This is a genomic window from Streptomyces sp. NPDC001594 (assembly GCF_042893675.1).
Lineage (GTDB): Bacteria > Actinomycetota > Actinomycetes > Streptomycetales > Streptomycetaceae > Streptomyces.
Map to the genome: position 1 here is coordinate 56,044 of NZ_JBIAVB010000013.1, position 115,343 is coordinate 171,386.

92 protein-coding genes and 1 pseudogene (2 of these 93 only partly in view) are annotated in these 115,343 nt (G+C 72.8%); 57 read left to right on the forward strand and 36 right to left on the reverse strand.

From position 1 onward, the window contains the following. The 3 genes in view from kdpA to ACFY0O_RS24960 are tightly spaced (at most 9 nt apart) and all read left to right on the forward strand, a layout consistent with a single transcriptional unit that may run on beyond the window. Nucleotides 1–1,023: the 3' portion of a potassium-transporting ATPase subunit KdpA gene (kdpA, locus tag ACFY0O_RS24950; protein ID WP_388950166.1), read on the forward strand. Its footprint begins 642 nt before the window's first position; the window shows 1,023 of its 1,665 coding nt (coding positions 643–1,665); the start codon falls outside the window, past its left edge; it ends in the stop codon at nt 1,021–1,023. Next, a complete protein-coding gene (gene kdpB / locus ACFY0O_RS24955) occupies nt 1,020–3,110 on the forward strand; it encodes a potassium-transporting ATPase subunit KdpB (RefSeq protein ID WP_388950168.1) in 2,091 nt (696 codons plus the stop codon). Before kdpA ends, kdpB begins: the two co-directional genes overlap by 4 nt. 9 nt (nt 3,111–3,119) lie before the next feature. Next, nucleotides 3,120–3,812 (forward strand): potassium-transporting ATPase subunit C, encoded by a 693-nt coding sequence (locus ACFY0O_RS24960; protein WP_388950170.1) that lies wholly within the window; start codon nt 3,120–3,122, stop codon nt 3,810–3,812. An 18-nt stretch (nt 3,813–3,830) separates the two neighbouring features. Here the strand turns inward: ACFY0O_RS24960 and ACFY0O_RS24965 are convergent, their stop codons facing one another. Both ACFY0O_RS24965 and ACFY0O_RS24970 read right to left on the reverse strand, forming a co-directional pair. Further along, nucleotides 3,831–5,123: a serine hydrolase gene (locus tag ACFY0O_RS24965; protein WP_388950172.1), complete on the reverse strand. Its 1,293-nt coding sequence runs from the start codon at nt 5,121–5,123 to the stop codon at nt 3,831–3,833. Between the two features lie 276 nt (nt 5,124–5,399). Next, the gene (locus ACFY0O_RS24970) at nt 5,400–6,614 is read right to left on the reverse strand and encodes a hypothetical protein (RefSeq protein ID WP_388950173.1); all 1,215 of its coding nucleotides are present in this window, start codon (nt 6,612–6,614) and stop codon (nt 5,400–5,402) included. Nucleotides 6,615–6,902: 288 nt separating this feature from the next. On the opposite strand from ACFY0O_RS24970, the gene ACFY0O_RS24975 reads away from it, so the two are divergent. The 7 genes from ACFY0O_RS24975 (at nt 6,903) to ACFY0O_RS25005 (ending at nt 13,672) form a co-directional block, all read left to right on the forward strand. Then, nucleotides 6,903–8,012 carry a hypothetical protein gene (locus tag ACFY0O_RS24975; RefSeq protein ID WP_388950174.1) on the forward strand — a complete coding sequence of 370 codons (1,110 nt, stop codon included), beginning with the start codon at nt 6,903–6,905 and terminating at the stop codon, nt 8,010–8,012. A gap of 135 nt (nt 8,013–8,147) precedes the next feature. Next, on the forward strand, nt 8,148–8,270 hold the full coding sequence (locus ACFY0O_RS24980) for a hypothetical protein (protein WP_388950176.1): 123 nt from the start codon (nt 8,148–8,150) through the stop codon (nt 8,268–8,270). Between the two features lie 85 nt (nt 8,271–8,355). Continuing rightward, nucleotides 8,356–8,910 carry a 2Fe-2S iron-sulfur cluster-binding protein gene (locus tag ACFY0O_RS24985; protein ID WP_388950179.1) on the forward strand — a complete coding sequence of 185 codons (555 nt, stop codon included), beginning with the start codon at nt 8,356–8,358 and terminating at the stop codon, nt 8,908–8,910. After that, entirely contained in the window at nt 8,907–11,168 is a 2,262-nt protein-coding gene (locus tag ACFY0O_RS24990; protein WP_388950181.1) for a xanthine dehydrogenase family protein molybdopterin-binding subunit, read from the forward strand. Before ACFY0O_RS24985 ends, ACFY0O_RS24990 begins: the two co-directional genes overlap by 4 nt. Further along, a complete protein-coding gene (locus ACFY0O_RS24995; protein WP_388950183.1) occupies nt 11,165–12,166 on the forward strand; it encodes an FAD binding domain-containing protein in 1,002 nt (333 codons plus the stop codon). Before ACFY0O_RS24990 ends, ACFY0O_RS24995 begins: the two co-directional genes overlap by 4 nt. A 268-nt stretch (nt 12,167–12,434) precedes the next feature. Then, nucleotides 12,435–12,833: a tyrosinase family oxidase copper chaperone gene (locus ACFY0O_RS25000; RefSeq protein ID WP_388950186.1), complete on the forward strand. Its 399-nt coding sequence runs from the start codon at nt 12,435–12,437 to the stop codon at nt 12,831–12,833. After that, nucleotides 12,830–13,672: a tyrosinase family protein gene (locus tag ACFY0O_RS25005; protein WP_388950187.1), complete on the forward strand. Its 843-nt coding sequence runs from the start codon at nt 12,830–12,832 to the stop codon at nt 13,670–13,672. Before ACFY0O_RS25000 ends, ACFY0O_RS25005 begins: the two co-directional genes overlap by 4 nt. A 29-nt stretch (nt 13,673–13,701) precedes the next feature. Here ACFY0O_RS25005 and ACFY0O_RS25010 read toward each other — a convergent pair whose 3' ends face one another. The 7 genes and pseudogenes from ACFY0O_RS25010 to ACFY0O_RS25040 all read right to left on the reverse strand — a co-directional run bounded on the left by ACFY0O_RS25010 (nt 13,702) and on the right by ACFY0O_RS25040 (nt 23,724). Beyond that, on the reverse strand, nt 13,702–13,908 hold the full coding sequence (locus ACFY0O_RS25010) for a CBS domain-containing protein (protein WP_388950189.1): 207 nt from the start codon (nt 13,906–13,908) through the stop codon (nt 13,702–13,704). Between the two features lie 128 nt (nt 13,909–14,036). Then, nucleotides 14,037–14,309 (reverse strand): annotated as a pseudogene (locus ACFY0O_RS25015) (chloride channel protein); the annotation flags it as partial. Nucleotides 14,310–14,486: 177 nt separating this feature from the next. Then, nucleotides 14,487–16,181 (reverse strand): hypothetical protein, encoded by a 1,695-nt coding sequence (locus ACFY0O_RS25020; protein WP_388950192.1) that lies wholly within the window; start codon nt 16,179–16,181, stop codon nt 14,487–14,489. Between the two features lie 167 nt (nt 16,182–16,348). Then, nucleotides 16,349–17,632: an MFS transporter gene (locus tag ACFY0O_RS25025; protein WP_388950194.1), complete on the reverse strand. Its 1,284-nt coding sequence runs from the start codon at nt 17,630–17,632 to the stop codon at nt 16,349–16,351. 505 nt (nt 17,633–18,137) lie between these two features. Further along, nucleotides 18,138–19,310 (reverse strand): hypothetical protein, encoded by a 1,173-nt coding sequence (locus ACFY0O_RS25030; RefSeq protein WP_388950196.1) that lies wholly within the window; start codon nt 19,308–19,310, stop codon nt 18,138–18,140. Nucleotides 19,311–19,661: 351 nt separating this feature from the next. Further along, entirely contained in the window at nt 19,662–21,137 is a 1,476-nt protein-coding gene (locus ACFY0O_RS25035; RefSeq protein WP_388950199.1) for an MFS transporter, read from the reverse strand. Between the two features lie 241 nt (nt 21,138–21,378). Then, nucleotides 21,379–23,724 carry a transglycosylase domain-containing protein gene (locus tag ACFY0O_RS25040; protein ID WP_388950201.1) on the reverse strand — a complete coding sequence of 782 codons (2,346 nt, stop codon included), beginning with the start codon at nt 23,722–23,724 and terminating at the stop codon, nt 21,379–21,381. A 302-nt stretch (nt 23,725–24,026) separates the two neighbouring features. Here ACFY0O_RS25040 and ACFY0O_RS25045 point away from each other — a divergent pair, with 302 nt between their 5' ends. Together ACFY0O_RS25045 and ACFY0O_RS25050 are read left to right on the forward strand one after the other, a co-directional pair. Continuing rightward, on the forward strand, nt 24,027–25,361 hold the full coding sequence (locus ACFY0O_RS25045) for a D-alanyl-D-alanine carboxypeptidase family protein (protein WP_388950203.1): 1,335 nt from the start codon (nt 24,027–24,029) through the stop codon (nt 25,359–25,361). Nucleotides 25,362–25,511: 150 nt separating this feature from the next. Continuing rightward, on the forward strand, nt 25,512–28,100 hold the full coding sequence (locus ACFY0O_RS25050; protein WP_388950205.1) for a hypothetical protein: 2,589 nt from the start codon (nt 25,512–25,514) through the stop codon (nt 28,098–28,100). A 44-nt stretch (nt 28,101–28,144) separates the two neighbouring features. Here the strand turns inward: ACFY0O_RS25050 and ACFY0O_RS25055 are convergent, their stop codons facing one another. Together ACFY0O_RS25055 and ACFY0O_RS25060 are read right to left on the reverse strand one after the other, a co-directional pair. Further along, the gene (locus ACFY0O_RS25055; protein ID WP_388950208.1) at nt 28,145–28,342 is read right to left on the reverse strand and encodes a hypothetical protein; all 198 of its coding nucleotides are present in this window, start codon (nt 28,340–28,342) and stop codon (nt 28,145–28,147) included. A gap of 405 nt (nt 28,343–28,747) precedes the next feature. Next, nucleotides 28,748–30,169 (reverse strand): MFS transporter, encoded by a 1,422-nt coding sequence (locus ACFY0O_RS25060; RefSeq protein ID WP_388950211.1) that lies wholly within the window; start codon nt 30,167–30,169, stop codon nt 28,748–28,750. A gap of 317 nt (nt 30,170–30,486) precedes the next feature. Here ACFY0O_RS25060 and ACFY0O_RS25065 point away from each other — a divergent pair, with 317 nt between their 5' ends. Further along, the gene (locus tag ACFY0O_RS25065) at nt 30,487–32,028 is read left to right on the forward strand and encodes an MFS transporter (RefSeq protein ID WP_388950631.1); all 1,542 of its coding nucleotides are present in this window, start codon (nt 30,487–30,489) and stop codon (nt 32,026–32,028) included. A 45-nt stretch (nt 32,029–32,073) separates the two neighbouring features. Here ACFY0O_RS25065 and ACFY0O_RS25070 read toward each other — a convergent pair whose 3' ends face one another. Then, nucleotides 32,074–32,526, reverse strand: coding sequence for an ATP-binding protein (locus tag ACFY0O_RS25070; RefSeq protein ID WP_388950214.1), 453 nt, complete (start codon nt 32,524–32,526; stop codon nt 32,074–32,076). Between the two features lie 308 nt (nt 32,527–32,834). Between ACFY0O_RS25070 and ACFY0O_RS25075 the strand changes: the two genes are divergently transcribed. The 3 genes from ACFY0O_RS25075 to ACFY0O_RS25085 all read left to right on the forward strand — a co-directional run bounded on the left by ACFY0O_RS25075 (nt 32,835) and on the right by ACFY0O_RS25085 (nt 38,092). Then, a complete protein-coding gene (locus ACFY0O_RS25075) occupies nt 32,835–33,854 on the forward strand; it encodes a tyrosine-protein phosphatase (protein WP_388950216.1) in 1,020 nt (339 codons plus the stop codon). 192 nt (nt 33,855–34,046) lie between these two features. After that, entirely contained in the window at nt 34,047–37,226 is a 3,180-nt protein-coding gene (locus ACFY0O_RS25080) for a cytochrome P450 (protein WP_388950217.1), read from the forward strand. A gap of 11 nt (nt 37,227–37,237) precedes the next feature. After that, nucleotides 37,238–38,092 (forward strand): putative adhesin, encoded by an 855-nt coding sequence (locus ACFY0O_RS25085; RefSeq protein WP_388950219.1) that lies wholly within the window; start codon nt 37,238–37,240, stop codon nt 38,090–38,092. A 21-nt stretch (nt 38,093–38,113) separates the two neighbouring features. Here ACFY0O_RS25085 and ACFY0O_RS25090 read toward each other — a convergent pair whose 3' ends face one another. The 3 genes from ACFY0O_RS25090 to ACFY0O_RS25100 all read right to left on the reverse strand — a co-directional run bounded on the left by ACFY0O_RS25090 (nt 38,114) and on the right by ACFY0O_RS25100 (nt 43,303). Further along, entirely contained in the window at nt 38,114–38,926 is an 813-nt protein-coding gene (locus ACFY0O_RS25090; RefSeq protein WP_388950221.1) for a thioredoxin domain-containing protein, read from the reverse strand. Nucleotides 38,927–39,194: 268 nt separating this feature from the next. Next, nucleotides 39,195–41,423: a hypothetical protein gene (locus ACFY0O_RS25095; RefSeq protein WP_388950223.1), complete on the reverse strand. Its 2,229-nt coding sequence runs from the start codon at nt 41,421–41,423 to the stop codon at nt 39,195–39,197. A 206-nt stretch (nt 41,424–41,629) separates the two neighbouring features. Then, nucleotides 41,630–43,303 (reverse strand): alkaline phosphatase D family protein, encoded by a 1,674-nt coding sequence (locus ACFY0O_RS25100; protein ID WP_388950226.1) that lies wholly within the window; start codon nt 43,301–43,303, stop codon nt 41,630–41,632. A gap of 234 nt (nt 43,304–43,537) precedes the next feature. On the opposite strand from ACFY0O_RS25100, the gene ACFY0O_RS25105 reads away from it, so the two are divergent. The 3 genes from ACFY0O_RS25105 to ACFY0O_RS25115 all read left to right on the forward strand — a co-directional run bounded on the left by ACFY0O_RS25105 (nt 43,538) and on the right by ACFY0O_RS25115 (nt 45,352). Next, the gene (locus ACFY0O_RS25105) at nt 43,538–44,599 is read left to right on the forward strand and encodes a fatty acid desaturase family protein (protein ID WP_388950229.1); all 1,062 of its coding nucleotides are present in this window, start codon (nt 43,538–43,540) and stop codon (nt 44,597–44,599) included. After that, nucleotides 44,596–44,763 (forward strand): LuxR C-terminal-related transcriptional regulator, encoded by a 168-nt coding sequence (locus tag ACFY0O_RS25110; protein ID WP_388950232.1) that lies wholly within the window; start codon nt 44,596–44,598, stop codon nt 44,761–44,763. Before ACFY0O_RS25105 ends, ACFY0O_RS25110 begins: the two co-directional genes overlap by 4 nt. A gap of 202 nt (nt 44,764–44,965) precedes the next feature. Continuing rightward, nucleotides 44,966–45,352, forward strand: coding sequence for a hypothetical protein (locus tag ACFY0O_RS25115; RefSeq protein WP_388950234.1), 387 nt, complete (start codon nt 44,966–44,968; stop codon nt 45,350–45,352). Here ACFY0O_RS25115 and ACFY0O_RS25120 read toward each other — a convergent pair. After that, on the reverse strand, nt 45,343–47,064 hold the full coding sequence (locus ACFY0O_RS25120) for a hypothetical protein (RefSeq protein WP_388950236.1): 1,722 nt from the start codon (nt 47,062–47,064) through the stop codon (nt 45,343–45,345). The genes ACFY0O_RS25115 and ACFY0O_RS25120 overlap by 10 nt on opposite strands. 487 nt (nt 47,065–47,551) lie before the next feature. Between ACFY0O_RS25120 and ACFY0O_RS25125 the strand changes: the two genes are divergently transcribed. Both ACFY0O_RS25125 and ACFY0O_RS25130 read left to right on the forward strand, forming a co-directional pair. Continuing rightward, nucleotides 47,552–48,745 carry a sensor histidine kinase gene (locus ACFY0O_RS25125; protein ID WP_388950238.1) on the forward strand — a complete coding sequence of 398 codons (1,194 nt, stop codon included), beginning with the start codon at nt 47,552–47,554 and terminating at the stop codon, nt 48,743–48,745. A gap of 329 nt (nt 48,746–49,074) precedes the next feature. Then, nucleotides 49,075–50,418, forward strand: coding sequence for an MFS transporter (locus ACFY0O_RS25130; protein WP_388950240.1), 1,344 nt, complete (start codon nt 49,075–49,077; stop codon nt 50,416–50,418). 146 nt (nt 50,419–50,564) lie between these two features. Here the strand turns inward: ACFY0O_RS25130 and ACFY0O_RS25135 are convergent, their stop codons facing one another. Beyond that, the gene (locus tag ACFY0O_RS25135) at nt 50,565–50,954 is read right to left on the reverse strand and encodes a hypothetical protein (protein ID WP_388950243.1); all 390 of its coding nucleotides are present in this window, start codon (nt 50,952–50,954) and stop codon (nt 50,565–50,567) included. Between the two features lie 124 nt (nt 50,955–51,078). Further along, the gene (locus ACFY0O_RS25140) at nt 51,079–52,065 is read right to left on the reverse strand and encodes a TerC family protein (RefSeq protein ID WP_388950245.1); all 987 of its coding nucleotides are present in this window, start codon (nt 52,063–52,065) and stop codon (nt 51,079–51,081) included. Nucleotides 52,066–52,215: 150 nt separating this feature from the next. Here ACFY0O_RS25140 and ACFY0O_RS25145 point away from each other — a divergent pair, with 150 nt between their 5' ends. After that, the gene (locus ACFY0O_RS25145; protein ID WP_388950247.1) at nt 52,216–53,556 is read left to right on the forward strand and encodes an ATP-binding protein; all 1,341 of its coding nucleotides are present in this window, start codon (nt 52,216–52,218) and stop codon (nt 53,554–53,556) included. Nucleotides 53,557–53,968: 412 nt separating this feature from the next. On the opposite strand, the gene ACFY0O_RS25150 is transcribed toward ACFY0O_RS25145, so the two are convergent. Together ACFY0O_RS25150 and ACFY0O_RS25155 are read right to left on the reverse strand one after the other, a co-directional pair. Further along, on the reverse strand, nt 53,969–55,501 hold the full coding sequence (locus tag ACFY0O_RS25150; RefSeq protein WP_388950250.1) for a TfuA-like protein: 1,533 nt from the start codon (nt 55,499–55,501) through the stop codon (nt 53,969–53,971). 13 nt (nt 55,502–55,514) lie between these two features. Further along, on the reverse strand, nt 55,515–56,714 hold the full coding sequence (locus ACFY0O_RS25155) for a YcaO-like family protein (protein WP_388950252.1): 1,200 nt from the start codon (nt 56,712–56,714) through the stop codon (nt 55,515–55,517). 500 nt (nt 56,715–57,214) lie between these two features. Between ACFY0O_RS25155 and ACFY0O_RS25160 the strand changes: the two genes are divergently transcribed. Beyond that, nucleotides 57,215–58,312, forward strand: coding sequence for an ATP-binding cassette domain-containing protein (locus tag ACFY0O_RS25160; protein ID WP_388950254.1), 1,098 nt, complete (start codon nt 57,215–57,217; stop codon nt 58,310–58,312). Continuing rightward, a complete protein-coding gene (locus ACFY0O_RS25165; RefSeq protein ID WP_388950257.1) occupies nt 58,309–59,184 on the forward strand; it encodes an ABC transporter permease in 876 nt (291 codons plus the stop codon). Before ACFY0O_RS25160 ends, ACFY0O_RS25165 begins: the two co-directional genes overlap by 4 nt. Before the next feature lie 435 nt (nt 59,185–59,619). Here ACFY0O_RS25165 and ACFY0O_RS25170 read toward each other — a convergent pair whose 3' ends face one another. Next, complete coding sequence (locus ACFY0O_RS25170; RefSeq protein WP_388950260.1) at nt 59,620–60,366, reverse strand: hypothetical protein; 747 nt, start codon at nt 60,364–60,366, stop codon at nt 59,620–59,622. A gap of 331 nt (nt 60,367–60,697) precedes the next feature. Here ACFY0O_RS25170 and ACFY0O_RS25175 point away from each other — a divergent pair, with 331 nt between their 5' ends. The 4 genes from ACFY0O_RS25175 (at nt 60,698) to ACFY0O_RS25190 (ending at nt 65,303) form a co-directional block, all read left to right on the forward strand. Further along, nucleotides 60,698–61,645, forward strand: coding sequence for a hypothetical protein (locus ACFY0O_RS25175; RefSeq protein ID WP_388950262.1), 948 nt, complete (start codon nt 60,698–60,700; stop codon nt 61,643–61,645). A 315-nt stretch (nt 61,646–61,960) separates the two neighbouring features. Next, on the forward strand, nt 61,961–62,668 hold the full coding sequence (locus ACFY0O_RS25180) for a hypothetical protein (RefSeq protein WP_388950265.1): 708 nt from the start codon (nt 61,961–61,963) through the stop codon (nt 62,666–62,668). Between the two features lie 257 nt (nt 62,669–62,925). Beyond that, on the forward strand, nt 62,926–64,269 hold the full coding sequence (locus ACFY0O_RS25185; protein ID WP_388950268.1) for a hemolysin family protein: 1,344 nt from the start codon (nt 62,926–62,928) through the stop codon (nt 64,267–64,269). Beyond that, the gene (locus tag ACFY0O_RS25190; protein ID WP_388950271.1) at nt 64,266–65,303 is read left to right on the forward strand and encodes a hemolysin family protein; all 1,038 of its coding nucleotides are present in this window, start codon (nt 64,266–64,268) and stop codon (nt 65,301–65,303) included. Before ACFY0O_RS25185 ends, ACFY0O_RS25190 begins: the two co-directional genes overlap by 4 nt. On the opposite strand, the gene ACFY0O_RS25195 is transcribed toward ACFY0O_RS25190, so the two are convergent. After that, on the reverse strand, nt 65,282–66,109 hold the full coding sequence (locus tag ACFY0O_RS25195) for a hypothetical protein (RefSeq protein WP_388950272.1): 828 nt from the start codon (nt 66,107–66,109) through the stop codon (nt 65,282–65,284). The two genes, ACFY0O_RS25190 and ACFY0O_RS25195, sit on opposite strands and share 22 nt — an antisense overlap. 123 nt (nt 66,110–66,232) lie before the next feature. After that, on the reverse strand, nt 66,233–66,895 hold the full coding sequence (locus tag ACFY0O_RS25200) for a DUF998 domain-containing protein (protein ID WP_388950275.1): 663 nt from the start codon (nt 66,893–66,895) through the stop codon (nt 66,233–66,235). 254 nt (nt 66,896–67,149) lie between these two features. Between ACFY0O_RS25200 and ACFY0O_RS25205 the strand changes: the two genes are divergently transcribed. The 4 genes from ACFY0O_RS25205 to ACFY0O_RS25220 all read left to right on the forward strand — a co-directional run bounded on the left by ACFY0O_RS25205 (nt 67,150) and on the right by ACFY0O_RS25220 (nt 71,540). Continuing rightward, on the forward strand, nt 67,150–68,049 hold the full coding sequence (locus ACFY0O_RS25205; protein WP_388950277.1) for a hypothetical protein: 900 nt from the start codon (nt 67,150–67,152) through the stop codon (nt 68,047–68,049). 17 nt (nt 68,050–68,066) lie between these two features. After that, nucleotides 68,067–68,249 carry a hypothetical protein gene (locus tag ACFY0O_RS25210; RefSeq protein WP_388950280.1) on the forward strand — a complete coding sequence of 61 codons (183 nt, stop codon included), beginning with the start codon at nt 68,067–68,069 and terminating at the stop codon, nt 68,247–68,249. Between the two features lie 335 nt (nt 68,250–68,584). After that, nucleotides 68,585–70,561 (forward strand): MFS transporter, encoded by a 1,977-nt coding sequence (locus ACFY0O_RS25215; protein ID WP_388950283.1) that lies wholly within the window; start codon nt 68,585–68,587, stop codon nt 70,559–70,561. Between the two features lie 124 nt (nt 70,562–70,685). Continuing rightward, a complete protein-coding gene (locus ACFY0O_RS25220; RefSeq protein ID WP_388950286.1) occupies nt 70,686–71,540 on the forward strand; it encodes a hypothetical protein in 855 nt (284 codons plus the stop codon). 20 nt (nt 71,541–71,560) lie between these two features. Here the strand turns inward: ACFY0O_RS25220 and ACFY0O_RS25225 are convergent, their stop codons facing one another. From ACFY0O_RS25225 to ACFY0O_RS25235, 3 genes are all read right to left on the reverse strand, one after another. Continuing rightward, on the reverse strand, nt 71,561–71,968 hold the full coding sequence (locus tag ACFY0O_RS25225) for a lytic transglycosylase domain-containing protein (protein ID WP_388950288.1): 408 nt from the start codon (nt 71,966–71,968) through the stop codon (nt 71,561–71,563). 388 nt (nt 71,969–72,356) lie between these two features. Continuing rightward, nucleotides 72,357–73,793, reverse strand: a complete 1,437-nt coding sequence (locus tag ACFY0O_RS25230; RefSeq protein ID WP_388950290.1) for a sensor histidine kinase — start codon at nt 73,791–73,793, stop codon at nt 72,357–72,359. Next, nucleotides 73,777–74,430 carry a response regulator gene (locus ACFY0O_RS25235; RefSeq protein WP_388950291.1) on the reverse strand — a complete coding sequence of 218 codons (654 nt, stop codon included), beginning with the start codon at nt 74,428–74,430 and terminating at the stop codon, nt 73,777–73,779. The genes ACFY0O_RS25230 and ACFY0O_RS25235 overlap by 17 nt, the downstream gene beginning before the upstream one ends. A 364-nt stretch (nt 74,431–74,794) precedes the next feature. Here ACFY0O_RS25235 and ACFY0O_RS25240 point away from each other — a divergent pair, with 364 nt between their 5' ends. Beyond that, complete coding sequence (locus ACFY0O_RS25240; RefSeq protein ID WP_388950293.1) at nt 74,795–76,396, forward strand: beta-1,3-glucanase family protein; 1,602 nt, start codon at nt 74,795–74,797, stop codon at nt 76,394–76,396. A gap of 61 nt (nt 76,397–76,457) precedes the next feature. Here ACFY0O_RS25240 and ACFY0O_RS25245 read toward each other — a convergent pair whose 3' ends face one another. After that, complete coding sequence (locus tag ACFY0O_RS25245; protein WP_388950295.1) at nt 76,458–77,684, reverse strand: peptidoglycan DD-metalloendopeptidase family protein; 1,227 nt, start codon at nt 77,682–77,684, stop codon at nt 76,458–76,460. A gap of 281 nt (nt 77,685–77,965) precedes the next feature. Between ACFY0O_RS25245 and ACFY0O_RS25250 the strand changes: the two genes are divergently transcribed. The 4 genes from ACFY0O_RS25250 to ACFY0O_RS25265 all read left to right on the forward strand — a co-directional run bounded on the left by ACFY0O_RS25250 (nt 77,966) and on the right by ACFY0O_RS25265 (nt 82,410). Further along, on the forward strand, nt 77,966–79,417 hold the full coding sequence (locus ACFY0O_RS25250) for a sugar porter family MFS transporter (protein ID WP_388950297.1): 1,452 nt from the start codon (nt 77,966–77,968) through the stop codon (nt 79,415–79,417). Nucleotides 79,418–79,599: 182 nt separating this feature from the next. Beyond that, nucleotides 79,600–79,824 carry a hypothetical protein gene (locus ACFY0O_RS25255; RefSeq protein ID WP_388950299.1) on the forward strand — a complete coding sequence of 75 codons (225 nt, stop codon included), beginning with the start codon at nt 79,600–79,602 and terminating at the stop codon, nt 79,822–79,824. Between the two features lie 79 nt (nt 79,825–79,903). Then, nucleotides 79,904–81,946, forward strand: a complete 2,043-nt coding sequence (locus ACFY0O_RS25260) for a transglycosylase domain-containing protein (protein WP_388950302.1) — start codon at nt 79,904–79,906, stop codon at nt 81,944–81,946. After that, complete coding sequence (locus tag ACFY0O_RS25265) at nt 81,946–82,410, forward strand: hypothetical protein (protein WP_388950305.1); 465 nt, start codon at nt 81,946–81,948, stop codon at nt 82,408–82,410. Before ACFY0O_RS25260 ends, ACFY0O_RS25265 begins: the two co-directional genes overlap by 1 nt. Nucleotides 82,411–82,453: 43 nt before the next feature. Here the strand turns inward: ACFY0O_RS25265 and ACFY0O_RS25270 are convergent, their stop codons facing one another. Further along, a complete protein-coding gene (locus tag ACFY0O_RS25270) occupies nt 82,454–82,813 on the reverse strand; it encodes a hypothetical protein (protein ID WP_388950306.1) in 360 nt (119 codons plus the stop codon). Between the two features lie 187 nt (nt 82,814–83,000). Continuing rightward, complete coding sequence (locus tag ACFY0O_RS25275; RefSeq protein WP_388950309.1) at nt 83,001–85,274, reverse strand: hypothetical protein; 2,274 nt, start codon at nt 85,272–85,274, stop codon at nt 83,001–83,003. A 423-nt stretch (nt 85,275–85,697) separates the two neighbouring features. Between ACFY0O_RS25275 and ACFY0O_RS25280 the strand changes: the two genes are divergently transcribed. Beyond that, a complete protein-coding gene (locus ACFY0O_RS25280; protein WP_388950312.1) occupies nt 85,698–86,393 on the forward strand; it encodes a hypothetical protein in 696 nt (231 codons plus the stop codon). Nucleotides 86,394–86,602: 209 nt separating this feature from the next. Here ACFY0O_RS25280 and ACFY0O_RS25285 read toward each other — a convergent pair whose 3' ends face one another. The 5 genes from ACFY0O_RS25285 to ACFY0O_RS25305 form a co-directional block, all read right to left on the reverse strand. Continuing rightward, on the reverse strand, nt 86,603–87,970 hold the full coding sequence (locus tag ACFY0O_RS25285) for a sensor histidine kinase (RefSeq protein WP_388950314.1): 1,368 nt from the start codon (nt 87,968–87,970) through the stop codon (nt 86,603–86,605). Then, nucleotides 87,967–88,653, reverse strand: a complete 687-nt coding sequence (locus tag ACFY0O_RS25290) for a response regulator transcription factor (protein WP_388950317.1) — start codon at nt 88,651–88,653, stop codon at nt 87,967–87,969. Before ACFY0O_RS25290 ends, ACFY0O_RS25285 begins: the two co-directional genes overlap by 4 nt. A gap of 9 nt (nt 88,654–88,662) precedes the next feature. After that, on the reverse strand, nt 88,663–89,061 hold the full coding sequence (locus tag ACFY0O_RS25295) for a PAAR domain-containing protein (protein ID WP_388950320.1): 399 nt from the start codon (nt 89,059–89,061) through the stop codon (nt 88,663–88,665). Nucleotides 89,062–89,120: 59 nt separating this feature from the next. Next, nucleotides 89,121–90,854, reverse strand: coding sequence for a hypothetical protein (locus ACFY0O_RS25300; protein ID WP_388950322.1), 1,734 nt, complete (start codon nt 90,852–90,854; stop codon nt 89,121–89,123). Between the two features lie 76 nt (nt 90,855–90,930). Continuing rightward, complete coding sequence (locus ACFY0O_RS25305; protein WP_388950324.1) at nt 90,931–91,557, reverse strand: response regulator transcription factor; 627 nt, start codon at nt 91,555–91,557, stop codon at nt 90,931–90,933. A gap of 502 nt (nt 91,558–92,059) precedes the next feature. On the opposite strand from ACFY0O_RS25305, the gene ACFY0O_RS25310 reads away from it, so the two are divergent. The 5 genes from ACFY0O_RS25310 to ACFY0O_RS25330 all read left to right on the forward strand — a co-directional run bounded on the left by ACFY0O_RS25310 (nt 92,060) and on the right by ACFY0O_RS25330 (nt 97,221). Then, entirely contained in the window at nt 92,060–94,441 is a 2,382-nt protein-coding gene (locus ACFY0O_RS25310) for a nitrate- and nitrite sensing domain-containing protein (protein WP_388950327.1), read from the forward strand. Then, nucleotides 94,434–94,883 carry a roadblock/LC7 domain-containing protein gene (locus tag ACFY0O_RS25315; protein ID WP_388950330.1) on the forward strand — a complete coding sequence of 150 codons (450 nt, stop codon included), beginning with the start codon at nt 94,434–94,436 and terminating at the stop codon, nt 94,881–94,883. The genes ACFY0O_RS25310 and ACFY0O_RS25315 overlap by 8 nt, the downstream gene beginning before the upstream one ends. Continuing rightward, nucleotides 94,880–95,308, forward strand: coding sequence for a DUF742 domain-containing protein (locus ACFY0O_RS25320; RefSeq protein ID WP_388950332.1), 429 nt, complete (start codon nt 94,880–94,882; stop codon nt 95,306–95,308). The genes ACFY0O_RS25315 and ACFY0O_RS25320 overlap by 4 nt, the downstream gene beginning before the upstream one ends. Then, complete coding sequence (locus ACFY0O_RS25325) at nt 95,289–95,885, forward strand: ATP/GTP-binding protein (RefSeq protein ID WP_388950334.1); 597 nt, start codon at nt 95,289–95,291, stop codon at nt 95,883–95,885. The genes ACFY0O_RS25320 and ACFY0O_RS25325 overlap by 20 nt, the downstream gene beginning before the upstream one ends. A 244-nt stretch (nt 95,886–96,129) precedes the next feature. After that, nucleotides 96,130–97,221, forward strand: coding sequence for an LCP family protein (locus ACFY0O_RS25330; RefSeq protein ID WP_388950338.1), 1,092 nt, complete (start codon nt 96,130–96,132; stop codon nt 97,219–97,221). A gap of 9 nt (nt 97,222–97,230) precedes the next feature. Here the strand turns inward: ACFY0O_RS25330 and ACFY0O_RS25335 are convergent, their stop codons facing one another. Then, a complete protein-coding gene (locus tag ACFY0O_RS25335; protein WP_388950340.1) occupies nt 97,231–98,604 on the reverse strand; it encodes a sensor histidine kinase in 1,374 nt (457 codons plus the stop codon). 81 nt (nt 98,605–98,685) lie between these two features. Next, on the reverse strand, nt 98,686–99,321 hold the full coding sequence (locus ACFY0O_RS25340; RefSeq protein WP_388950342.1) for a Pvc16 family protein: 636 nt from the start codon (nt 99,319–99,321) through the stop codon (nt 98,686–98,688). A 227-nt stretch (nt 99,322–99,548) separates the two neighbouring features. On the opposite strand from ACFY0O_RS25340, the gene ACFY0O_RS25345 reads away from it, so the two are divergent. The 14 genes from ACFY0O_RS25345 to ACFY0O_RS25410 form a co-directional block, all read left to right on the forward strand. Continuing rightward, the gene (locus tag ACFY0O_RS25345; protein WP_388950344.1) at nt 99,549–101,069 is read left to right on the forward strand and encodes a phage tail sheath family protein; all 1,521 of its coding nucleotides are present in this window, start codon (nt 99,549–99,551) and stop codon (nt 101,067–101,069) included. 56 nt (nt 101,070–101,125) lie between these two features. Next, entirely contained in the window at nt 101,126–101,569 is a 444-nt protein-coding gene (locus ACFY0O_RS25350; RefSeq protein WP_388950347.1) for a phage tail protein, read from the forward strand. Then, nucleotides 101,566–101,961 carry a hypothetical protein gene (locus ACFY0O_RS25355; RefSeq protein WP_388950350.1) on the forward strand — a complete coding sequence of 132 codons (396 nt, stop codon included), beginning with the start codon at nt 101,566–101,568 and terminating at the stop codon, nt 101,959–101,961. Before ACFY0O_RS25350 ends, ACFY0O_RS25355 begins: the two co-directional genes overlap by 4 nt. After that, nucleotides 101,958–102,113 carry a DUF6760 family protein gene (locus ACFY0O_RS25360; RefSeq protein ID WP_388950633.1) on the forward strand — a complete coding sequence of 52 codons (156 nt, stop codon included), beginning with the start codon at nt 101,958–101,960 and terminating at the stop codon, nt 102,111–102,113. The genes ACFY0O_RS25355 and ACFY0O_RS25360 overlap by 4 nt, the downstream gene beginning before the upstream one ends. 33 nt (nt 102,114–102,146) lie before the next feature. Then, on the forward strand, nt 102,147–105,848 hold the full coding sequence (locus tag ACFY0O_RS25365) for a DUF4157 domain-containing protein (protein ID WP_388950352.1): 3,702 nt from the start codon (nt 102,147–102,149) through the stop codon (nt 105,846–105,848). Between the two features lie 77 nt (nt 105,849–105,925). After that, complete coding sequence (locus tag ACFY0O_RS25370) at nt 105,926–106,390, forward strand: phage tail protein (protein WP_388950355.1); 465 nt, start codon at nt 105,926–105,928, stop codon at nt 106,388–106,390. Beyond that, nucleotides 106,384–106,851: a phage tail protein gene (locus ACFY0O_RS25375; RefSeq protein ID WP_388950357.1), complete on the forward strand. Its 468-nt coding sequence runs from the start codon at nt 106,384–106,386 to the stop codon at nt 106,849–106,851. Before ACFY0O_RS25370 ends, ACFY0O_RS25375 begins: the two co-directional genes overlap by 7 nt. A 64-nt stretch (nt 106,852–106,915) precedes the next feature. Beyond that, complete coding sequence (locus ACFY0O_RS25380) at nt 106,916–107,647, forward strand: hypothetical protein (RefSeq protein WP_388950360.1); 732 nt, start codon at nt 106,916–106,918, stop codon at nt 107,645–107,647. Next, nucleotides 107,644–109,593: a VgrG-related protein gene (locus tag ACFY0O_RS25385; protein WP_388950361.1), complete on the forward strand. Its 1,950-nt coding sequence runs from the start codon at nt 107,644–107,646 to the stop codon at nt 109,591–109,593. The genes ACFY0O_RS25380 and ACFY0O_RS25385 overlap by 4 nt, the downstream gene beginning before the upstream one ends. Nucleotides 109,594–109,609: 16 nt before the next feature. Then, nucleotides 109,610–110,044 (forward strand): GPW/gp25 family protein, encoded by a 435-nt coding sequence (locus ACFY0O_RS25390; protein ID WP_388950364.1) that lies wholly within the window; start codon nt 109,610–109,612, stop codon nt 110,042–110,044. After that, on the forward strand, nt 110,044–111,999 hold the full coding sequence (locus tag ACFY0O_RS25395; protein WP_388950366.1) for a putative baseplate assembly protein: 1,956 nt from the start codon (nt 110,044–110,046) through the stop codon (nt 111,997–111,999). Before ACFY0O_RS25390 ends, ACFY0O_RS25395 begins: the two co-directional genes overlap by 1 nt. Next, the gene (locus ACFY0O_RS25400; protein ID WP_388950369.1) at nt 111,996–112,544 is read left to right on the forward strand and encodes a phage tail protein; all 549 of its coding nucleotides are present in this window, start codon (nt 111,996–111,998) and stop codon (nt 112,542–112,544) included. The genes ACFY0O_RS25395 and ACFY0O_RS25400 overlap by 4 nt, the downstream gene beginning before the upstream one ends. After that, nucleotides 112,541–114,937 carry an NADase-type glycan-binding domain-containing protein gene (locus ACFY0O_RS25405; RefSeq protein WP_388950371.1) on the forward strand — a complete coding sequence of 799 codons (2,397 nt, stop codon included), beginning with the start codon at nt 112,541–112,543 and terminating at the stop codon, nt 114,935–114,937. The genes ACFY0O_RS25400 and ACFY0O_RS25405 overlap by 4 nt, the downstream gene beginning before the upstream one ends. A 152-nt stretch (nt 114,938–115,089) precedes the next feature. Continuing rightward, nucleotides 115,090–115,343 carry the start of a response regulator transcription factor gene (locus ACFY0O_RS25410; protein ID WP_388950373.1) on the forward strand. It continues 427 nt past the right edge of the window, so 254 of the gene's 681 nt are visible here — the first part of the coding sequence; its start codon is at nt 115,090–115,092; its stop codon lies beyond the right edge, outside the window.

Below are 115,343 nucleotides of genomic sequence, written 5' to 3' on the forward strand. Positions count from 1 at the left end.
GGGGGCGCGGTGGCCTCGCAGGAGGTCATCAAGGAGCTCGGGACGAACGGCGGCGGCTACTTCAACGCCAACTCCGCCCACCCGTTCGAGAACCCGACCCCGTTCTCCAACCTGTTCGAGATCTTCCTGATCCTCCTCATACCCTTCGCCCTCACCCGTACGTTCGGCAGGATGGTCGGCTCGGTCCGGCAGGGGTACGCGGTCCTCGCGACGATGGCGGTGATCTGGCTCGGGTTCACCGCGCTGATGATGTGGACCGAGTCCGCCCACCACGGCCCGGCCCTCCAGGCGGCCGGCGGGGCGATGGAGGGCAAGGAGACCCGGTTCGGGATCGCCGGTTCCGCGATGTTCTCGGTCGCGACGACCCTGACGTCGACGGGCGCGGTCAACTCCTTCCACTCCTCCTTCACCGGACTCGGCGGCGGCATCCAGCTGCTGGGCATGCAGCTCGGCGAGATCGCCCCCGGCGGCGTCGGCTCCGGCCTCTACGGCATGCTGGTGATGGCGGTCATCGCGGTGTTCCTCGCCGGCCTGATGGTCGGCCGCACCCCCGAGTACCTGGGCAAGAAGATCGGCACCCGCGAGATCAAACTCGCGGCCTGCTACCTCCTCATCACCCCCGCACTCGTCCTGGGCTTCGCGGCCGCGGCGATGGCCCTGCCCACCCCCGCCCAGTCGATGGCCAACGCGGGCGCCCACGGATTCTCCGAGATCCTCTACGCCTACACGTCCGCCGGCAACAACAACGGCTCGGCCTTCGCCGGTCTGAACGCCGACACGCAGTGGTTCAACACCACCACGGGCATCGCCATGCTGCTCGGCCGCTTCCTGCCCATGGTGTTCGTCCTCGCGCTGGCCGGCTCGCTCGCCGAGCAGCGGCCGGTTCCGGCCACCGCGGGCACCCTGCGCACGGACAAGCCCCTGTTCGCGGGCCTGCTCGTCGGCACGATCGTCATCGTCGCCGGTCTCACCTACTTCCCGGCCCTCGCGCTGGGTCCGCTCGCCGAAGGGCTCGCCTCATGAGCACCGTCACCCCCTCCCGCACTCCCTGCCCCGACCAGTCGGCCGGCCGCCGGGTGGGCGGCGGGCTGTTCGCACCCGAGCAGCTGCTGAAGTCCGTCCCGGACGCGGTGCGCAAGCTCGACCCCCGGGTGATGGTCAAGTCCCCGGTCATGTTCGTCGTCCTGGTGGGCTCGGTCCTGACGACCGTGCTGGCCGTCATGAACCCGACGAACTGGTTCGGCTGGGCCATCACCGCCTGGCTGTGGCTGACCACGATCTTCGCCAACCTCGCCGAGGCCGTCGCCGAGGGCCGCGGCAAAGCCCAGGCCGACACCCTCCGCAAAGCCAAGACCGACACCGTCGCCCGCCGCCTCACCACGGGCGGCAGGGCGGAGGAACAGGTCCCGGGCACCGAGCTGAAGATCGGCGACCTGGTGGTCTGCGAGGCCGGCGACGTCATCCCCGGCGACGGAGACGTCATCGAAGGCGTCGCCTCCGTCGACGAATCCGCCATCACCGGCGAATCCGCCCCCGTCATCCGCGAATCCGGCGGTGACCGCAGCGCGGTGACCGGTGGCACCAAGGTCCTGTCCGACCGGATCGTCGTCAAGATCACCACCAAGCCCGGTGAGACCTTCATCGACCGCATGATCAGCCTGGTCGAGGGCGCGGCCCGGCAGAAGACACCCAACGAGATCGCCCTCAACATCCTCCTGGCGTCCCTGACCATCGTCTTCCTGCTGGCCGTGGTCACCCTGCAGCCCTTCGCCGTCTACGCCGGGGCCAAGCAGTCGATGATCGTGCTGACCGCCCTGCTGGTCTGCCTCATCCCCACCACCATCGGCGCCCTGCTCTCCGCCATCGGCATCGCCGGCATGGACCGCCTCGTCCAGCGCAACGTCCTGGCCATGTCGGGCCGCGCCGTCGAGGCCGCCGGCGACGTGTCCACCCTGCTGCTCGACAAGACCGGCACCATCACCCTCGGCAACCGCCAGGCCGCCGAGTTCGTGGCCGTCAAGGGCACGCGTCAGGCCGAACTGGCCGACGCCGCCCAGCTGTCCTCCCTCGCCGACCAGACCCCCGAGGGTCGTTCCATCGTCGTCCTGGCCAAGGAGAAGTACGGGCTGCGCGAACGCCACCAGGGCGAACTGGCCCACGCCACGTGGATCGAGTTCACCGCCCAGACCCGCATGTCGGGTGTGGACGTCGACGGCCGCAAGATCCGCAAGGGCGCCGCCGGCTCGGTCATCGCCTGGGTCACCGCCCAGGGCGGGCAGGTCACCGACGAGGCCGCCACCCTCGCCGACGCCATCTCCCAGGCCGGGGGTACGCCGCTGCTCGTCGCCGTCGAAGACGCCGACGGCGCCCGCGTGCTGGGCGTCGTCCACCTCAAGGACGTGGTCAAGGAGGGCATGCGCGAGCGGTTCGACGAGCTGCGCCGCATGGGCATCAAGACCGTCATGATCACCGGAGACAACCCGCTCACCGCGAAGGCCATCGCCGAGGAGGCCGGCGTGGACGACTTCCTCGCGGAGGCCACGCCCGAGGACAAGATGGCCCTCATCAAGCGCGAGCAGGCCGGCGGCAAGCTCGTCGCGATGACCGGCGACGGCACCAACGACGCCCCCGCCCTGGCCCAGGCGGACGTCGGCGTGGCGATGAACACGGGCACCTCGGCCGCCAAGGAGGCCGGCAACATGGTCGACCTCGACTCCGACCCGACCAAACTCATCGAGATCGTCGAGATCGGCAAGCAGCTCCTCATCACCCGGGGCGCCCTCACCACGTTCTCCATCGCCAACGACGTCGCCAAGTACTTCGCGATCATCCCGGCCATGTTCGCCGTGGTCTACCCGGGCCTCGACAAGCTCAACATCATGGGCCTGCACTCCCCCGAGTCCGCGATCCTCTCCGCCGTCATCTTCAACGCCCTGATCATCGTCGCCCTCGTCCCCCTCGCCCTCAAGGGCGTCCGGTACAAGCCCACCAGCGCCGACAAGATGCTCCGCCGCAACCTCGCCCTCTACGGGCTCGGCGGCCTCATCGCCCCCTTCATCGGCATCAAACTCATCGACCTGCTCCTCACCCTCATCCCCGGAATCGGCTGAGACACCACCATGAACAAGCCCGTCGGCAACACCGCGCGCCTGCTCGGCGCGGGACTCCGTGCCCTGCTCGCGCTGACAGCCGTGTGCGGCCTGCTCTATCCGCTCGCCGTCACCGGGATCTCCCAGGCGGTCTTCCCCCACCAGGCCAACGGCTCCGAGATCCGCGACAAGGACGGCCGTGTCGTCGGCTCCTCCCTCATCGGACAGCGGTACGACCTGCCCGGGAAGGGCCCCGGCGACCCGGAGGAGGCCCCGCGGCCGGACCTGAGGTGGTTCCAGCCCCGCCCGTCCAACGGCCTCGGAGACAACAGCGTCAACACGCGGTACGCGCTCCGCGTCTCCGGAGCCACCAACAAGGCCGCCGACAGCCCCGAGCTCGTGAAAACGGTCGAGGACGCCAAGGCGGCGGTCGTGGCGGAGAATTCCTCGAAGGACTACAAGGTCGATCCGTCCGACGTCCCGGCCGACGCCGTGACCTCCTCCGGCTCCGGCCTCGATCCGGACATCTCCCCCGCCTATGCCGCACTCCAGGTCCATCGCGTCGCGGAGATGAACGGCCTGACGGTCCAGCAGGTCGAGAAGCTCGTCCAGGACCACACCCAGGGCCGGACCCTCGGCTTCCTCGGGGAGCCGAGGGTCGACGTCCTCGAACTGAACGTGGCGCTCAAGGCGCTGGCCGGGGCCCGCGCCCGGCAGGGCTGAGGGGGCCGGCGCGGGGGGTCAGGACGCCGGCGTGGGCGGGGGCGACACCTCCTTCTGCGCCCCGGCCGGCAGGTTGTAGACGTGTCCGGGGGTCAGGACTTTGGTGATGGCCTGCCCGAAGATCGTGCTCGGCTCCTCCTCATGCGGCCCGTACGCGAAGTCCGCGTTGAGCAGGACGACCAGGGTCGCCTGCTCCTCGGGCAGGTACAGGGTGAGGGTCTGGTAGCCCGGCAGCGAGCCGTTGTGGCCGATCCAGCCCTCCGCGTTGAAGATGCCCAGTCCGTAGCCCACACCGGCCATGGCGCTCGCCGGGGTCTGGAGCCGCTGCTTCTGGAGCTCGGGGCTGACCATGCGGGTGCCGTCGGGGAAGACGCCGGTGGCGAGTGTCTTGGCCCAGATGCGCATGTCCTGGAGGTCGGAGATCATCGCGCCGGCGGCCCAGCCCCAGGAGGGGTTCCAGTCGGTGGCGTTCTGGGTCTTCCCGGATGCCGTCTGCCGGGTGTAGCCCTGGGCGTGCGGGTTGGGGAAGCGGGGGTCGTCGGGGAAGCTGGTGCGGCTCATTCCTGCGGGTCGCAGGATGTGGTCGCTGATGAACTTCGGGAGGGAATCTCCGGAAAGCTTCTCCACCACTTGGCCGAGCAGGATCAGGTTGGTGTTGGAGTAGTTGAACTCCGCGTTCGGTGCGAAGATCACTGGCTGGGGTGCCTTGAAGGCGTAGCGGAGCAGTTCATCGGGGCTGTAGTGGCGCTTGGGGTTGGTGGTGAGCGCCTTGTAGAAGGCCTCCGTGGCGGTGTAGCTGAGCAGCCCGCTGCGCATGCCGGCGAGTTCCCTGAGGGTCACCTTGTCGCCGTCGGGGACGTTCGGGATGTACTTGCCGATGGGGTCGTCGAGCCTGAGCTTTCCCTGCTGGGCGAGCTGGAGCACCGCCGTCACCGTGAACGTCTTGGTCACGCTGCCGATGCGCGAGTAGAAGTCCGTCTTCATCGGTTGCCGCGTGGCCGTGTCGGCGACTCCGAACGCCCGGGTGTACTCGCCCTTGCCGGGTGCGGATATTCCGACGATGGCGCCCGGTACGCCGGTCTTCTTCAGCACCTCCTGGACGGCTTTGTCCAGCTTGGCGTCCATCGAGGCGTCCAGGGCGGGGAAGCTGCCCGAGGTCGAGGGCGAGGGCGCCGCGGAGGTGCTGGGCGGTGGGACGGGCTGCGGGGCGCGGGCCACCGCACTGGTGGCGGGCAGCGCGAGGATGCTCGCTGTGGCGATCCCCACGCAGGCCTTGCGGCCCAGGCGCTGTCGCTTCTCGGCACGGCTCACGTCGGCCTCCTCCCCGACTGGGGCGATACGTCCTTTTCAGACTAAAGGGGACCGTATGCACCCGCGCGGCGGAAGGGATGCCCACCGCGTGTGGTCGGCTCAGGCCCAGGTCAGCGGGCGTGGTGGAGGGCGGCGAGCGAGATTGAGGGCGCGTAGTCGGTGCGGCCGACGCTCTTGACGTGGTAGGCGTGGTCGAGGGTGAGCAACCGCACCCGATGGAAGCAATCGGTCCTTGTCGGATCTTGTGTTCAAGCGTAGTCCGGCCTGGTCGAGGCGTCATTCGAAGACGCCGATGTGGCCGTACGGACCCACCTCGCGCACCTGCTCCTTCAGCTTCCGGGAGAGCGCCGCGAGGTCCGCCGGACCCAAGTTCCGGGATTTCAGTCTTCCGAGGGCCTTGACCGCGGACGGATGCCCGAACAGGGACTCCACTGCCTGCCGGGAATTCACGCCCAGTCTCTTCGCCTCGCAGTACTTCTGCCAGCGAGGGGTGTTGCCGACGGCATCGTCCACCATCTCGTGCTCCAACGCGATGCGGGCGTGCTTGTAGATCTTGGGATCGCCGATCACCCGCAGCATGGCCTGAAAAGCTGCGAGGCCTTCCTCCGATACCGAGTCGGGGGAGACGATGTCCACCCTTCGCGCGAGGGTCCCTTCCGGGGGCGGCGGGGAGTGGTCGACGTACTGGATGGCACTGCATTCGTCGGCGGGATAGCGCTCCAGCTCTCGGCTGACATACCGCCGGTATTCGGCCGGGCAGCCCTCGAACGCCCAGGTCACGCTGGTGGAGCCGTCGCTCGCCTGCTCCTTGACGAGGGTCAGGGAGCACTCGGCGCCGTCGCGGCGGAGGTAGGCCCCGTACGGCGTGTCGCGGAGGCGGCCGAAGGCGAAACCGTGGGGGCTGACGGTGCAGTCGAAGGTCCGATGGCCGTCCACCTCCGCCACGGCCCTGCGGTGGTACGCGTCGGTCGCCTCGCGCGTCGCCTCGTCCGGCACCCAGTCCTCGGCCACGGTGTGGCCCTCGACGTCCGCCGCCGGCGCCAGCCAGGTGCAGGCCAGCCAGATGACGTCGCCCCCGCGAACAGAGAGCACACCAGAGCATTGGTGCGACTTGCCGGCCTCGAGGTCCGCCGCCGACTTCGGGCACACGTCGTTCTGGTCGGTGCACAGCAGGAGGGGATTCGGCCAGCCGTCGAAACCCGGCCGGATCAGTTCGTAGCCTGGTACGTGATGCAGGAACTCGGCGAGTTCCGCACCCTTGAGGTCCTCCCGGGCATGGAGGGCCAGATTGACGGAAACGTCCCCGGAGATCTCGGGGCACGCGGAGAGCTGGCCGAAGACGTCGAGACCCGGGCCGTACCGCAGGCCCTTTCCCTCATCGAAGTAGGCGCGGAGCGTGACGTGCTGCGGCACCGCGACGATCTCCATGCCTTCCGCCACGTTCGCCCGGTCGACCTGGAGGTCTCCCTGTCCGATCACGATGTAGCCCACGCGGATGTCCTTTCCCGGGAATGCGGTCCCGTGCAATCTGACGTCCATAACCCAAGGGGCGGCAGGTCGGTCGGGGCCGGCTGTCAGGAAGACCCCGGCTCCCTTTCCGCTGCCCGATGGTCGGCTGCCGGTCCTCGGCGGCGCTGGCACCATCGGGAGGCGCACGTCGAAGGGGTTGGAGAATCCGCGTTGTACACCTGTCTGGTCTGCGAGAACCCTTTCGATGAGGGCGAGGCCCTCTTCTTCAACCCTGAAGACTTCTTCTTCTGCCCGGGACAGTGCGAAGACGTGGCACTGTGCAAGATCTGCTATCCCGGCGTCGTCGATTTCCCGTGCGAACGGTGCGGCTCCGTCCTGGAGGACCGGGCCGGCAACCGGGCGACCCCCGCGTACGCGGACGGCCTCCCCCGCCGGTGCCATGACTGCGGAGTGCCGCACGCGGACAAGGTCACCTTCTTCTGCCGGCGCCGTCTGCATCCCGTCGTGTTCTGCCGGGCCTGCCGTGACCGCTACGGGGCGGCGGTCCTGTGCCCCTCGTGCGGCGTCGTTCTGGAAGAGGACGGTGGCGGGCCGGAGTTGGTGACCGGGGCCGGGGACGGTCCGGGGGATGCCACGAGGTCCGCCTGCTTCTGCGCCGTGTGTGACGAGGGGCATCCGGAGGCCGAGGTCTTCCGCTGCCCGTCCGCCGACTGTGGCGGAGCCACGGTGTGCCGCTCCTGTTACGCCGCCTACGGCGGGGGCGAGGTGCGGTGCTGCCACTGCCGGTCGCTGCTCGTGGACAGTGCCGGAGCCGAGACGAGGCACGTCCGGCCGGCCGGCCACGCGCTCGTCGGCATGGGGGACATCCCGTCGGAGGGACGGGTCCAGGAGGGGATGCAGTGTTACGCGGCCGCCGCGGCGACGGCCTGCAACTGGGCCACGGGTACGGATCTGACGACCGATGACGCGATGCACCTCTTCCTGATGTCCTACAAGGCCGTGGGAGAGGCGGCCGGGGACTATCGGACGGCGTACTCCGAGGCGCAGCGGATGCTCGGGTACACCGACGCCCCGATCTCCGAGGTCCACGCCGAGATGCGACGCACCCCGGACGGGGAGTCCGCTCTGCGCGCGGCCGTGCGCATGATCGGGGAACCCGAGTTCCCGGAGGGCGTGGCCCATCTCTACGTTCCCCGGGTGACCTCGGAGCACTTGAAAGCCGCGTTCGCGGCAGGATGCACCGTCATGGTGGCGACGGACCACCACTGGCTGGTCGCGTACGCGTGTGAGGTCGACCCCGCGGGAGACGTGGCCATGGTCCACGCCTATGACCCCGGGAACGGCTCGCGCGGCATCGGACCCTGGAGCGGGGCCTGGCAGGACTACGAGGGATACGTGGTCGGCCGCAGCGCGCTGTGAGGGCCGTGATGTCGCCGCCGGTTCTGCGCCCTCGAAGACTTCCCGGGAGATTGCCCCTTCCACCCTTTTTGCCATTGCTTTACCCCTTTACGGTGGGGAAGCGCAGGCAGATGGATTCCATGAGAAGAGGGCCGCGTGAACCGTTTCGTCAATCTCGTAGAGCAGAGCCTCCTGAGGAGCCCCGCCCTGTCGCGGCACCGCTGGCTGACCGAGGCCGGGCTGCGTGCTTTCCGCTTCTTCTCCCGGGGCAGGCGCTGAGGGGCGCACGCGCCGCGATGCGTGCAAGATCCGGGGCGGCCTAGACTGGATTGCTGCGGTCCGCTGGAAACGGGGGTCTCACCCCATGGAGAGAGCACGGCCGGTAGAGGTGCCCGAGCGGCCCTCCCCACCCGTCCTCGCGGAGATCACGCTGAACGTCAACGGGGAGGAGCGCCGGCTGACGGTCGACACCAGGATGTCGCTCCTCGACGTCCTGCGTGACCGCCTCGCTCTGACCGGGGCCAAGGCGGGATGCGACCGGGGCCACTGCGGCTCCTGCACGGTGCTGGTCGGCGGCCGGCGCGTCTACGGCTGCCTCACCCTCGCCACGGCCGTGGCGGGTGCCGGGGCGGGCGTGGTGACGGTGGAGGGGCTGGGCGGGTCCGGTCCGCATCCGCTGCAGCGGGCGTTCGTCGAACGGGACGCGTTCCAGTGCGGCTTCTGCACTCCCGGACAGCTGTGCTCCGCGGTCGGCATGCTCGACGAAGTGGCCCGAGGGTGGCCCAGTGCGGCCACCGGGGAGCCGGCGGACGCCCCCGTACTGACGGCCGACGAGATCCGTGAGCGGATGAGCGGGAACCTGTGCCGCTGCGGCGCCTACCGGAACATCATGGCGGCGATCATGGACGTGGCGCCGTGAGCCGTACCGAAGTCCCGGCCCGCACGGTCGCGCAGCGACCGCCCGGGGCCGTCGGCGCGGCCGTTCCCCGGCGGGAGGCCCGCCAGAAGGTCACCGGCGGCGCCCGGTTCACCGACGACACGACCCTGCCCCGGCTCGCGTACATCGCCGTGGTTCCGGCCGGGATCACGCACGGGCGGGTCGTCGCCGTCCACTCCGAGCGGGCCCTCGCCCAGCCCGGGGTGCTCGCCGTGATCCACGGCGGCAACTGCCCCCGCCTGCACCGGACCGGCGATCACGACCTCGCCGTCTTCCAGTCCCCGTCGGTCACCTACCGGGGCCAGTTCGTGGCCGCCGTCGTGGCCGAGACCCCGCAGGCCGCCCGTGAGGCGGCCCGGGCGGTGGACGTCGACTACGCGGTCCATCCGCACCGCGTCGAACCGGACCTGGCCGACACCGCGCCGACGCGCCCGGCGGACCGCGGGCCCCACTTCCCCACCGACTGCTCGCACGGCGACGTGGAAGCCGCCTTGCGGGACGCTCCCGTACGGATCGAGGCCACTTACCGCACTCCCCCGTACCACCACCACGCACTGGAGCCGCACGCCGCGGTCGCGTACTGGCACGAGGGCGCCCTGACGGTCCACGACACCACGCAGGGGCCCTCGGGCACCCGCGACATCCTCGCGCACCTCTTCGGCATCAGCCCCGAGCGGGTGCGCGTCATCGCCCGCCACGTCGGCGGCGCGTTCGGCTCGAAGGCCGCGCCGAAGGCGCAGCTCGCGCTCGCCGCTGTGGCGGCACTCGTCGTCGGCCGGCCGGTCAAGGCCGTGCTCTCCCGCGAGCAGCTCAGTGTCATCGCCGGATACCGGACGCCGACCGTACAGCGCGTGCGGCTCGGGGCCGGGGCGGACGGGCGGCTCCTGGCGGTCTCCCATGCGTCCCTCGAGCAGACGTCCCTGACGAGCGACCACACCGAGTACGCGGCCGCGCCCACCCGTGTGATGTACGCGGCGCCCCATCGGGAGACCCGGCACCGTCGGGTCCGCCTGCACGTTCCGTCCCCGACCTGGATGCGCGCGCCCGGCGAATGCCCGGGGATGTTCGCGCTGGAGTCGGCGATGGACGAACTCGCCGTCGCGTGCGCCGTGGACCCGGTCGAGCTGCGGCTGCGCAACGACACCGCCGTCGATCCGCACAGCGGCCGGCCGTTCAGCACCCGGGGCCTCGCCGCCTGCCTGCGGCTGGGCGCGGAGCGGTTCGGCTGGGCAGGGCGAGACCGGTTGCGCGCGGCGCACGGCGAGGGGCGGCGGCTCGTGGGGATGGGCGTCGCCGCCTCGACCATCCCCCAGTACCGGTTCCCCTCCCGGGCGGGCGTCCGGGTGGACGGGGAGGGCCGCTGCACCGTGCGCATCGCGGCGGCGGACATCGGTACCGGAGCGCGGACGGTGCTGGCGCAGATCGCGGCCGACGCTCTCGGGGTGGCCCTGGAGCGGGTCACCGTGGAGCTGGGTGACAGCGACTGCCCGGCCGCCAGCTGGGCCGGGCGGTCCAGCGGTACGACCTCGTGGGGGACGGCGGTGGTGCGTGCCTGTGAAGCGCTGCTTGCCGAGGCCGCGCGGTTCGGAGGGCTCCCGCCGGCCGGCCTCCTGCCGGCCGGCCTCCTGCCGGCCGGCGGCCTCGAGGCCTCGGCCGACACGCTGGAGGAGCTCTCGGCACCGCGCGCCTGCTCCCAGCACGGGTTCGGCGCGCAGTTCGCGCTGGTGACCGTGGACCGGGACACCCGGGAGGTCCGGGTGCCGCGCCTGCTCGGCGTCTTCGCCGTGGGGCGGGTCGTCAACCCCGTGACCGTGCGGTCGCAGCTGGTCGGGGGCATGGTCATGGGCGTGTCGATGGCCTTGTGCGAGGAGGGGGCCGTCGACCCGGTGCACGGGCACTTCCACTCCCGCGACCTCGCCGGCTACCGCGTGGCGACGTTCGCGGACGTCCCCGAGGTCGAGGCCCAGTGGATCGACGAGGAGGACTTCCACACGAGTCCCATGGGGGCCAAGGGAGTCGGGGAGATCGGGATCGTCGGGACGGCGGCGGCCGTCGCCAACGCCGTCCACCACGCCACCGGGCAGCGGATCCGCAGCCTGCCGATCAGCGTGCGCCGGCTGGTGGAGGCGCGGACCGAGGAGGACGGGGACGCGGGCGGCGGGGCGGGGGGCCCGGCGGGGGACGGCGGTTCGGTGGGCGGCCCGGCGGGGGACGGCGGTCCGGTGGGCGGCCGGGCGTGAAGCCGTTCGCCTACGAGCGCCCCGCCACCGTCCGGGAGGCCGTCGCGCTGGTCGCGGACGATCCGGAGGCCGTGTACCTGGCCGGCGGCACGAACCTCTACGACCACCTCAAGCTGGGGATCGCGCGGCCCCGGCTCCTCGTCGACGTGACCGGACTGCCCCTGGACGGTGTCGAGGCGCTCCTCGGCGGGGGGTTGCGGATCGGGGCCAACGTCCGCAACGCCGACCTCGCCGCCCACCCCGAGGTGCGCGCCCGCTGGCCGGTCGTCTCCCAGGCGCTCCTGGTCACCGGCTCGGCGCAGCTGCGCAACATGGCCACCCTGGGCGGGAACCTGCTCCAGCGCACGCGGTGCCCCTACTTCCAGGACCCGGAGACCCCCTGCAACAAGCGCGAGCCCGGTTCGGGCTGCTCGGCCCTCGCCGGCCGCACCGGGCACGGCGCCGTGCTCGGTGCGTCGGACGACTGCGTGGCCGTGCACCCGTCCGATCTCGCCGTCGCCCTGTGCGCCGTGGACGCCGTGGCCTGCGTCGTGGGCCGCACGGGCCGCCCCCGCCGGATTCCGCTCACCGGCCTGTACCGGCCGCCCGGGGCCCACCCGGAGCGTGACACCGTGCTCGAACACGGGGACCTCCTCACGGCGGTGGAGGTGCCCCCGCTGCCGACGGCCGCCCGCTCCCGCTACCGCAAGGTCGGCGACCGTGCCTCCTTCGCCTTCGCCCTGGTGTCGGTCGCGGTGGTGCTCGACCTGGACGGCGACGCCGTCCGGGACGTCCGCATCGCCTTCGGCGGGCTCGGGACCACGCCGTGGCGCGCCGTTCGGGCGGAGGCCGTACTGCGGGGAGGCCCGGCCACCGCGCAGCGGTTCGCGTCGGCCGCGCACGAGGAGCTCGCGGCGGCCCGTCCCGTCCCGGAGAACGCGTACCGGATCCCGCTGGCCCGGGACACCCTGGTCGCCGTACTCCGCGGCCTGTGCGCGGCGGGCGGGTCAACGGGCTGACGGCAGCGCCCCGTTCCCCGGGCCCCTGAGGCAGCCGGCCTGCCTCGAAGGGAGACGACGCTGATGACCGCCCCTCCGCAGTGCACCTGGGTGTCGTTCGCAGTGCCCGGAGATCCGGCGCGAGGGCCGCTCCTCCGACCGGACTACGTCCACCGCACCGGCCGGGACCGCCCGTCCGGAGGAGCGGGCGCGGGCGTCCGCAGTCCGCCTCAAACAGGGCCGCCGGGGCCTGCGAAGGGGTGGCCGCCCCCTGATACCTCTTCAGGCCATGAACACCTTCACTCGCCGACAGGCCTTACGCACGACGGCCGGCGCCGTCGCCGTCCTCGGGCTCACCACAACGGCAGCGCACGCCGGCGCCGCGCCCCGCACGAGCACCACCAACCCGGTGACGGAGGAGGTCGACGAGGTCTACCTGGGCCGGCGCATCCAGATCGGCGCGGGCGGCGCAGGCGGCCACCACGGGCACCACGGGGGGCCGGACCTGCCCACCGTCCGAATAGACGGCCGCGAGCTCCATGTGATGCGCAACGCCGACGGCACCTACATCAGCGTGATCACCCACTACGCGCCCTGCGCCGATCTGCTCTCCCTGGCCCGCGCCGCCGTGCGCGAGCTCCAGGGCGCCGACCTCGCTCCGTTCGCACCCATGGGAGGCCCGGCGTGATCATCCGCAAGAACCAGGCGGCTTTGAACGCCGACGAGAAGCGCGCCTTCGTCCGCGCCGTGCTGGAAGTGAAGCGCACCGGCACCTACGACCGACTCGTCACCACGCACAACAACTTCGTGATGAACGACACCGACACCACGGACCGGGTCGCCCACCGCTCGCCCTCCTTCCTCCCCTGGCACCGGCGCTTCCTGCTGGAGTTCGAAGCGGCCCTGCGGCAGGCGGAGCCGTCGGTCACGCTCCCCTACTGGGACTGGACGGCGGACCGTACTCCGGCCTCCTCCCTGTGGGGCCCGGACTTCCTCGGCGGCACCGGGCGGGCGCGGGACGGCCAGGTGACGGACGGACCGTTCTCCTTCGCGGGCGGCAGGTTCCCCATCAACGTCCGGGTGGACGGACGCGGTTACCTGCGCCGCACGCTGGGCGCGGAGGTGGCCGCACTGCCGACGCGGGCCGAGGTGGACTCCGTCCTCGCCATGCCGGTGTACGACACGGCCCCCTGGAACAGCGCCTCGAACGGCTTCCGCAACCACATGGAGGGCTGGCGCGGGGTCAACCTGCACAACCGGGTCCACGTGTGGGTCGGCGGCCAGATGACCAGCGGGGCCTCCCCGAACGACCCGGTCTTCTGGCTGCACCACGCCTTCATCGACAAGCTGTGGGCGGAGTGGCAGGCACTCCACCCCGGCTCGCCCTACCTGCCGACGGCGGGCACGGCGAACGTGGTCGACCTGCACGACACGATGCGGCCCTGGAACGACGTCACCCCGGCCGACATGCTCGACCACCGCAGGTTCTACGCCTTCGACACCGATCCGGAGGCGGCCGGCCGGTAGCGGCCGGCCCGCGCCTTCCTGACGAACGGTCAGGCGGGCGTGCCGGCGCCCCCCGCCATGGCCCGCAGGGCCGTGCGCTGTGACAGCCAGCCGACCATCCGGACCCCCTCGGTGTCGAGGACCGGCAGCGCCGCCTTGCAGACGGGTTCCGCCGGGTCCGTGCCCGACGCGATGAGCGCGGGCGTGGCCCGGGCCAGCGGGGTGTCGGGGGCGAGGACCGCGGGGGGCGGCTCCATGACCTCCGAGACCGGCCGCCGGAGCGGGTCCTGCCGGTCCAGACGACGCCGCGGCGCCGGAGCTTGGCGGTGTAGACGGTGTCACGGCTGAGCAGGCGGCTCACCCCGGTCGCGACGGCGACGGTGGCCATGAGCGGCAGGACGGCGTAGGCGAAGCTGCGCACGGCGAAGTCCCCGAGGATCAGCTCCATCGCGAAGAACACGCCGGCCAGCGGGGCGTTGAAGGTGGCGGAGATGCCGCCCGCCGCGCCGCAGGCGACCAGCAGCCGGGTGTGGGCTTCGCCCGCGCGCACCTACGTGGCCAGCGAGGAGCCGAGGGCCGAGCCGATCTGGACGATGGGGCCCTCGCGGCCGACGCTGCCGCCGCCCCCGATGCACAGCGCCGAGGCCACGGACTTCACCCCGGCCGGCCGAGTAGTCCTTGTGTCCCGTCAGGACCAAGGTGACCCCCTCGATCATCCAGCGGAACAGCACGGCCCCGTACCCGGCGCACGCCGGTGGCGGCGGGCGGGGACACGCGTCGCCTGGGGCGCCCCATCCGCTCCCGCCGCCGTCACAGCACAAGGGAAGCCGTGGGCTCAGACGAGATCCCCCTCGGTGAACGTGACGCTGCGGAACTGGGCGTACGCGGCCTCGAGGATCTGCTCGGTCCTCTTGCAGACGTCGGCCGTGACCTCCAGAGCGGTGTCGTACGCCTCCGACATCCGTCCGATGGCCGTCTCCACCTCTTCGGCTGTTTCGATGTCGGCGACCAGGAAGGACTGCTCCCGTTCGAGATGTCCGACGGTCTCCTGGACGGCGTCCAGACCGGTCACCTGCTCGACGTCCGAGTGGCCGCCGGCGTGCAGCACCTCCAGCTGCGCGTACGCCTGGGCGAGTTGTTCATCGATCTCGTCGCGGCGGTCTTCCAACCGGGACATGAGCCGGTAGAGGGTCGGCCCCCCTTGGGGGGAGAAGAGATCCGCCCCCGCGTGGACCGGCACCTCCCGGGCGAGCTCGTGCTGGAAGCCGACCTCGCACGGGAGGCTCTGCTCCAGCTCCACGTACGCCGCGAGGGCGGCCTCGAGGTCGGTGGCGTGCTGAGGGAAGAGTCTGGTGAGCGGGTGCCCGGCGTCCCGCATGCCGTCCGAGAGGTCGAGCAGGGACCTGAACACCTCGTAGTGCTTCGCCGTCCCGAAGAACGCCTGCGTCTCGTTCACCCGGTACCAGTTGACCAGGTCGACGGCGACGGCTGCCTCGATGCCCGACGCGTCCTGGCCCGCGGGGGTGCGGAGCCAGTCACGGAAGATTCCCAGCCAGGTTCCGGAGTCTTGGGCGTGCTCGCCGGCATACTTCCAGTCCGCCTCGGCCGGACGGCCCAGTGCGAGGTGCGCGTACACGAATGTGGCCGGGGAGGGGGCGAGCAGCACGGGAGCACTCGCCATCCGCACCGCGTGCAGGAGCTCCTCGGCGTCCATGTGCCGCGCTGCGGCGAGTCGGTCCAGGCGCAGCCAGCCCTGGCCCTGCGGCTGCGTGACCGTCTTCTGCACCTCCTCCAGGGTGGAACGGAATGCCGCTCGGGACCCGAGGAGGATCTTGGTGGCGTGGGGATAGGCGAGGAACCTCTGCCAGGCCGCGTGCGGGTCCACGGCCGCCATCCGCTGGAACCGTCCCACTTCGGTGTCGACTTCGAAGGGGTCCGGGCCCTCCTCCCGGTACACCACCTCCTGCTCTCCCACCGCCAGGGTCGCGGGCGTGGACGGGGGCATCGGAGCGTACGTCGTGGCGAGCTGCCGGAGCCTGCCGTTCTGCGGGTGGTTCCTGAGGGCCCAGCGGGACAGCAGGGCCAGCCCGTTCCTCAGGTTCACGTAGGGCTGGCAGGCGCTCAGGTGGATCTCCGTGGCCTGCGGGTACCGTGCGAGGTACCCCTCACACGTGTGCGCGTCGGGGGGACAGGGGCTCCAGTTCAGGGGTCCGACCGGCTTCGTGCACAGGGATTGCGGGGCTCCGTCGTAGCCGGCGCAGGAGAGTTCGACCCCGCCGATGGCCGCCAGTTCCTTTCCCCATACGTGCTCGTGCTCGGTGATGCGGGTCATCATGATCTGATCGACCTCGCAGGGCCCCGTCACGCTCCGGACCGGCTTCATCCGGCCCCCTGCGAGGGCGTACAGGAAGGTCATCGCCTGGGTCAGCTCACCGGGCCGGCTGTAGTAGTGGATCGTGACTCCGGCCGGCAGTCGGACCTTCGTCCTGGGGACGAGTGCACCGTGCGTGGCTATGTAGATCGTCGACATGCTCTCGGGCCTTTCTGGCGGGCGGCGGCGACAGGCGATCCGAAAACGAGAGGGGGAAGAGGGGATTGCCGCCAGCCGACCTGGCCACGCTACGGAGCGCCCTGGGGAGTCCGCTTGCCCCATGGGGCGGATGTTGATCCACCGGGTCGTTCCCCGAGCGCCGGACGTCAGGTGAGTTCGCGGCCCCGGGTCTCGGGGAGGCCCAGCAGTGCCAGTACGGCGATGCCGTAGCCGACGGCGCCGAACGCGAGTGCTCCGCCCACGCCCCAGCTCTGCGCGAGGAAGCCGACCATGGTGGGGAAGAACGCCCCCACCGCGCGGCCGGTGTTGTACGTGAACCCCTGGCCGGTGCCGCGGACCGCGGTCGGGTACAGCTCGGCGAGGAATGATCCGAACCCGCTGAAGATGGCCGACATGCAGAAGCCGAGCGGGAAGCCGAGGACCAGCAGCAGGTCGTTCTGGCCGGCTGGAATGCGGGTGTAGGCCAGGATGCACAGCGCCGAGAGGAACGCGAAGAGTGTGATGTTGTACTTGCGGCCCAGCCGGTCGGTGAGATGGCCGCCGGTCAGGTAACCGGTGAACGCGCCGGAGATGAGGAGGGCCAGGTAGCCGCCCGTGCCGACGACGGTCAGGCCGCGTTCGGTCTTCAGGAAGGTCGGCACCCAGGTGGCGAGGGTGTAGTAGCCGCCCTGGACGCCGGTCGACAGCAGTACGGCGCACAGCGTGGTGCGCAGCAGGCCGGGCCGGAACACGGCCCTGAGGGAACCCCGCTCGGTGCTCTCCTCGCGCGTCCGGGCGGCGGACGGGGCGTCCTCGACCCTGCGCCGGATGTAGACGACCAGCAGGGCGGGCAGGGCGCCGGTCCAGAACATCACCCGCCAGGCGAGGTCGTCGTCGACGAAGTAGAACACCAGCGTGTAGACGCTCACCGCCAGTGCCCAGCCGACCGCCCAGGCGCTCTGGACGGCGCCGAGCGTGCGGCCGCGGTGCCTGGCCGAGGCGTACTCGGCGACCAGGACGGCGCCCACCGCCCACTCGCCGCCGAAGCCGACGCCCTGGAGGGCGCGGAAGACCAGGAGCGTCCCGTAATTCGGCGCGAAGCCGCACAGCACGGTGAAGAAGGCGTACACCGTCACCGTGGCCATCAGGGCCTTCACGCGGCCGACCCGGTCGGCGAGGACGCCCGCGAGCACCCCGCCGAACGCCGAGAAGACCAGGGTGACGGTGGTGAGGAGGCCGGTGCGGCCGCTCTCCAGGCCGAAGTGGGCGGCGATCGCCGCCATGCTCAGCGGTAGCGTGAAGAAGTCGTAGGAATCCAGAGCGTAGCCGCCGAACGCGCCGCCGAAGGCCCGCCGGCCCCGCGGTCCGAGGGCGCGCAGCCAGGAGAACGCACCTGTGTCCTCACGCGGTCCCGTGTACGCGGTCTGCGTGGGGCGATCGGGTGCGGTCATGTCCACCTCGCGGGAGACGAGGGAGGGTCCCCGAGCACGACCCTACGCCGCACCGGGCGGCGTGTCCCCGGAATCCCGAAGGACGCGCGCCCGGGGCGGGCGGCACGCGCGGTGCCCCAAGGCCTGCCCCGCTGAACCTGACCCTCGAGTCGGCGGACGGCGACCTTCCCCTCCTCCTCGTGAACGATCCGGCGCTGGGCGGCCACGAACTCATCCGGCCCGGGATCGCGGACGTCCCGGACCAGGTCCGTGAGGGCGCCACGCACACGTGCGGAGGCGTTCTGGACCTGGTCCGGGGCGAGCTGCACTGGGTGGCGTGCAGCTGCTGTGCGGGTACCGGGACTCCGTGGTTCTCGTCGGCGTCGGCGGTCACGATCCCGCCCACGAGCAGTACGTGGCGGGGCGGCCCGGCCATTTCTTCCTCAGGGGCCGGGTCTTCCCGCCGGACGAGCGGTACGACGGCTGGGTCGTGTTCACGGGTGTCACGGCCCAGACGAGGGCCGGCTCAGTCCTCCTGGTGGATGACGGCGCCGTAGGCGGCGGTCAGGTTCACCTCGGTGCCGTGGAGGTGGACGGTGCCGCCGTGGGCGGTGACCGTGGCGCGGCCGTAGGCGTGGACGCGTGCGTTCTCCTGGAGGGTGACGGTGGAGCCGTCGTCGGCGACCACCTCCGCGTTCCCCCCGGCGGTGACGGTGGAGCCGGCCCGGGCATGGACGGCCGCGTGGCCCGCCGCATCCGCCAGGACGGCCTGGTCCTCCACGGTGATCGTGCCTCCGGTGGCGGTGTGGACCACGGATCCGGGGTGTGCGTGGACGGTGCCGCCGGTGACGTTCTGGACGCCGGCTCCGGCGTGGAGCTGGACCGTTCCCCCGGACACCTCGGTGATCGCGGTGGTGCTGGCGGATTCCACGTCCCCGCCGCTGACCAGGGTCAGGCGACTGGTGTCGTTGAGGGTGACGAACCCGTCGATCACGAGGTCGACGGCGCTGGTGTCCATGGCCAGGAGGGTTCCGCCGTGGACGGTGGAGCACCATGAGGTCCCGTACAGGGTGGCCTGTCCGTCGTACAGGTTCTCGATCGTCCCGCTCTGGACGTTCACGTGGTACGGGGTGTGCTTGTTGACGATGGTGCCGTGGCAGGAGCCGCCGCCGTCATGGAAGTTGACGACGGTTCCGCCCTTCCAGATGGTGCAGACCCCGCCGTGCTTGTCGGTGACCGTGGCCCCGTCCCGGATGTCCGCGTAGCCGCCGTACATGCGGCTGATGACGGCGCCGTCGAGGGCGTTGACGCCGCCGTCGTTCATCACGGCGAGGGGTTCGCCGTCGAGGCCCCCGTACAGCTGGACGGCGATCCCGCAGGCGGCTCCGCGGTTCAGCACCAGGGGCTCCGCGTGAGGGCCCGCTCCGGGGGCGAAGTGCAGCGGGTCCGGGCCGTTCAGGGACTCCTCGAGCGTGCGCTGCGTGTAGATGGTGCGGTGGGGGAGGTCCGTCGGGTGCCTGAGGCCCTGGGTCTGTCCGGCGGGTGTGGGACGGGGCTGCGCGGTGGCGAAATGGTGCAGGGCCGTGTCGGCCCGGGCCCAGCGGCCACGGTCCTCGAGCGGGAGCTGCGCCATGATCTGCTGGACGAGCTCGGCGGGCAGCTCGGACGTGGGCTTTTCGAATCCTGTGTGGTCGGTCAAGAAGATCTCCGTCTTCAGTCCAGGGAGATTCGGGCCCGTGATCAGGCGGCCGGGCCTACCGCTTGCGGCTCGGTCAACCTACAGAAGACCGGGCACCGCCCCCATGTCCGTTCGGGCACACCATCGGGCAGGGGCGGCCCTTGTGTTGCCGCCCCCTGGCGAGGTTCCGGCCGGCAGCCGGGCCGATCCGGCTCGCCCTGCCGGTGGCGGAGTTGCCCGTCTTGCTGCCTCTGCGGGATGGAAGCACCACCGCCCGCCTGCCCAAGCCCACCCGCTGCCGCACCGATGTGCTGTGTCCCGGATGCGCGCCGGCGAGCGAGATCGGCAACGTGCGGTGCGCGGACTGCACGGTCAGGACCCGGACCTCGCGGTCGGACGGCGGTTCGGGGGCGCGGGGGCGGCGGCCGTGGCCGGTGGTTCGAAGGGGGTACTGTCGGGCGGGCGGACGAAGGCGCAGCAGCCGAGGCCGGCGACGAGTGCGGCGACGGGGAAGGCCAGGGCCACTCGGGTGGCGGAGGTTGCGGTGCCGGTCTGGAGGAGGACGCCGCTGGCGGCGCTGCCGAAGGCTCCGCCGAGCTGGCGGGCCGTGTTGAAGACACCGGCCGCCGCGCCGGTGAGGGAGGCGTCCAGGTTCCTGGTGGCGATGCCGGCGAGCGGGGCGGAGGCCAGGCCGATGCCGATGCCGGATGCCAGCAGGGGAAGCATCAACACCCCCAGGTCCTGGCCTGGCCGGAGCAGCCCGGCCAGGGCGGCGACGCCCGCGATCAGCAGGGCGAAGCCGGTGGCCGCGAGCGCGCGGGGGCTGGTCGTCTCGGCGCGCTTGCCCGCCAGGCGGGCGAACAGGGAGCACAGGGCCAGCATCGGGACCGTGGCCACTCCGGCTTCCAGAGGGCCGTACCCGAGATCGTCCTGGAGGGAGAGCATCAGCGGCAGGAACAGCCCGCCCATGGCCAGCCCCAGAGCAGCGATCCCGGCCGCTCCCGCCGAGAAGTCGCGGTGCCGGAACAGCCTCAGCGGCAGCAGGGCGCCGGCCGGGCTGCGGTGCTGCCGCCACAGGAAGACGGCCAGGCTGAGGACGCCGAGTCCGAGGATGCCGGGGATGGTGAGCGGCCCGGCCACCGTGCCCCAGTCGTAGGCCTCGCCGCTCTGGATGCCGAAGACCAGGGCGCCGAGGCCGAGGCCGCTCAGCACGACGCCCCACAGGTCCAGACGCCGGCCCCCGGCCGGGCGCCAGTCGGGCAGCAGCCGGCGGGCGGCGAGCCATCCGACAACCCCGAGGGGGAGGTTGACCAGGAAGATGCCGCGCCAGCCGGTCCAGGCGACGAGGAGCCCGCCGACCACCGAACCGGCGGCCATCGCCGCGCCGCCGACCGCGCCCCACACCCCGAGCGCGCGGCCCCGCCGACCGTCGGGGAAGAGGTGGAGGATCAGCGCCATGGTCTGGGGTGCGACCAGCGCGGCGGACAGGCCCTGGACCGCGCGGGCGGCGATCAGCGTCCCCTCGGCGGGGGCGAGGGCGCAGGCCAGTGAGGCGAGGGTGAATCCGACCAGGCCGGTCAGGAAGACGCGCTTGGGCCCGTAGCGGTCGCCGAGCCGGCCGGCGAGGACGAGGGGGACCGCGTAACAGAGCGCGTACACGCTGTTGACCCACACGGCGGCGTTGAGGGAGGCGCCCAGGGACGTGCGGATGTCGGGTACCGCCACGTTCACGATGGTGGCGTCCAGGCAGATCATGAAGAAGCCGACGCACAGGGCGGACAGCGCCGCGCGCGGATGGGCCGCGGACTCGCCGGAAGGTGCGGGGCTGCGGAGGAAGGGGAGTCGCACGGTCGGTCCCGCCCCGCGCCGGCCCGTGCGTGCCGGGGAGCAGGCCGAACGGCACGGCTTCCGGGGCTCCGGCGACGCACGAGGGGCACGGGAACCGGCCCCTCGCCCCCACCTTCGCGCCCGCGGCGGGCCCAGCGCGTCCGCCGATCGGCCCACCGGGGGGATGAAGGCTCGTGACCACCGTCCTACCGCCCCTGGTGCGGCAGGGCCGGGGACCGTACGTGGGCGGTGCGGGCTGGGCTCAACTCCCCCGGTTCCAAGGATCGTTGCCCGGACGGCCTGGGTTGCGGCCGGGTCCGTCCCGGTCCCCTTCCTCCGGCTTGCCCGGGCCTCCCCCGGTCGGGTCGGGGTCGGGGGTGGGGTCGGGCTTCCCGGGGTCGTTCGGCGGTGTGCCGCCGGGCGAACCGGTAGGAGGGGGCGGGGGCTGCTTGCCGCCGGGCGGGCTCTGGGGGTCCGGGGCCTTGCCGCCGGGCCGCTTCGGGGCGGGTTGCTCGGGCGGTGTGGTGCCGCGCTTCGGCTTGTGCTCGGGGCCGCCCGACGGGCCGGTCTTCTTCTTGACCTGCCCGCCGTCCGGGACGACGCCGCCGGGGGCGGTGAACCGCTCGGCCGGCTCCCCCTCGAGTGCCGTTCGGTTGTACGCCGTCCAGATGCGGGCGGGCAGGGTGCCGCCGCCGACGGATTCGCCGCCGAGGGTGTCCATGGCCAGCTTGGCGTGCGTGACGGGGGCCTCCCGGAAGAGGGCGACCGAGGTCGAGATCTGCGGGGTGTAGCCGACGTACCAGACGGACTTCTTCTCGTTGGTGGTACCCGTCTTGCCCGCTGAGGCCCGGCCGAGCTCCTTGGCGGCGCGGCCGGTCCCTTCCGGGTCGTCGACGACGTCGCGCAGGACGTCGGTGACCGTGTCGGCGGTACGGGCGCTGACCGCGCGTTCCTCCGCCACCTCCGGGACGTGCCGGTCCGCGCCGGCGGCGGTGAGCCGGTCGACCATGCGGGGCGCGTTGCGCAGGCCGTGGTTGGCCAGGGTCGCGTACGCGCCCGCCATGTCGACGGCACTGGGGGTGGCGACGCCGAGCGGCAGTGAGGGCACGGCGGCGAGTTCGGGGGTGTCGTCGGGCAGCCCGAGGGCGACCGAGGTGCCGCGCACGTTGCGCAGTCCGGCGTCCTGTGCCAGCTGGGTGAAGACCGTGTTCACCGACTGGACCATCGCCCTGCGCACCGACACCCGGCCGTAGTCGCGCTGTCCCTGGTTGCCGGGCCGGTAGCCGGTTTCCCGCACGGCGTAGCCGTTGTCCCCGTCGTAGAGGGAGCCGGGGGTGATCGGGCGGCCGTTGCCGTCCTTGGCCTTCTCCTCCAGTGCGGCGGCGAGGGCGAACGGTTTGAAGGTGGAGCCGGCCTGGACGTCGCGGCGGGTGGCGTCGTTCACGTACTGCTTGACGTAGTCGGGGCCGCCGTAGACCGCGAGGACGTTGCCGGTCGCGTTGTCGACGGACGCGGCGCCGACGCGGACGTTCTCATCGCCCTTGCGGGTGTCGGGGCGGAGTGTGGCACCGAGTTCGGACGTGACCGACTGGGCGAGGGCGTCCTGCCGGCGTTTGTCGAAGGTGGTCCTGATCGTGAAGCCCCCGGCCTCCAGTTCCGCTTCGGTGACGGTCTTGTGGGCCAGGAGGTACTGGCGCGCCGCGTCGATGAGGTAACCGGCCTGTCCTGCCTGCCCGGCGGACGGCTTGAAGTCCAGGGGCTCGGGGAAGCGCGCGGTGGCCCGTTCGGCGGGTGTGAGCCAGTCCTTGTCGGCCATGCCGTCCATGACGTACGTCCAGCGCGCGAGGGCGCGGTCGCGGTAGCGCGGGTTCTTCTTCACGTCGTAGAGGGCGGGCGCGTTGAGCAGCGTGGCGAGGTAGGCGCCCTGCTCGGCGTTCAGGTCGGCGGCGTTGACGCCGTAGTACGCCTGGGCCGCGGCCTGGATGCCGTAGGCGCCGCGGCCGTAGTAGTTGGTGTTCAGGTAGCTCTGGAGGATGTCGTCCTTGGACATCCGCTGGCCCACCTTGACGGCGATGAAGAGCTCCTTGAATTTCCTGGTCAGGGAGATGTCCTGGGTCAGGTAGTGGTTCTTCACGAACTGCTGCGTGATCGTGGACCCGCCCTGCCGGGTGCCGCCGGTCACGTTGGCCGCGACGGCTCGCGCGATGGCGGGGACGGAGATGGCCGGATCCTTGTAGAAGTCGCGGTGCTCCGCCGCCAGCGTCGCCTGCTGCGCGGCCTTGGACATCGCGTCGAGGGGGACCGAGTTGCGGTTCACGGCGCCGGTGCGGGCGATGACCGAGCCGTCGGCGTACTCCCAGACGTTGCCCTGGGAGGTGGCGTGCTCGTTCGGGTCGGGCACGTCCACGAGGAAGTAGCCGGCGACGAGGGCTCCGATGAAGGCGAGCGTTCCGCCGAGGGCGCACCACAGGGCCGTACGGCGGCGCGGTACGAGGCGGCGCCATCCCTCCCGCTTCTTCGGACCCCCCGGGGGCCCGCCCCGGCCGCGGGCCGGCCGGTGGAACGGTCGGGTCTTCTCACGGCCTCGGGAGCCACGGCGAACACGCATGGGCGAAACCGTACATACCCGAACGATAAGGGAAGCATTACGGAGCGCTAGCTAGCGACTCCGCGCCCGCCGACTTCCGCGCCCGGAGCCGATGGGGCGCCCCTGCCGGACGGCGGAGCGACGGTCCTACCGCGCGTCCCCTGATCAGGGGGCGACTCCCGCTCCCCGCCGCGACTTGACTACAAGAGGACGATCACCCTCCGGTTCAGTGCCGAGCCGTGGAGCGCGTCCGGGGCGCAGGGAGGGGCCGTCCGCCCTGCCGACAGATCCCCCAACCTCGCAGAGCAGGAGACCGCGACACCATGAGCGAGACCCCCGCGACGGGCCGCCGGCCCCTGGCCTCCGAGCAGTGCCCGGACCGACCGGAGCCGGGCCCGGGTGCGTCCGGCCGGAGAGGGGGACGGCGCACGCGTGGCCGGGGCCGGTGGTGGGGCTTCGCCGCCGGCGTGCTCGGAGTCGCCGTCGCCGTGCAGGCGTTCCGCCCGCTGCCCGCCCCCGCGCTCGTCATGCGGGACGTGCCGGCACACTTCACGCTCCCCGGAGGGAACGCCGCCGTGCCGTGGCCCTCTGGAGGGCAGGGTGCGGTGACGGTGGTCGGCTCGGGCCAGATGGAGACGTTCGGCGAGCAGAGGCCCGTCCCGATCGCGAGCACCGCCAAGATGATGACCGCGTACGTCCTCCTGCGGGACCACCCCCTCAAGAACAGGCAGGACGCGGGCCCGCAGATCGAGGTCGACACCCAGGCCGTCCAGGACGGCGAGGCCAAGGACGAGTCACGCATCGAGGGACTGAAGGTGGGTCAGTCGTACAGCGAGTACGACATGCTCAAGATGCTCATGATCCCTTCGGGGAACAACATCGCCCGGCTGGTCGCCCGCTGGGACACCCGCTCCGATTCGGTCTCGGCGTTCGTCGCGAAGATGAACCGGGCGGCGGCGGAGCTGGGCATGACCCACACCCGGTACACCGACCCCTCGGGGCTGGAGCGGGAAACGGTCAGTACCGCCGTCGACCAGACCAGGCTGGCCGAGGCGGTGATGAGGTCCGACGCCTTCCGCAGCGTCGTCAGCATGGCCGGCGCTGACATCTCCGGCGCCGGGAAGCTGTACAACAACAACAGCCTGCTCATGTCGGACCTCAGCGTGCGCGGGATCAAGACCGGCTCCAACACGCCTGCCGGCGGCGCCCTTTCCTGGGCCGCGTACAAGACGGTGGACGGCAAGGACCGGCTGCTCCTGGGCACCGTGCTGGACCAGCACGCCGACGGCCCCGACATCAACGGGGCCGACAGCCTGAAACTGGTGCTGGAGAACAGCCGCAAGATCATCGAGGCCGTACGCGGGGCCGTCACGTCGGCCACGATCGTCGAGAAGGGCGAGACGGTCGGCTACGTCGACGACGGACTCGGGCACCGGAGCCCGGTCGTGGCCACCAAGGACGTCAAGGGCGTCGGCCTGCGCGGGACCCGACTGGCCATCGGCCTGGACCAAGACGCCGCAAGGCTGCCCGGCGAGGCGAAGGCGGGCACCGTGGTTGGCCGGCTGACGGTCGGAGAGGAACCGGAGGCGGTCCCGGTGGCCCTCCAGCACGACCTCACCGAACCGTCCCTGCTCTCGCGCCTGACCCGGCTGGGGTGACGCCGTCAGAGGTCTTGCATTCCCGGGAATCATGCGCGCATTGCCTCAAAGGAGGGCGGAAGCTGTTCCCGATCGTGCTGGTGACCCACAACACCCCGCCGTCACCCTGGAGCTGACAGACGAACGGCCCAGGACGGGAGAGACACACCGATGCCTTACGCAAACTGGGTGGAGATGCGGAACGGCGGGAATACCTTCCTCTTTCCGAGCGGAGTCGATCCTCAACCCTTCCTCACTGACTGCCCCACGACGCCTGACGACTTCATGACGAAAGGAGAACACTGGCACCAGCTTTTCCTGTCATGGCACGAGAAGGTGCAACCCACACCCGAAGCGAAGAAGAGGAGGAGCAAATACTGGCCCAGGACGGTCACCCACTACAGCGCGGCCAAGACCTGGGACGAAACGCTGGCGCAGGCTGCGGGCAGCAAGCCGCGGGAAGCGTATCTGAGGTACTACCACCAGCAGGTCAGGATATTCCTGGAGAACTGTCACGCCGCCAGTCCGTGGCTGCGAGCCCAGGAAAAAGATGTCAGGGAGAAGCTGGAACAGAAGCAGGCTGCTGAAACAGCATGGCCCTGGAACCACATAGGGTCTGGTGTGGCGAAAGAAGCCGTCGCGCAGGGGCTCAAGGCGTCCGTCGAAAGGTCCGCAGCCAGAGCATGGCTGACCGGCAACCGAAGGGATGAACCGCATGCCGTGGTGAAGCGGATGGAAAGGGAGTTGAAAGCATGGAAGAGCAAAATGCTACCCCCCGTCCATGCCCTGGCCGAGGCGGGCGCCACGCTGGCACGGCACGGCGCCCCCGAAATGACCGGCCTCGGGGACAGTGCAAGTAAATGCATGTCGGCGGAATCAGTGGTGCGGGATGCCTGTGCCCAGCTGGTGAGGTCGAATTCGATGGATGAGCGATTGGTGCGTGACGCCAAGTTGCCCGAAGAGGCGCTTGAAGATCTGATAACGGCTTGGGCCGAGTACATGCAGGCGTGCCACGAACTGGTGGCGACAACACTCACGAGTACGGAAGAGATCGTCAAGTGGGCCCAGGCAGAGGCGAAAGGGAAGATCCAGGCCAACTTCGCCAGCGTATGCCCCAAAACAGTGGCCGCCTTGGCGGCCATCGGGGCCATGGTCGGCATTCTGCCCGCACTCATTGCCGCTCTCGGCGCGACCTCCCTGAGTTCGGGGGCCACGGGCACCGCTTTTACGGTTTTCGGCGGATCCGTGTTGAACATGGCGAAGGACTACATCAACGAGAAAATGACCGCCTGGATATCCGGAAAAATAGCGGAAAATCCTGCCACGGTCATCACCCACACCGGCCGCGATTACACCGGGGAGGCCAGGCGCGAATGGGAGAAATGGTTGAGCAAGCACGTCAAACGGGTGGCCCCGGTGGCGGCCAACGGGACGCGTGCTCTCGGGCTGCAACGTGACTGGCCCAAAGCGACCATCATCGCTCCGTTCGAGCAGTACGCAACCGCCCTCACGGATGGGATGGCGGTGGGTGCCGAAGTGTTCTACCCCAAGACACTCCAGCGGAAAGGCGCCGCCCAGCAGACCGACGAGGCGGTGGGCGCCATGGAACACGTCTACCGGGTCCGAGCCCAGGGGCTGCGTGATTCCGACCCTCAGGACGTGGAAGCGGCACTGCTCCGGAGTGCGCTGAGCGGGCTGATCCGGGAGTCCCGGCCAAGTCCGGCTGGGGTCCCGTGCCCCGAATTCACCCTCCCAGGGGGAGAGCAGGCAGTACGGTTCAGCCTGCTCGGGAAAGACGGCCATCGCGTCTATTCCGTGAACGATTTTCATATGGCGCACTACAGGAGCCGGGATATCGTAACGGACAAACGGAGGCGGCAAGCACAAACCGGGTTCGAATGCACGACGCTCGCAACCACCCTCGGACTGCCTTCCGAAATGGCCCGGGACGTCTGGTCGATCACATTCACCCTCAGCCCCGAGGGAATAGCCGTGTTCCAGTACGCAAAGTTCCAGGTCATGCAGCTCTGGGTGCCCCACGATGTGCACATCAGCCTCAGCACTCGCGATGAAAATCTCATCCCGAAACTGCGCGAGATCCACGAACTGGATCCGGAACGCCACGCGCTCCAAAAATTCCCGGCTCTCTTCGACGTAGGGGCTACCTCCTTCAGTCTGACCGAAGAAGGGATAGAGGCTTCTAGCGGCATCGTCGTACCGACCGAACAGATACCCTCCTTCTTTGCCGAGAACGCCAGGAGAACGGCTCCGGCAACCGTCGCACCTGCGCTCGGAGCTGATGACTCCGACGACGGCTGGGTGGTGATCGGGCCCACTGTCCGACACCCCGACGACGAGTCGAATGATTCGGACTGGGAGCTTCTGGGGGTATCTGCGGAGGACGCGACCTCGTACGATGCGTCCTGGGAGGACAGAGAGGACGGTTGGGATTCCGACGACGATGGGCGATACGCCCGGGCCCGGAAGATCGCCGAAGACAACACTGCCATCGTGGCGAACATGAGTCTCGGTGAAACCCGGGCGTGCGTGGAATCGGATGGAGAACTCATTCTCGAATCCGACAGCGCTGAATGGCTGAGCGCGCAGGGGCCCGATGTCAACCGGGGCACCGTTTCTCGCCGGGATGGCGGGATCGATGTCATGGGGCTGCCGGATGCCAGCCAACAGGCCATCTGGTCGTTCAGAGAGTTGTACTCGTTGAACGACTCGCCAACGATCGTCGAATTCCATACCCATTGAGTCCGCCTCCGGAAGGGTAGGCGGACGGGCGGGGCACATGGCCCTCAGTCGAAGTCGACGGACACGCCTGCGGAGAGCTGTTCGAGTGTCCGGACGAGCCAGGCCCGGTGCGTCTGCGGCAGGCCCGTGACCCGCAGGCGTGCGGGGTCGTGGAGCGCCAGCGTGCCCTCGCAGAAGCCCTCCTGGGCCAGGACGTAGGCCACGTACCCCGGGTCGTGCCGGTCCCGTTCTCGGAGGACCATACGATGCGGACCATCGCCTCGGGGACGAGCCGGGTGACGGTGCTCTGGACGAAGGCGCCCACGTCCTCCGGAACGTCGGTGAACTCGATCGTCCGGGGGGAGGTGTCCCGCAGGACGGTCAGCCGGCCCTCGAAGACGTCCTCCTGGACCGAGACGTACTTCTCGTGCTCGAAGGCCAGCCAGTGCAGGTCCGCGCCCTGGAAGTCCTCCATGCCGAGGAGGCCCCCGCAGGTGTGGGTCCGGCCGGCCCGTACCTCGGCCGGTGTGGCAGGGCACGTGTCGGGCGTGCCCTCGCACAGGCGGACCGGGTCCGGGACGTCGCCGATGCCGGGCCGGGCGGCAGCGTCCCATCGGGCCGCCCGGCGGGCACGTGCCGGTTCCCGTTCGGCCGGGGGTGCGGGCGGGCTACGGGTGCTCCGGTCCGCCACGCAGAGTGCGGAAGGCGCGGAGGGCTCGTGGCAGGAGGAGGAGGAAGCCCGAGGCGATCAGGAGGGCCGTCACCCTGAGGACCGCTTCCAGTGCCGTCCGGTTGGCGCCGGCGCCGTGGACGCGTCCGTTGAGGGTCTCCAGTGACGTGGCCGCCAGCGCGACGGCGACGGCGGACGCGAGCATCTTGGCGGCGAGGCTGAGGCTGACCGCCGCGCCGGCCCGCTGCGGGGCGGCCCGGTGCTGGATGAGGACGTTGGTGAGCGCGCCCGTCAGGCCGATGCCCAGGCCGCAGACGGCGAAGGCCGCCACGTACAGGGGGACGGTGTCCGCCCAGACGACGAGCATGATGCCGAGGGCCGTCGCCGCGCTCGCCGCGCAGAGGCAGACGTAGGCGTAGCGGCTCTCGGCCACCTTCCCGGCGGCGTAGCTCGCCGCGGCGTCGGGGACGGAGAGGGCCAGGAGGAGGATGCCCGCCGCCAGTGGCCGCAGGCGCTGCGCCTCCTCCAGGTAGATGACCGAGAAGGTGGACAGGATGGAGTACGCGATGAGGGACAGGGCCCCTACGACGGTGAGCAGCTGGACGGCGGGGTCCAGATAGAACTCCCGTTCGTGGAGTGGCCGGGCGCCCCTGACCTCCAGGAACACGAAGAGCAGGAGGAGGGCGACCCCGCCGATCGTGCACACCAGGGTGGCCGGGGCGGCCCAGCCCCAGGTCGGTCCCCGGTCCACGGCCACGGTGATCCCGGCGAATCCGGCGACCACGGCGCCGGCGCTGACGAGCAGCGGGCGCCGGGCCGCCATCGCGGGGTCGTACGAGGGCCGGACGCACAGCTGGATCAGGGGCAGTGCCAGCAGGCCGATGGGGAGGTTGACGAGGAAGACGTAGCGCCAGTTGAATTCCGAGAGCACACCGCCGACGAGCGGGCCGAAGGCCGCGCCCGTGCCGGCGGCCCCCAGGACGAAGGCCAGACCGGTGCTCTTGAGCCGCCCTTCGAACGCCCCGGAGATCATGGCGATGGAGCCGGGGACGATGAACGCGCCGGCCGCCCCCTGGAGCACGCGCCCGGTGACGAGCCACTCGACGTTGCGGGACGTCGCACAGATGAGCGAGCTGACGATGAAGACGAGCACCCCGTAAATGGTCATGCGGCGTCTGCCGTACGCGTCCGCGAGCCATCCGGCGACGGGGAGCAGGCCGCCGAACGCGAGCATGAAGCCCGTGAGGACCCACTGGAGGTCGGTGACCGACTGGGAGAACTCGTGGGCGATGCGGGGCAGGGCGAGGTTCACGGCGAGCCAGTCGAGTTGGACGATCAGCACCGAGAGCGCGGCGGCCAGCAGGCCCAGTTTTTCCTTCCATGTGAACGAGACGGATACGCGTGTGTCCGGCGGAACCATGAGGGAGGTGAGCTCCGTTCCTCGGGTCGGGCCACGGGGTCTTCGGCGCGGGGCTACGACCGGTAACCCGCCCGGCCCAGGTTAACCAAACTTGTGGATGAATGTCTGGAATGTCCGTCTTGGCTCCGGAGCACGCCGGGGCGCCCCGCGGGCCTGCGCATCAGCCGGCGGGCCCGTGTGCGCCGTGGTCGTCCGGCGGTGAAAATTGGGCTGTGAACGGTGCAGGAGGCGCCCCCGGGGGTGCGTTCCCGCGCCGCGCCGCCGCCGGGGGCGGGGCGCGGGGCCGGCTCCCGCGGCAGACGCTCACCTTCGTGGCCATGGTCGTCGCCGTCGCGATGGTCTTCGTGGACCAGGCGATCGTCAGCATCGCCGCGCCGAACATCATCGGGGAGCTCGGCCTGTCCTCGTCGGGGATGCAGCAGGTGGTCAACGCCTACCTGCTCGCGCTCGCGGCGTTCTTCGCACTCGGCGGGCGGCTCGCCGACGTGCTCGGGCACCGGCGGATGGTGGTGACGGGCACCCTGGTCTTCGTCGTGTCGTCCGTCCTGTGCGGCTCGGTGCCGACCGGCGGCTTCGCGGAGAGCTGGCTCGTCGTCTTCCGCGCCACGCAGGGGCTGGGCGCGGCCCTGATCTTCCCCGCCGCGCTCGCCGTCGTCGTCAGCGCCTTCCCTCTGAACCAACGCGGCCGGGCCCTGGCGCTGCTCTTCGTCCTCGCCGGCGCACTCACCATCCTGGGACCGCTGCTCGGCGGCTGGCTGACGCCGTGGACCTGGCGGGCGGTGTTCTGGATCAACGTCCCCGTCGCCGTCCTGGCCGTGGTCCTCACCTATGCGGCCCGGGTCCCGAACGACGTCCGGCCCGAGCGCATCGACGCGCCGGGGGCGGTGCTGGTCGCCGTCGGGCTGGCGCTGAGCGTGCTCGGGCTCCAGCAGGGGTCCGCCTGGGGGTGGGGCTCCGCCGCCACCTGGGCGTGCGTCGGCGGCGGGCTGGCCGTGCTCGCGGTCTTCTGCCGGTACGAGCTGCGCACCCGTGAGCCGCTGATCAAGCTGCGGGTCTTCCGCGACAGGGCCTTCACCGCCGACACCCTGGTGATCTTCTTCTCGATGCTGGCGTTCGTGCCGGTGATGTTCTTCGCCTCGGTGTACGCGCAGATCTCGCTCAGCATGTCGCCCCTCCAGGCGGGGCTCTACCTGCTGTACGTGTTCGGGGGCTACGGTCTCGCGGCCCAGTGGGGCGGCCGGATCCTCGACAAGTACGGGGCACGGCCGGCCCTGCGGCTCGGCACCGCGCTCGGCTGCGCCGGGTTCGCCCTGTGGGCGGCCAGGCTGACGGACCTGTCGCCCCTGGACCAGTGGCCCTACGCCTGCCTCGCCGGGGCCGGCATCGGCTTCGTGCTCTCCCCCGCCTCCACCGATGCCGTGAACCGGGCCATCGACGCCTCGTACGGGGAGGTCACGGGGATCACCCAGACCGTGCGCAATTATGCGGCGGCGGTCGGGATGGCGGTCTTCGGCGCGGTGCTCATCCACGTCATGACGGACCGGGTCACGCGGACGCTCACCGCGCGGGCCATGCCGCAGGGCCGGGCGCGGGAGGTGGCCCGGAAGATCGCGGAGACGATCACCGGCAATCCCGACGACCTGCTGCCCCGCGGCGCCGGGGAGACCGCGACGGTGATGCGGGGCGCGATCCACGCCGTCCGCGCGGACTTCGCGGCGGCCAACCAGTGGGTCTTCTTCGGGATGGCCGTCTCGATGGGTGTGGCGTTCCTGTGCTCGCTGCTGCACCCGGGGACGCAGGTCAGGGAGGAGGCCGGGGAAGCGGTGGGGGCGGGGCGGGAGCGGGGTCCCCTCGGGTAGCGGCACACGCGGCGGAACCGGGGGGGCAGGCGTTCCAAGGCGGGGTCAGTTCAGGGCGAAGCAGGCGTACACCGTCTTGCCGGAGCAGGCCGGGACGGTGGAGGCGGTCGGCGCGGTGGCCGGCGTGCGGCGGGGCACCACGCCCCACCGGTCCGCGAGCGCGGTCACCAGCTCGCAGCCGTACCCGCCGCCCTCGCCCTTCGCGTCCTGGGCGGGCTCCCGGGGCAGGGCGTCCGAGGCGTCCTCGACCTCGACGAGCAGTTCGCCCCGCTGCCACCGCACCCGCACCTCGCCGGCCCCTCCGGCGTGCCGGCAGGCGTTGGTGACCAGCTCGGAGACCACGAGGAGGACGTCGTCCGCCCGGGTCAGGTGGGTTTCGCAGCCCGAGGCGCGGCATATGTCGAGGACACCGGAGACGAGCTTCCTGGCATCGCGGACGGCCTTGTCCTGGCGGGCGGGGCGGAGGACGGCCGGTGCTGTGCTGTGGGGGGTGGTCACGCTCACTACCAATCACTGACGGTCATGTCCCTGTGCGCAGCTCAACGGGCACACAGGCTCATAGCTCAATGAAAGGGACATCCGCGGCTCACGGGCATCGGCCGGCAGACCACTCCGCCATCGGTTGCGGCCGCCCCGACCGGGGGGTGCGCCAGGGGCCGATCGGCCGAGTCCCCTCCCCTGGACCGTACGCCCACGCGCCCGCGCGCCATGTGCCGTCGACCACCACCCGGGGAAGCCTGACCTGCCCCGAAGCCTGCCCGGGACCCGCTGCTGCGCGCCGCGTCCGGCTGACAGCATCGCCTTCCATGAGTCGAGAGCAGAACGGTCCGATGACCCTCCGCCCCCTGACGGAACGCCGCCGCGAGCGCGTCCACCGGCTGGGCGTCGCCGGAACCGCCCTGGCCCTCACCCTGGGCGTCGCCCTGCTCGGCGCGGGGTCCGCCGACGCCGACGAGCGCTGCCCCGCGGGCCGGTCGTGCGCCTCCGAGCCGGGCGGCCCCGGAGGGCCGGCGGCCGGTCCCGCCGATTCCGGGTCCCTTCGCCACATCCCGCTCCAGGGCGCCGTCAACGTCCGCGATCTGGGCGGCTACGCCACCGAGGACGACCGCAAGGTGCGCCATGGCCTGGTCTACCGGGCCGACGCCCTGAACAAGCTGAGCGACGCGGACCTCGTCGCCGTCTCCGGTCTCGGCCTCGAGACGGTCGTGGACTTCCGCACCACCCAAGAGGTCGAGGCCGACGGCTCCGACCGGCTGCCCGACGGGCTCACCCCGACCTACCGGCCCGTCGGCGGCGACGACCTGGGCGAGACGGTGAAGGAGGCCATCCTCAGCGGCGATCCCGTGAAGCAGGAGGAGGCGCTGGGCAAGGGCAAGGCCGCGGAGTTCATGAAGGAGGTGTACCGCTCCCTCGTGACCGACGCCGGGAACCGGGCCCGGTTCGCGGAGACGCTGAGGGAGATCGCGGCCGACGGGCAGGGGCCGTTGCTCTACCACTGCACCTCCGGCAAGGACCGCACCGGCTGGACGAGTTACGTCCTGCTGAGGGCCCTCGGCGTGTCTCAGGACACCGCCGAGCAGGACTATCTCGCGTCGAACACCTTCCGGGCGGAGCAGGACGAGAAGATGCGCGAGCAGCTCAAGGAGTCCGGGCTGATGGAGAACCCGGACCTGTTGAAGCCGGTGCAGGAGGTCCGGTCCGAGTACCTCGGCGCCGCCCTCGCGCAGGTCGAGAAGGACCACGGGACCCTCGACGGATATCTGGCCGAGGGGCTCGGCCTCGAGGAGCAGGTGGTGGAGCGGCTCAAGAAGAAGCTGATCGCCTGACGACCGGGCGGCGCGGGCGGGCCGGCGTAGGCGGGTCGGGGGAGGTGGTCGAGGCCCGTCCCGCCCCGCCGATCGGCCGATTGTCCGGACACCGCGGACCCCGGAGGATCGCCGGAGTGATCATCCCGGCAGCCGAGCCGGCGGCAACCCGGCACGGCCCTGCCGGCCCGGCCTTCCAGAAGGGACCCCACCGTGGGCCACGACGACCTTGCCCGGCGGGGTTCCGCGACACGGCGGCCGCGAGCGGCGGCGATCCCCGTCGTCCGGGCGGGCGCCGACGAGACCGGCGGCAGCCCGGTGCGGCACGCGATGGAGCTCACCCGCCGCCACGGCCCGCTGTTCACCCGCCGGCTGCCGCACGCGGACTTCACCTTCGCCGGCTCCCTCGACCTGGTCACGGAGCTGGCCGACGAGGAGAGGTTCACCAAGGGGGTCGGGCGGGCGCTGCGCATCATCCGGGGCATCGCCGGGGACGGGCTGTTCACCGCCTACAACGACGAGCCGAACTGGGCGAAGGCACACGACATCCTCCTCCCGGCCTTCGCCCTGTCGTCCATCCGCCACTACCACCCGACCATGCTCGAGGTCTCCCGCCGCCTCTTCGCCGCATGGGACGGGGCGGCCCGCGACGGGCGCCCCGTCGACGTCGCCGACAGCATGACCCGGACGGCGCTGGACACCATCGGCCTGGCCGGGTTCGGCTACGACTTCGGGTCGTTCGAACGGCCCGAGCCGCACCCCTTCGTCGCCGCCCTCGGCCGCAGCCTGTCCCACACCCAGGCGCTGCTGTACCGGAACACCGGCCCGGACGGGCCGACGGACGGCGAGCGGGAGCAGGACGCGGCGTTCGAGGAGGACGTGCGGTTCATGGCGGCCCTGGTGGACGAGGTCATCGCCGCCCGCCGGGCGACCGGGGACACCTCCACCGACGACCTGCTCGGCCTGATGCTCCGGACCTCCCACCCGCGCACCGGCGAGCCGCTCGGCCTGGAGAACGTGCGCAACCAGGTCATCACCTTCCTCATCGCCGGCCACGAGACGACCTCGGGCGCCCTGTCCTTCGCCCTCCACCACCTGATGAAGCACCCGGAGGTGCTGCGCCGGGCCCAGGCCGAGGTCGACGGGGTGTGGGGGTCCGATCCCGACCCGGAGCCGACGCCCGAGGACGTCGGCCGGCTGGTGTACGTACGGCAGATCCTCAACGAGGCACTGCGGCTGTGGCCGCCGGCCGCCGTGTTCGAACGGGAGGCACGGCACGACACCGAGCTGGCCGGGCATCCCCTCAAGGCGGGGGAGTCGGTCCTTGTCCTCACCCCGATGCTCCACCGCGACCCGGCGTGGGGCGACAACGTGGAGGCCTTCGACCCGGACCGTTTCGCCCCGGACGCGGTGGCCGCGCGGTCGGTGCACGCCTTCAAGCCCTTCGGGACGGGGGAGCGCGCCTGCATCGGCCGGCAGTTCGCCCTGCACGAGGCGGTCATGCTGCTGGGCCTGCTGGTCCACCGCTACCGGTTCCTCGACCACGCGCGGTACCGGCTGCGCGTGCGCGAGACCCTCACCCTCAAGCCGGACGGCTTCACCCTCGTCCCCGCCCGGCGCGCCGCCCGCGCCGCGGCCGTGCCCGCGCCACGGGAGACCCCCCGGGCCGCCGGGCAGGGCGCGGCCACCCACGTCCTGCCCGGCACCGCGCTGTCCGTGCTGTACGGGTCGAACCTGGGTACCTGCCGCGACCTGGCCCACCAGATCGCCGACGTGGGCGGTTCGCTCGGCTTCACGGCGCACTGCGGGCCGCTGGACAGCTGCCCGCCGGGCGATCTGCCCACGCGGACGCCGGTCGTGATCGTCGCCGCCTCGTACAACGGGCGGCCCACCGACGACGCGGCCGGCTTCGTCGCCGACCTGGAGTCCCCCGCGGCTACCGGCCTGGACGGCGTCCGCTACGCGGTCCTGGGCGTGGGCGACAGCAACTGGGCCGCCACCTACCAGCGGATCCCGGCCCTGCTCGACGACCGGCTGTCGGCGGCGGGCGCCGAACGGATCCTGCCGAGGGCCGAAGCCGACGCCGGCGGGGACATCGCCTCGGCCGTCCGCCGCTTCACCGAGGACCTGCGCCGCACGCTCCTCGACACCTACGGGGACCCCGCCTCGGCGGAAGCCGCGGACGCCGGCCCCGCCGGCGAGGGCTACGAGGTGACGGAGCTCGTCGGGGGCCCGCTGGAGGCGCTCGCGGCACGGCACCGGATGGCCGCCATGACCGTGGCCGAGTCCCGCTCCCTGCTGGACCGGCCCCACCCGGAGGGGCGGGCGAAGCAGTTCGTACGGCTGCACCTGCCGCCCGGCACGACCTACGGGACGGGTGACCACCTCGCGGTCCTGCCCCGGCAGTCACCACGGCTGGTGGACCGCGCGGCCCGGCTGCTGGGCGTCCGCACGGAGACACCCCTCCGGATCCGCGCCCTGCGGCCGGGGCCGGCCACCCTCCCTGTCGACCGTCCCGTCACCGTGGGCGCCCTCCTGGCCCGGCACCTCGAACTCCAGGCCCCGGCCTCCGCCGAGGAGATCGCCGCCCTCGCGGCGCTCGCCCCCTGCCCGGCCGAACGCGCGGACCTGGAGAACGTCGCCCCGGGGCGGCGCAGCGTCCTCGACCTGATCGAGGCCTACCCCTCGGTACGGGACCGGCTCGACTGGCCCGCGATCCTGTCCCTGCTGCGCCCGGTGAAGCCCCGGCACTACTCCATCTCGTCCTCCTCGGCGGCCTCCCCGCGTCACATCGACCTGATGGTGGCCCTGCTCGACTCCGACGGGTTCCAGGGCACGGCGTCCTCCTACCTCACCCGTATCGCCGAGGGGGACCTGGTCCTGGCCCGGATCGTCCCCGCGCGCGAGGCACTGCGCATCCGCACGGACACCCCGGTGATCATGGTGGCGGCCGGGACCGGGCTCGCCCCGTTCCGCGGGGCGATCGCGGACCGCCGGGTGCGGCTCGCGCAGGGCGGCGAACTTCCGCCAGCGCTGTGCTATTTCGGGTGTGACGCCCCCGACGTGGACTACCTCCACTCCGTGGAACTGCGCGGGGCGGAGGAGGCCGGGGCCGTGTCGATGCGGCCGGCCTTCGCGCTCGAACCCGTCGGCGGTGTGCGGTTCGCCCAGCACCGCATGGCGCGGGAGGGGGACGAGATCTGGCGGCTGCTGCTCGACGGGGCGACGGTCTACGTGTGCGGCGACGCGGTCCGCCTGGCCGTCGGGGTGCGGGAGACCCTCCGAGCGATCCACCGCCGGCAGACGGGCGGCACCGCGGCGGAGTCGGGGGACTGGCTCGAAGAGCTCACCGCGAAGGGCCGCTACGTGGAGGACGTGTTCGCCTCGTCCTGAGGAGGTGCGAAATGGGTTACATCCTGCTGGGCCACGGCGGCCTCGACGGCGATCCGGGCGTCACCCCGCCCGAGATGGAGTTCGTGGCGATCCCCCAGGGGACGACGATCCAGTTCTACGCCGACGCCGGGCAGGGCCTGTGGTTCGGCCGGGACGACCTGGACGTGTGGCAGCAGGTCCCGCCCTACCTACCCGCGCTCGGCAGCGGCGAGGTGACCTACAACCTGGCGCTCCAGGCTCCCGATGTGCCGTGGGTGGAGGAGTTCGCCGCCGCGGAGCCGGGGTTCGCGGGGCACCGGATCGTCCTGGCCGGGGCCGACGGCACCCCGGATCCGCTCCCGATGTGCACCGGCACACGGGAGACCTGCCCGACCGACCCCCGCCAGGTCGCCGCCGGCGCCACTCACCACTGCGAGGGCATCCTCGCCCGCTTCCACGGCGACCTGCACTGGCTGGCCTGCACCACGATCGACCACGCCGACCAGGCCGTGGTCGACGCCGCGCTGGGGGGCCGGCCGACGGACGTGCCGCTCGGTGCGGACCCGGACCGGATCGCGGACGAAGCGGCCGAACGGGCCATCGCCCGGGTCAACCGCGCCAACGTGGAGCGCGCCTACGACCAGCAGGACATGCACTTCCGCGCCGCCGGGTCCGCGGTCCTGATCGGCCACGGCCACGAGCCGGGGATCGCGCATTACGTGCGCGTCCAGAGCCGTCCCGTGCGGGGCGTCCTCACCGTGCACCGGGCGGGCGGGGCCCTCCACCCCGCCGGCCGCTTCGAGGTCCGCGGCGTTCCGCCCGAACGGCGGGCGCCGGTCAGGGTGGCCCTCGGCCGGTTCTCCGACTACGAGGTCGTCTTCGTGTGACCGCGCAGGCCGCCGGCCCCGCTACTTCCCGGCCAGTGCCTTGCCGATCGCGTCCTCGTACGCGGCGGCCGTCAGGGGGGTCGCGCCGTCGGCGGTGGTCAGCTTCCTGCCGTCCATGACGAGGGTGGGGGTGCCGGTCGCCCCGTCCTCGTTGGTGGTGAACTTCTCGGACATCTCCAGCGCCCAGCGGTCGTACGTGCCGTCCGTGACCGCCTTCCGGAAGGCCGCGTTGTCCTTCAGGGCGCTCACCTGGTCGGCCACCTGGATCAGGTACTTGTCGCTCTTGAACGTGTCCTCGGACTCCTGCGGGTGGTACTTCGCCGAGAACAGCTCCTGCTTGTAGGCGAGGAAGGCGTCGGGGCTGACGTTCAGGGCCGCCCCCAGGGCGCTCAGGGCGTTGCGCGAGCCTTCGCCCGGGTTGTCGAGGAAGGTTCCGATCACGTACTGGACCTTGTACTTGCCGCTCTCGAGGTCCTTGTCGACGCTCGGGCCGACGGCCTGCTCGAAGGTGGCGCAGAAGGGGCAGCGCATGTCCTCGTAGACCTTGAGGGTCTTCGGGGCGTCGGCCTTGCCGAGGACGACGGTCGTGCCGTCCGGTCCCGTCGTGTGGGCGGGCTCGACCAGTTTCGCCGTCTTGGCGGCTTCCCAGGCGGTGGGCTCGTTCGCCTGGACGACGAGGTAGGCGGTGGTTCCGACGACGGCCAGCAGACCGGCCATCGCGGTGGCGGCGAGCAGCCGGCGGCGGCGCTTGTCCTTCGTGGCCTGACGCGCTCGCTCCGCCCGCAGCCGCTCGCGGGCGGCGGTCTTGCCGTTGTGGGGGTCGGGTGCGCTCATGACACGTGCTCTCCGCCTGCCGGGGACGTTCCGCTTACCGGCCGGACCGGTGACGGCGGCCGAGCCCGCCCGACGGAGCGGCGGCATGCGAGCGGTCACCCCGACCCCGTCGCCGCACCGGCCCGCTCCGCCGGGCGAGTGACTCCATCGTGGCCCGGACCCCGTCCCCTCCCTGCCCCCCGATCAGCGGTCCCGCCCGACGATCCCCGGACCGGCCGACCGGAGGGAGGGGGCCACCCGTCCGGTGACCGGCACCGTGGGGGGGTGGTCAGTCGGCGGGGCTCCAAACGGGGTCGGGGAGGAGATCGGCGTCGGACTCGACCAGCCGGAGGAACCTTTCGCACCCTTGATCGATGAGGTCCGGCAACAGGGACGTGTCCCTCTTCGCCCTCACGTAGGAGGCAAGGGGCGCCTGCCAGCCGCTGAGCGGATAGTCCGCCGCGAGGACCTCCAGAAGCTCGAGGTCGATGTTGCCGGGGAGGGAGTGCGTGTCCAGCAGCTGTTTCAGGTGGTAGAGGTCCGGCAGCCTGAGGCCGAGCCAGTGGAAGTCCGTCAGCTCCGCCCCTTCGTGAGAGGTCAGGCATCCGTTGACGATGCCGAAGTGCTGACGGGGGACGTCGAGCGCCCAGGGGATCGTGTCGAACAGGTCCTTCAGCAGATCAGGGGTACACCATTCCAGCAGCAGGTCGATGTCCTCACGCTGGTGGGCGTGGACACTGATCTCCTCATCGTCCGCCAGGCAGGCCACCAGTGAACGAATGTCCTCGCCCCTGAACATTCCGCGCCCCTCGGGCGTGACGTCGAAATCGATACGCCACTCCGCGCGACCGAGTTCGTTGTGGGAGGTCGCGTTCGCCACGCACTGGAAGACACCGCCGTCGTTCGCCGCCCAGCCGGTGCACGTGACAGCCGCCGTCACGTTCTCAGGCGTGACCGGCTCGCCCTCCCACTCCACCCTGAACGAGCCGACGGGCCCCATGACGGTGTCGCGCGCGGTGAAGCCGTCCACGCCGTTCACGAAGGCACCGCCACCGCGCGCCCAGGCCTTCAGCGCGCCTTCGGCTCCGGCCGGTTCCACGTCGTCCGGGACGAAGCGGCCATGGGTGATCACACCCTCCATGCCGTTCACGCGGACCCGCACGGACTTGGTCACGGGGTCGAACACCCCCAGGATCGTGATGTCGGGGTCCTGGGCTGACGCGTCCGTCCCGCCGAAGGCCGTGTTCACCATCTCCAGCAGCGCCTCGCGCTCGCGCTCGTCCCCCTTGACGAACTCCCTCGGGTTGGCCAGCTCCTCGACCTGGAATCCCAGGTCGACCGCGAACATCACCTGGCCGACGAACGGCACGGCCTTGCCGACCGTGCCGCCCGCCGTCCCCCCGATCGTCGTGGCTATCGCCTCCATACCGGGGTTGGCCAGGAGGGCTCCCCACGCCACCGTGTTGGAGGCCTTCTCGAGCGCACGGCGCGGCTTCGACGCGGAGAAATCGCCGACGATCATCCTTCGGATGGTCTCCGGGTCCTTCGCGTTCAGACAGGACACCAGCTTGTTCAAGGCGGCGATGGCCGCTCGTACGACGGCCTGGAGTACGGCACCGGTCGTGGCCGCCACCGGCAGGAACGCCGGAGCGGCCGGCCCTGTCGCGGCGACCACCAGCGCCTGGACCGTCAGGTTCATGACCAGCAGGGCGCCCTGCAGGACCACTTCGGCCGTCACCAGCTCCGGGTGTACCGTGCCGAAGTTCTTGTGGATCTTCTTGTAGGCGTCCTCGGCCGCCCAGCTCAGGAACGCCGCACAGGCCTCCACCATGGCGGCGGCCTCCTTGGTGGTCGCGTGCGCGTAGGCCCCCCAGGCGTCGAGCACCTCTTCCCGCACCTCGCCGAGGACGGCCCGGCGGAGGGCCGCCTCGGCGGCGACCAGTTCCATGTGGGACTCGCCCAGCCGTTCCAGCGCGGCCCCGATCCCGTCGCCTTTCGCGCCTTCCGCCGCATCGCTCAGTTTCTGGTAGAAGCTCATGAAGCGCGGCTTCACCTTTCGGGTGTAACCGGCCATGTAGGCGTTGAGATACACGAGGGTTCCGGCGGCCAGGTCGTGGTCCGTCCCGCCGTCCGCGCGGTTCTTCTCGTCCATCTGCGCGGCGGCCAGGGAGCGGGTCATGTTCGTCCGCGTCCGCTCCGCGACCTGCTTTTCCCGGTCCCTCCTGCCCCACCAGGACGCGGTACCGAGTTCCTTGTCCAGCGCCGCCTCCGCCGCTTGCCGCTCTTCTTCCAGCCACGCCCGCAGGTGGCTGCATTCCTCGAAGAAATCGGCCTTGACGAGGCCGTTCCAGAGGCTGTGCTGGGCCTTGGTGATCCGGAACGTGGAATCGCTCTTCGTCTCGTGGTGCAGGACCAAGGCGCGCCAACGGGCAAGGTCTTGTTCGGGTGGTTTCCGGGACGCGTACCAGGCGGTGAAGAGATCCGTCCAGGGCTTGCCCCGCCGCAGCAGGTCGTCCATTCCGCGGGGGCGCCTGTCCATGACGCATGCGAGGTCGGTCCCCGGTGTGACCCATGTGTGAGGCGGCATGGTGGGCTGTCCCTTCGAAATGACCGGCGTGTCCTGGCAGTCTTGCCAGGTCGGTCGTGCCGCTCCAGCCCGATGGGGAACGCGTCGGGGCTTCGCGCGGCCGACTTTCAGGCGTCCAGGCGGGGCACGACCCCAGGTCAGCGGACGGGTCTTTCCACCCGCTCCACCTTCTGGGTGCCGCTGAGGGTCCGGTACGAGCGGGACCAGGTGGTGCTCGCGTCCGGGCGGTTCTTGTCGGAGAGCACGTGGTAGTCCATCTGCGCGCGCTCGGTCGTCACGTCCAGGACGCCGTAGCCGTGGGAGTCCATGTCCAGCCACTTCACGTGCCAGTTGGCCGATCTGACGGCGGACTCGGCGACCAGCGAGAGGGTGCGCGGTGCGACGTGCAGCATGTCGTCGACGTTGTCGGAGGTCACCGAGGTGACCACGAACTCGGTCGCGGCCGTGCCGGAGGCCGGGTAGGTCGCCATGTCCAGGGGCACCTCGTTCGCCCAGGCCATGTGGATGTCGCCGGTCAGGAACACCGTGTTCTTGACACCGTGCGCCGTGAGGTGGGCCAGGAGTTCCTTGCGGTCGTGGGTGTAGCCGTCCCACTGGTCCGGGTTGACCGCTATGCCTCCGCCGGCCAGACCGAGCAGTTCGGCGAGTGGGGCCAGCAGGTGCGCGGGGAGGGAGGCGAAAGCCACCGGTGAGATCATCACGGAGGTCCCGACCAGTTTCCACGTCGCGTTCGAGGCCGCGAGGCCCGCCTTGAGCCACTCCAACTGGGCCCGGCCAGTGATGGTGCGCCGCGGGTCGTCCACCCCTCCGGTGCCGGTCCTGGCCTGCTGCGAGCGGAAGGAACGCAGGTCCAGGAGGTGGAGGTCGGCGAGGGTGCCGAAGCGCAGCCGCCGGTAGACGGTGCCCTCGGTGGAGGGGCGTACGGGCATCCATTCGAAGTAGGCCTGTTCGGCGGCGGCCGCGCGGGCGGCCCAGTCGCCCTCGGTCGCCGGGGTGTGGTTCTCGGCGCCGCCCGACCAGGCGTCGTTGGCGAACTCGTGGTCGTCCCAGACGGCGACCATCGGGTGCGCGTGGTGGAGGGCCTGGAGGTCGGCGTCCGTCTTGTACGTGCCGTGCCGGGTGCGGTAGTCGGCGAGGGTGACGATCTCGTGCTCCGGCTGGTGCCGGCGCACGACGTACGGGGGCTCGGGGTAGCCGCCGGTGCGGTACTCGTAGATGTAGTCGCCCAGGTGCAGGACGGCGTCCAGATCGGTGCGGGCGGCGAGGTGGCGGTAGGCGGAGAAGTAGCCGGACTCCCAGTTGGCACAGGAGACCACGCCGAAGCGGACCCCCGCCGTGGTGGCGTCGTGGGCCGGCGTGGTCCGGGTGCGGCCGACGGGAGAGGTGGCGGCGCCCGCCGTGAACCGGTACCAGTAGGCGGTCCGGGGCCGCAACCCGCGTACGTCCACCTTGACCGTGTGGTCGGTGGCGGCGCTCGCGGTGACGGTGCCCCGGGCGACGGTCCGGGAGAACGCCTTGTCGGCGGCGACTTCCCAGCCCACCTGGACGGCCGGGCCGAGGCCGGAGCCCGGGACGGCCTCGGGGGCGGGGGTGACGCGGGTCCACAGCAGGACCCCGTCGGGCAGCGGGTCGCCGGAGGCCACACCGTGCAGGAAGGCGGGGCCGCCGGCCGCCGCGCGGGCGGCGGGGGCGGCGGCGAGGCCGGCCACCGGGGCCAGGGCGGCGGTGGCCGCGCCGAGGACGACGGAGCGGCGGCGCGGGTACGGCGCGGCGTGCGGAGGCGGGGAGGAGGGAGGGAGTTGGCTGGTCACGAGCGAGCACGCTAACGGCGGGCGGGGCCGCCGGAGCATCCCCCGATAGGCGGTGATCGGGCGCCTTTGGCAGTAGTCGGCCCGACGGTCCGCGGTCCGAAGGCTCCCTGCGGGCAGCCGACCCCAGCGGGCGAATGGGATGAAATCGGTGGATACTGGATTTTTGCACCGGAGGCGGTCGCGTCGTTTGTCCAAGTGGCGGCTACCGCCACATGGAGAAAAGCGACCCTGATCATGGCTTCTTCACCGACGGCATCCACCCCGTTCCCCCGGGAGGGGACGGGGAGCGACTTCGCCCGGCTGTCCGAAAAGATCCAGGCCGCCGGTCTGATGCGCCGGCGCCCCGCCTACTACGCCCTGCGGATCACCCTGGTGGCAGGGCTCTACGCCCTGGGGTGGACGGCGTTCGCGCTGGTCGGCGACAACTGGTGGACCCTGCTCGTCGCCGCCTTCCTGGCCTTCGTGTTCGGTCAGGTGGCGCTCTTGGCGCACGACCTCGCGCACCGGCAGATCTTCCGGCTGCGCAAGGCCACCGAGGTGTCGGGCCGGATCGTGGGGAACCTCTTCATCTGCATCGCGTACGGCTGGTGGCAGGACAAGCACACCCGCCACCACGCCCACCCCAACGACGAGGAACTCGACCCCGACGTCGACCCGAACTTCATCGTGTGGACCCAGCACCAGGCGCGCCACGCGGACGGCGTGGCCCGGTTCCTGGGCCGCTACCAGGCGTTCCTGTTCTTCCCGCTGCTCACGCTGGAAGGGTTCCACCTGCACATCTCGGGGATCCGGTCGCTGCGCGACCCGTCACTGAAGAACCGGGGGTGGGAGGCCGCGCTCGTGTTCGCGCACGTCATCGGCTACCTCGGCGTCCTGTTCCTGGTGCTCCCGCCCGCCAAGGCGATCGCGTTCATGCTGGTCCACCAGTGCCTGTTCGGCGTCTACATGGGCTCGATCTTCGCGCCGAACCACAAGGGCATGCCGACCCTCGAGGGCGCGGACCGGGCCGACTTCCTGCGCCGGCAGGTGCTCACCTCGCGCGACGTGCGGGGCGGACGGGTCATCGGCCTCGTTTTCGGCGGTCTGAACTACCAGATCGAGCACCACCTCTTCCCGAGCATGCCCAGCCCGCACCTGCGCAAGGCCCAGGCCATCGTCCGCCGCCACTGCGAGGAGCTCGGGGTCGGCTATCTGGAGACCGGGCTGATCGCCTCCTACCGGCAGACCCTCGCCAGCCTCCACCGCGCGGGTGCCCCGCTGCGCGAAGCGGCCGTCAGGCGTCGCGCCGCTGCGTGACCGCGTGGGCCGCGGCCGCCGCGGCGGCGGTCCAGACTGCGACGGGGTTGCTCCACCTCAGCGAAGCCACCGCCAAAGCCCAGGTCAGCCAGGTCATGGCGAAGCTCGGCGCCGCCAGCCGGGTCCAGATCGCCGTCCTCGCCCACCAGGCGGGTCCGGAGTGATCAGCGGGCCCGTGCGGCGGGGCTCGGATCCATCCTGTCGGCCGGCGAGGACCGCTGCTCGCTCGTGAGGCGCGGTCTGTCGCCTCGGTGAGACGGTCGGAGGGGACGATCGGAGGATGTGCGCCGCGGAGGACTCCGCCAGGATCACTCGGGTTCGGCCTGAGGCCCTGTCAGGTCCGGTGATGGCGGGAGAAGAAGGAACATGCGCGACAACATCAGCCATCCGGCTGTCACCGCCGGCGCCGCGGCAGCCGTCGCCACCGGTGGTCTCACCGCCGCCGTCATCCTGGCGGCACGGCACCCGTCGGCGCCGCCGGCCGTCGAGCCGTGGCTGCTGTCCGCGTCCGCGGTGCTCGGAGCGGCGGGCCCCCTCCTCGCCCTCCTCGTGCTGCGCGACGTCACGAACCGGGCCGCCCTCGCGGTCTTCCCCGTGGCGGCCTGCTGCCACGCCTTCGCGCTGGGCGGTGCGGAACCGGGTACCGCGCTGGCCGCCGCGCTCGTCCCTTCGATCGCGATCTCCGTACTCGTCTGCTGCCGTGCCTCGCTGCTCCATGCCGAGGAGACGGACCGCACCGGTTCTCAGGCGTAGAACGTGACCTCGTACGGGCACAGCCTGGCGAGGGCCGCTCGGAACAGGTACTTGCCCTTGTCCGAGAGCGGCGAGTCGGGGGCGACGTCGATGCGCCGGCCCTGGGCGCCCTGGCTGCCGGTGCGGTAGACGAAGAGGGCGCCGGTGCCGCAGTCCTCCGCATCGCTGTGGGCGCTGACGTACTGGCGGTTCACGGGCGCGTGGTCGGCGAAACCCGCGTCGCGGGACAGGAGGAGCAGACCGCCGCCGATCCGGTAGTGGAGCTCGTTGTCCCGGCTCAGGTCCGCGAGGCCGGCGGCCGCGGAGACGCTGCTCAGGGCATCGATGTTGACGTCATGGGCGTGGTCGGTGCCGAGGTGGGAATGTGCTTCGTCCGGCTCGGTGACGAGGAAGGGCGGTGCGCTCGCGTCCCTCACCCGGCGGTGGGCGGTGTCGACGTAGAAGGAGTCGTCGGCCGGCGCCCGCCCCCCGCCCGGGGCCGCGAAGACGACCGGCCGCCCGTACGGGTCCTTGATCTGCTCCTCGATGCCTTCCCTCTGCTCTGCGGAGACCGCCATCGCGGGAACGACCGTGACCTCCCGGCGCCCCACGAGGAGGGTGCCCGTCAGGGGGCGCGCGGCGGCCACGAAGTGCCGGTTCACCCTGCGGTGGACGGCGAAGCCGCGGTCCGGCGCGATGAGGAGGAGCCCGTCCCCGAACATGTAGTGCAGCTTCGGAGCGGTGCCGGACCAGCGCCCGTCGAACTCCGAGAGAACCGCGTGGTTGCTCTTGCGGGCGTCCACCGGGTCCCACTCCCGGCCGGCGGCGGCGGGGGCCGCCGACGGGCGCCGGGCCCCGAAGGACACCTCGCAGGCCGCGAACCGCCGGACGGATTCGCGCACGAACGCCTGGTCGCGCGCCTCCCCGATGCCCTCGACCCGGATCCCCCGGACCGACCCGTCCTCGTCGCGCTCGATCTCCAGCTCTCCTGTCACGGGCTGACCGCTGTCCAGCGCCCAGACCGCGAGGCCGGGATCGTGGTTCTCGAACTCCGGGTCCCCGTCGATCAGGAACAGGCCCCCGCCGAGTACGTGGTGCAGGGTCTTGGCCCCGGGGTACGCGGCCATCACCCTGCTGTTCTCCGCGGCGACCATGCTCTGGACGGTCTCGCTGGCGCGGACGGTCCGCGCCGTGTCCGCCGTGTCCTCCTCCGGCTCCTCGCCGTCCGCTTCGTCCTCCTCGGCTCCCCCGTGGCCGGCGGTGTTCCTCACCTCCTGGGTGAGCACCAGGTAGGTGGTGCCGGCGAACCCGCTGCGGTCGAGGTGGCCGAGGATGCCCTGGCACTCGTGCGTCATCCCGCTGCGGATGTCCTCCGCGGTGGTGGGGCACTGCCCCGGCTCGCCCGAGCACAGGTGGAGGGGGTCGGGGAGGTCCAGGCCCGGGGCCATCAGGAACGCGCCGTCGAAGGCGCGGTGGAGGTCCCGGTGGCCGAGTACCGCGCCGCCGCGCAGCCGCAGGTGGTTGGGGGCCGCTTCTTCGCAGCTGAGCGTGGCGACGGCGGCCCCCATCCGGCTCCAGTCGTCCCAGTGGTTCCACCCGTCGCCGTAGGAGACGTACTCCGGGGTGTAGATCTCGATCTTGATCCCCGGCGGGATCGCGGCGTACTCCATGCCCTGCGGCGGGACCCACGGGGCGTCGAGGTCGCCGAACCCCACCCACACAACGGCCGTCATCGTGACTTCGTCCTTTCCGGAACCTGGAGGCCCCCGAGGACGTCCCCCCAGCAGCCGGCGCGCGCCCATGGATGGGCGGCCCGGGCGCACACCCCCGCCACCCCACCGCCGCGCGCGCTCCGATCATGGCAGCGGCGAGCTGGGAGGAATCAGCGCATGCCGGGCATCTTTCGGGGCAGGTGCCGGTGCCCTTCAGGCCCGGGGTGCCGCTGTCGGCGTTACGGCTCCCTTTCCCCGCCCGGTGCGGGTGCGCGGGCGGGTCGGTGCGCGATCGTTTTCCCCGTCGGGCATCCGCACGGCCATACTGGTCCGCGTGAGCGAGCGGACGAATGCCCCCAAAGAGGAAAGTGGTGGCGCCTCCGGCGGTGCCCGCCCGTCCCGCACGAGGGGGATCGCCGGACGGATCCGGTCCCGTTTCCCCGCTCCCGCTCGGGAGGGGCACCCTTACGATCCGCCGGCCACCGACGGGCGGGAGGCCGTCGGCAGCGTGCTCGCGGGCTTCCAGCAGCGGGCCCTCCAGCGTCAGTCGGCGCTGCGCATCTGCCTCCTGCTCGCCGCGGTCGCCGAGACCGCCCTCATCCGCCCGACCAACATGGGGGCGGCGCAGGCGGTCCTGGTCGTCTACGCCTGCTACGCCGTCGCGATGCTCGCCCTCGCCTGGCGCAAGGGGCCGGCGCCGCACGTGGCCTGGGCGGTGCCGCTGGTGGACCTGCCGACCGTCGTCGTCTTCTTCGCCCTGACCGGCCGCTTCGTGGTCCCGGAGTGGAACAGCCCGTTCATCTCGGACTGGCTGCTGCTGGTCGTCGTCCTCTCCGCGTTCCAGCTGCGCCCGGTGGTGACCGCGGTCACCGGAGCGCTCGCCACCGCCTTCTACGGCATCGACACCACCCTGGCCCTCCTGGACGACACCGTCAGCCTCCGCTACACCATCGGGCACACCCTCACCCTCGCCCTGATCGGCGTCGGCGCCGTCCTGCTCTCCCGGATCCAGAACGCCCGCGTCCACGACATCGCCGGCCTCGCGCACGCGCGCGCCTCCATGCTCGCCACCACCCTCTCGATCGTGGAACGGGACCGGCGCGATCTGGCGGAGGCACTGCACGACGGGCCGCTGCAGAGCGTGCTGGCGGCCCGCCTCGACGTGGACGAGGCCACCGACACGGGACCCAGCGAGGCCCTGGAGCGTGCGGACGAGGCCCTCCAGGACGCCGCCCGGCAGCTGCGCTCCTCCGTCACCACCCTGCACCCCTCGGTGCTGGACCAGGCGGGGCTCGCGCACGCCCTCGAGGGCCTGGCCCAGCGGGCGAGCCAGCGCGGCAAGTTCTCGGTCCAGGTGATCTGCAACGCCCCGTCGGCCGGCACGGAGCCGGACCAGCTCCTCTACAACTGCGCCCGGGAGTTCGTCGTCAACGTGATCAAGCACGCCCGGGCCCGGCACGTGGTGGTCCGCTTCGAGGCGGACCGGACCTGGGCCCGGCTGTCGGTCACGGACGACGGGATCGGGCTCTCGGCCGGCGTCCTGGAGGAGCGCGTGTCACAGGGGCACATCGGTATCGCCGCCCAGCAGCTGCGCCTCCAGGCGGTCGGCGGCACCCTGACCGTCCGCCCCCACTCCCCCACGGGCACGGTAGTCGAGGTGTCGCTCCCGCTGCGGGACGGGCCTCCTCCTCCGGCCGGATGAGGCCGATCGGAGGAGCGGGCGCCGTCGGGCCGGGCACCGACCGGGGGATGCCGGGGGGCGCGCCCCACGGTGACCATGGACAGTCGGGCACGGGAAGTGCCCGGCAGGCCCGCGCACGGAGAGGACGACGGTGCGGATGAAGAGCAGCGGTACCGCTTTGGTGAGCGCGTAATCACCGATCGTGACCCCGCCCAGGCCGGCGCGCGACACAGACGAGCCGCGGCGGTCCGGATCATGCCGTCAGGCGGTCCGGCAAGGTCACGAACCTTCATGTACCGAACGAGATGGTCATGTTTTCTTCTGATCGTTCCCGCTGTGCGCTCTGGGCCGTGTCGCTGGCCCTGTTCTGCGTATCGCTGGATTTCTTCGCCCTGAACCTCGCACTGCCGGACATGGCGGCGGACCTGCACGTGACGGCGGGCGGACTGCAATGGGCCTTGAGCGGGTACATGCTCGCCTCCGGCGCCCTGATGACCGCCGCGGGTCGGCTGGGTGACCTGTTCGGGCACCGGCGCCTGCTGATCCTCGGGGTGGGGCTCTTCGGCGCCTCCTCACTGATGTGCGGTTTCTCGGGTTCCGCCGCGGAACTCGTGGCCTTCCGCGTCCTGCAAGGGGCCGGGCTGGCGTTCGTGATGCCGGTGGGCGTCGCACTGCTGACGCGCGTCTTCGACGCGGACCGTCGGGCCAAGGCCACCGGGTTCGCCTTCGGGGTGGCCGGGATCGGACTCGTGCTGGGGCCGTTCGCCGGGGGGCTGCTGACCCAGACGGTGGGCTGGCGCTGGGTGTTCTGGCTGAACGTCCCGTTCGCCGTGGCCTCCGTCGCCCTGGCGGCCCGCGTCCGGCTGGAGCGTGACCCGTCCGCCTCCCGTGCCGTGGACTGGCCCGGGCTGGTGACGGTGACCGCCGCGATCGGGGCGCTGACGGTCGCACTGGACCGCGGCCAGGCGTGGGGGTGGGGCTCCGGCCGCACGCTCGGGCTGTTCGCGGCCGGGGTGGCGCTGCTGGCGGTGTTCGTGGCCGTGGAGTCCCGGGCGGCGCGTCCGCTGGTGGAGCTCTCGCTGTTCCGCGACCGCATGTTCGTGATCGTCACGGCGGGCGGTGCGGTGGCCGGTGCGGCGGCTTCGGTCTACCTGTTCGGGGCCGGCCTGTACCTCCAGGAGGTCCGTCATCTGGCGCCCGGGGCGGCCGGGTTGGTGCTGTTGGTGCCGGCCGCGGCGACCGCGGCCGCCGGCCCGGTGGCGGGGCGGCTGGGGAAGGCGGCGCCGCTGATGGTGATGGCGACCGCCGCGGCCGTCGGCGGAGTGGCGGTGCTGGGGCTCGGGTTGACGTCCTGGCTGCCGCTGTACGTCGTGCTCCTGGCCGTGTGCGGGGGCGCGCTGAAGCTGTCGAACACCTTCACGATGATCGCGACCCAGGGCGTGGTCCGGCCGGAGCGCGCGGGTGAGGCGTCCGGGGTGACCCTGACCGCGATCGTGACCGCGGGAGGGGTGGGGATCGCGCTGGCGGGCAGTGCGCTGGGCCGGGGCTCCGTGACCGCGGGGTCCGTCCGGGAGACCCTGGTGGTGACGGCCGCGATCTGCCTGGTGTCGGCGGGCGTACTGGTGGCGGCGCGGCTTCGGCAGAAGCGCGCCGTGGAGCCGGAGCGGGCACGGGAGTCCGTCGCGGCGGCCTGATCCGCCGGTGCGGCGGGGGGCCGGGACGGCACCTGCGGAGCTCGGCACCGGCTTCCCCACCGTGATGGTGGGGGAGCCGGTCCGGACTCCCTCCTGCCGGAGCTCCGTGACGGGGCCGGTCCGGCGGCTTCGGCCGCGGGGCCGGCTCAGCCGTCCCGGAGCGCGGACCGCAGCTCGTCCTCCGTCAGGTCCCCTTCCTGGCCGGCCCGGCGCTTGGCCCTGACCGCACGCCCCACCGCGTGCTCGCTCCACCGCAGCACGGCGTGCGCGTGCGCCATGCGCTGGGCCGCCGCCTCGCTCTTGAAACCGGGGTAGACGATGACGCACTGGCGACAGAGCCAGTAGTAGCGGCCCGTCATGCCCCAGGGCGACCGGCCCACGCACACCGGACTCTCGGCTTCCTCCCCCGGGGCGCCGACCCGCCGGCACCAGGACGCGGCGGCGCAGATGCCGCCCGCGCCGTTCTTCGCGTCGGTCAGGCACATCGTCTCCCGGTGCGCGCAGGCTGCGCTCTCCGGGGCGTTCTCCTTGGACATGTGGGCTCCTTCCGCCAGTGGCTCCCATCCAACGGCGCGGCGGACCGCCGTGTGCACCCCCGACCGGCGGAGCCGGGGGGGGTGAACGGTGCGGTCGTCGGAGGGGGTTGGTAGCCGGAGGCGGTCAGGCGTCCACGCTTCGGGTCTCCTGGGCGGCGGTTTCGGTCGCCGCCTGCTTCTTCGAGGCGATCAGGCTGGTGATCGTGGTGATCACCAGGACGCCGCAGATGACGCCGAGGGAGACCGGGATGGAGATCTGCGGGACGTGCACCCCGGACTCGTGCAGGGCGTGCAGCACGAGCTTGGCGCCGATGAAGCCCAGGATCACGGACAGGCCGTAGCTGAGGTGGACCAGCTTCTTGAGCAGGCCGCCGATGAGGAAGTACAGCTGGCGCAGGCCCATGAGGGCGAAGGCGTTGGCGGTGAAGACGATGTACGGGTCCTGGGTGAGGCCGAAGATCGCGGGGATGGAGTCCAGGGCGAAGAGGACGTCGGTGGTGCCGATGGCGAGCATGACCACCATCAGCGGGGTCAGGATCCGCTTGCCGTTGTCGCGGATGAACAGCTTGGTGCCGTGGTAGCGGTCGGCGACGCCGAACTTCTTCTCGATGGACTTCAGGAGGCGGTTCTCCTCGAACTCCTCATCCTCCTCGCCCTTGCGGGCCTCCTGGATCAGCTTCCAGGCCGTGTAGACGAGGAAGGCGCCGAAGATGTAGAAGACCCACGAGAAGCTGGTGATGATCGCGGCGCCGGCGGCGATGAACACCGCGCGCAGGACCAGGGCGATCAGCACGCCGACCAGCAGGACGCGCTGCTGGAGGTGGGAGGGCACCGAGAACTTCGCCATGATCAGGACGAAGACGAACAGGTTGTCCACGCTCAGGGACTTCTCGGTGATGAAGCCGGCGAAGAACTCCTGGGAGGCCTGGCCGTTGCCGAAGAACAGCAGGCCCAGACCGAAGAGGACGGCGAGGACGATCCAGACGACCGTCCAGATGCCCGCTTCCTTGACGGACACGTCATGGGGCTTGCGGCCGATGAAGAAGTCGGCGCCGATGAGGATGCCCAGACCGAGAATGGTCAGCACCCACAAGGTCAACGAAACGTCCACGTACTCACATGCCTTCGCTGGATGGCTCATGCGGGATATGCCCCGGTTTCCGAGCGTATCCGTCAAGATTTAATGAGCGGGATCGCCGAGGGCCCGCCACCGCGCGGCGCGGACCGGGCCGGGTCGCGGTCCCCGGCATAAAATGGCGTGGTGCGGCAGGACACCGGTGGGACGGCGGCCGGACGGGCGCCGGCGGGCCGGTGGCCGTCGGTGGAGCCCGGCAGCCCGGGCAGTGAGGCGGTCGCCGCGATCCAGCTCGCCTTCGACCGGCAGGCCCAGCGGCTGCGCACCGTCTTCCGTCTGGCCCTGGTCGCGCTCATGTCCCTGGTCGTCCTGGTGGACACCCCGCGCTCCGAATGGCCCGCGCAGTTCACGCTGATCGGGGTGTACGCCCTGCTGGCGGTGGCCGCCTGGTGGACGTGGCTGCGCCGGCCCGACCGGGTCGAGGACATCCGCCGGGTGTCCCCGATGGCGGTGGTGGACCTGGCCGCGGTGACCGTCATCCAGTTCCTGTCGGTGGGCAGCTACCTGTCGCTGGGCCTGCTGGCCTTCCTGCCGTTCCTCGCCGCCACGCATCCCGGGCGCCGGGCGGTCCTGCTGCTGTTCGCGGGCATCACGGCGAGCGGGGCGGTGCTGTCGGACTCCGCGTTCCGGGAGCAGCTCAGCCCGGGGCAGGCCGCCGCGATCCTCGCGATGCTGGCCCTGCTGTGCGTGGTGGCGGTGGTGGTGTCACAGGTCCAGCAGGGGCGGCTGGAGAAGGTGGCCGCCCTGACGGTCAGCCGGTCGATCCTGCTGGAGAACGTGGTCTCGGCCGAGTCCCGGGAGCGGCGGACCGTCGCCGAGTCGGTGCACGACGGGCCGCTGCAGACGGTCCTCGCCGCCCGCCAGGACCTCGGGCAGGCCCGCAAGGACCCGGACGGCGGCGCCAGGTTCGTGGAACGGGCCTACCAGCTGCTCGGGGACGTCTCGCGCGACCTGCGGCAGGTCAGCGTCACCCTGCACCCCGAGGTCCTCGAGGAGGCCGGCCTCGCCGCGGCGGTCCGCTCCCTGGCCCGGACCACCGCGGAGCGGGCCGGGCTGGAACTGGTGTGCGAGGTGGACCATCCGCGCCGCTACGCCTCCGACCCGGTGCTCTTCGCGGTGGTCCGGGAACTGCTCGGCAACGTCGCCCGCCACGCGCGGGCCTCCGAGGTCCGGGTCGGGCTGCGCGACACCGGCAGCGCGGTGGTCCTGGAGGTGCGGGACGACGGCGTCGGCGTGGACCCCGGCCTGCTGGCCGGCCGGCTGGCCGAGGGCCACATCGGCCTGGCCTCGCAGCGCACCCGGGTGGAGGCCCTGGGCGGGGTCATGGAGCTGCTGCCCGTGCGGCAGGGGACGTGGGTGCGGGTCACCGTCCCGGTGCCGGACCGGGGCGCGGATCCGGAGCGGGAGACCGCCGGATCGGACGGTACCCGGTCCCCCGCGTCCGGTGCTTCCGACGCGGCGCGGTGAGGAGGGAGGGGCGGCCGGGTCCCCGTTGGGGGCCGCACACGCGACTCCCGGCCCTGGAGAACCAGGGCCGGGAGCGGAGGGGACGCTGTCGAGAGTCAGGGGGCCTACTCGACGAGGATGCGCGCGGAGTGGGCGGCGCCGAACTCCGCCGCGACGGCCAGGGCGAGTTCCTCTGCGAAAGCCATGACGGTTCATCCTTCCCTTTCGTCCACGGACCGCGGTGTCGGTCCGTGCTCATGTCCAGTTCACCAACTCGGGCCCGAGCGCGCTGTCGTCCCAACGGACGAACGGGAGGACCACCCGCGGCGGGCGGTCCCCGCGCACGCCCGGTCACGCCCGAGCGCGCCCGCGCCGGCTGTCCGGTGCGGGCGTCGGCCCGGGGTGGGCGGGCCGGGCGGCCCGGCGGGGGCCGTCAGGCCGCGACCGCGCGGGTGCGCGGTACGCGGTCGTCCCTGGCCAGGCCCTCCTGGGCCGTCTCGTGCACGGTCATGTCATGCACGCTCATGTCGTGTACGGCCGCCTCGTGCACGGCCGGGTCGTGTCCGCCCGTGAGGAAGTCCAGGTGTGCGCGGACCGTGTGGACGAACTCCCCGAGGTTCAGGAAGCCGCGTTCGCGCAGGGCCGGGAGGAGGTCCTGCGGGTCGTTGACCTGCCAGGCGGCGAGCAGGCGGCCGCACTGGGTCTGCGTCCGGCGCCGTTCGGTCGCGGTGTCGGCGGGTCCGGCCTCCTCGGCGCGGGCGCGGGTCAGGGCCTTCGCGGTCGCGGTGAAGACGGGGTGGTCTCGCAGGGCGGCGATGACGGGGGTGGTCCAGTCCAGCCGCGAGGTGGTGTGCCACAGCCGGGTCGCCAGCAGCGGCCCCGCCTGGGCCCACGGCAGCTCGCGTTCACGCGGCCGCAGCAGCGCCGCGTAGGGCCCGGCGGCGGTGGGATCCGCCGGCAGGTCCAGTTCCGCGAGGCGGTCCGTGAGGGCGGGGGCGAGGGCGGACCAGCCCGAGTCCGGGGGGGCGGGCCGCGCGGCGCCTTCACCGGTGGGTGGTCCGGCCAGGAGCTGCGCGGCCGCGATGTCCCGCAGGGCCGCGGGGAAGCCGGCCCAGGTCAGGGCCATCACCTCGACGACCTCCTCGCAGCCGACGGGCTCGGGAGCCTCCCGGCCGCTCGCCCGGCAGTCGTCCGGCAGCGGGGTGGTGCGCCAGGAGCGCAGGTAGACCGTCTCGGACAGGGGGGTCGGGACGCCGAGGTAGGTGAGGTGGCCCCGCGGGAAGTTCCGCACCCGCGGACCGACCGGCGGGGTGAGGGCCAGCAGGCGCAGGGCCGTCAGGGCGTCGCGCCGCTTGATGCGGGGGCCGCCCCGGTCGTACCGGAGGCGGAACAGGTCCAGTTCGTAGGGGTCCGCTCCCCTGGCGCGGGCGGAGGTGAGGACCGTTGCGGTGTCGCGGGCGGTGAAGGGCAGCTCGGTGGCCGTCTCGATGACCAGTTCGGCCGTGTCGGGGCCGACGACCTCACGGCGGCAGGCGTCTTCCACGGCGTGGCGGAGGTCGACCAGGGCCCAGCTCAGGGCCCGGTGGCCGGCCTCGGCATCGGCGTGCAGCAGCGCGACCTCGTCGTCTCCGACGATCTTCCCGTCGCGGTAGGCGCGGAAGACGGCACCGATCCCGGTCATCCCGTACGGGGCGAGCTCGGCGGCGCGCAGCGCTCCCATGCTGGCGGCCCCGTACACCTCCACGCCCTGGTCGATGAGGGCGAGGAGTTCCTTGTGGCGGACGGCCCTCGAGTGCAGGAACAGGCCGTCGACGACCAGGAGCCGGTCGCCGGGCCGCAGGCCCCAGCGCAGGACCTGGTCGGCGCCCACCGGCGGGCGGACCTCGGCGTCGGGCAGGAGGCGGTGGACGTCGTCGGCCGTGAGGGTGGGGCCGGCGGTGACGATGGTGCGGATTCCGGTCGGCATGTCGGTCCTCATCTCAGCTGCCCGCCTTGTCGTCGCACCGGCTGCCGGGCACGACCACCCGTACGACCGGTATCGGTGCGCCCTCGGGGGTGAGATCCGCCCGCAGGACGTGGTGCCCGTCCGCTGCGAGGCGGCCCAGCAGGTCGGCCAGGTCGGCGTCGAGGTCGCGGCCCGGGGGCTCCGGGGACGGCGCGGGGTGGTGACGGGTGATCAGCTCGTCGCTGTCGGGGCAGCCGGGGGTGGGCGGTTGGGCGCCCTCGGAGGCGTAGGTGAGGAACGGGAGGTCGTCGCGGGCGCCGGCGACCGCGGTGAGCCGGGACTGCACCGCCTCGGTGACCGCCCGCGAGAGGGCGACGTCGGCGTCGTGGTGGGTGCCCGAGCCGGAGAACCACGAGGGCAGGCTCGGCGACCACAGCCGGGCGGTGAACGTCGGCACGCCCCAGGGGCCCGTGCAGTCCGCCACCTCCACGACGGCCCCCGCGGCGGCGCAGTGCCGCAGCACGGCGGCCGCGGCGCCGAACCTGCCGGGGCGCACGGCCACGGCACCGGCCCAGAGCCCGCCGGGGGTGGCGGAGGCGCGGACCAGGTCGTCGCGCTCGACCACCTCCAGCAGGGCGTGCAGGGTGGCTTCGGTGAGGGTGTTGCCTCCGGCCAGGCCGTTGCTGGTGACGGTGGCGAAGGTGTCGGGGGCCCAGTACGGCCGGACCCGGAGGTCGACGGTCACGGCGTCCACCGGCAGCCACGTCCGGCAGCCCTCCGTCAGGTCCTCGGCCGGGCACCACAGCAGCGGCGTCGCCCACTGGGGCGTGCGGTCGGCGGAGGGGGCCAGCCGGAGGGGGTCGTAGGTGAGGGCGTCGGCGAGCTCGGCGAGGCCGGCGACGACCGCGTCGGGACGCGGCTGCTCGGCGGCCCAGGACTCGTACGACTCCATGGCGGCCGAGACCCGGGCGAGGCGGTGGGTGAGGCCCTTGCCCTGCGAGACGGACAGGTTGGCGGAGTTCGGCCGTACGGCCTGCCACACCGGGAAGCCGATGTCGTCGAGTTTGGTCACGTCGGCGACCCGGGTGATCCCGGCCCGCGGGAACAGCGGCTCCAGCCGCCGCCACGTCTCCTCCGCCGCGAGCGCCCGGTGGGTGCCGAGGCGCTCGACGCTCAACGCGGGCGCCACCGATCCGGTCCGGGCACGGGTGGGGATGGGGGTGGTGCAGGTCATGGGTCGGCCGTCCTTCGGTCGGGGGCTCGGTCGGACGCGGCTCCGTGTCCGGCGCCGGTCCTCCGACGGTAGGCAGGGCGGGGCCCGCCCGCTGTCGTCCGTTCGGTCGGCGAGGGGGAGGACCCCCGGCGGGTCGCGCCGCCGCGAGGCACGCCGAGGAAGACGCGGGGCCAGCCGGTCCGTGCCGGCACCGGCTGGCTGACGTCCGGCCGGCCGAGCGCCCCCGGCCGGCCGGACACCTCCCCGGCGCGGACCGGCCGACCCCGGACGCGGAAGCTGGGCGGGGTCGGCCCGCCCCCGCGAGCGGACACCGCGCCGGGCACCCGCGGGCCGCGTTCGTCCGCCCGGCCGTCCGTTCGGACGACGTGCCGGCGCGTGGGCGCTCCCTACGGTGGAGGGCCGGTGGGCGCCGCGCCGCGAGCACCCGAGCCCCGGGTCCGACGCACCGCTCCGCCGGCAGTACCCGCACCGTTCGCCGCGATCGCCCGAGGAGGCCCGTCGTGACCACCCTTTCGCTCGTCCGCCCGTCGAGGACCGCGGCCCTGCCGGCCCCCGTCACCGTGCCTCCGTCCGGGGTCGGCCCCGGGTACGCCGTCGAGGTCCGCGGGCTCGTCAAGACGTACGGGGACGTGGCGGCCGTGCGCGGCATCGACCTGAGCGTCCGCACGGGCGAGATCTTCGGCTTTCTCGGGTCCAACGGGGCCGGCAAGTCCACGACCATCGGCATGCTGTGCACCCTCGTCGAACCGTCCGGCGGCACGGCGACGGTGGCCGGGCGGGACGTGGTCACCGAGCGGGCGCAGACCCGCCGCCTCATCGGCCTGGTCTTCCAGGACAGCGTCCTGGACCTGCAGCTGACGGTGGAACGCAACCTCCGCTTCCACGCCGAGATGTACGGGATGCCCCGGGCGCTGATCAACCGCCGGGTGGACCACGTCCTCGACCTCATCGGGCTGGCCGACCGGCGCCGCAGCAAGGTGAAGACCCTGTCGGGCGGCATGCGCCGCCGCGTGGAGATCGCCCGCGGCCTGCTGCACGCCCCCCGGGTCCTGTTCCTGGACGAGCCGACCGTCGGCCTCGACCCGCGCGGCCGCCGCCAGGTGTGGGACTGCATCCACCACCTGCGGCTGGCCGAGGGCGTCACGGTCTTCCTGACCACCCACTACCTCGACGAGGCCGAGGTCTGCGACCGCATCGCCGTCATGGACCGGGGCGTGGTGGTGGCCCTGGGCACCCCGGCCGAGCTCAAGGCGCAGGCGGCCTGCGACCTCGTCCGGTTCACCGTCTCCGACACGGCGGCGGCGCTGCGGGCGCTGCGCGAGCGCTTCGGGCTGCCGGGACGCGTCGGCGCCGACGGCGGGATCACCGTCCGGGTCCCGGACGGCGCGGAGTTCCTGCCCCGGCTGGCCTGCGGGCTGGGCGTCCCGGTGCACTCGATGGACCTGTCCCGTCCCAGCCTGGACGACGTGTTCCTGACCTGGGCCCAGCGGCCGGCCGAGGCCCGGGAGGAGCCTTCCCCGGGGGCCGCCCCGCGGACCCGGCCCGCGCGCCGGGCCCTCCCGGCCCTGCGGAGCCGGATGGCGGGGCGGTACGCGTGAGCGCCGCCCGCGTGGCCCCGCGCCCGCGCGCACCCGTCGCCCCGCCGGCGGCCGCCTTCCCGCAGCCCCTCACCGGGATGCGACTGAGCTTGCGGGCCGTGCGGATCGTCTGGCACCGGGACGTCCTGCGGCTGCTCGGCGAACCGGTGCGGATCGTCACCGCGCTGCTCCAGCCGCTGATGTTCCTGATCGCCCTGGGCGCCGGTCTGGGCGCGGTCACCGGGCTGGTCTCCGGAGTGCCGTACCGGACGTTCGTCTACGCCGGGGCGCTCGTCATGCCGGTGGTCGTCACGTCGGTGACCTCTGCGGCGTCGATCGTGCAGGACCGGGAGCTCGGCTTCCTGCGCGAGATGCTGGTCTCGCCGGTCAGCCGGACCGCGATCGTCATGGGCAAGGTGCTGGGCGGGATGTCGGTCGCGCTGCTCCAGGGCACGGTCGTGCTCGCGCTGGCCGGTGTCGCGGGTGTCCCGTACGCCCCGTGGACGCTGCTGCGGCTGTTCGGATGCATGGCCGTGCTCGCCTTCACCTTCTCCTCCTTCGCGGTGCTGGTCGCGGGCCGGATGCAGTCCCCGCTGTCCTACACGGGGCTGACGCAGACGATCGTGCAGCCGCTGTTCTTCCTTTCCGCCGCCCTCTTCCCGCTGCACGGCCTGCCGGGCTGGCTGACCGTGCTGACCCGCCTCGACCCGCTCACGTACGCGGTGGACCCGATCCGGCGGACGGTACTGGAAGCGGTGGGCGCGGGGGCGCACGCCCAGCCGGTCACCTGGGCCGGGACGCCGGTCCCCGTGTGGCTGGAGCTCCTGCTGCTGGGCGCCCTGGGCGCCGGGATGCTGTGGGGGGCGGTGCGGACGTTCGACCGGGGTGCGTAGGACGGACCGCGTGCCGAACGGCCTACGGGAGCTTCCGCGGCCAGGCGGGGTGTTCCGGTCGGGGGTTCGTGTTCACGCTTCCCCCTCGGCGGGCGCGGCCCGGGCGGGTTCGGGCGAACGGGCGGCGGGGGTCAGGCTGAGCAGCAGCCCGGCGAAGGCGACGGCGGTCACGAGGGCCAGGCCAGTGTGCCGCTGTCGGCCAGGGCGCCGAGCAGTGAGGCGGCGGCGAAGGCGCCGAGGGCGGTCAGCAGGACGCGGCGCCGGCCCAGCAGGTCGGCGGCCCGGCCGCCGAGCAGCAGCAGGCGCCCCCCGGGGGTGCTCCGGGGCGGCTGGTTCGACGGCAGACGTTCGAGCGTAGGGGGCGCGGCTGCCGGCGCCCCTCCCCCGTTCGGCCCGTCGGCCGGGGGCGACGGTCCTGGCCGTTCGGGAGTCGGTCTACGGTCCGACCGGGTAGCCCCCCGCGGACTCCCCCGACTCCGCCGCGTCCGCGCTGTCGGGGCCCCGGAGCAGGGGGTCCTCGCCGGAGCCCGCTTCGTCCGGCAGGTCGGACGGTTCGGAGAAGTCGGAGAAGTCGGAGCGGTCCGACAGGCTCCGCCACGGGTCCGCGGAGTCCGTCGTGTCGGAGCCGAAGCCGACCGCCCGTTCGACGCGTCCGCCGTCCGACGAGCGGTCGGACCCGTACCGGTACCAGGCCGAACCCTCGGCCGGCCGCTCGGTTTCGATGAACGCCGTGCAGGCCATCCAGTACAGGTCCGTACCCGCGAACAGGGCCAGGACGCCCTGGCATTCGTGTGTCATCCCGGCGTCCACCTCGGCCTGCGTCGTCGGGCATTCGCCGACGGCCCCGGTGCACAGGCGCAGCACGTCCGGCACGGGGCCGACCCCGGGCCGGATCAGGACGTGGTCCTCGGACTCCGTCCCTCCTGAGATCCATGCCTCGCCGATCGCCGGGTCGCCGTGCAGCGCCAGGTTGGGGACGGCCCCCTCCGCGTCGGCGAACGCCAGAGGGCCCCACAGCTGGTCTACGACGTCGTGCCCGCCGGAGCAGTAGAGCACACCGTCGCCGTCATCGGCGTAGAAGGCGATCGACGTCCCCGGCGGCAGGGCGACCCTCTCGTTGCCGTGCGAGGTGGCCCAGCCGTCGGCTTCGATGCCCCCGATGCCCACGAAGACGTAGCTCATTTCGTCCCTTCACGATGTGTCGAACCGGGAGCCGGCCTCTGGTCCGTGCGGTCCGGACGCGGTGTCCCCTCCCCGCAGGGGGACGCGGGGAAGGGACGCCGCCGCTGCGGAGCCGCCCCGTTGCGGAGGGGCGACGTCGCCAGGCTAGGGGGGCGCGGCACCCCGGGCGTCGGCCGTTCCGCCCGCGATCGGGGGGTCCGGCGGATGGCGGACGGGGACGGGCCGAGGGGTGTAGTCCTCGCGCGGCCTCCCCAAAGTCTGCCCGTTCGGCCGGTGAAGCCACGACCCGGGAAATTAGGGTGTCGTTCACCGTCGCTCAAGGGAACGATAAATGGACACGCTCGACTTCGGCCGCGTGAACCTTCCGCATGAATTGACCAGCACGTACTGGGCGGTCGATTTCCTCTTCGCCAACGTGGGAAAGAGCCTCGACGAACTGTGGGAGGACCCGCACCCCGACGACCATTACACCGGCGCATTCAGGCGTTACTGCTGGCACTACCGGTCCCAGTGCCTGCCCCCCTGGGAAACCGATGTCTCGGAGGAGGAGTTCCTCGGACTCCCTCTGGGCCTCTTCGACGGCGGCAGCCGCACGGTCCGGTCCGTCATGGGCGCGACGCACGAGCAGTTCGCCCACGTCTACGCGTGCTTCCAGAACGCGATAGCCGAGGAGAGGAAGCCCCTGTCGAGGGACGAGAGGGAGGAAATACAGCAGTCCCTGCTCACGACGCTCCGGGCCGTGGACGCCCTGCTGGCCACCCTCGACCCCGACCCCGGTCCGGAAACCCACCTGGCCCCCGCCTCGTCCCGGCAGCCGGACGACTTGGGACGATGGGTGCTCGTGGACGGGAACACGACCCGGCATGCGGAACGCGAGCAGATCGACTCGGCCTACTTGCGGGGATGCAAGAACAACGTGACCAAGGGCGACATCCGCAGCCAGGTCAATCTCTGCCGAACTCTCGCGGGGCGCACAGGCATCGAGCCCATCACCAAGATCCTCGACGATCACGGGTATTTCCGGCACGCCCGCGACCTGTTGAACAGGAATATGGCGGAAGCGGTCCGCCGCAACAACCGCGAGTGGGCCGCGTACTGCGAACGCAAGGGGCTGGGGCGCAATTCGAGGGCCGCCATGCAGGCGTTGTTCCATGACCGGAGCACGCTCGAGGTCATCGCCACCCTCGCGGCCGCCGGTCTGGAGGCGAGGCACCGGGAGCGGTTGGCGAAGGCCCTGCGCGCCGACACCCGGGGCAGGCGGAGGCCCGGCTCCCGCTGAGCGGCCCCTTACGGTTCTGGCCGAGCGTCACCCGGTGCGGCCGTCCTTCGCGCGCGGCGGCGGCCACCGACAGGTCGACCGGATCGGGGGCGCGCGAGGTCGACCGGAAGCGGCGGGCGGGGGTTCCGGGCGGCGCCGTCGTTGCCCGAAAGGGCCGTGAAGAGGGCAGGGGCGACCCCGCCACGTCCCACAAGTGCCCTGTCGTGGAACGATCCCGGGGTGGCGGGCACCCGGCCGCGCAGCCCCCGGGAGGCCAGGTGGGCGATGGCCGGGTTGAGTCGAAACCGCACGCATTTCTGAGAACTGGGGACATCGATGCAGTACACGGAATATTCCGTCGCGGAGTTCAGGGACCTGGTCGACGCCGCGCGGACGAGCGTCGACCAGATGCTGGACGAAGCCACCCGCCAGGCCGACGAGCAGCTGCAAGCGGCAGGTGAGCGGGTCTTCCGGTACATGCAGCGGGCCGACGCCATCCGCGCCGCGCAAGGCCGTTACGTGGAGGCCGTCCAGCTGGCGGCGGCCTCGTTCCTGTCGGTCTGTGACGAGCTGTTGTCGCTCCAGGAAGGCTACGACGCGGAGGTGGACCAGGCCTGCGGCCTGATGGGCGCGGCCCCCGGACAGGGACTGGCGAGCGACGCCGGGACCGTGGCGGCCCTGTCGGCGAAGGTCCGGGAGATGGCGAGCGGCTACGCCGACAGGATCGAGGAGGTGCAGGTCCGCTACGTCACCGCGTGGAACGCCCTCGCCAACGAACGCGACGCGCAGCTCGACCTCTTCACGAGCGTGGTCGCGCAGGAATGCGGCGTACTCGTGGAAACGCTCGACTCCGCCGTCCACACCGCGCTCCACACCGGGGAAATGGCCGTGTCGGCGGCGTACAGCGGGGCGAAGGGGGCCGCCATCGCCATGGTCGTCGCCACGGCCGTCGGGGTGGCCGGGGCGACGGTCGCCGTCAGCGCCGCGGGCTCGGCCGCCACTGCGATCTGGAACTACTTCGCCACCCCCGTGCTCGCGGACTGACGCCGGGACGCCCCCCGTCGGCCGGCATCGTCCGGAACATGGCTTTTCACCCGGTCCTTACCGGCATGCCGGATACCATCCGTAGCCCGCGCCATCCCGCGCCATCCCGCGCCATCCCGCGCCGGCCCGGGCCATGAGGTCCGCCGAGAGTCCGAACGGAGCCGTAGACCCGCGATGGGTGAACCCCCCGGTCCCTGCCGTGCCACGTCCTGCCCGCAGACCCACGAGGCCGCCCGGCCGGGAGCGGGGGCGGCACGGTGACGGAGATCCTCCTCCTGCTCCTCGCGCTCGCGCTGACGCTGGCCTGCGCCGTGTTCGTCGCCGCCGAGTTCTCCCTGACCACCGTCGAACGCGGCGAGCTCGAACGCGCCACCGCCGCCGGTGAACGGGGTGCGCGGAGCGCCCTGGCGGCCGCGAAGCGGCTCACCTTCCAGCTGTCCGGCGCCCAGCTCGGCATCACCGTCACCTCGCTGGTGATCGGCATGCTCGCCGAACCGTCGGTGTCCTTGCTGCTGCGCGGTCCGCTGACCGCGCTCGGGCTGCCCGCCGACGCGGTGCCCGCCACGGCGACCCTGCTCGGCGTCGCCCTCTCCACCGTGGTGCTGATGGTGGTGGGCGAGCTGGTGCCGAAGAACTGGGCGATCTCCCGGCCGCTGGCCGTCGCGAAGGTCGTGGCGGGCCCGCAGCGCGCGTTCACGGCCGTGTTCGGGCCGCTGATCCGGCACCTGAACGATACGGCCAACCGGCTGCTGCGCCGGTGCGGGCTGGAGCCGGCCGAGGAGCTGGCCTCGGCCCGCACCCCGCAGGAACTGGTCGCGCTGGCCCGGCACTCGGCCCGCGAGGGAGCGATCGAGGCGGACTCCGCCGAACTGTTCGTCAGGACCCTGCGCCTGGCCGAGCTGAGCGCCGAGAACGTGATGACCCCGCGCGTCGACGTCCACGCCCTGCCCGACCGGGCCACGGCCCGGGACGCGGCGGAACTGACCCTGGCCACCGGCCTCTCCCGCTTCCCCGTCTACCGGCTCAGCCTGGACGAGGTCATCGGGACCGTCCACATACGGGACGTCCTCGCGCTGGACGAGGACCGGCGGGCCGGGACGCGGGTGACGGAGCTGATGACCGCGCCGCTCCTGGTCCCGCACTCGCTGGCGGTCGACACCCTGCAAGGCCGGCTCGCCGCGGCCCGCACCATGGCCGTGGTCGTCGACGAGTACGGCGGGACCGCCGGCGTCGCGACCATGGAGGACATCGTCGAGGAGGTCGTCGGCGAACTGCGCGACGAGCACGACCCGCTGGAGGTCCCGGACCTGGCCGAGGCCCCGGACCAGGACGGCCGCAAGGTCTGGGAGGCCGACGGAAGCGTGCGCCTCGACGAGCTGGAGGAGATCGGCTTCACCCTCCCCGAAGGCCCTTACGAGACCCTGGCCGGTCTGATCGCCACCCGCCTGCAGCGCATCCCCGTCGCAGGCGACACCCTCACGGTCGACGGCTGGGACCTGGACGTCCTGGACGTCCGGTACCACCGCGCCGATCGGGCGGCGCTCACCGCCCCCGCCGGCACCGCCCGTACCGCCCCCGCGATCGGGGAGGACGCCCGATGACCGCGCTCCAGCTGCTGATCGGCGCCCTGACCCTGGTCACGAACGCCTTCTTCGTCGCCGCCGAGTTCGCACTGCTCTCGGTGCGCCGCAGCCAGATCGAACCGGCGGCCCTCAAGGGCGACCGGCGGGCCGGGGCCGCCCTGTGGGGTCTGGAGCACCTCTCGGCCGTGATGGCCACCGCGCAGCTGGGCATCACCATCTCCTCGCTGGTCCTCGGCGCCGTCGCCGAGCCCGCCATGGCACACCTGCTGGAAGCCCCGTTCGCGGCGGCCGGCGTGCCCGGGCCGCTGGTCCATCCGATCGCGTTCGTGATCGCGCTGGCGCTGGCGACGTACCTGCACATGCTGCTCGGCGAGATGATCCCCAAGAACATGGCGCTCTCCGCCCCCGCGCCGGCCGCCCGGCTGCTCGGGCCGCCGCTGGTGGCCCTGACCCGGACCCTGCGCCCGGTCGTGTTCGGCGTCAACACCCTCGCCAACGCGCTGCTGCGGCTGCTGGGGGTGGAGCCGAAGGACGAGGTCGCGGCGGTCTTCACCCACCAGGAACTCGCCCTCATGGTCAAGGACTCCCAGGACGCGGGCCTGCTCGGCCCGCAGGACGGCGAACGGCTCCAGGACGCCCTGGAGCTCGGGACGCGCAGGATCGCGGAGATCATGGTCCCCCGCGACGGGTTCGTGACCGTGGGCCGGGACGTCACCCCGCGCACGCTGGAACGCACCGCCGCCCGGCACGGCTTCTCCCGGCTGCCCGTGGCCGGCCCGGACGGCGCGGTCCTGGGCTTCCTCCACATCAAGGACGCCCTGGCCGCCGCCGACCGGAGCGCCCCGTTCCCCCGCAGCACCCTGCGCACCATGACCGAGGTGACGGTGGACACCCCGCTGGACGACACCATGACCGCGATGCGCACGGCGGGCACGCACCTCGCCGCCGTCACCGGTGCGCGGGGCACCGTGGTCGGCTTCGTCACCATGAACGACGTCCTGGAGGAACTCGTCGGCGCGACGGCCGCCGGTCAGCGGAAGCGGACCTGGTAGGGGGAGCAGCGGGCCAGTTCCGCCGCGACCAGCCTGCGCCGGTTCGGCGGGACGTCCTCCAGCAGCAGCCATCCCTCAGGGGAGCCGCGGTCGCGGCGGCTGTCGTTGGGGACCACCGAGAGGCTGCAGTAGGCGTGGTCCCCCAGGCCCGCCGCGAAGGCCGGGTGGTCGTGGGCCGCGCCGACGGCGAAGGCGGATGCGCTGACGACGCAGTGCAGGACGCGGCCCCGGCCGGCGGCCCGCAGGGCGTCCCTGTTCGCGGCGGTCAGGGCCTGACGGTCGGCCTGGAGGAGGCCGCGTAACGTGTCCTCGGCGAAGGCCTGGAGGCTGCCCTCGCTCGCGAAGGTCCGCTCGACCCAGGTGAACACGGCGAACGCCGCGATCCAGTACAGGTCGTCGGCGTGCGGGAGGCCGAGGGCGCCGTCGCACGGGTGGGTCGCCCCCGCGTCGGCCTCCTCCTGCGTGGTAGGGCAGGCCCCGAGGGTGTCGGTGCACAGCAGGACCGGATCCGGGCGGCCTCCACTGCCCGGTTCGACGAGCGTGTACCCGTCGAACTGCGCGTCTCCCTCCCACACGTCGCCGAGGCCGTACAGCGTCAGGTTGGGGACGCGGATGCCGCCGCCGAACGACGGCCAGGGGGCCGCGAGCTGGTCCCAGATGTCGGGCGCGTCCAGGCCGAGGAACAGGCCCTGTTCCGCCGTCAGGCAGTGGAGCGTGGTCCCCCGGGGGATCACGGTCTCCTCCGGGCCCGGCGTGCAGCGGGTGTCGGCTTCCAGGGACCCTCGTCCCAGCAGGATGTACGGCATCGGGCGGCCGTCCTCTCGTCCGGGGAAACGCGTCCCCCGATGCTGTCGGCCGGCGACACCCCCCGACAGCCCTTCTCAGGCAGCCGTTCGGGCACCACGGCTGCCCGAACGGGTCGCGCTGCGTCAGTCCGCGCCCGTCCGGCGGCCGCGCCACACCGTGAGGGCGATGACGATGCCGGAGCCGATGATCCACATCACGCTGGGCCAGGCGGCCGCCCGCTCGACCAGCCCCTGGATCCCGGGGTCCGGCTTGATCGCCGTCACGAGGGTGAAGACGAGGGAGGTCACCCCGCACACGATGCCGAGCGTGCCCCAGTACGGCCGACCCGCCTGCCTGAGCGTGGCGCCGAGCACGATGATGCCGACGCCACCGAAGAAGAAGCAGGTCCCGGCTGCCACCAGGTGCGCCACGGGATGGAGGTTGTACGGGGTGAGGCCGCTCGCGGTGAGCCCCGCCCCGCCGACGGCCAGCGACCCGAAGGCCAGGTTCCGCGGCCGGTCCGCAGGCAGGAGCACCGCGTTCAGCAGCGTGCCCGCGACCAGACAGATCCCCCCGGCGATCCAGGCCCCGTCGGCGGCGTCGTGCAGGGGGGAGCAGAAGCGGGACCCTCCGACGTAGCCGCACTGCGTGATGCCGAGCGCCGAGATGATCTTGGCGATCAGGTTCTGGCTCGTCGCACGGGGAAGGACGATCGCGTTGTTCACGACGAAGATCTGGACCAGGGACGCCCAGAGGAGCCCTCCGGCCATGAGCCTCTTCGAGGCGGCGAAGTTGAGTCGGCGCACGGTGCAGCCCGATCGACGGCGGTTCCCCCGTGCCCAGTGTGTCGCTCCGGCGGGACGGGGAGCGCCATCCCGGCCCGGCGAGTCCCGGAACGCCCGGCCGGCCGGGGGACGGCCCGGGACGGCGCCCGGTGCGCGGCAGCCCCGCCCTTCCGCGCAGCGGCGCACGCCCCATCGGCTGCCCCATCGGCCGCTGCCGGCCGCTGCCGGTGACTGACAGCATCGGTGCCGTCACACCTGCGGAGGAAGGCGAGGCCATGGCCCTGATCCTGCTGGGCTTGGGGAAGCCGAGCGCCGGTCCGGGTGAGGTCCCCGAGGGGATGCAGTTCGTCGCGGTTCCGGCCGGGGTCACGCTCCACGTCTGTTCCGACGAGGGCTGGGGGCTGGGGTACGGGCCGGGCCAGCCCGGCATCTGGGAGCAGCTCTGCCGCCCCCGGAAGACGAGCGGCGCGTGCCAGGTCGCCAACGGCCTGGCACTGCGGGGCGGCTGGGAGCTCCACGACGAGAGGCTGCTGCGGCATGGCGACTTCGCAGGCCACACCGTGGTCGCGGCCGGCGGCGCGGGCCCCGATCCGCTGCTCCTGTGCGACGGCAGGCCCGACACCTGCCCGACCTCTCCGGCGCAGCTCGCCCTGGGCTGGACGCACGACTGCACCGGCGTCCTCGGCCGGGCGGGGCTCTCGGGAGACGTGTTCCTGATATCGGCCTTCTTCACCCACTCCTTCGAGGATCCCGGGCCCACCGCGGCCTGCCCGCCGCCGGGGGGCGCCGGCTGCGACGGGCCGGGCGGGTCGGCGCGCTGGACGCCGGACGCCGCCGCCCTGGCGGAGATCGCGGAGGTCAACCGTGTCGTTCTGGGCCGGGCCCCCGAACCACGGACCGGCGCCCTCCCCCGCGAGCGCCTCTTCTGCATGGCGGGCGGAGGCCTGTTCCTCGTCTCCCGCGACACCGACTTCAGCAACCACGACCCCGTACACACGGGCTGGGTGATGCGCCACAGCGGCTACGCCGACCTCGGGAAGCTCTTCCTCGACCACGGGGCCGGCCGGGACGGCGTCATCAGCATCAGCTACTTCGGGGAGCTCCCCGAGCGACAGGCTGAGTTGATCAAGCGCTCCGTCGAATCGCTGTCCGACCTGCAGGTCATGTTCATGTAGGACGAAGGGATCTTTGCGTGAACCTCATCGGCTACGCCGCGCTTCCCGCACTGCTGACCGCCCCGGAGCCGGCGGCGGGTTCCGCCACCGCGGCCGGCGAGATGGGCGCCACGCCAGAGCAGTTCGCCGAGCTCTTCGCCTACTTCCGCCAGGCGTTCGCGGAACGTGCGGGACGCCTACGCCCAGGTCGCCGCCGGTGAATCCCTCCGCAACGCCGCTGCCGCCCCTGAGGCGCACGCCGACCTGGGCGGCCAGGCGCTCTACTGCCAGGCCGCCCTGGACCATGAGGCCCTCAGCCTCCTGCGGGAGGTCCTTCGCGATCGAGGCCGGCGGCCACGGGATGGACGCCCGGCAGCGGGAGCGTCTGGCTTCGAGGCCGGAGGGGCCGTGACGGAACGGCCTGGCCCGGACGGGGAGTCGGGTTCGCCCGTACGGCCCCCTTCCCGGGCGCCGTGCGCAGGTGGCGGCCCCCACCGGTACTAGCGTCGGCCGACGGTCGCCGGTCGGCGGCCGCCGCGATCCCGACGGAGCCCGAGTGCCGACACCTGACCGCCCCCGCCTCGACTCCCGCGGCAGGCTGGTGCTGGCCTCGCTGGTGCTGATCATCTTCGTCGGATCGCTGGACTCGACGATCCTCGCCACCGCCCTGCCGACCATCGCCGCCGACCTGGGGGACCTCCAGCACCTGTCGTGGGTGGTGACCGCCTACCTGCTCGGCGTCACCGGCTCGGCCCTGATCTGGGGCAAGCTGGGCGACCTCTACGGCCGCAAACCCGTCCTCCAGACGGCTGTCGCGCTCTTCCTCGTCGGCTCCGTCCTGTGCTCGCGGGCGCAGAACCTGCCCGAACTCATCGGCTTCCGTGCCCTGCAGGGCATGGGCGGAGGCGGCATGTGGGTGGTTCCGCACGCCGTCCTGACCGCGCTCGTCGGCCCCCGGGAGCGGGGCCGCTACCAGGTGTACATCGCTGCGGCGGGCGCCTCGGCCTGCGTCCTCGGGCCGCTCGCGGGCGGTGTGCTGGTCGAACACGGCTCGTGGCGGTGGGCGTTCTACCTGAACCTGCCGCTGGGGCTGGCGGTCATGACGGCCCTGGCGTTCTGCCTGCGCCCGCAGCGGCCGGAGGAGCAGCCCCGGATCGACTACTGGGGAAGCCTCCTGATCGCCTCCTGCGCGGCCGCGGTCACCCTGATGGTCACCTGGGGCGGCGTCGTCTTCGCCTGGTCGTCCGCGCCGATGCTCGTGCTGTTCGCCGTCACCGCCGTCCTGATCGCCCTGATCTGGCGGGTCGAACGCAACCACGCCGAACCGCTGCTGCCCGCCCGGGTGGTGCGCGAGCGCGTCTTCCGCATCGTCGTCCCGCTGTCGTTCTTCTTCTGGGTCGTCCAGTCGGGGGTGGTCAACTACCTGCCCCTGTTCTTCCAGGTGGTCAAGGGGACCTCCCCGACCGTCTCGGGGCTGCTGCTGCTCCCCATGTCGCTCAGCGGGCTGGTGTCCTACACCGTCAGCGGCCGGGCCGTCTCCCGCTCGGGCCGCTACCGCCACTTCCCCGTCATCGGGTCCCTGCTGATCGCCATCGGGCTGGGCCTGTGCACCGGCCTGACCAGGGAAGCCTCGCTGCTGCTCTACGGCGCCGCGCTGCTGGTGCTGGGCCTGGGCTTCGGGCTGGTCTCGCAGATCGCCCTGATCGCCGCCCAGAGCGCCTGCGCGTACCGGGACATCGGCGTCGTGACCTCGGGAGTGATCTTCTTCCGGAACCTGGGCAGCGCGTTCGGAGCGGCGCTCTTCGGCGCCGTCCTCAACCGCAGGCTCGTGCACCACCTGACCCGGGGCATCGACACGGGGGAGTTCACGGCCGCGGAGGCCGCCCGTATCCACAAGGGGCAGCCCCTGTCCGTGCCGGACATGGCCCCCGCCGCCCGGCACACCTACGTCGACGGCTACGCGGCGGCCGTGGACGAGGTGTTCCTGGCCGGCCTGGCCGTATCCGTGCTGGTCCTGATCCTGGCCTGCGTCCTGCCGCACGTACCGCTGCGCGGGACGATGACCAAGCCGGTGCCACGCAAGGACAGCACGGTGATCCCCTCGCTGCCCCTCGGGGACGAACCCGTGCGCAAGGCCCTGGAACACCTCGCCGAAGGCGGCCTGCGGCCGGTGCGCCGGCGGGCCGGGGAGCTGGCCCTGCGTCACGGCGTCTCCCTGGAGGAGCTCTGGCTGCTGTGCGCGGCCGCCCACGGCGGCGGCGTGGAGGAGGGGCAACTCACCGAGGTCATGGGCGTCTCCCGGCGGACGGTGGACTCCCTGCTGCGGACCCTGCGGGCCAAGGGGCTCCTCCAGGACGCCGGCCGGCACTCCGTACCGACCGCGGACGGCGGCGAACTCGTGGCCGACCTCGCTGCGGCGCTGCGCGCGCAGCTCGAACTCCTCGCCGTCCCAGGGCCGTCGGGGCCCCCGGACCTGCGCGCCTACGCCGTGGAGATCCTGGCGGAGGGATCGGTCTTCCGCACCGGTCCATAGGGTCGCCCCATGGCCGAAAAGGAACGGTTCGCTGCCTGGAAATCTGCCTTCTCACGGGCTGTGGGGCCGCCGGGTGTGCGGCAGCATCGAAGACCTGGCCGAGCCGAAAGAGAACACATCACCCATGGGCTACATCCTGCTGGGACACGGAAGCCTCGACCTGGACCCGGAGCGGACGCCCCCCGGCACGGAGATCGTCGGGATCCCGCAGGGGACCAGGATCCAGTTCTACACGGACGTGGGCCAAGGCCTGGTCTTCGATGCGACCGAGCTCGGCGTCTGGGACCGGCTGACCTCGCCGTGGCCGCCGCTCGACTGCAGCAACGTCACCTACAACCTGACGCTCGACAGTGCCCGGCGGCTCGAGGCCGCCGCGCTGCGCCACGGCCCGCTGCTCGGCGGACACCAGCTGGTCCGGGCCGGTCTGGACGGCTTTCCCGACCCGCTCCTGTTGTGCACGGGCACCCCCCGGACCTGCCCGACCGACACCCGGCAGGCCGCGGCCGGGGCCAGGCACCGGTGCGACGGCGCCCTGGGCCGCCTCCAGGGCCACGACCTGCACTGGCTGGCCTGCGCCCTCGTCGAGCCCGCCGGACAGGAGCCGGTCGACACCGTGACGGCCGGACTGTCGGACGCGGTGCTGCTCGGGGAGGACCCGTACTGGGTTCCGGACGCGTCGGACCACGCGGCCATCGAGCGGGTCAACCGGGCGAACGCGGAAGCCGCCGGGGACGGGGAGACCCTGCCCTACCTCGTGGGCGGCTCCACGCTCCTCATAGGCGAGGGCCACACCCGCAAGCACGAGATGTACGCGCGGCACCAGGGCGACAGCGCCGCCGGGTGGTGCGACGTCTACCGGGGCGGGGAGACCTCCGCGGTCGGCCTGTTCCACATGTGGACCGTTCCGCTCCACCACCGGCCCCTGGTCGAGGAGTGCCTCAAACGGCTCTCCGACACCGCCGAGGTCGCCTTCGTCTGACCGGGGCGCCCGGGGCCGGGTCAGTACCAGTGGTTGCGCTGCCAGAAGTCCCAGGCGCCCTGGGGGCTGCCGTAACGGGTGTTCATGTAGTGCAGGGCCCATGCGATCTGGGTCGCGGGGTTGGTCCGCCAGTCGGCACCGAAGGCTGCCATCTTCTCGGCGGGCAGGGCCTGCCCCAGCCCGTAGGCGCCCGAGGGGTTGCGGGCCGTCGGGTTCCAGCCGCTCTCGTGTGAGATGACCTCGCTGAACGCCTTGTACTGGGCCGCGTCGGGGATCCGCTGGTGGGCGATCTCCTGCGGGGTCCGGGTGTCCGCCCGGGCCGAGGCGGCGCCCGCGAACGGCACGCCGACCGCGATCACGGCGGCGGTCAGCAGGGCGACAGCCCCCTTCCTGCGGCGGGTGGGTCGGGCTGTCGGGACACGGTGCACGGGCGGCCTTCCGTCGGGGGTTGGGGCACGATCCCCGCCGGTTGCGGCGTCGGGCCGCCGGGGGAACCGCTCCACCCGGTGTAGACGGCCGGTCCACGGCGCCGCAAACACCCCCCGCTGCTAAGCCCGTTCGTAGGGCTCGGGCTCGCGGCCCCCACCGTGTAGCCGGGCGGGAGCGCAGGTGGCGACGGCGGCGAGGGCCGGCGAGGAGCCGACGAGGCCCCCTACCCGCCTTCGTAGGACGGGCCGGGACGTGCTCTGCGTCACGGTGAAGGAGGGCCGGTGGGAGGGACGGCGGACGAGCACCGGCCCGCCGACCGGTGGTCGGCCGTGGTCCCCCGGCCGACGGGCCGACCGGGGGGGCGGTGGACGACGCCACGTCGCTCCGTCACGGGCGGCAGCACTCGCCCCGCCCCGTGGCGGGCGGCGGGAGGGTGATCAGCACCGACGTGCCCCGGGGGCCGGAGGAAATGGTCATGGTGCCGTCGGCCGCCTCGATCCGGACGCGCAGCGAGGCGAGGCCGATGTGGCCCTCCAGGAGCTTGCCCCGGAGCTCGCCCGGGGCGATGCCCAGGCCGTCGTCGCCGACCTCCAGCCGCCACGTTCCGGCCTCGTCGGTGAGGGAGACCTCGAAGCCGGTGGCCCGTGCGTGGGTGACCACGTTGTTCAGCAGCTCCCGGACGGCCGTGAAGACGAGGCTCTCGCGCGGGTCGGGGGGGTCGGGATGCCCGGGACGGCCCGTGTCCTGCTGCACGTTGACGGTGCAGACCCCTTCCAGACCCGTGCGTTCCGCCGTGTTGTCGGCCAGGAGGCACAGGACGTGGCCGATGCCCTTGGCCTCCAGCATCAGCGGGTGCAGGGCCGTGGTGAGGTCGCGCAGCTGCCGGGAGACGTCGAGCAGCCGGTCGCGTGCGGTGGCCACGTCGTCCGGCGCGGCCGGACCGCGGGCGGTCGTGCCCAGTTCCAGGCGTACGGCCAGGACGGACTGGAGCGGCCCGTCGTGCAGCAGCTCCGCCAGCGAGGCCCGCTCGCGTTCCTCTGCGCGCATCACCTCGGCCAGCAGGTGGGCCCGTTCGCAGACGAGCTGGCGGATGCGGGCCTGCCGGTCCTGGTACTGCCGGGAGACCACCACACAGGCCAGGCAGGCCAGGACGAGGAAGGCGAGGACGGCGAGGGTGTTGCGGTCGCCGACGCGCTCGCGCAGGCTCGCGTCGAGGAGCAGCAGCGCGAGGTACGAGGCGAAGCAGGCCAGCGTGATCAGGGCGGTGTGCCGTACGCGCAGCTGGAACCCGGCCGACATGGGGACCAGGAACAGGGCCAGCGCCAGGGCGGGCGAGCCGTCCGAGACCGCCTGGAGGACGACGACGACCGCGATGTCCGCGCAGAGCATGGCCATGGCGGGCCGGGCGGGGGACCGCCGCGCCGGCAGGTGCCGGCGTGCGGCCACCACGGCCAGGACGAGGGCGCCGTAGCCGGCGAGGACGGCCGCCTGCGGCAGCGGGACGAGGTCCTCGCCGGGGTCCTCCAGGGCCGAGGCCAGTGCGAGGACGCCGAGGAACCCCAGGCGCAGCCAGGCCGCGAGGCGGGTCACGTCGGCCCGGTGGGAGGTCAGGACGTCGGCGAGGTCCGCGCCGGCGTGGGTGCACCGCGGTCCCCAGCCGTCGCCGGCGGCCGCCGTGCGGTGCGACGGGCAGTCGCGGATGTGGGGGACCTCGATCGGCCGGCCCGGCCGGTGGGGCGGTCCCGCGGGTGCGCGTTCCGTCCGTACATCGGGGCCGGGGGCGGCCGTGCGCCGGTCGGGGCCCGCGTCAGTCGAGGATGCCACGGCGCATGGCCTCCGCCACCACCGCTGCGCGGCCGGACACGCCGAGCTTGTCGCAGACGTGCTGGATGTGGGTCTTGACGGTGGACGGTGCCAGGTAGACGGCGCGGGCGATGGCCGGGGTCGACATGCCGGACGCGAGCATGGTGAGGATCTCCCGCTCCCGCTGGGTCAGGCGGGGGTCGCGGACCTCGCTGCGGCTGCGGATCTCCGATATCAGCCCCGCGGTGAGCCGGGGCGGCAGCACGGGGTCGCCCCGGTGGCAGGCCTTGACGGCCTCGACGATCTCGCGGGGCTCGGCCTCCTTGGTGAGGTATCCCCAGGCTCCGTCCCTCAGGGCCTGGTACACGGTCGCGTTCTCGGTGAACGCGGAGAGGATCAGCATCCTGGTGGCCGAGCCCGAGCCGGACGCGGTGAGGGCGACCTGGACGCCGTCGAGTCCGGGCATGCGGTGGTCGAGCACGGCCACGTCGGGCTCGACCTCCATGATGGCGGCGAGCGCCTCCTTGCCGTCCGTGCAGACCCGCACGACGTCGAGGCCTTCGTCCGCCTCCAGTTCCCGGCTCACGCCGTGGCGGTAGACGGGATGGTCGTCCGCGATCAGGACGCGGATGCGTCGCGGCCTGGTCGTGCTGTCCATGTCGGGCCTCCATAAGTGACGAGTTCCCATCGTGTCCATCGCGGTCGGCGCGCGTACGAGACGTTCGGGCAGCAATTGGACCGATTCGAACCGGCCCTTTCGGGGGATTGACTGCGCGCGAACGGGCAGAGGCGCGCCCGGATCGAGGGCGGGTGCGGCGCCACCGCGCCCGGTCTCCCCGGCCACCGCCTCCGCCGCGACGGGACCGCACGGCAGCACGGCCGCCGCGGTCGGTGGTCGGTCCAGCCTCGGCCGTCGGGACGGGTCCGCAGGCGGCCCCTTCACCTGCCTGATGGTGCACGACTCGGCCGTGACATGTGACGTATCGGTATGAGGGAGCACCTCATACCGATCAAGGAGAGTCATGTCCCCTGGCCCGCATGCGCATCCGGAATCCCCGACCCGCCGCAGGCTCCCCAAGCGCGTCGCCGTCTACGGCGGCCTGCTGGCGGCCGTCCCCCTCGCCGCGTTCGGCGCCGCCACGATGGGGCACGCCGTGTCGCTGACGCCGGCTGCGGAATCCACGGCCGCCCAGCCCTTCGAACAGTCCGTCACCTCGGACGGTACCGACACCACATGGACCTTCAGCCTCAAGGACCGCCGGCCCCTCGGCTACGTCGGCGTCAACTTCACCCCCAAGGGCCAGGGGCAGCAGAGCCTGGAGATGAAGGCGTCCGCGGACGGCAAGACGTGGACGCTGAGCCGGCCCGCCGGGGTCACCACGAAGGAGTTCACGTACTTCTTCGTCTACAAGAAGGCCGGCGCGAACGTGAACGAGCCGACGACCCCGGTCTTCGACCAGAGCGGCCGTCCCGCCGGCGGCCCCTCGAACCCACCGGAGAAGCCGGTCGACCCGCCGGCCGGCGGCAGCTTCCCCCTCAAGATCGTCGCCAAGGACTCCGACCGGGACGACTACGTCACCATCGTCGGCCAGGCCACCCCCGGCCGGTACTCCTACGTCACCGCGGACGGCGGGGTCAAGCCGGTGACGGACCAGCCGAACGGCATGTCCTTCCCGCTCAAGTCCCTGGCGGGCGGCACCGTCTCGCTCCCGCCGGAGTTCCAGGGCGGCCGGATCTTCCTCTCCAAGAAGCCGCTCTCGATGCCGCCGGCCACGTCGAACGGCGCGCCCAGTGACGTCGGGTACGTCCAGCCCGACCTCAACAACCCGGCCGATCCCAACCAGGGCAACCCGTACGACTTCTTCGAGTTCACCTTCAAGCACGGCGCGGCCGGCCAGAAGGGCATCCACTTCGGCGGCAACACCACCCAGGTGGACGGCTTCTCCCTCCCGATGACGGCCACGCTGAAGCAGGAGTCGTCCGGCTACGAGCAGACGGTCGGCATCCAGGGCAAGAGCGCCGCCGAGGTCATCGCCTCCTACAAGAAGTTCGTCGGCGCCGACTCCGACTTCGCCGGGCTGGTCGACGCTGCCGGCACGCACATCAGCGCCCCGCGCTCCGCCAAGGCCTTCCAGGGGCCGGGCGCGCACTACTTCGACAGCGCGGTGAACAGTGCCTGGTCGAAGTGGGGGAACGGCTTCAAGCTGGTCAACGGGGCCGACACCTACGAGGGCCGCACCGAGGGCGGCAGGCTCAGCTTCAAGAAGTCGGTGAACGGCAAGCCGACCGGCGAGTCCGGCTCCGTGGGCAAGCCGACCACCCCCGAGGTGGCCGCCTGCAACGGGGCGCTCTCCACGGGCTCCGACATGGAGAAGTTCGTCGAGGCCCACCTGTGCGCCGCCTTCAACCGGGGCATCACCCAGAACGACCCGTCGACGTGGAAGGACCCGAAGACGTATTACCCCGCCGGGGCGACGTCCAACAAGTACGCGGCCTTCTTCCACAAGGAGGGCCTGCGGGGCCTGGCGTACGGGTTCGCCTACGACGACGTGCACGACCAGAGCTCGGTGATGATCCTGCCGAACGCGAACGCGCCGACCAGCCTGACGCTGCGCGTGGGCTGACAAACGCCGGACGCCCGTCCGGGGGGACGGGCGTCCGGAGGTGGTGCGGGGACCGGCGCTCTCAGGCGGCGGTCTTCTTCAGCCAGGCCACCGGGTCGAGGAAACCGCCCTTGCGGTACTCGGGCTGGGTGCGGACCTCGAAGTGCAGGTGCGGACCGGTGCTGTTGCCGGTGGAGCCGACGTAGCCGATCAGCTGGCCGGCCTGGACCTGGGCGCCGGGCTGCACGCTCTTGCCCGAGAGATGGGCGTAGAGGGTGTAGGTCCCGTCCGCGTGCTTGATGCGCACGTTGACGCCGTACGACGGGCTCGAGTCGGAGGCGATCACCGTGCCGCCGGCCGCGGCCTTGACCCGTGAGCCGTGGGGCGCGGCGAAGTCGCTGCCGGTGTGGTAGCCCGCGGAGTATCCGGCGGAAGCGGTCCCGAAGTTCCGCCCCTCCGCGTTCGCGACGGGCTTCACCCGGGAGGACTTCGGCCCCTGGGGCTGGGGACGGGGGGACTCCTGCCGCGCCTCGGACGTCGGGACGGGCCTCGGCGCGGGCTTGGCACCCTGCCGCTGCGGGGCCGGTGCCGTTGCCTTTCCGGGCACCTTCAGGACCTGACCGGGCAGGATCACGTCCGGGTCGGCTCCGATGACGGGCTTGTTCGCCTCGTAGAGCGCACGCCAGTCCCCGGCGCCGCCGTCGCCACCGTGGCGCACGGAGATGCCCTGGAGGGTGTCGCCGGAACGCACCGCGTACGTACCGGACGAACCCGAGCCGGAGCCCTGCTCCTTGGCGGCCGGCGGCTTCGCAGGCGCCGGGGGCTTCGAGGGGGCCGCGGGCTTCGTGGGGGCCGGCGGCTTGGAAGCGGCCGGGGGCTTCGAGGGGGCGGGGGCCTTGCCACCCGTCTTGCCCACCAGCCCGTTGAGGGGGTAGCCCGTCTTCGCGTTGCAGGTCCAGGCCCTGGGCCCCTGGCCCTTGAGGATCTGCTCGGCGACCGCTATCTGCTGGTCCTTGCTGGCCAGGTGCGGCTGCGGCGCGTACTTGAGCCCGCCGTACTCCCTCCAGGTGGGCAGCTGGATCTGCAGGCCGCCCGTGGAGCTGGCGTGACCGTACGGCAGGTTCCACCGGCCGTTCGACTCGCACTCGGCGATCTTGTCCCAGGCGCCGGCACTGTTCGGCGCGGCCGAGGCCGTGCCCGACAGGACGAGGGGGGCGGCCAGGCCGATTCCGGCCGTCACGGCCACCGAGGCCGCCTTGTGCTGGACGCCGCCGCTGCTCGGTCTGCGGTGTCGGTTGTGTGTTGCCATGTGCGGTTTCCTCCGTCAGCCGGGAAGGACACGGTGGGGGTTCGGCCTCCGGCGCCGTACAAGGGGGGTGACGGCTCCGGAGAACTTCGAACGTATCTCCGCGTCCACCAGGACCAGCAGGACCGAAGGGCCAGCGGAAGGGGACGCCCGGAGAGGCCGGTTCGGCGGCGTCACGGACCCTCCGGGGCATGGCCCGATCGGGGGAGGGCACCCGCTCCGGGCAAGGACGACAGTGATGGTCGGCCGTCGTGCGCATCGGCGGCCTCTCGTGAGGTGATGCAGTGAACAGCAATTCCGCCCGCTCCACGCCGGGTGCCCCGTCCGCCCCCCTCGGGCACGTCGTGTTCATCACGGCGGCCGCCGCGATGGGCGGCTTCCTCTTCGGCTACGACAGCTCCGTGATCAACGGCGCGGTCGTGGCCATCCGGGACCGCTTCGGCGTCGGGCCCGAGGCCCTGGCCCAGGTGATCGCCGCGGCGCTGATCGGCTGCGCCATCGGCGCCGCCACCGCCGGGCGGATCGCCGACCGGATCGGCCGGATCCGCTGCATGCAGATCGCCGCGGTCCTCTTCACCGTCAGCGCGGTCGGTTCGGCGCTGCCGTTCGCCCTGTGGGACCTCGCGCTGTGGCGGGTGATCGGCGGCTTCGCCATCGGCATGGCCTCGGTGATCGGCCCCGCCTACATCGCGGAGGTGTCCCCGCCCGCCTACCGCGGCCGGCTCGCCTCCTTCCAGCAGGCCGCGATCGTCATCGGCATCGCCGTCTCCCAGCTGGTCAACTGGGGCATCCTGCACCTGGCCCACGGAGAGCAGCGCGGCGAGCTCGCCGGTCTCGAGGCCTGGCAGTGGATGCTCGGCGTCATGGTGGTCCCGGCCGTCCTCTACGGCCTGTTCTCCTTCGTGATCCCCGAGTCGCCCCGGTTCCTGATATCCGCCGGCCGCACCGAGCGGGCCAAGGAGGTGCTGCGCGAGGTCGAGGGCGGGCACGTCGATCTCGACGCCCGGGTGTCGGAGATCCGGCAGGCGATGCGCTCCGAGCAGAAGTCCACCTTCAAGGACCTGCTCGGCGGTCGGTTCGGGCTGATGCCCATCGTCTGGATCGGCATCGGCCTGTCGGTGTTCCAGCAGCTGGTGGGCATCAACGTGATCTTCTACTACAGCTCCTCGCTGTGGCAGTCCGTGGGCATCGACCCGGGGAGCTCGTTCCTGTACTCCTTCACCACGTCGATCATCAACATCATCGGCACGGTGATCGCGATGGTCTTCGTCGACCGCATCGGCCGCAAGCCGCTCGCCCTGATCGGCTCCGTCGGCATGGCGGTCTCGCTCGGCCTGGCCGCCTGGGCGTTCTCCTACAAGACCGGCACGGGAGCGGACATCGCCCTCCCGGGCACCCAGGGGACCGTCGCGCTGATCGCGGCGCACGCGTTCGTGCTGTTCTTCGCCCTCTCCTGGGGCGTGGTGGTCTGGGTGCTGCTCGGCGAGATGTTCCCGGGCCGGATCCGGACGGCGGCGCTGGGCGTCGCGGCGGCCGCGCAGTGGGTCGCCAACTGGGTCATCACCGTCTCCTTCCCTCCCCTGTCGGAGTGGAGCCTGTCCGGGGCCTACGTGCTCTACACGGCGTTCGCCCTGCTCTCGATCCCCTTCATCCTCAAGTGGGTGCCGGAGACCAAGGGCAGGGCACTGGAGGAGATGGACGCCCCCCGCGAGGCGCCCGTGCCGGCGGGCCGGTAGCCGGCCCGCCCCGGGCCCGGCGCCCGCCGGCCCCCCCGGTCGGCCCCCCGATCGTAGGAGGGCGACAGCCACCGACGGGGGGCCGACCGGGGGCAGCGCCGGGGCGCCCGCCCTCCGAAGAATGAGGACGCGGGCGTCGCACGGCCGACGTGACCGCCCCCCGACACAGGAGAACTCGTTCCGTGAAGATCGAAATCGGCGTCGTCGTCGCGGCCGCCGTCGCCCTGGCCGTCAGCCCGGTCGCCCTCCCGATGGCGGCCCGCGCGAGCACCGCGCCCGCCCCCGCCACGCAGGCACCCCTCGACCTGGACGTCCGCGCGCTGCGGCCCAGGACGACGCCCGTGGGCCACGGCGCCCAGGGCGTCCCGGGCCTCCCCGTCACCCTGGTCGGGGCCTCCGCGGGCTGACCGGGCCCGATCCTTTCCCCCACCGCCCCGTGCAGACGCGTTGAAGACCCGATGAAGACCCGATGAGGACCCGCTCGCCATGACCGATGCCACGCCCCCCGCACCGAGCCGCCGGTGGTGGCGCTCCAACAGGCCGCGGCGCACGGGCCCGCGCCGGCTGCTCCCCACCTGGCGCCGGACGTCCGGGGTGGTGCTCTCGGTGCTCGCCCTGAGCATCGGCGGCGTCCTTTTCGTCTACTCCCGGGTGGACGTCCCCGACCCGAAGGCCTCGGCCACCGCGCAGAGCAACGTCTACCGCTACGCGGACGGCACGGTGCTCGCGCGGACGGGTGAGTTCAACCGGCAGGACGTGGGTCTCTCCCAGGTGCCCGAGTCCGTCCAGCAGGCCGTGCTGTCCGCGGAGGACCGCGGCTTCTACCACGATTCGGGCATCGACCCCGCCGGGATGCTGCGCGCGGCCTGGAACATGGCGTGGGGCCGCGGCACCCAGTCCGGTTCGACCATCACCCAGCAGTACGTCAAGAACGCCTACCTCGACCAGGAGCAGACCCTCACCCGCAAGGCCAAGGAGATTGTCATCGCGGTCAAGCTGGCCCGAGAGGAGTCCAAGCAGAAGATCCTGGAGGGCTACCTCAACACGAGCTACTTCGGCCGCAACGCGTACGGGATCCAGGCCGCCGCGCAGGCCTACTACGGGAAGGACGCCTCCCAGCTGACCACCGCCGAGGGCGCCTACCTGGCCGCCCTCCTGAACGCGCCCAGCGCCCTCGACGTGAGCACCGACCCCGGCGCACGGCCCCAGGCCGTGGCCCGGTGGAACTACGTGCTGGACGGCATGGTCAAGGAGGGCTGGCTCGGCGCACCGCAGCGGCGGGCCATGACGTTCCCCGACCCCGTGAAGCCCAAGCCCCCGGCCGGGCTGAAGGGCCAGCGGGGCTACCTGGTCCAGGCGGTCGAGCAGTACCTCGTCGACCACAAGGTCGTCACCGCCCGGCAACTGGCCCGCGGCGGCTACCAGATCACCACGAGCATCGACAAGAAGCGCGAGGACGACCTCGTCAAGGCCGTCCAGGACAAGGTGACCGCCAAGCTCGACGGGGACGACCCCGAGGACCGCAGCGTGCGCGTCGGCGGTGTCTCGATCGACCCCGCGAACGGAGAGGTCGTCGCCCTGTACGGCGGCACCGACTACACCAGGCAGTACGTCGACAACGCCACCCGGCACGACTTCACGCCCGCCTCCACCTTCAAGCCGCTGCTGCTCGCCTCGGCGTTCCAGAACCACGCGCGGACCCGGACCGGCGAGCCGATCACCCCGGACACGGTCTACGACGGCGACGACAAGAGGCCCGTCCAGGGGTCGCCCGTCCCGTACGCTCCGGAGAACGAGGGCCAGGTCAGCTACGGGCCCATCACCGTCCGCAGGGCCATGGACGACTCGGTGAACACCGTGTTCGCGCAGATGGCCGTCGACGTCGGCCCGGCGAAGGTCAAGCGGACGGCCGTGGCCATGGGAATCCCGGCCGGCGTCCCCGGGTTCGGCGCCGGCCCGGCCCTCGCGCTCGGCGTCATGCAGGCCAGCGTCCTCGACATGACGCAGGCGTACGCGACCCTCGCCGCGCACGGCCTCCACACGCCCTACACCCTGGTCGACTCCGTCACCCGGGGCGACCACCACGTGACCCTGCCGGAACGGACCCCCGAGCAGGCGGTGTCCCGGCTGGCCGCGGACACCGTGACCTCGGTGCTGCGGAGCACGGTCGCCGACGGCACGGCCAAGGCAGCGCAGGCCGGCGGCCGCGAGGCGGCGGCCAAGACCGGCACCGCGGAGGACGACAAGGCCGCGCTGTTCGCCGGATACACCCCGGATCTGGCGACGGTGGTCTCCGTCATGGGCCAGGACCCCGACACCGGTCGGCTCGAGCCGCTGTACGGGGCGCTCGGCCAGAACCGGGTCAACGGAGGCGGGCCGCCCGCCGAGGTGTGGGCCGCTTACACCAAGGCCGCGCTGGCGGGCACCGCGCGGTCCTCCTTCGACCTCCAGCCGATGCCGGCCGCCACGCCGGCCCCGCCCGACCCTCCGGGCAACGGCTCGGCCACGACACCCCAAGGAGAGCTCTGATGAACCGTGCCACCGACTGGATCGACCAGCTCCTCGCCGAAGAGGTCGAGCTGCTGGAGTGGTCCGCCTGCGTACCCCTCGCCGCGTCCGGGCCGACGGCCTTCACGCTCGGCGGCACGCTGAAGTTCGAGAAGGTCGACCTGGCCGTGGAGGCGGAGCTCGACGTGGTCCTGGAGGAGGACGGCTGGCAGGTGAACGCGATCCGGCTGCCACAGGACCACAAGTGGGAGGACAGCACCTGGAACCGTCCCGACCACGACGTGCGGGCCTCCTCCGACGCGAAGGACCGGGTTCCGCGCATCAGGGCGATGGCCCGGCTGAACCTCTACCTCCTCGAAGCCCCGTACCTGGGCCGCTCGGGTTACGTCAGCCCGCTGCACGGGGACGGTCCGGTGGACTTCGACGCCGTCGGCTCCGGGAAACTGGGCGAGGCGCTCCAGGACGTCCTGCGCCGGGTCGGCTGAGCAGCGGGGCGCACCCGGGGCCGGGGGGCGCCGCGCCGCGCGCTCAGGACCGCGCCTCGGCCGGCCATTCCGTCAGGTCGAAGTCCCGGGCCAGTTCGCCCAGCGGCACGACGTGGAAGAGTCCGAGGGGCTCCTGGCACAGTGCCGTGTAGCCCCCCAGAGTGGTGTTGCCGACGCTCACGATGCGCAGTTCGGGCGGGTCGGTCGGGCTGTACCCGCGTCCGGTCCAGATCTGTCCGGCCCGGGCGACGCGGTAGACGTAGCCGTCCGCGTACGCCTGACGGGCTATGGAGAGGGCGGTGGCATCGGGCAGGAGGTCCTGTTCCCGCAGGTCCGCCCGGTACTGGTCGATCAGTTCGGCGGCGCCCTGCGCCCCCACGACGCGGTCGATTCGGAACGTCATCAGGTCTCCCTAGGGGTCGGCGGGCCGGGAGGCGGGCCGGGAAGGACGTACCGGTCTTCCTCCTGGACGGAAAGTGCGTCCACCTTCGCTCCCGCTGCGAAGACCTGCCACGGCCCCCGACGCACGCCTTCGCCCCGTGAACGCTGCACCATGGCCTGCCCGTTCGCGCCTGCCGCAGCGGAGCGCGTCAGCGTTCGGAGCCGAAGAAGAAGCGCCGGATCGACTCGGCCGCGGTCGGCGGCCGCCGCCGTCGGCTGCCGTGCCGGCCCGGAGGCGTGGCGCGGCGCCGCTCCGCCCGCGTCCCGCCGGCCTCCCCGGCCCGTTCGTTCCCTCGGCCGGGCGCCCGTCTCCGGTCCCGGGCGGCGGCGTACTCCTTCTTGAGGTCCGCCGCGAGGTCACGCACCGAGCGGCGCAGCTCCTTCTTGCCCTCGTCGATCCGGTGCATGAGGACGGCCGGGGACTGTGCGGGCACCTTGGCCCCGCCGGCCGTCCACTCCGGCGGCCAGCCGGGCCCCAGCATCCCCAGGCCCACACGCACCGCCTCGAGTTCGCCGATCAGTCCGGAGACGGCGTTCTTGTAGGTCTCCTCGTAGGACGCGCGCCGGTCGTAGATCCGCGCGACATCGGCGGCGCGGTCGCGGAAGTCCCCGTAGCCGTCCGCGAGCCGCCCGCTGGCCCGCCACCGGTCCACCGCGGCCAGCGGGTGCCCGAGTGCCTCCGAGGTCCAGTCGCCCTCCCCGATGGCCTGGACGAACACCCGCAGGCCGTCGAGGTCGGGCAGGGTGAGGGGGGCCAGGGGCCTGGACCGTTTGGGGACGGCGGCCCGCGCCCTGGAGAGCCTGGCGTTGCCGGGGGACTTGAGGTCGGGCATGTTCGGGTCACGGACCCGGCCCTCCCAGCCGACGAACGTGAACAGCTCCTGCCGTTCGGCCTCCAGCATCTGCCAGCCCAGCCGCATCATGGTCGCGTAGGCCATGGGGCTCTCCTGCGGGAGCTCGTCGGCCCCTCCCGGCCAGGTCGGCCAGCGGTCCTGGAGGCACAGCAGCCGCTCGGCGTAGCGCCGCAGCAGTTTCTGGACCTCCTGGAGCACGCTCGCGTACTGGCCGCCGGTGGCGGACTGGTCCTGGAATCCGGTGACGGCATGCGCGAGGTACTGCGCCGCGGTGGACAGGTCGGGGCAGCCCTCTCGTAGGGCGGGCAGGGCGGACAGGCGTTGGGCGTGGTGCAGCGGGTCGGCGAACCACTCGCTCGGGCAGCCGTCCCGTCCCATCGCCCAGGCGAAGTTCAGCATCTGGCTCATGGACTGCCGGACCTCGCCCGCGGGCCGCCCGGCGGGCCGCCCGGCGGCCTGGCGGCTGTCGGTGCCCGCGTCGGCGCGGGCGATCCGGCGGACCGCCCCCCGCAGCTCCTTGCAGCCGAGCCGCAGCATCCGGGCGTACTGGGCGGGGGCGTTGTCCCGGTCCGGTTCCCATGCGGCGGGCCAGTCCTCCATGGCCTCCAGCCGCGCGGCGGTCCGTTCCATCTCCGCGTGCAGTCCCGCGGCGGCCCGGCAGGCCTCGTTGCGCGAAGCGGCGTCGCCGACGCCGTCCAGGGCCCGGTCCAGCGCCTCGGCCCGCTTTCCGAGGCGGCCCAGCGCGCCCGTGGCGGACCAGGTGCGGAGATGGTCCAGGGGGGCGGCGAGGTCTTCGAGCCGTACGTCGCCCCAGCGGACGGCGTCGACCAGGCCCTGCAACGCCTCGTCGAGGGCGGGGGCCGCCGTCTCGTCGGCCGCGGCTCCCCGGGTGTCGGGGGCCTCGGCCGTCCATCCCGGGAGGTCCTCGGCCGGGGGGCGGCCGCCCGTGTGGGCCAGGTACATCCACCGTCCGGCGGCCATGTCGTAGCCACGCCAGTGGCGGGTGCCGTACGGGCCCAGTTGCTGGAAGCGGGGCCGTTCGGCGCTCCACGGATCGCCCTGCCCGGGCCGGCCGGCGCTGCGCAGGTACACCCGGCGGCGGTTGCGGGTGTCGAGGGCGGTCCAGATGTCGCCGTCCCACTGCGTCACCTCGGCGTAGCGCGGCTCCGGGGCCGCCGGAGCGGGGGCCGCTTCTCTCACGCCCGTCCGCTCGCCGGCCGGGGCGGCGGGTTGCCGGCCGGCGGCGATGTACCACTGGGTGCGGGCCGGCCGCAGCAGGGCCTCGATCTGCTCCGGCTCGTCGGTGGAGAAGACGCCCAGTTCGTTGACGACGAAGGCGGGCAGGCTTTCGTAGGTGTCGGAGCGCCGCAGCAGTTCCTCGACGTCCGGTTCGTCGACCCGCCCGGACATGGAGGAGGTGACGGCGTCGGCCAGCTCGGACCAGGTCTTGACGAATCCCGCCAGCTCCACCTGCGAGTCCAGCTCACCCAGGGCGGCCATCATCCGGCGCTGCCGGTCGCTCAGTCTGTCGAGGACCTCGAGGTGGCCTTCCGGGATCCCGCCCTCCACGCACGTACTCCTTCTCGTTCGCCTTCCTCCGGAACCCTAGGGGTGCTCACCGCAGCGGTCAGCCCGCCAACCGGACACGCGACAGGGCAGAGTCGGCTGCCTGCCGGGGCAGGCGGGCGGACTCCGCCGGGCGACGGGGGCGGCCGGGAAGGGCGGGCGGTGATTCCGATCCCGCTCGCGGACCCGCGGGATGGTCCGATCGGAGGGCACCGGTCGGACCTTTCTCGCGGGTCCTCGGTCCCCAAAGTCACGGCAAAGGACTCCTGATGGCCCTGCCATGTCCGGCCCCTGAGCTGGGTCGTTGTGGTGGAGGACCTTCGGCGGCACGGGATCGGGCCGGCCCCCGGCGGCCGACGGGGCGCCGAAGAATGTGGGTCATGGCTGACGTGCCGGAAACCAGTCCGGCCCACAGGAGGTTCCACCATGCGCAAGGCACTCACTCTCTCGGCAGCGGCGGTAGCGGCCGCCGTCACCCTCGGCGCCCCCGCCTCGGCGTTCGCGGCTGACGCTCCGCCCGTACCGGTCAAGCCCGTGTCGCAGCCGGTGCAGCCGCTGACCGCACCGGCCAAGGACGTCACCCCGCCCATGCAGCCGATCGCCTCGCCGACGCCGGCGCCGGTCCTGGGCGTCACGCTGGACCCGTCGACGGCTAAGCCCGGCGACAAGGTGGACGCCGTCATCACGATCAAGGGGCAGCTCTCGGACGCCAAGCTGAGCTCTCCCGTGCTGACCGACACCCAGGTCAAGGACGGCCGGGGGAGCGGGAAGGTCAAGGCCGACGCCAAGCCCGGCCGCTACCCGGTCACGGTGAGCGGAACCGCCGACGGCAAGCAGGTCTCCGCGAACGCCTTCCTCACGGTGGTGCCGGCCGCCGCTCCGGTGAAGCCCGCGACGCCGCCGGCCCCGGTGAAGCCCGCGCCGGGCGACAAGCCCGAGGCTTCGGTGACCCCGCCCGAGAAGCACATCGTCCCGAAGGGCTCCGTCGACACGGGCATGGCACCCGTCGCCGCCTCGTCGGGTACCGCGGACCTCACCGCCGCGGGGATCGCGGCCGCCGGTGCGGCGGCCCTCCTCGGCCTGACGCTGGCGAGCCGCCGCCGCAGCCGCAGCGACTCCTGAGCCCCGGGCCGGGGGGTGCGCCCCGCGTCCGGTCCGCCTCTCCGCCGGCTTCCGGAGCCCGCGCCGTCCGCCCGGGCGCCGTCAGCCGCCGGTCCGCGCCGGACGACCCGGGCCCCAGAGGGACGGCGGCGAGGCGGGTGAGGGCCCGCCGCACGGTCGTTCGACCGTGCGGCGGGCCCTTCGTCGTGCGGCGGACCGGCGCTCCCCTCTCACCGGACCGCGGCCCGCTCGCCGCTCTCCGACGCCTGCGGGGCCGGAGGCAGTTCCCGGACCGCCGTGCCGTCGGGGGCCCCGAAGTCCACGCGGACCCTGGCTCCGCCGCCGGGCGGGGACGCCAGGGAGATGCTGCCGCCCGTGGACTGGGCCAGGCGGCGCACGATGTCCAGGCCCAGGCCGCTGGATCCCGATCCGCTGGCCCCGCGGCGCAGGTGGGCGGGGTCGATGCCGGGGCCGTCGTCCTCGACGGACAGGCGCACGCGCCCGTCCCCGCGCCCCGAGACCCGCACCCTCAGGGCGGTTCCTTCGGGGGTGTGGCTGAACACGTTGCCCAGCAGCGCGTCGACCGCGGCCGCCAGGGCTTCCTCGGGGGCGCAGACGGTGTGGTCGCGGCCGGTGACGGTCAGGCGGCAGGAGCGCAGTTGGTCCTCGGCGAGGGGGGCCCAGAAGGCCACGCGCTCGCGGACGATGGCGGCCAGGTCGGAGCGGACCCCGTCGTGGTCGAGGGCGGGGCGGCGTGTGCGTTCGATGACGTAGCTGACCTCCCGCTGGAGCCGCCGGGCGCTCTCCAGTACCTGCGCCGACTCCTTGGGGTCGGCGAGGTGCTGGGCCTGGAGCATCAGGGCCGCGACGGGCGTGCGCAGCCGGTGGGAGAAGTCCGCGGCGGCCTCCCGTTCGGCCTTGACCCGGTCTTCGATCCTGGTGGCCAGGGTGTTGAACGAGTGGCCCAGCCGGCGCAGTTCCGGCGGTCCGGCGATGGCGACGCGGACGGTGAGGTCGCCCCGGGCCATGGCGGTGGCCGCGCGGACCAGCCGCTCGTGCTGGCGTGCGAGGCTGCGCCCGAACCGGTCGGCGAGGAGGGCGGCGCACAGCGGCAGCAGGACGAGGGCCACCGCGATGGCCGTCCAGACGCGGTGGATGGCGGTCCACTGGGGGCGGGAGTCGATGGGCGCGACGACCAGGAGGCGCTGGCCGTCGTAGCTGGTCACCGGGATGAGCACGGCTTCGCCGCGGGGGCCGGGGCCCAGGCGTTCCCGGGTGGGGGTCAGGTTCGGGCGGTGTTCGGCTTCCCGGACCTGGGGGGACAGCGGGTCGATGGCCCGTCCGACGGTGCGGCCGCCGGGCAGCAGGACGGTCACCCCGTCCCGTCGGGGCACGAACCGCCGGAGCTCGTGCTCCAGTTGCGGTGCGTCGCCGGTCATGTCGGAGATCACGGAGGCCAGTGAGGTGGCCCGGGCCCGTGCCTCGATGCCCGCTTCCTGGAGGTAGGCGTGGCGCGCGTACAGCGCCAGGGGCAGGGCGAAGATGGCGGTGCTGAGCAGGGCCGCGATGGCCACCCGCAGGGCGATGCGCCACCTCATGCGGCGGGCGGGGCGTACAGCTTGACTCCGACGCCGCGCACGGTGTGCAGGTAGCGGGGGGAGACGGCGCTCTCGCCCAGGCGCCGGCGCAGCCACGACAGGTGGACGTCGACGGTCTTGTCGGTGACTCCGAAGGCGTTCTGCCAGACCTCCGCGCGCAGTTCGGCCTTGCTGACCATCCGTCCGGCGCGTTCGGCGAGGTAGGACAGGAGGGCGAACTCCTTGGGGCGCAGCTCCAGTATCCGCTCGTCGAGCGAGGCGGTGTGGGCGTGCAGGTCGATGACCAGGCCTCCGACGCGCAGGGGCGGCCGCAGCGGGTCGGGCTGGGTGCGGCGCAGGACGGCGGCCATCCGGGCCTGGAGGTGTTCGGCGGAGAAGGGTTTGATGACGTAGTCGTCGGCGCCGAGGTTGAGGGCGGCGACGGTCTGCGACTCCTCGTCGCGGGCGGTGGCGATGACGACGGGGGTGTTGAGGGAGGCGCGGAGCATCTTGAGCACCTGCATGCCGTCGAGGTCGGGCAGGCCGAGGTCGAGGACGATGATGTCGACCCCGCCGCGGAGGGCGTGGGTGAGCCCGTCGATCCCCGTGCCCACCCCGATGACGCGGTGGCTGAGCTTCTCCAGGGCGAGGGTGAGGGCCCGGCGGATGAGGTCGTCGTCCTCGACGAGGAGCACGTGGGCCATGGGTTCTGGTCAACCAATCAGGACGGTGCCGACAGAGGTGATCTTGGCGTTGGGGCCGGGGACCGGGTCGCTGCAGGTGATGACGGTGTCGCCGGAGCGGGCTGCCGGCTTGCCGCCGATCAGTACCGTGGCGCTGCCGGTGCTCACGGTGCCGCTGTTGTCGGGCGGGCGCATGAACATGCCGCCGGGCGGGGTGGGCGGGAGGTGGGGCGGCAGGTTGAAGGCTTTGGAGCCGACCACCGCGGCGGGTCTGCCGCCGATGAGGACGGTGGCGACACAGCCGGTGGTGAGGGTCCCGGAGAAGGGGAACGGCAGCAGGGTGGGGACGGGGCCGGCGGGGGTGGGGACCAGCACGATGTGCCGGTCGAGGCCGGCGACACGGTCGCCGAGTCTGGCTGCGGGGGGCACGGGGCCTCCTGGCGTCGGAGCGGACGGCGGACGGGGGGTGGCTGACGGCGGGGCGGCGGTCAGGGGGTGAGGGTGTAGGTGCGGCCGGAGAAGGCGACGGCCGGGGTGCACTGCTTGGATCCGGAGTTGGTGCAGTTCACCGCGAGTTCGAGCTTCTGGCCCCCGGTGAAGGTGAGGGGCTCGGTCCAGTGCCATTCCTTCTTGGGGTCCTTCAGGTCGAAGGAGTGCAGCACCTTGCCGTCGCGGCGTAGCTCGACGGTGCCGCTGTCGCCCGCGAGGTTCTCGATGTTCAGGTCGCCGACGGTGAGCATCCTGTCCTTCTCCACCGTCTTCGACTCCCCGGGGGTGAACGCCCCGGGCTTGCCGGGCTTGGCTGCTGCCTTGAGCCGGAAGTTGGTGCCGGCCGCTGCGGCGAGGGCCGGGAGGTCGGCGTCCGTGGCGTAGTCGCGGCCGGAGAGCTCCACCGCCGGGGTGCAGTTCTTGCCCGCGCCGTTGGTGCAGTTCACCGCGAGCACGATCTTCTGCCCCTCGGTGAAGGTGAGCGGCTGGGTCCAGTGCCACTCCTTCTTGGCGTCCCTGAGGCTGAACGCGTACAGCACTTCGTTGTCGCGGCGCAGCTCGATGGTCCCGTTGTCGTCCTTGGGGTTGTCGATCTTCAGGTCGCTGAAGGTGAGGAGGTTGCCCTTGGGCACGGGGTCGCTGTCCTTGGCGGTGAAGTGCCCCGGTCCGCCGGGCTTGGAGTTGGCCTCCAGGCGCAGTTGCCGGCTGGCGCCGTCGGCGAGTGCCAGCGGGGCGTCGGGCTCCGTCCCGCCGGGCTGGTTCCCGGGGGCGCCGCCTCCTCCCGAGGGGCCGCCGGACGGGCCGCCCCCGCCGCCCTTGGCGGGGTCCTGGCCCTTCTGGCCTCCGGCGCCGCCCTTCCCGGCGTCTCCGTCGCCCTTGCCGCCCTTGCCCTTGTCCTTGTCCTCGGGGTCGGGGCTGCCCGATCCGGAGGGGGAGGCGGCGGGCGGGTCGGCCTCCTTCTCGGAGCCCGTCGCGGTGAACTTGCCGAGCCAGGAGTCGGTGTCGGCCTTGAAGAAGGTCGGCAGGAGGAGGAAGGCGACGATCGCGGCTCCCACGGCGAGCAGCAGGGCCTTGGGCATCCACGGTGCGAGCATGGCGGGCTGGACGAGGGAACCGGCGGCCTCGCTCTTCTCCCCGCCGCCCTTGGCCTGGATCCGGTAGACGTGGGTGCGGTTCTCGCCGCGCAGGAACCGGTCGCGCGGCACGAGCCGGTAGGACACCACCCGGGTGGTGCCGCCGGCCACGGTGACCGGCGGGGGGAAGCGGAAGCGGAGCTTTCCGTCGTCGTCGGCGCCCGTGAGCCGGACGGTGACGGGGGAGTTGCCCAGGTTGTCCACGGCCACCCGGCCCCGGGCCGAGCGGCTGCCGCGCAGCGTCCGGTGGAGCAGTTCCAGTTCGACTTCCTGGTAGCCGGCGACCTCCACGAAACCCTCGACGATGGCCGAGCGGTCGGTGTCCTCCTGGGACATCACCCGCAGGGCGTATCCCGTCCGGCCCTGCTTGACCTCGGCCTTGCGCGGCGGGGAGAACTCGATCTCCACGGTCTCCACCTCGCCGGGGAAGATCCGCACCTCGGGGGTGGACACCTTCGCCCAGTCCTTGGCGTCGCCGAGGACGTCGAGGTGGAAGCTGTCCACCACCGTGCCGTCGTTGAACAGTTTGACGGAGCAGGTGGCGCTCCCGCCCGGCTCGACTTCGGTCACTTCCTCGCCGAGGGTGGCGACGACTCCCATGGGTTGTTCTCCTTCAGGTTTCTCGCACGCGGATGTCCGCACGCCGGAGCGGCTGCCGTGGTTGCCCGCGGTGGGGCTAGATGAAGCCCTCGCGGATCGCGTACGCGACGGCGTGGGACCGGTTGCGCAGGTGGAAGCGGCTGGTGACGTCATGGAGGGTGTTCTTGACCGTCCGCTCGGAGTACGCCAGCTGCTGGGCGATCTCCTGCGTTCCGTAGCCGGTGGCGACCAGCCTCAGCACCTCGGTCTCCCGGCTGGTCAGACCGGAGAGCCCGATGCCGCGCGGGGCCAGCACGTGGTGCTGGAGGTTCGCCACCTGCTTGAGCAGCCGACCCAGCAGGTCGGGCGGGACCACGCCGGCGCCGCGGCACACGGAGGTGACGACCTGCACCAGGCGGTCCGGGGTGGCCTCGGAGCGGCGCAGCAGGCCGGCGACCCCGGCCTCGGCCGCGGCGATCACCCCTTCCTCGTCGAGGTTGCCGGCGACGATGACGACCCGTTCGACCCGGGACGCGCGCATGGCGCGCAGCAGCTGGAGCGCCTGGGAGTCGACGCGTTCCACGGCGAGGAGGCCCACCGTGCCGGGGTCGACGAGGCGTTCCTCCACCACCCTCAGCTCGGTCCGGTTGCGGATGGAGGCGACGAGTCCCGTCTCGGACAGCGGGTCCGACGCCTTGATGTGTACGCGTATGGGCTCGGCCATGAAGGCTCCTCACGAACAGTCCGTTTGGGCATGTCCCCCCTGGCCTCGCCGGTACGGCACGCGCCGCGGGACGCGTCCCGGGGGAGGCAGGTCCCGGTGCGCGAGGCGTACGTGTCGGTGGCAGCCGTGCGCCGGGTGCTTCCCGAAGAGGCACCTCCAGTCTCGGGGCCGTTGCCCTAACGGTGGGTTAGCGGAACGGCATCGGTGCCTCAAAATCCCGCTGACGTGCTCGTTCGTGGTGTTGAGTGGACCGTGGGCACCCCGGGGACGGCCACTTGGGGGTCCCCGGTTCCCCCTTCTGTTCGTCCGATCGACGATGCCCGCGTGGCGGATCGGCCCCACAGACTGGCCCCCTGACCACCGGCCGGCCGCCGGGGCTCCTCGGACGCCTCGCCGGCGGCCGGACGCGGGCGTGCCCGAGCAAGAACGCCGTCCTCCGCGCGTCTGCGGAGGGGCTGCGCAGTCCGCGGTCCGACGGCGTCCACCCCAGACCGGAGCTGACGTGTCCACACCTTTCCGTTCTCGCCGCCGGGCCGCCCGGGCCACCGCCCCTCCCGACGGCCGCATACCCGTCCTCGGCCGTCTGAGCGTTCCCACCAGGATGCTGGCCGTCCTGCTGATCCCCCTGATCGCCGCCGTGGTGCTCGCGGGCCTGCGCGTAGACGACGCCCTCGGCCAGCGGGACCGCTTCGACCGGCTGCACCGGATCGCACAGCTCAGCCAGTCGGGCACCGCGCTGATCAACGACCTCCAGCGGGAACGCGACCTGCTGGTCGATCCGCAGGCCCGGGACGCCGCGGGCTCCGGCGCCCTGCAGGGCCAGCAGGAGCGTACGTCCGCGGACGCGCGGGCCTTCGTCGCCGCCGCCCGCGAGATCCCGGCGAGCAGCCGCCTCGACCAGCACATCCAGGCGATCGAGGCCGCCGTCGGCTCGCTCCCCACCCTGCGCCAGCAGGCGGACAAGCAGAGTCCCGCCCAGCTCAGCTCGGCCTACCTGCGTGTCCTGATGCCGATCATCGGCGTCAACAACGAGCTCTCCGGCGGCCTCGACCAGTCGTACTCGCCGGGCTGGTCGACGTACACGCTCGCCCTGGACACGGCCATGACCTGGAGCGAGCGGGCCCTGATCTCCAACGCCGCCAGGAGCGGCACCCTCTCCAACGAACAGCGGGCGGCCCTGCTGTCCTCGGCCCGCCTCCAGGAGATCGCGGCGCAGGAGTTCCGGGTCAACGCGATGACGGCCGACGCCGCCGCCTACAACAAGCTGGTCGAGAGCCCGGACGTGGCCGCCGCCAACGAGGCCGTGAAGGCCGCCGGTTCGGTCCCCACCGACAAGCTGGCCGCCAACGCCCTGCCGGCCAACTGGTACGAGGCGTTCAGCAAGAAGATCGACGACCTCCGGCAGCTCCAGGGGACGGTGGGCGAACGCCTGGTCCAGGACTTCGCCCAGGACCGCGACGACGCCCAGGCCCAGGCTTACAGCGACCTCGCGGTGGCGGCGGTCATCCTGGCGGTCGCGCTGCTGCTCGCGTTCTCCGTCTCCCGCTCCATCCTGCGCGGGCTGCGCGCGCTCGAGACCTCCGCGGTGGACGTGGCGGAGAGCCGGCTGCCCGCCGCGATGAAGGCCCTGACCTCCGGCAAGGGCGGCGGCGCCGAGCTCCAGGTGGCGACGGTCGCCGGAAGCGGCCGCGACGAGTTCGCCGCCGTGGGCCGCGCCGTGGACCAGCTGCACCGGGAGGCCGTGCGCCTGGCGGCCGGCCAGGCCCGGCTCCGCGAGAACGTCGGCGCCATCTTCCGCAACCTCGCGCACCGCAACCAGGCCCTGGTCCAGCGCCAGCTGCGCCTGATCACCGACCTGGAACGGGACGAGCCCGATCCCCAGCAGCTGGCACGGCTCTTCCAGCTCGACCACCTCGCGACCCGGATGCGCCGCAACAGCGAGAACCTGCTGGTGCTGGCCGGAGCCGAACTCGGCTCCCGGACGGTCGGCCCGATGCTGTTGCACGACGCCGTGCGCTCGGCCATCTCCGAAGTGGAGCAGTACGAGCGGATCGTCGTCCACGCCCTGCCCGAGGCGGCGCTGCGCGGCGAGGCCGTCCGGGACGTCGTCCACCTCCTCGCGGAACTCCTGGAGAACGCGGTGTCCTTCTCCAGCCCGCACACCGACGTGACGGTGGACAGCCAGCGGCTGCCGGACCGGCGGCACGTCCTGGAGATCTGCGACCGCGGCATCGGGATGAGCCCGGAGCAGCTGGCGGAGGCCAACCGCGTCCTGACGGAGGGTCCGGAGCTGGACGTCGGCATCTCCGAGCAGCTCGGCCTGTACGTGGTCGGCACCCTGGCCCGGCGCCACGGCATCGCCGTCACCCTGCGTCCGGGCTCGCCCGGCACGTCCACGCTGGTGATCCTGCCGCCGGAGCTCGTGCAGAGCGGGGCGGGGTTCGTTCCCGGCGCGCGGAGCGGCGCCCCCGCGGACCCGTCACCCGTCGCGGCGCCTGAACCCGCCTCCTCGGGACCGCACGTTCGGCCCGTCCTCGAACCGACCCCGCCGCCCGCCGCGGCTCCCAGCGACCCGCCGACGGTGCAGCTGCCGACGACCCCGGTCCCGCCCGCCCCGGCTCGCGGCCGGACGGAGCAGCCGCGGCGCGGCGGGCCGGGCGTGGGCACGGACGTCCCGTACCGGGAGCCCGCCTCCGCGGACGCGCAGCCCTCGCAGGGCCCCCTGCCCCGGCGGGTACCGCAGGCGCACCTCGTGCCCGGCGGGGTCGACACCGCACCGGGCGGTGCCGGCGCCCCGCGCGACCCGGAGCGGGTGCGCTCGCGGCTGAGCGGTTTCCAGAGCAGTTCGGAGCAGAGGGGCGACGGGGGGCCGCGAGGTGACTGACCCCACCGGAGCCGGCAACGGTGAGCTGGACTGGCTCATCACCCGGTTCGCCGAGGAGAACCCGTACGTCGAGCAGGCCGCCGTCGTGTCCAGTGACGGGGTCCTGCTGGCGCACAGCGCCCGCGGCAGCGACGCCCACGGCGTGAACCTGGCCGCGGTGACCTGCGGCATCGCCGCCCTGGCCCTCAGCTGCGCGGAGATCACCCAGGGCGGCGGGGTCCGCCGCACTCTCGTGGACCTGGACCGCGGCTGCCTGCTGCTGTGCTCCCTCAGCGAAGGCGCCCTGCTCGCCGTGCACGCGGCCGACGGCTGCGACCTGGCCGTGCTGGGGTACCAGAGCGCACGCCTGGCCCGCCGGGCCGGGAGCGTCCTCACCCCGGCCCCCCGCACCGGCACGTACGCTCCCCGGCGCCTTCCCGAGCTGCCCCGGGGTGCGCTGTGACGGCCACGGCGGGGGGCGCGTACGCCGAGCCGTCCGCGCCCGGGACGATGCCCGAGGAGTTCCCGATCGGGCCCCGCCCGTACGCGGTGACCCGCGGCCGGACCCAGCCGTCGCTGTACCTGGCGCTCGAACTGCTGGTCGTCGCCGTCATCCCGGTGCACGGCCCGCAGGGGGGCTACCCGGCGCAGCAGCCGGCGGACCACCTCCCGCCGGAACACCGGCTGGTCCACCGGTTGTGCGCGACCCCCCTGTCGGTGGCGGAGGTCGCCGCCCATGCGGAGCTCCCTCTCGGCGTGGCGCGGATCCTGATCGCCGATCTGATCGAGGGCGGACTGGTCCACGCGCACGCGCCCCAGCACGGACCGGACGGCCAACCCGACACGCGGCTGTTGGAAAGGGTGCTCGGTGGACTGCGCAGCCTCTGAAGGGCCGGTGCCCGGCGACGGCCGTACCGCCTCGGCGAAGATCGTCATCGCCGGGGGGTTCGGCGCGGGCAAGACGACGACGATCGGCTCCGTCAGCGACATCGCCCCCTTGCGCACCGAGGCCAGGATCACGACGGCTTCCGAGGGGACCGACGACACCACGCACGTGCGGGGGAAGTCGACCACGACGGTGGCGATGGACTTCGGCCGCGTGGCCCTCGCCCACGATCTCGTGCTGTACCTGTTCGGCACGCCGGGTCAGGACCGGTTCTGGTTCATGTGGGACGACCTGGCGCACGGGGCGATCGGCGCCGTGATCGTCGTCGACAGCCGGCGGCTGGCGGACAGCTTCGCCCCCGTCGACTACTTCGAGGCACGGGGGCTGCCCTTCGTGGTGGCCCTGAACGCTTTCGACGGCGCCAGTCCGCACACCCCCGAGCAGGTCCGCGACGCCCTCGGCCTGGACCCGGCGGTGCCGGTCGTGCGGTGCGACGCGCGACAGCGCACGGACGTGGTGCCGGTGCTGATCAGGGTCGTCGAGCACGCGTTGCTGACGCACTGCCGCAGCACGTCCTGACGGCCGCCGGACAGCGGCCGCTGCCCATCCCGCTGCCCATTCCGCTGCCCGGTCCGGCCTGGTGGCCGGCGGTCGCGGTGGCTGTGATGAAGAGTCCGTTGTTTCCCCCCGATCCCCCGATCCCCTGAGCGAAGGAGTCCGATGCGAGGGCACGGCAGGACCGCTCCGGTCCACGGCATACGGGCGACCGCCCCTCCCGCGGGCCACGGCACCCCCGGACCGGCCGTCCGCCGCGGCTGAGCCCATGGGACGCCACGCCACCCCGCGAGGCCACCGCGCGCGGGCGGACCGGCGACGGCCGCGCCGGCGCCGCGGACTGCGCGTACTGGGCTGGACCACCGCCTTCCTCGTGCTCCTCGGCGGGACCGGTACCGCCCTGGTCGTCCACCGGCTCAGCGGCAACGTGAAGAGCGTCGACATCGACGCCACCCTGGGCGGGAACCGGCCGCAGACCTCCGGCACCGGGGCGATGAACATCCTGCTGCTGGGATCCGACAGCCGTTCGAACGCCGGCGAGTCCGCCAAGGGCGGGGACCCGGGACGCTCGGACACCACGATGGTGCTGCACGTCTACCAGGACCACCGGCGGGCGGCCCTGGTGTCCATCCCCCGCGACACCATGGTCACGCGCCCCGCCTGCACCACCCCCTCCGGCGGGAAGGACCCGGGCGGGCCCCGCGAGATGTTCAACGCGTCCTTCACCGTGGGCGGTCCGGCCTGCACCGTCAGCACGGTGGAGCGGATGTCGGGCCTGCGCATGGACCACTACCTGGAGCTCGACTTCAACGGCTTCAAGAAGGTGGTCGACGCCCTCGGCGGGGTCGACATCACCCTCACCAGGCCACTCAAGGACCGGGCCAGCGGCATCGATCTCAAGGCCGGGAGGCACCACGTCGACGGCGAGCGGTCGCTGGCGCTCGTGCGGACCCGCAGCGCCGTCGGCGACGGTGGCGACCTGGGCCGCATCCAGCTCCAGCAGGCCTTCCTCAAGGCCCTGCTGGCCCAGGTGGGCAGCGCGGGGACGCTCGGCAACCCGGCCAGGCTGCTCGCCGTGGCCGACACCGCGACCAAGGCGATGACGACCGACAGCAAGCTCGCCGGAGCCACGGCCCTCGTGCGCCTCGCCTCGGACCTCAAGGGCCTGGACTCCTCGAAGCTGCAGGCGCTCACCCTCCCCGTCCGCCCCTACCCGCAGGACGTCAACCGGGTCCAGCCGATGGAGGCCGAGAGCCGGCGGCTCTGGGACGCCCTGCGCGCCGACCAGCCGGTGCCGGAGTCGGTGAAGGAGCGGTCGATGGGCGACAAGGGCTCGGCGGGCGGGGTCATCGCCCCGTGAATCCCGCGCTCAGCCGCCCGGCCGCTCGGGGGCGGCCGTCTCCGCCCTGAGCGGGAGGCGCACCTCGACGACCGTGCCGGTGGGGGTGTTGGGGTGGACCGTGAGGGCTCCGCCGACCTCCTGGAGGCGCAGCTGCTGCGCGGCGATGCCGATGTGCCCCTGGGCGACCCGCTCCTTCAGGACGCTCGTGGGCAGCCCGATCCCGTCGTCGGAGACGGACAGGCTCGCCTCGGTCCCGGTGACCGTGAAGCGGACGACCACGTGCCGGGCACGGGCGTACTTGACGGCGTTGGTGAGGAACTCCCGGGCGCAGTTGTAGAGGAGCCGGTCCGCTTCCGAGCCCGCCGGGGAGGCGTCGCAGACCACCTCGACGGTGAACTTGCCCCGCTCCGCCGCCCGCTGCGCCAGGTCCCGGAGCGCCTGCTTGAGGCCGACCTGGTCGAGGACCGAGGGGTGCAGCTCGGTGACGGAGGAGCGCAGCTGGCGGGCGGCGTCCCGCAGGGCCCCGTCCGCCCGGTCCAGGGCCGGGTTCGGGCCTGCGTCGGCCGCCTCGTCCACGTCGAGCCGGGCCGCGAGCACGCTCTGCAGCGGCCCGTCGTGCAGGGCCTCCGCCAGGTCGCGGCGGTCCCGTTCCACGAGGGAGAGGGTGGTGGCGAGCATGGAGGCGCGGCCGTGGGCCAGGGCGGCGATGTGTCTCACCCGTTCCTGCTGGATCCGCGAGAGGAGCACCGCCGCGAGGCTGACCAGGGAGAGCGCGATGGTGTGCCCGATGGTGTGGTGCAGGCTGACCGGATCGCCCAGGTTGCTGAGGTTGGCGTCGAGGCCGTAGAAGGCGGTGGCCAGGGCGCCGGTGACCGCCGTCACCTGGGGACGCAGCTGGAAGGCCGTCATGATGACGACCATCAGCAGCCAGTCCGAGATGAACGGGTTCTTCCAGTCCGGGTCGGCGACGTAGCCGGTGACGCTGAGCAGGACGGCGAGGGTCGGCAGGTCCACCGTCGGCACCGCCCAGGCCACGTGCCGTATGGCTCCCCGGCGCCAGGCGAAGACGAGCATCGCGAAGGTGTACAGGGCGTAGCAGAGCAGGATCAGGTCGGCCAGGCCGGCGTTGCGCGGGGGGAAGAGCACGGTCTCCGCGAAGGCGGCGCACAGCAGGCCGAGGCGGAGCACCGCCTGGCGTTGCAGGGCGCGCTGCTGGAAGGTGCCGAGCAGGTCGGTGACCTCGTCTTGGCCGTTGACGAGGGGGAACTCGTCCAGGCCGGGTCGCAGGCGGGAGCGGAGCGGGCCCCAGGCCCGCCGGAGGGTCGCGCCGGCGCGGGAGGGTCCGGGAGTGCCGGAAAGTCCGCCTCTGCCCTCTTCGGGGGTGTCCGTCCGCTGGTTCACCCGGCCAGTATGGCCGTCCCCGCGCCAGGTCGGGCGACGGCGCCGGCTTCCCGCCCGGGCCCGGGGCGGCGGCCTGCGGCGTCAGCGCCGGGGCCCGATCTGGCGCCCCACCGGAAAGCCCTCCGGACCCTCCTCGCCCGGGCTCCGGCGATGCGGACGGGAGACGAGCCGGACGTCGGACGGCGGGCCCGACACCGGCTCGACCGGCGGCACCAGGCCCGCCGTGAGCACGAGCTCCAGCGCCGGCCGGGCCGGTACGCCCAGGCCGGCGAAGACCCCGGCCAGTTCGGCGGCCGTGCCGGCGGCGGGAGCCGTCTCCAGCTGGAGCGGTCCGCCGGCGGCCAGCTCCGGGCCGGCCGCCCCTTCGGGCAGCACCGGCTCCGCGGCGAGCAGCGCGAGCACCCCGTCGAGCAGTTCCAGGCGCTCGGGGGCCGTCGGGGCCCAGGACCACACCAGCCAGCGGGTGCGGTAGCGGCGCACCGGGGGCCGCCGTCCCACCACGCGGCAGCTGCCGTCGCGCACCTCGACGGCGTCGACGGCCCGGCCCTGGTCGGCGGCGGCGATGTGGAAGAGGTGGATCCCGATGCCCCGGGGGCGGCCGTCCGGTTCGGGCGAGGTGTCGAGGGAGGTCGGGGGCGGCTCCGCCGTCACGGCGCAGCGGCCGCCGAGGGCGGCTTCCACATGGGCGCGCAGGGCGTTCGAAGAGGCGTGCAGCATGCCCGGAGTATGCCGCCGCCCTCCGCCCGGCGCACGGCCGCGGAACGTCCCGTGGGCCGCGCCGGCCGGCGGACGGGCAGGTCGTACGCCCCATGGGCCGATCGGCGACCCGATCAGGCCGTCAAGAGGGCCCTCCAGACCGTCCGATCGGGGCTCCCCCCGGGGGTCCCGGCTTGCGAGAGTCGCAGCACCACAGCGTCCAGCCACTTCGCTCCACCGGAGGTCCCATGCCCAACTACCTCTCTCCTGGCGTGTACGTAGAGGAGGTGTCCTCGGGTTCGAAACCGATCGAAGGCGTCGGGACCGCCGTCTGCGCGTTCGTCGGCTTCACCGAGAAGGGCCCGGTGAACGCTCCGACCCTGGTGACGAACTGGACCCAGTTCGTCAGCCACTTCGGCGAGTTCACCGAGGACAGCTACCTCCCGCACAGCGTGTACGGGTACTTCCTCAACGGTGGCGGCAGCGCCTACGTCGTCCGTGTCGAGGCCCCGCAGGGCGAGGAGAGCGCCGCCTGCGCCGCGAGCGCGGTCCTCGCGGGCCAGGCCCCCGGCCGCCACAAGGCGCTCGCCGTCCGCGCCCTCGCCGCCGGGGCCGAGGGCAACGGGCTCTCCGTCGAGGTCACCGCCGGCGAGGGCGCGGCCTTCAACCTGGTGGTCAAGCGCGGCGGCCAGGTGCTCGAGAGCTTCGAGGGCCTCACCGCCGGCAAGGGCCCGCGGGCCGCCGCCGACGTGGTGCGCCGCGACTCACGCCTGATCGCGGTGGAGCAGCTGGAGGCCGGGGCGCCCGCCCCCGGCACGACCGCCCTCACCGGCGGCGCCGACGCCCGCTGCGCCTCGGCGCCGATGAGCCCGCAGGCCTTCATCGGCTCCACTTCGGACCGTTCGGGCATCGGCGGCCTGGAGGCCGTGGACGAGGTCACCATGCTGGCCGTGCCGGACCTGATGTCCTGCCTGCGCGCCGGGACCCTCGACCGCGACCAGGTCAAGGCCGTGCAGCTGGCGGTGATCGCCCACTGCGAGCTGATGGGCGACCGGGTCGCGGTGCTCGACACCCCGCCCGACCTGAACGCGCAGCAGGTCAAGGAGTGGCGGGTCGACGAGGCCGGCTACGACTCCAAGTACGCCGCCCTGTACTGGCCCTGGGTCAGCGTCCTGGACCCGGCCAGCGGCAAGCCGCAGGTGCTGCCGCCCAGCGGTCATGTCGCCGGTGTGTGGGCCCGCAGCGACAGCACGCGCGGCGTGCACAAGGCGCCCGCCAACGAGGTGGTGCGCGGGGCGCTCTCCCTGGAGCTGGCCCTGACCCCGCGCGAGCACGACCAGCTCAACCCGCTCGGCGTCAACTGCATCCGGGCCTTCCCCGGGCAGGGCATCCGGATCTGGGGCGCGCGCACGCTCAGCAGCGACCCCGAGTGGCGCTACCTCAACGTCCGCCGCCTGTTCAACTACGTGGAGAAGTCCATCCTCTCCGGCACCAGCTGGGTGGTCTTCGAGCCGAACGACCCGAAGCTGTGGGACTCCGTCAAGCGGACGGTCACCATGTTCCTGCGCGGGGTGTGGCGCGAGGGCGCCCTGTTCGGGCGGATCGCGGACGACGCCTTCTACGTCAAGTGCGACGAGGAGAACAACCCGGCCGACGCCCGCGACCGCGGCATCCTCACCGTCGAGATCGGCATCTCGGTGGTCAAGCCGGCCGAGTTCGTCGTGTTCCGCATCTCCCAGTTCTCCGACGGCGCCTCGCTCGACGAGTAGCCGGGGCCCGCGCCCGGCCCCCTCCCCTCCCCCGTCACGCACGAAAGGAGCCCGGCATGACCACAGGCCAGGACGCCCTGACCGCCGCCCGGTTCTCCATCACCATCGACGGCTACGAGATCGCCTCGTTCTCGGAGCTGTCCGGCATCACCACCGAGGTCGAGGCCGTCGACTACCTGTCCTCCAGCGACAAGGAGGTCATCTTCAAGAAGCTGCCGGGCAAGGCGAAGCCCCCGACGGTCGTCCTCAAGCGCGGCAAGAGCAGCGGGCTGGAGCTGTGGGCCTGGCACCAGAGCGTCCTGTCCGGGGAGATCGACATCGCCCGCAAGAGCTGCTCGCTGGTGATGTACAGCTTCGACGGCACGCCGGTGGCCCGCTACTACCTCTTCTCGGCGTGGCCGTCGAAGCTGGAGGTGGGCGCCCTGAAGGCGGGCTCGAGCGAGGTGCTGATGGAGACGGTGACCATCGTCTGCGAGCGCCTCCAGCGGGTGGCACCGTGACGACGGCGGCCGCCCCGCAGGGGCTTTCCACCGAGTACCCGTTCGTCCTGCCGCGCGGCTACGTGGACTCCTCCGGGGTCCTGCACCGTGAGGGCGTCATGCGGCTGGCGACGGCCCGCGACGAGATCGCCCCGCAGGCGGACGCCCGGGTGCGGGCCAACCCGTCGTACCTGACCGTGCTGCTGCTGGAGCGGACCGTCGTCAGCCTCGGCACGCTCCAGGAGGTCGGCGGGTACGTCATCGAGGGCCTGTTCGCCTCCGACCTGGCGTTCCTCCAGGACCTGTACCGGCGCATCAACCAGGACGGCCACACCCGCACCGAGGTGGACTGCCCCGCCTGCGGCCACGATTTCGCGATCGACGTGGCCGGTGATGCGCCGGGGGAATCCTGACGTACGCCACCGACCGGCTCTGGGAGGAGGCGGCGTACGTGGCGTACTACCTGCACTGGCAGCTGGACCCGATCCTCGACCTCGAGCATCCGGTCCGCCAGAGGGTCATCGAGGAGATCGGCCGGATCCACCGCGCTCAGGCGGGTGACTGATCGCCGGCCGGCAGCGACCGGGAGAGAAACACCATGATCTGGCCCCTTCGGCGCAAGCGCCGCGAGCAGCCCCCCGCCGTCCAGGCTCCCGCTCCGGGCCCGGCGGTGGAGGGACGACGGGACGCGTGGCGGCGGGCCGAGCCCCTGCGGACCACCGCCACCGCGCCGCAGGGTGCCCCCACCATCGGCTCCGGCCTGCTGGTGACGGGCGGGACGCGGGCGCCGGCCGGCCCCGCGGCGCGGACCGCGCAGCCGTCCGTACTGCGGCTGGTGGGTACGGTGACCGGTCTGGCCACCGCCCGGCCCCGGCTGCGGGCGGAGGGCCCGTCGACTGCCGCCGAGCCGCCGTTGCGGGAGCCCTCGCAGCTGCCGCCGCCGTTCTCCGCCCGCCGCGCCGGGCGGGTCGCCCCGTCCGGCACGTCCGGCACGTTCGCCCCGTCCGCCCCGTCCGCCCCGTTCGCTCCGGAGCAGGGGTCGCTGACCCGGGCGGACGACCGTTACGTCGGCGCGCCCCGGCCCGCCACGCCCGCCGAGCCGGCCCCGCCGTGGATGCGCGGCGAGGTTCCCGGGATGAGCCCCGAGGAAGTCGCGGCCCTGTTCCCGGGGTTCACGGGCCTGCACGCCCAGCCGAGCACTCCCCCGTCCGCCGGGCCCGCCCCTGCGCGGGAGCCCGCCGAGCGCGGCGCGGCGCCCCGCCCGGCCCCGCCGGCGCGGCCCTCCCTGGCGGAGAGCCGGCGCCGGGCCGCCCCGCCCAAGCCCGAGCCCCTCACCCATCCCGCCCCGGCCGTGCCCACGCCCCCGGCGGGCGACGCTCCCCCGGGCGTCCCGGCCGCGCCCGCGCCCCCGGCTGCCCCGGCCTCCACCGCACAGCCGACGGCCGAAGCCCCTGCACCTGCGCCCGCCCCGACGCCCGCGCCCGCCCCGGCCGCCGCCGCGCCCGCGCCCCCGGCTGCCGACGCACCCCCGGCCACGCCCGCCCCGGCGCCCGCGGCCACGCCCGCCGACCCTCCTCCGCCCGCGCCCTCGCAGACCCCGCCGACGGCCCCGCCCGCTCGCCCGGCTGCCCCGCCCATTCCGGTCCTCCCGCCGGACGAGGAGCCCCCCGGCGCCACGCCCCGTACGGACCCGCCCACCGGGCGCCGCCCGCTGGGCCTGCGCCCGCCGTGGGAGCCCGCCGCCGGACGCGCCACGGACACGCCCCGCCGGGCCCTGCCGCACCCGCACCCGCCCCGCACCGCCCCCTCGGCTCCCGCCCCGGCGGCCCCCTCGGCGACACCGCCCGCCCGTCCTGCGCGCGGTACGGAGGCCACGCCCCCTCAGGGCGCCGCCTCCGGGGGCCCGGCCCCGCCGCCCGGGCCCGCACCCGAGCCCGGTGACACCGCCGTCGTGCCCCGTGACATGGCAGCCGCTTTCGCGCGCCTGTACGGGGTGGACGTGTCGGCCGTACCCGTGCACCGGGGCCGCGCCGCCTCCGAACGCGCCGCGAGGATGTCCGCCCGTGCCTTCACCGAGGGCGGAGCGGTCTTCCTGCCCAAGGAGGCCGGGGACCTCGAGAGCGGTCGCGGCCGCGGGCTCCTCGCGCACGAGCTGACGCACGCCGTCCAGCAGGAGCGGCACGGCGCCGCGCTCCCGGCCGAGGACACGCGGGAGGGCCTCTCCCTGGAGATCGAGGCCCTCGTCGCCGAACGCTTCTTCCGCGGCGAACCGGGCGCCCCCGAGCCCGCCCCGTCCGCCCCGCCGGCCCCCGAGCCGCCCCCGGCCGTCTGCGACCACGAGGACACCCCGGCCCCCAGCCTGCCCCCGATGTCCTGGACCCCGGAGACCGGCATGGTCACCAGCGGTGTCCAGCGCGCGTCGGCGGACGAGATCACCGAGCAGTACCTCCAGCATCTCAACGACCTGCGCAAGGAGCTGGGCAAGGGCGGGCGCGTGTCCTCGGTGTCCGAGCTGACCCATGAGGAGCGCATCGACCTCGAGCTGCGCCTGCGCAAGGCGGGCACGGCAGCGGACGGCTACGAGGACGAGGAGGCCGAGGAACGCCCCCTGGACTGGACCGAGTTCTTCGCCCAGACCGCTTCCCAGATGAGCACCGATCTGCTGCGGCCCTTCTACTCCCCCAGCGTCGAGGAGCAGCGGGCCAACCGGGACGAGTGGCGGACGTGGGCGGAGGAACGGCGGGGATCGCGCCCGGCCGACCGGAGCTTCCTCGCCGAAGAGGAGGACGGGGTCCTGCCGTGGGCGCAGGCGGACGACGGCGATCCCGCGATCGCCCCCGCGGGTCCCGCCACGCCTGACGGTGAAGCCGTCACAGCGGCCTTCGACGACGCCGATCTCGTCCGCCCGCTGTACCGGCACCTGGTCGAGATGCTGGAACACGACGGCCTGCTCCCGGGCGGCAGCGCCGCCAAGATCACGGGCCCGCTCACCTGGACCGCCCCGTCCACCGAGGCCTCCGCGGCCGACGAGGGGCGGGACGGGACCGCGGCCTCGGCGTCGTCGGACGAGGCACCCGCGCCGTTGAGCGCTCCCGGCCCAGGCGGGGAAGAGGCGCCCGGGCCGCGCTTGGAGACCGGACCCGGCCCGGCCATCGTGGGGAGCCCCGCCGGAACCATTGCTCCGGGGGACGCATGGACGTCCGGTTCGAGCGCCGGAGCCCCCGGCAGGGCGCCTGGCGGAGGAAACCCGACCGAGGCGACCGCCCGCGGCACCGGGGACACCCCCGCCGAGAACCCGCCTACCACGAAGGCCCCCACCGCACCCTTCACCTCCGCTACCCCGGAAACCCACACCGAGACCCCGGGCGTCGCGAAGGCCCCCACCCCGACCACCCCCGACACCCGGGAAGCCCCCACGCAGGTCCCCGGCGTCGCGAAGACCCCCGCCCCACACGCCGTGCCCGCTCCAGGGCCCGTTCCGGGCACGGCGCGGGCGGCTTCGGCACCCGCCTACGGAGCGGGCGTCCTCGCCGCGCTGTACCCGGGCCTGGTCGCCCGGCTTCGGCAGGACGGTTTGATCCCGGCGGCCGCCCAGTCCGGGGCGCCGGGCACCACCGCCCAAGGCAACGGGCAACCCGGAATCCCGTCGGCGGCATGGGACGCGGCCGGGGCCAAGGAAATGAAGAAGGCGAAGGCTGACGCGGCGAAGCGGTCGACCACGAAAGCGGTGGAGCCGGAGGAGGAAGAACGCCCGCTGGACTGGGCCGAGTTCTTCGCGCAGAGCGCATCCGAGCTCCAGTCCGACGTCCTCCGGCCCTTCTACTCGTACGACAAGGACGAGGAGAAGGAGAACCGCGGAAAATGGCGCAGGTTCGCCTCGGACCGGATCGGTGGCCGGCACCTCCGCCGCCCTGACCGTTCGTTCCTCGACGACGAGGACGAGGCGGAGGAGGGGACCACCGGCCCCGAGTGGACAGCGACCGCCCCGGTCACCGCGGCACGGCCCGCCGGTGCTCCGGCGCCGGCCGGTGGCGCAGCGCGCCCGCCCGCACCCGTCCCCCCGTCCGCCGCAGCCCTCCCCGCCCCGTTGCCCACGACCGACGCCGCCACCGAACCGGCGCCCCTGGTCACGCCGGTCGCCGAAGCCTCCGCTCCCACCCGGCCCCCCGATCTCGCGGCACTGGTGGAGGCCGCCGACGAAGTCGCCCTGCGGCTGCTGTCCGACAGCCTCTATCCGCTGCTCATCGACGAGATCCGGCGCGACCTCCTGACCGGCTGGCAACGCGGCGGCTTCGCCTGACCCGCGCTCCGACCAGCCTCCGACCCCTGTTTCCCCGTCCCCACCATCCCCGTACTGACTGAACCGAAAGGAACGACATGCCCTTCAACGACACGTCCACGCTCGCCCTCTCCAACCGGTTCGTCGTCCACCTCGACGAAGGCGAGATCGACCTGGGCAGCTGGCACCAGTGCCAGGGGCTGGAGGTCACCTGGAAGATGGCCGACTACCGCGCCGGTGACGGTGGCAACGACCGCTGGTTCTTCCCCGGCTTCACCGAGTACCCCGCCATCAAGCTCACCCGGGCCGCGTGCAAGGACTCGACGAAGGTCCAGAAGTGGCTCTCCAACAACTCCTTCGGGAGCGCGGCGGGCACGCACACGGGGACGATCATCCTGATGGACCCCAACAACGCCGAGGTCATCCGCTGGGACCTGCAGGCCGTCCTCCCGATGAAGTGGGCCATCAGCGGCTTCGAAGCCGGTACGAGCAAGGTGGCGCTGGAGACCCTGGAGCTCCAGCACAACGGCTTCCTGACCGACGGCATCGTGACGACGTGCTGAACCTGTCGCCCACGACGCGGATGGGGCTGAACGCCCGCTTCCACGTCTCCGTCGACGGGATCCAGCTCGGCGGCTGGGCCAGCTGCAAGGGCCTGGCCGTGACCTTCGAGAACGAGGTCCTGCACGTCGGCGGCTCCTACCACGAGTCGCACGTGCTCCCCACCCGGATCACGTACTCCACCGTGACGCTGACCCGCGCCATCACCCCGGACGGCACGCAGGCCGTCCACAGCTGGCTGCGGCTGATGCAGGAGTCGTGGATCAACAGCAACGACGACGCCGACATCGGCGGCACGGCCACCATCAAGCTCATGGACACGTCCAGCACCCTGACCAAGCCGGTGTTCGAGTGGACCCTGCGCAGCGTCTACCCGAAGTCCTGGAAGGGCCCGGACATGGACGCCACCAACGCCAACGTCGCCCTGGAAACCCTCGAACTCATCCACCAGGGCTTCCTGTAGGCCCTGCCGCACCACCCGGGCACCCCGCCCGGTCGCACCACGACAAGAAGGAGGCCCGCGCGCCATGCCCGACTTCGGGAACACGTACGGCCCCGCGTTGCTGACGTGTACGCAGGCGCCGATGATCGGCGCCGTACCCTTCCAGCTGAACCCGGATTCGATCAGCATCTCGCGGGACGTCCGGGTCGGGAACACCCCCGGCAAGAAGGGCGGCAGCCAGGGCACCCAGTGCAAGCGGGCCGACCCGGCGAAGATCTCCCTCAGCGAGGTCACCATCCGCGGCATGGAGACCAAGCCCCTGTGCGACCAGCTGCTCAACTGGATGTCCCCGGGCAGCGGCTTCCTGGGGCAGAAGCTCGGTGTGGTGGTCGAGACCGTGACGGGCAAGAAGTACGAGCTCAGGAACCGGCTGCCCACGCTGACGTTCATGTGGGGGCCGCCCGGCATGGGGTTCATGTATTCGGTCATGCTGATCTCGGCCACCATCAAGTACGTCCGCTTCAACGCGGACGCGATCCCGGTGCGCGCCAAGGTCACCCTGCAGATGACCGAGCAGCCCAGCATCCTCGGCACCCTGCCCACCAACCCCACGTCCGGCGGCCTCCCCGACCGCGCCGCCCGGACCCTCATAGAGGGGGAGAACCTCCAGGCCGTCGCACTCGACGGCTACGGCAGCCCCCATGCCTGGCGGGACATCGCCCGGATCAACAACATCGAGGACCCGCTGCGGGTCAAGCCGGGACGGGCCCTGTATCTGCCCAATCCCCGGGAGCTCGAAGCGGAGGAGAGCCGGTGAGCCCCAGGATCCAGTCTTCCCTGCCGAAGGGCGGCGGCCGGGCGGGTTCCGGAGGCGGCGAGGCTTCGAGTCCGTTCACCATCCGGCCCGCCCTCCGCGCCGGCCGCGACCGCCCCGGCGACCTGCCGGAGGCCCTGACCGACCGGGTCGTCCGGGTGGTCGTGGACAGCCACCTCCACCTGCCCGACATGTTCGAGATCACCTTCCACGAACCGGACATCGCCGCCACCGCCGCCGACGAGCGCGCCCTCCAGCCGGGCTGCAAGGTGGAACTGCTGGCGGCCGCCACCGACGGCGGGGCGTCGGGCACGGTGCTGGTCACGGGCGAGATCACCTCCGTGGAGGCGGTGTGCCAGGACATGACCGTGCACACCGTCGTCCGCGGCTTCGACCCCAGCCACCGCCTGCACCGCGGCAGGTCCACCCGTACGTTCCTCAACTCCACCGACGGCCAGATCGCCCAGCAGGTCGCCGCCGACGCGGGGCTGCCGGTCGGGGACGTCGACATGAGCGGGACCCGGTACGCGCACGTGTCCCAGGTGGCCGAGACCGACTGGGAGTTCCTGCGCCGCCGGGCCCGGGCACGCGGCTGGGAGACCGGGGTACGGGACGGGAAGTTCCACTTCGGGCCGCCCTCCGGCAAGGCGGGCGGCCTGCTGTCCGGGGGCTCCTCCGGGCCGGTCACGCTGACCTTCGGCGACAACCTGCTGGCCTTCCGCCCCCGGCTGACCCCCTCCGGCCCGGCGCGCGAGGTCGAGGTACGGGCCTGGGACGCGCACAGCGGCAAGGCCGTCTCCTCCCGGGCGGACGTGCGCGACTCCCGCGACGGGCCGACCGGCGCCGCCGTGACCAGTACCTTCGACCACCCGTCGACCCCCTCCAACCAGCGCCGCGCCTCCAAGCCGGACCGGCTCGACGTGGTGACGGGCGCGACGGCCGTGGGGGCCGCCGCGGCCCAGGGGCTGGCGGAGCGGGCCAAGGGGCTGGCCACCCGGCTGGCCGGTGCGCGCGGCGAGGCCGAGGGCCGGCTGATGGGCCACCCGGGGGTGCGGGCGGGGGTGGAGGTCGAGGTGGACGGCGTACCGAAGGCCTTCGCGGGACGCTGGCGGGTCTCCCAGGCCCAGCACGTCTTCGGGGAACAGGAGGGCTACCGGACCCGGTTCACCGCCGGCGGCAGTGAGGACCGCTCCCTGTACGGCCTGGCCGCCGGCGCCTCGCGGCGGGAGCGTCCCGCGGTCGAGGGGGTGGTCTGCGCGGTGGTCAGCGACATCAACGACCCGACGGGCCGGGGCCGCGTCCGGCTGCACCTGCCCTGGCTGGCCGAGGACTACGAGTCGGACTGGGCCCGGGTGGCGCAGTTCAGCGGGGGCGACCGCGGCGGGGCCCTGTTCCTGCCCGGGGTGGGCGACGAGGTCCTCGTCGGCTTCGAACTCGGGGACCCGGAGCGCCCGGTGGTGCTGGGCAGCCTGGTCAACCCCCGCAGCAAGTACGTCGAGAAGGGGCTCGGCGGCCCGGCCCTGCAGAAGAAGGGCAAGACCGCCGAGGTGGCCCGGCGCGGCTTCGTCTCCGACACGGGCAACATGCTCGTGTTCACCGACGGGGGCGCGCAGGCCACATCCCAGGTCACCCTGGCCAACGCCCAGGGGAACATGGCCCTGGTCATCGACCAGCGCGCCCACTCGGTGACGCTGAAGTGCGACGCCGCGCCCTCGGGCCGGGACGGGCAGCGCAAGCTGACCGTCCAGTGCGACGGCGGGGCCGTCACGGTGGACGCGGGGGCGACCGGCACCGTCAGCGTCAAGGCGGGCGTGAAGGGACGCGTACTGGTCGAGGGGGGCGAGATCGCCGTGTCCGCCGACCGCAAGCTCTCCCTGACGAGCAAGGGGCAACTCGACATCAAGGGGACCGTCGTGAAGGTCAGCGGTACCCCGATCAAGCTGAACTGAAAGGCCCGAAGCCGCCATGCCACTCCCCTCCCTCCCCTCCGGCGGCCTGCCGGCCGACTTCGTCGGAGCCGGCTGGGCCTTCCCCGTGCGGACGGACGCACAGGGCCGCATCGCGCTCGCCCGGGGCACCCGCGAGATCGAACAGGCGATGTACCTGATCCTGTCCACGTACCCCGGCGAGCGGCCGATGCGGCCGCACTTCGGCTGCCGGCTGCGGGACTTCGTCTTCGGTGACACCAGCGGCCGGACCCGGGCCGAGATGGCCGGCGCGGTGCGCGAGGCCCTCCTGATGTGGGAGCCGCGCATCGACGTCCAGGACGTGGCCGTGACGGGGGACCCGGACCGGCCCTCACTGCTCCACATCGACGTGCAATACACCGTGAAGGCGACCAACGACTGGCGGAACCTGGTCTTCCCCTTCTATGTCATCCCCGAGGAGGGCGACTACTGATGTCCCTGCCGATCCCCCACCTGGACGACCGGCGCTTCCAGGACCTGGTCGACGACGCCAAGCGCATGGTGATGCGCCGCTGCCCCGAATGGACGGAGCACAACGTCTCCGACCCCGGCGTCACGCTGATCGAGACCTTCGCCTTCATGACGGACCAGCTGATCTACAGGGTCAACCAGGTCCCCGACCGGCTGTACCTGACGTTCCTGAAGATGATGGGCTTCGGGCTGTCCGCACCCACCGCGGCCCGGGCCGCGGTGACGTTCTGGCTCTCGGCGCCCGCCTCCGCCCCCGTGGTGCTGCCCCGGGGCACGAGCGCGGCGACCCGCGCGGGCGACGGGCTGGAGCCGGTCGTCTTCTCCACCGTCCACGAGCTGACCATGCCCGCCGCCCGGCTGGAGCACCTGCTGACCCTCGACTCCGCGCGCGGGGCCCTCGTACCGCGCGAGGAGCACCTGCGGCTCGACATCGACTTCGAGGCCTTCGGCGACGGCTGCCCCGAGCCCGGGGACGCCCTGCTGATCGGACTGAACGAGGTCGCCCCCCGCTGCATGGTGCGCCTGGACTTCGAGTGCGCCGTCCAGGGCATCGGCGTGGACCCCGACCGGCCGCCCCTGGCCTGGGAGGCCTGGGACGGGACCGCCTGGCAGGAGTGCGTGCTCCACGAGGACACCACCGGCGGCCTGAACCGGCCCGGCCGGGTGGTCCTGGGGCTCCCGGCGCGGCACGAGGCCAGCGTTCTGGAAGGCCGCAGCGCCGGCTGGCTGCGCGCCGTGGTCGTGCGGGCCGGCGAGGACGTGCCCGCGTACAGCTCCTCCCCGAAGATCACCGCGCTGAGCGCCGGTGTCGTGGGCGCCACCGCGGCCGCCGTGCACGCCGAGATCGTCGAGGGCGAGGTGCTGGGCACGGCGGAGGGCACGCCCGGCCAGCGGCTGTCCCTGGCCCGGCGCCCGGTCCTGCTCAACGTGTCCGAGCCCGTGCTGGAGACCAGCGGCAAGGACGGCTGGACGCGCTGGACCCGGGTGGACCACTTCGCCGACAGCGGTCCGCAGGACCGCCACTACCTCCTGGACCCGGCCTCGGGCACGGTCTGCTTCGGGCCGGTGCTGCGCGAGCCGGACGGTTCGGTGCGCCAGCTCGGCGCGGTGCCCGAGCGGGACGCCCAGGTGGTGATCCGCTCGTACGCGACCGGCGGCGGCCTGCGCGGCAACGTCGGCGCGGGCGCGATCGAGACCCTGACCTCGGCCGTCCCCTTCGTCACCGACGTCGAGAACATGGAACCCTCGTCCGGCGGGCTGGACGGCGAGGACCTCGCCGACCTCCGCGACCGCGCCCCGCTGCTGCTGCGCACCCGCGACCGCGCGGTGACCGCAGAGGACTACGAGGTCCTCGCCCGGCAGGCGGCCCCGGAGATCGCCCGCGTGCGCTGCCTGGCCGCGGGCGAACCCGACGTGCCGGCCGGGTCGGTGAAGCTCCTGGTCGTGCCCGCTCCCCCGGGCGGCACCCACATCCGCTTCGAGCACCTGGTGCCGCCCGAGACGGTCCTGGAGCGGATCGCCGCGCACCTGGAACCGAGGCGCCTGCTGGGCACGAACGTGCTCATCGAACCGCCGCTGTACCGGGCGGTGACGGTGATCGCCCGGGTCCGGGCCCGCCGGGGCGCCGATCCGGAACAGGTCCACGACGACGTCTCGGCGGCGCTGTACGGGTTCCTCGACCCCATCGAGGGCGGACCGGAGGGGACGGGCTGGCCCTTCGGCCGGCCGGTGCAGACCGGGGACCTGTACGCCCGGCTGCACGCCGTGGACGGGGTGGACCTGGTCGAGGAGTTGAAGCTGTACGGCGCGAACCCCGTGACGGGCGCGCACGGCGAGCCGACCGACCGGCTGGAACTGGACCCGTCCAGCCTGGTGTTCTCCTACGAGCACCACGTCCGGGTGGAGGAGCGGTCGTGAGGGGCACCGTCGAGGGGCTGGCCACGCCCTACCCGATCGGGGGGATGCTGCCGGCCGTGTTCCAGGAGGACGGGTTCGTCCAGCGGTTCACGGCGGGGCTGGACGACGTCGTGGCGCCGGTGATCTCCACGCTCGACTGCCTGGAGCACTACCTGGACCCGGCCCTGGCCCCGGAGGACTTCCTGCCGTGGCTGGCGGGATGGCTCGACGTCGACCTGGGCAACGCCCCGGACCCCGCGCGCCGCCGGCGGCTGCTGGTGGCCGCCGGGGACCTGTACCGGCGGCGGGGAACGGCGGCCGGGCTCCGCGACCACCTGTGGCTGATGTTCGGGGGGCGGGTGGAGGTCGAGGACGGCTCGGTGGTGAGCGTGCGGACGTCTCCCTCGGTGACGGGGGGCCTCGGCGGACGGGCGCTGCCGGCGTCCCCGCTGCTGACCGTACGGATCGCGCCGGAGGTGGCGGTGGACCGGGCGGTGGTGGAGCGGTTCGTGGCGGCCGCCAAGCCGGCCCACCTCCCCCACGTGGTGGAGGTCCTGCCGGGGTGATCGTCTGCCGTAAGTGCGGGTTCCACAACGAGGCGGGCGACGCGTTCTGCGGTTCCTGCGGGAGCTTTCTCGAATGGACCGGGCACAAGGTCGAACTCGACCTCGACGAGGAGAAGCGCGAGGAGATCAAGGCCGAGGCCGAGGCCGAGGCGAGTGCCCCCCGCACCCTGCTGGACCGCGCGCGGGCCCTGTACGTAGACGTGGGCAAGGCGGACCCGATCCCGGGCCGGACGGGCCCCGCCGGCATGGGCATGGGCAACGGCATGGGCGCAGGCCCCCCGGGCATGGGCGGCCGCCCCGGCCCACCGGGCATGGGCGGGGGGCCCGGCCGCCCCGGCCCGCCCGGCATGGGCGGCGCACCCGGCCGCCCCGGCCCGCCCGGCATGGGCGGCGCACCCGGCCGCCCCGGCCCCCCTGGCATGGCCTCAGGACCGGGCCGCCCCAGCCCGCCCGGCATGGGCGGGCCCCCCGGCATGGGCGGGCCCCCCGGCATGGGTGGCGCCCCCGGCCGCCCCGGCATGGGCGGCCCGCCCGGCATGGGCGCCGCACCCGACCGCCCGGGCCCGCCCGGCATGAGCCGGCCCCCCGGCATGGGCGGCGCACCCGGCCGCCCCAGCCCCCCTGGCCTGGGCGGGCCGCCGGGCGTGGGCGGAGGCCCTGCCCGCCCCGGGCCCCCGGGGATGGGCGGCATGGGCCGGCCCCCCGGCATCGGCAGCGACCCCGACCGCCCCCGGCCCCCCGGCATGGGCGGGCCGCCCGGCATGGGCGCCGCACCCGGCCGCCCGGGCCCGCCCGGCACGGGCCGGCCCCCGGGCATGGACAGCGGCCCCGACCGCCCCCTGCCTCCGGGCCTGGGCGGCGGCCCCGGCCGCCCCGGCCCGCCCGGCCTGGTCGGGCCGCTCGGCATGGGCAGCGACCCCGACCACCCCCGACCCCTCGGCATGGGCCGCCCGCCCGGCATGGACGGAGGCCCTGACCGCCCGGGCCCGCCCGGCATGGGCGGGCCTTCGCGGCGTGCTGCGGCAGCGGTTGACGCGCTCGCACCCCCTCCGCCCCCACCGCCACCACCCGCGCCCCGCGACGCGAGCGCCCCGAAGGCAGCGGCGTCCGGCGCCGGGGCGGATGCCGACGACTGGCTCGCGAAGGTCCTCGCCTCCGCCGACGACGAGGACGAGGACGACGAATGGCTCAAGGGCCTCCTCGACGCGGACGACGAGGACGCGGGCGAGGGCGACGCCAAGCCGGACCCGCTCAAGAAGAAGCCGACGGCCGACGACGCGGGCGCGGAAGGCGACGAGGAGGACGACGAGGACGAGGAGGACTGGCTCGCGAAGATCCTCGCCGCCGACGACGAGGACGAGGACGACGAATGGCTCAGGGGCCTCCTCGACGAGGACGACGACAAACCGGATCCCCTGAAGAAGAGCCCGGCCGTCACGGCCGATGACGACGAGGACGACGAGGAGACCCCCGGCACCCGCCCCGACGTCTCGCTCCGGAAGCCGAACGACCAGACCCCCCCACCCACCGAGCCGGAGGCAATGGCTCCGGCCGCCGCCCAGCCGCGCCCGCGCCCCGGCAGGCAGCGGCTGCCCACGCGGCGGGAGGTCGGCGACCTGCTCTGCCCCTCGTGCGGCCAGGGCAACGAGCCGTCCCGTTCCTTCTGCAACCGCTGCGGCGAGAAGCTCGCGCAGGAGCGGGTCGTCGGCGTGCGCTGGTGGAAGCGGTACCTCCCCAGGCGGACCGGCATGGTCCTGCCGGCGGGTGCCCGTCCCGGCCAGGAGGGCGTCAAGGACAAGCGCAAGATACCCACCCTCGGCTCCCTGGCCGGCCCGCTCCGGATGGTCGCCGGCGTCGTGGGGCTGACCGTCGCCGTCGTCTACGGCGTCCACGAGCCGTTCCGCCTGGCGGTCTGGAAGCGGATCGAGTCCGTGCAGAACGGCTTCAACGACATGGTCCACCCCCAGCTGACCCCCGTTCAGGCACTCAAGGTCACGGCCAGCCACCAGACCAAGGAGCACCCCGCCGACCAGGCCTTGGACCCCTACACGAACACCTTCTGGTCGTGGCCCGTCGGTTCGCATACGGTCTCGATCAAGATCGAACTGGCCGGCGCGACCACGATCGACGGGGCGAAGGTGCTCAACGGCACCGAGGAGCAGTTCCGCAACTACGCCCGGATCAAGCAGATGAAGGTCTCGTACTCCAACGGCAAGAGCCAGATGGTGGAACTGCGCGACAAGTTCAAGGCACAGGAGATCAAGCTGGACAGCGAAGGCGAGGTCACCACCGTCACGCTGGAAATCATCTCCTACCACTCGGCTCCGAAGGACAAGGAAGCGGCCTTGTCCGCGATCGAACTGCAGCAACAGACGGGCGGACTGGGCTGGTGATCGCCGGGCGGGCGGACGGCCGGACGGATTCCCCCCGCAGAACGGGCCGATCGGCGGACTGCCTTCGCCGAGACGGCGGCGCAGGCTGAAGGTCCGGGTATCCAGGGGGACCCGTTCCTCAACTGGCCTTTCGCCGGAGGCGACGTAGCGATATGACACACGTACTCATCATCGAACCCGACGTGTCGGTCCGTGTGAGGCTGGAGCACGCCCTGGGCGGCGTCGGGCACCGGGTGACCACCGCGGGGTGCGGTCGGGACGGGGTGCGGGCGGTCCGCCTCCAGCGTCCGGACGTGGTCGTGCTCGACCTCGACCTCGAAGACCTCGACGGTCTCGACGTCCTCAGGAAGCTGCACCGCACCTGCACCGCACCGGTCATCGCGGCCGTTCCGGCCCATGACGAGCG

Bases quoted from the DNA above. Each gene is read 5' to 3' on its own strand.
- kdpB (WP_388950168.1), top strand. From the start codon at position 1,020: ATGAGCACCGTCACCCCCTCCCGCACTCCCTGCCCCGACCAGTCGGCC.
- ACFY0O_RS24960 (WP_388950170.1), top strand. From the start codon at position 3,120: ATGAACAAGCCCGTCGGCAACACCGCGCGCCTGCTCGGCGCGGGACTC.
- ACFY0O_RS24985 (WP_388950179.1), top strand. From the start codon at position 8,356: ATGGAGAGAGCACGGCCGGTAGAGGTGCCCGAGCGGCCCTCCCCACCC.
- ACFY0O_RS25000 (WP_388950186.1), top strand. From the start codon at position 12,435: ATGAACACCTTCACTCGCCGACAGGCCTTACGCACGACGGCCGGCGCC.
- ACFY0O_RS25010 (WP_388950189.1), bottom strand. From the start codon at position 13,908: ATGGAGCCGCCCCCCGCGGTCCTCGCCCCCGACACCCCGCTGGCCCGG.
- ACFY0O_RS25020 (WP_388950192.1), bottom strand. From the start codon at position 16,181: ATGTCGACGATCTACATAGCCACGCACGGTGCACTCGTCCCCAGGACG.
- ACFY0O_RS25025 (WP_388950194.1), bottom strand. From the start codon at position 17,632: ATGACCGCACCCGATCGCCCCACGCAGACCGCGTACACGGGACCGCGT.
- ACFY0O_RS25040 (WP_388950201.1), bottom strand. From the start codon at position 23,724: ATGCGTGTTCGCCGTGGCTCCCGAGGCCGTGAGAAGACCCGACCGTTC.
- ACFY0O_RS25045 (WP_388950203.1), top strand. From the start codon at position 24,027: ATGAGCGAGACCCCCGCGACGGGCCGCCGGCCCCTGGCCTCCGAGCAG.
- ACFY0O_RS25050 (WP_388950205.1), top strand. From the start codon at position 25,512: ATGCCTTACGCAAACTGGGTGGAGATGCGGAACGGCGGGAATACCTTC.
- ACFY0O_RS25055 (WP_388950208.1), bottom strand. From the start codon at position 28,342: ATGGTCCTCCGAGAACGGGACCGGCACGACCCGGGGTACGTGGCCTAC.
- ACFY0O_RS25060 (WP_388950211.1), bottom strand. From the start codon at position 30,169: ATGGTTCCGCCGGACACACGCGTATCCGTCTCGTTCACATGGAAGGAA.
- ACFY0O_RS25065 (WP_388950631.1), top strand. From the start codon at position 30,487: ATGGTCGTCGCCGTCGCGATGGTCTTCGTGGACCAGGCGATCGTCAGC.
- ACFY0O_RS25075 (WP_388950216.1), top strand. From the start codon at position 32,835: ATGAGTCGAGAGCAGAACGGTCCGATGACCCTCCGCCCCCTGACGGAA.
- ACFY0O_RS25085 (WP_388950219.1), top strand. From the start codon at position 37,238: ATGGGTTACATCCTGCTGGGCCACGGCGGCCTCGACGGCGATCCGGGC.
- ACFY0O_RS25090 (WP_388950221.1), bottom strand. From the start codon at position 38,926: ATGAGCGCACCCGACCCCCACAACGGCAAGACCGCCGCCCGCGAGCGG.
- ACFY0O_RS25095 (WP_388950223.1), bottom strand. From the start codon at position 41,423: ATGGACGACCTGCTGCGGCGGGGCAAGCCCTGGACGGATCTCTTCACC.
- ACFY0O_RS25105 (WP_388950229.1), top strand. From the start codon at position 43,538: ATGGCTTCTTCACCGACGGCATCCACCCCGTTCCCCCGGGAGGGGACG.
- ACFY0O_RS25115 (WP_388950234.1), top strand. From the start codon at position 44,966: ATGCGCGACAACATCAGCCATCCGGCTGTCACCGCCGGCGCCGCGGCA.
- ACFY0O_RS25120 (WP_388950236.1), bottom strand. From the start codon at position 47,064: ATGACGGCCGTTGTGTGGGTGGGGTTCGGCGACCTCGACGCCCCGTGG.
- ACFY0O_RS25135 (WP_388950243.1), bottom strand. From the start codon at position 50,954: ATGTCCAAGGAGAACGCCCCGGAGAGCGCAGCCTGCGCGCACCGGGAG.
- ACFY0O_RS25150 (WP_388950250.1), bottom strand. From the start codon at position 55,501: ATGCCGACCGGAATCCGCACCATCGTCACCGCCGGCCCCACCCTCACG.
- ACFY0O_RS25155 (WP_388950252.1), bottom strand. From the start codon at position 56,714: ATGACCTGCACCACCCCCATCCCCACCCGTGCCCGGACCGGATCGGTG.
- ACFY0O_RS25170 (WP_388950260.1), bottom strand. From the start codon at position 60,366: ATGAGCTACGTCTTCGTGGGCATCGGGGGCATCGAAGCCGACGGCTGG.
- ACFY0O_RS25175 (WP_388950262.1), top strand. From the start codon at position 60,698: ATGGACACGCTCGACTTCGGCCGCGTGAACCTTCCGCATGAATTGACC.
- ACFY0O_RS25180 (WP_388950265.1), top strand. From the start codon at position 61,961: ATGCAGTACACGGAATATTCCGTCGCGGAGTTCAGGGACCTGGTCGAC.
- ACFY0O_RS25190 (WP_388950271.1), top strand. From the start codon at position 64,266: ATGACCGCGCTCCAGCTGCTGATCGGCGCCCTGACCCTGGTCACGAAC.
- ACFY0O_RS25195 (WP_388950272.1), bottom strand. From the start codon at position 66,109: ATGCCGTACATCCTGCTGGGACGAGGGTCCCTGGAAGCCGACACCCGC.
- ACFY0O_RS25205 (WP_388950277.1), top strand. From the start codon at position 67,150: ATGGCCCTGATCCTGCTGGGCTTGGGGAAGCCGAGCGCCGGTCCGGGT.
- ACFY0O_RS25220 (WP_388950286.1), top strand. From the start codon at position 70,686: ATGGGCTACATCCTGCTGGGACACGGAAGCCTCGACCTGGACCCGGAG.
- ACFY0O_RS25235 (WP_388950291.1), bottom strand. From the start codon at position 74,430: ATGGACAGCACGACCAGGCCGCGACGCATCCGCGTCCTGATCGCGGAC.
- ACFY0O_RS25240 (WP_388950293.1), top strand. From the start codon at position 74,795: ATGTCCCCTGGCCCGCATGCGCATCCGGAATCCCCGACCCGCCGCAGG.
- ACFY0O_RS25245 (WP_388950295.1), bottom strand. From the start codon at position 77,684: ATGGCAACACACAACCGACACCGCAGACCGAGCAGCGGCGGCGTCCAG.
- ACFY0O_RS25260 (WP_388950302.1), top strand. From the start codon at position 79,904: ATGACCGATGCCACGCCCCCCGCACCGAGCCGCCGGTGGTGGCGCTCC.
- ACFY0O_RS25265 (WP_388950305.1), top strand. From the start codon at position 81,946: ATGAACCGTGCCACCGACTGGATCGACCAGCTCCTCGCCGAAGAGGTC.
- ACFY0O_RS25270 (WP_388950306.1), bottom strand. From the start codon at position 82,813: ATGACGTTCCGAATCGACCGCGTCGTGGGGGCGCAGGGCGCCGCCGAA.
- ACFY0O_RS25280 (WP_388950312.1), top strand. From the start codon at position 85,698: ATGCGCAAGGCACTCACTCTCTCGGCAGCGGCGGTAGCGGCCGCCGTC.
- ACFY0O_RS25285 (WP_388950314.1), bottom strand. From the start codon at position 87,970: ATGAGGTGGCGCATCGCCCTGCGGGTGGCCATCGCGGCCCTGCTCAGC.
- ACFY0O_RS25290 (WP_388950317.1), bottom strand. From the start codon at position 88,653: ATGGCCCACGTGCTCCTCGTCGAGGACGACGACCTCATCCGCCGGGCC.
- ACFY0O_RS25300 (WP_388950322.1), bottom strand. From the start codon at position 90,854: ATGGGAGTCGTCGCCACCCTCGGCGAGGAAGTGACCGAAGTCGAGCCG.
- ACFY0O_RS25305 (WP_388950324.1), bottom strand. From the start codon at position 91,557: ATGGCCGAGCCCATACGCGTACACATCAAGGCGTCGGACCCGCTGTCC.
- ACFY0O_RS25330 (WP_388950338.1), top strand. From the start codon at position 96,130: ATGGGACGCCACGCCACCCCGCGAGGCCACCGCGCGCGGGCGGACCGG.
- ACFY0O_RS25340 (WP_388950342.1), bottom strand. From the start codon at position 99,321: ATGCTGCACGCCTCTTCGAACGCCCTGCGCGCCCATGTGGAAGCCGCC.
- ACFY0O_RS25345 (WP_388950344.1), top strand. From the start codon at position 99,549: ATGCCCAACTACCTCTCTCCTGGCGTGTACGTAGAGGAGGTGTCCTCG.
- ACFY0O_RS25350 (WP_388950347.1), top strand. From the start codon at position 101,126: ATGACCACAGGCCAGGACGCCCTGACCGCCGCCCGGTTCTCCATCACC.
- ACFY0O_RS25365 (WP_388950352.1), top strand. From the start codon at position 102,147: ATGATCTGGCCCCTTCGGCGCAAGCGCCGCGAGCAGCCCCCCGCCGTC.
- ACFY0O_RS25370 (WP_388950355.1), top strand. From the start codon at position 105,926: ATGCCCTTCAACGACACGTCCACGCTCGCCCTCTCCAACCGGTTCGTC.
- ACFY0O_RS25380 (WP_388950360.1), top strand. From the start codon at position 106,916: ATGCCCGACTTCGGGAACACGTACGGCCCCGCGTTGCTGACGTGTACG.
- ACFY0O_RS25390 (WP_388950364.1), top strand. From the start codon at position 109,610: ATGCCACTCCCCTCCCTCCCCTCCGGCGGCCTGCCGGCCGACTTCGTC.
- ACFY0O_RS25395 (WP_388950366.1), top strand. From the start codon at position 110,044: ATGTCCCTGCCGATCCCCCACCTGGACGACCGGCGCTTCCAGGACCTG.